The 114,730-nt window shown below is 58.5% G+C and carries 103 protein-coding genes, 3 tRNA genes and 1 riboswitch (1 of these 107 cut by a window edge); of the genes, 58 read left to right on the top strand and 48 right to left on the bottom strand.

From position 1 onward, the window contains the following. The first annotated feature begins 153 nt into the window (after positions 1-153). Positions 154-873 carry a hypothetical protein gene (locus tag WKI41_RS14245; protein ID WP_340194164.1) on the top strand — a complete coding sequence of 240 codons (720 nt, stop codon included), beginning with the start codon at positions 154-156 and terminating at the stop codon, positions 871-873. Positions 874-888: 15 nt separating this feature from the next. After that, positions 889-2,082, top strand: a complete 1,194-nt coding sequence (locus tag WKI41_RS14250) for a helix-turn-helix domain-containing protein (RefSeq protein ID WP_340194165.1) — start codon at positions 889-891, stop codon at positions 2,080-2,082. A gap of 38 nt (positions 2,083-2,120) precedes the next feature. On the opposite strand, the gene WKI41_RS14255 is transcribed toward WKI41_RS14250, so the two are convergent. Continuing rightward, entirely contained in the window at positions 2,121-2,924 is an 804-nt protein-coding gene (locus WKI41_RS14255) for a hypothetical protein (protein WP_340194166.1), read from the bottom strand. Beyond that, positions 2,908-3,525 carry a hypothetical protein gene (locus WKI41_RS14260; RefSeq protein ID WP_340194167.1) on the bottom strand — a complete coding sequence of 206 codons (618 nt, stop codon included), beginning with the start codon at positions 3,523-3,525 and terminating at the stop codon, positions 2,908-2,910. The genes WKI41_RS14255 and WKI41_RS14260 overlap by 17 nt, the downstream gene beginning before the upstream one ends. Positions 3,526-4,051: 526 nt before the next feature. Between WKI41_RS14260 and WKI41_RS14265 the strand changes: the two genes are divergently transcribed. From WKI41_RS14265 to WKI41_RS14290, 6 genes are all read left to right on the top strand, one after another. Further along, on the top strand, positions 4,052-5,383 hold the full coding sequence (locus tag WKI41_RS14265) for an alpha/beta hydrolase (protein WP_340194168.1): 1,332 nt from the start codon (positions 4,052-4,054) through the stop codon (positions 5,381-5,383). A 67-nt stretch (positions 5,384-5,450) separates the two neighbouring features. Next, positions 5,451-6,503 carry a 4-hydroxyproline epimerase gene (locus tag WKI41_RS14270; protein ID WP_340194169.1) on the top strand — a complete coding sequence of 351 codons (1,053 nt, stop codon included), beginning with the start codon at positions 5,451-5,453 and terminating at the stop codon, positions 6,501-6,503. A gap of 135 nt (positions 6,504-6,638) precedes the next feature. Then, positions 6,639-7,679, top strand: a complete 1,041-nt coding sequence (pyrC, locus tag WKI41_RS14275; RefSeq protein WP_340194170.1) for a dihydroorotase — start codon at positions 6,639-6,641, stop codon at positions 7,677-7,679. Positions 7,680-7,745: 66 nt separating this feature from the next. Further along, positions 7,746-8,444 (top strand): orotate phosphoribosyltransferase, encoded by a 699-nt coding sequence (locus WKI41_RS14280; RefSeq protein WP_340194171.1) that lies wholly within the window; start codon positions 7,746-7,748, stop codon positions 8,442-8,444. An 85-nt stretch (positions 8,445-8,529) separates the two neighbouring features. Further along, positions 8,530-9,456 (top strand): carbohydrate kinase family protein, encoded by a 927-nt coding sequence (locus WKI41_RS14285; RefSeq protein WP_340194172.1) that lies wholly within the window; start codon positions 8,530-8,532, stop codon positions 9,454-9,456. Positions 9,457-9,481: 25 nt separating this feature from the next. Next, positions 9,482-9,937 (top strand): GNAT family N-acetyltransferase, encoded by a 456-nt coding sequence (locus WKI41_RS14290; protein WP_340194173.1) that lies wholly within the window; start codon positions 9,482-9,484, stop codon positions 9,935-9,937. Positions 9,938-9,960: 23 nt separating this feature from the next. Here the strand turns inward: WKI41_RS14290 and WKI41_RS14295 are convergent, their stop codons facing one another. Further along, positions 9,961-10,413: an Lrp/AsnC family transcriptional regulator gene (locus WKI41_RS14295; protein ID WP_340194174.1), complete on the bottom strand. Its 453-nt coding sequence runs from the start codon at positions 10,411-10,413 to the stop codon at positions 9,961-9,963. Between the two features lie 116 nt (positions 10,414-10,529). Here WKI41_RS14295 and WKI41_RS14300 point away from each other — a divergent pair, with 116 nt between their 5' ends. Beyond that, complete coding sequence (locus WKI41_RS14300) at positions 10,530-11,498, top strand: nucleoside recognition domain-containing protein (RefSeq protein ID WP_340194175.1); 969 nt, start codon at positions 10,530-10,532, stop codon at positions 11,496-11,498. A 140-nt stretch (positions 11,499-11,638) separates the two neighbouring features. Continuing rightward, positions 11,639-12,994 carry a dicarboxylate/amino acid:cation symporter gene (locus tag WKI41_RS14305; RefSeq protein ID WP_340194176.1) on the top strand — a complete coding sequence of 452 codons (1,356 nt, stop codon included), beginning with the start codon at positions 11,639-11,641 and terminating at the stop codon, positions 12,992-12,994. 66 nt (positions 12,995-13,060) lie between these two features. On the opposite strand, the gene WKI41_RS14310 is transcribed toward WKI41_RS14305, so the two are convergent. Further along, positions 13,061-14,035 (bottom strand): AraC family transcriptional regulator, encoded by a 975-nt coding sequence (locus tag WKI41_RS14310; protein WP_340194177.1) that lies wholly within the window; start codon positions 14,033-14,035, stop codon positions 13,061-13,063. A 150-nt stretch (positions 14,036-14,185) separates the two neighbouring features. Between WKI41_RS14310 and WKI41_RS14315 the strand changes: the two genes are divergently transcribed. Then, positions 14,186-15,316, top strand: coding sequence for an MFS transporter (locus WKI41_RS14315; protein ID WP_340194178.1), 1,131 nt, complete (start codon positions 14,186-14,188; stop codon positions 15,314-15,316). A gap of 70 nt (positions 15,317-15,386) precedes the next feature. On the opposite strand, the gene pgi is transcribed toward WKI41_RS14315, so the two are convergent. Both pgi and WKI41_RS14325 read right to left on the bottom strand, forming a co-directional pair. Further along, on the bottom strand, positions 15,387-17,015 hold the full coding sequence (gene pgi, locus WKI41_RS14320) for a glucose-6-phosphate isomerase (RefSeq protein ID WP_340194179.1): 1,629 nt from the start codon (positions 17,013-17,015) through the stop codon (positions 15,387-15,389). A 98-nt stretch (positions 17,016-17,113) separates the two neighbouring features. Beyond that, a complete protein-coding gene (locus WKI41_RS14325) occupies positions 17,114-18,826 on the bottom strand; it encodes a long-chain-fatty-acid--CoA ligase (protein ID WP_340194180.1) in 1,713 nt (570 codons plus the stop codon). Positions 18,827-19,087: 261 nt separating this feature from the next. Here WKI41_RS14325 and WKI41_RS14330 point away from each other — a divergent pair, with 261 nt between their 5' ends. The 4 genes from WKI41_RS14330 to WKI41_RS14345 all read left to right on the top strand — a co-directional run bounded on the left by WKI41_RS14330 (position 19,088) and on the right by WKI41_RS14345 (position 23,586). Further along, entirely contained in the window at positions 19,088-20,149 is a 1,062-nt protein-coding gene (locus WKI41_RS14330; RefSeq protein WP_340194181.1) for an ABC transporter ATP-binding protein, read from the top strand. A 145-nt stretch (positions 20,150-20,294) separates the two neighbouring features. Further along, positions 20,295-21,320 (top strand): Fe(3+) ABC transporter substrate-binding protein, encoded by a 1,026-nt coding sequence (locus tag WKI41_RS14335; RefSeq protein ID WP_340194182.1) that lies wholly within the window; start codon positions 20,295-20,297, stop codon positions 21,318-21,320. Between the two features lie 118 nt (positions 21,321-21,438). Next, positions 21,439-23,169: an ABC transporter permease gene (locus tag WKI41_RS14340; RefSeq protein WP_425341045.1), complete on the top strand. Its 1,731-nt coding sequence runs from the start codon at positions 21,439-21,441 to the stop codon at positions 23,167-23,169. A gap of 24 nt (positions 23,170-23,193) precedes the next feature. Beyond that, positions 23,194-23,586, top strand: coding sequence for a PRC-barrel domain-containing protein (locus WKI41_RS14345; protein WP_340194183.1), 393 nt, complete (start codon positions 23,194-23,196; stop codon positions 23,584-23,586). A 215-nt stretch (positions 23,587-23,801) separates the two neighbouring features. Here the strand turns inward: WKI41_RS14345 and WKI41_RS14350 are convergent, their stop codons facing one another. From WKI41_RS14350 to WKI41_RS14365, 4 genes are all read right to left on the bottom strand, one after another. Further along, complete coding sequence (locus WKI41_RS14350; RefSeq protein ID WP_340194184.1) at positions 23,802-24,047, bottom strand: DUF982 domain-containing protein; 246 nt, start codon at positions 24,045-24,047, stop codon at positions 23,802-23,804. 304 nt (positions 24,048-24,351) lie between these two features. Then, positions 24,352-25,566, bottom strand: coding sequence for a class I SAM-dependent methyltransferase (locus tag WKI41_RS14355; protein WP_340194185.1), 1,215 nt, complete (start codon positions 25,564-25,566; stop codon positions 24,352-24,354). 3 nt (positions 25,567-25,569) lie between these two features. Continuing rightward, the gene (locus tag WKI41_RS14360) at positions 25,570-26,379 is read right to left on the bottom strand and encodes a DUF1365 domain-containing protein (RefSeq protein ID WP_340194186.1); all 810 of its coding nucleotides are present in this window, start codon (positions 26,377-26,379) and stop codon (positions 25,570-25,572) included. Then, positions 26,379-27,752, bottom strand: coding sequence for an NAD(P)/FAD-dependent oxidoreductase (locus tag WKI41_RS14365; protein WP_340194451.1), 1,374 nt, complete (start codon positions 27,750-27,752; stop codon positions 26,379-26,381). Before WKI41_RS14365 ends, WKI41_RS14360 begins: the two co-directional genes overlap by 1 nt. A gap of 225 nt (positions 27,753-27,977) precedes the next feature. Here WKI41_RS14365 and WKI41_RS14370 point away from each other — a divergent pair, with 225 nt between their 5' ends. The 3 genes from WKI41_RS14370 to WKI41_RS14380 are packed head-to-tail and all read left to right on the top strand — an operon-like array spanning position 27,978 to position 29,629. Further along, positions 27,978-28,547: a sigma-70 family RNA polymerase sigma factor gene (locus WKI41_RS14370; RefSeq protein ID WP_340194187.1), complete on the top strand. Its 570-nt coding sequence runs from the start codon at positions 27,978-27,980 to the stop codon at positions 28,545-28,547. Then, positions 28,544-29,203 carry a ChrR family anti-sigma-E factor gene (locus WKI41_RS14375; protein WP_340194188.1) on the top strand — a complete coding sequence of 220 codons (660 nt, stop codon included), beginning with the start codon at positions 28,544-28,546 and terminating at the stop codon, positions 29,201-29,203. The genes WKI41_RS14370 and WKI41_RS14375 overlap by 4 nt, the downstream gene beginning before the upstream one ends. Positions 29,204-29,230: 27 nt before the next feature. Further along, a complete protein-coding gene (locus WKI41_RS14380) occupies positions 29,231-29,629 on the top strand; it encodes a DUF2177 family protein (RefSeq protein ID WP_340194189.1) in 399 nt (132 codons plus the stop codon). 46 nt (positions 29,630-29,675) lie between these two features. Here WKI41_RS14380 and WKI41_RS14385 read toward each other — a convergent pair whose 3' ends face one another. After that, the gene (locus WKI41_RS14385) at positions 29,676-29,834 is read right to left on the bottom strand and encodes a YqaE/Pmp3 family membrane protein (protein WP_340194190.1); all 159 of its coding nucleotides are present in this window, start codon (positions 29,832-29,834) and stop codon (positions 29,676-29,678) included. 263 nt (positions 29,835-30,097) lie between these two features. On the opposite strand from WKI41_RS14385, the gene WKI41_RS14390 reads away from it, so the two are divergent. Next, entirely contained in the window at positions 30,098-30,265 is a 168-nt protein-coding gene (locus tag WKI41_RS14390) for a hypothetical protein (protein WP_340194191.1), read from the top strand. 89 nt (positions 30,266-30,354) lie between these two features. On the opposite strand, the gene WKI41_RS14395 is transcribed toward WKI41_RS14390, so the two are convergent. The 3 genes from WKI41_RS14395 to WKI41_RS14405 all read right to left on the bottom strand — a co-directional run bounded on the left by WKI41_RS14395 (position 30,355) and on the right by WKI41_RS14405 (position 31,954). Then, positions 30,355-30,663: a hypothetical protein gene (locus tag WKI41_RS14395; RefSeq protein WP_340194192.1), complete on the bottom strand. Its 309-nt coding sequence runs from the start codon at positions 30,661-30,663 to the stop codon at positions 30,355-30,357. A 134-nt stretch (positions 30,664-30,797) separates the two neighbouring features. Next, a tRNA-Thr gene (locus WKI41_RS14400) sits at positions 30,798-30,873 on the bottom strand. 121 nt (positions 30,874-30,994) lie between these two features. After that, positions 30,995-31,954 (bottom strand): NAD(P)H-dependent flavin oxidoreductase, encoded by a 960-nt coding sequence (locus WKI41_RS14405; RefSeq protein ID WP_340194193.1) that lies wholly within the window; start codon positions 31,952-31,954, stop codon positions 30,995-30,997. 307 nt (positions 31,955-32,261) lie between these two features. On the opposite strand from WKI41_RS14405, the gene WKI41_RS14410 reads away from it, so the two are divergent. After that, positions 32,262-33,476 (top strand): hypothetical protein, encoded by a 1,215-nt coding sequence (locus tag WKI41_RS14410; protein WP_340194194.1) that lies wholly within the window; start codon positions 32,262-32,264, stop codon positions 33,474-33,476. Positions 33,477-33,576: 100 nt separating this feature from the next. On the opposite strand, the gene ppk2 is transcribed toward WKI41_RS14410, so the two are convergent. After that, entirely contained in the window at positions 33,577-34,458 is an 882-nt protein-coding gene (ppk2, locus tag WKI41_RS14415; RefSeq protein WP_340194195.1) for a polyphosphate kinase 2, read from the bottom strand. Positions 34,459-34,714: 256 nt separating this feature from the next. On the opposite strand from ppk2, the gene phoR reads away from it, so the two are divergent. From phoR to phoB, 7 genes are all read left to right on the top strand, one after another. Then, on the top strand, positions 34,715-35,944 hold the full coding sequence (phoR, locus tag WKI41_RS14420; protein WP_425341051.1) for a phosphate regulon sensor histidine kinase PhoR: 1,230 nt from the start codon (positions 34,715-34,717) through the stop codon (positions 35,942-35,944). A gap of 217 nt (positions 35,945-36,161) precedes the next feature. Then, entirely contained in the window at positions 36,162-37,196 is a 1,035-nt protein-coding gene (locus WKI41_RS14425) for a substrate-binding domain-containing protein (RefSeq protein ID WP_340194197.1), read from the top strand. A gap of 264 nt (positions 37,197-37,460) precedes the next feature. After that, on the top strand, positions 37,461-38,945 hold the full coding sequence (gene pstC, locus WKI41_RS14430; RefSeq protein ID WP_340194198.1) for a phosphate ABC transporter permease subunit PstC: 1,485 nt from the start codon (positions 37,461-37,463) through the stop codon (positions 38,943-38,945). Next, complete coding sequence (pstA, locus tag WKI41_RS14435) at positions 38,942-40,264, top strand: phosphate ABC transporter permease PstA (protein ID WP_340194199.1); 1,323 nt, start codon at positions 38,942-38,944, stop codon at positions 40,262-40,264. Before pstC ends, pstA begins: the two co-directional genes overlap by 4 nt. 72 nt (positions 40,265-40,336) lie before the next feature. After that, on the top strand, positions 40,337-41,152 hold the full coding sequence (gene pstB, locus WKI41_RS14440) for a phosphate ABC transporter ATP-binding protein PstB (RefSeq protein ID WP_340194200.1): 816 nt from the start codon (positions 40,337-40,339) through the stop codon (positions 41,150-41,152). 89 nt (positions 41,153-41,241) lie between these two features. Then, on the top strand, positions 41,242-41,958 hold the full coding sequence (phoU, locus tag WKI41_RS14445) for a phosphate signaling complex protein PhoU (protein ID WP_174062010.1): 717 nt from the start codon (positions 41,242-41,244) through the stop codon (positions 41,956-41,958). 22 nt (positions 41,959-41,980) lie between these two features. Then, a complete protein-coding gene (gene phoB / locus WKI41_RS14450) occupies positions 41,981-42,664 on the top strand; it encodes a phosphate regulon transcriptional regulator PhoB (RefSeq protein WP_340194201.1) in 684 nt (227 codons plus the stop codon). Positions 42,665-42,746: 82 nt separating this feature from the next. Here phoB and WKI41_RS14455 read toward each other — a convergent pair whose 3' ends face one another. After that, positions 42,747-43,196, bottom strand: coding sequence for a hypothetical protein (locus tag WKI41_RS14455; protein ID WP_340194202.1), 450 nt, complete (start codon positions 43,194-43,196; stop codon positions 42,747-42,749). Positions 43,197-43,382: 186 nt separating this feature from the next. Further along, positions 43,383-43,922 (bottom strand): GcrA family cell cycle regulator, encoded by a 540-nt coding sequence (locus WKI41_RS14460; protein ID WP_340194203.1) that lies wholly within the window; start codon positions 43,920-43,922, stop codon positions 43,383-43,385. 451 nt (positions 43,923-44,373) lie between these two features. Between WKI41_RS14460 and WKI41_RS14465 the strand changes: the two genes are divergently transcribed. The 3 genes from WKI41_RS14465 to WKI41_RS14475 all read left to right on the top strand — a co-directional run bounded on the left by WKI41_RS14465 (position 44,374) and on the right by WKI41_RS14475 (position 47,799). Continuing rightward, a complete protein-coding gene (locus WKI41_RS14465; RefSeq protein ID WP_340194204.1) occupies positions 44,374-45,582 on the top strand; it encodes an acetylornithine transaminase in 1,209 nt (402 codons plus the stop codon). A gap of 57 nt (positions 45,583-45,639) precedes the next feature. Next, positions 45,640-46,551 carry an ornithine carbamoyltransferase gene (gene argF, locus WKI41_RS14470; protein ID WP_340194205.1) on the top strand — a complete coding sequence of 304 codons (912 nt, stop codon included), beginning with the start codon at positions 45,640-45,642 and terminating at the stop codon, positions 46,549-46,551. Between the two features lie 261 nt (positions 46,552-46,812). After that, a complete protein-coding gene (locus WKI41_RS14475) occupies positions 46,813-47,799 on the top strand; it encodes an Hsp33 family molecular chaperone (RefSeq protein ID WP_340194206.1) in 987 nt (328 codons plus the stop codon). A gap of 27 nt (positions 47,800-47,826) precedes the next feature. On the opposite strand, the gene apaG is transcribed toward WKI41_RS14475, so the two are convergent. Next, on the bottom strand, positions 47,827-48,219 hold the full coding sequence (gene apaG / locus WKI41_RS14480) for a Co2+/Mg2+ efflux protein ApaG (protein WP_296035424.1): 393 nt from the start codon (positions 48,217-48,219) through the stop codon (positions 47,827-47,829). Between the two features lie 288 nt (positions 48,220-48,507). Further along, the gene (locus tag WKI41_RS14485) at positions 48,508-49,692 is read right to left on the bottom strand and encodes an O-succinylhomoserine sulfhydrylase (protein WP_340194207.1); all 1,185 of its coding nucleotides are present in this window, start codon (positions 49,690-49,692) and stop codon (positions 48,508-48,510) included. Between the two features lie 42 nt (positions 49,693-49,734). Further along, positions 49,735-49,813: riboswitch (SAM riboswitch) on the bottom strand. A gap of 74 nt (positions 49,814-49,887) precedes the next feature. On the opposite strand from WKI41_RS14485, the gene WKI41_RS14490 reads away from it, so the two are divergent. After that, the gene (locus WKI41_RS14490; RefSeq protein WP_340194208.1) at positions 49,888-50,985 is read left to right on the top strand and encodes a 2'-deoxycytidine 5'-triphosphate deaminase; all 1,098 of its coding nucleotides are present in this window, start codon (positions 49,888-49,890) and stop codon (positions 50,983-50,985) included. A gap of 67 nt (positions 50,986-51,052) precedes the next feature. After that, positions 51,053-51,126, top strand: a tRNA-Gly gene (locus tag WKI41_RS14495). A 41-nt stretch (positions 51,127-51,167) separates the two neighbouring features. On the opposite strand, the gene WKI41_RS14500 is transcribed toward WKI41_RS14495, so the two are convergent. From WKI41_RS14500 to WKI41_RS14525, 6 genes are all read right to left on the bottom strand, one after another. Further along, positions 51,168-51,731 (bottom strand): NAD(P)H oxidoreductase, encoded by a 564-nt coding sequence (locus WKI41_RS14500; protein WP_340194209.1) that lies wholly within the window; start codon positions 51,729-51,731, stop codon positions 51,168-51,170. A gap of 178 nt (positions 51,732-51,909) precedes the next feature. Then, positions 51,910-52,815, bottom strand: coding sequence for a sugar phosphate isomerase/epimerase family protein (locus tag WKI41_RS14505; RefSeq protein WP_340194210.1), 906 nt, complete (start codon positions 52,813-52,815; stop codon positions 51,910-51,912). A 39-nt stretch (positions 52,816-52,854) separates the two neighbouring features. Next, complete coding sequence (gene ugpC, locus WKI41_RS14510; RefSeq protein WP_340194211.1) at positions 52,855-53,985, bottom strand: sn-glycerol-3-phosphate ABC transporter ATP-binding protein UgpC; 1,131 nt, start codon at positions 53,983-53,985, stop codon at positions 52,855-52,857. 27 nt (positions 53,986-54,012) lie between these two features. Further along, positions 54,013-54,900: a sn-glycerol-3-phosphate ABC transporter permease UgpE gene (ugpE, locus tag WKI41_RS14515; RefSeq protein WP_340194212.1), complete on the bottom strand. Its 888-nt coding sequence runs from the start codon at positions 54,898-54,900 to the stop codon at positions 54,013-54,015. Positions 54,901-54,907: 7 nt separating this feature from the next. After that, positions 54,908-55,798: a carbohydrate ABC transporter permease gene (locus tag WKI41_RS14520; RefSeq protein WP_340194213.1), complete on the bottom strand. Its 891-nt coding sequence runs from the start codon at positions 55,796-55,798 to the stop codon at positions 54,908-54,910. Between the two features lie 68 nt (positions 55,799-55,866). After that, positions 55,867-57,210, bottom strand: a complete 1,344-nt coding sequence (locus WKI41_RS14525; protein WP_340194214.1) for an extracellular solute-binding protein — start codon at positions 57,208-57,210, stop codon at positions 55,867-55,869. Positions 57,211-57,642: 432 nt separating this feature from the next. Between WKI41_RS14525 and WKI41_RS14530 the strand changes: the two genes are divergently transcribed. After that, on the top strand, positions 57,643-58,407 hold the full coding sequence (locus WKI41_RS14530; RefSeq protein WP_340194452.1) for a transporter substrate-binding domain-containing protein: 765 nt from the start codon (positions 57,643-57,645) through the stop codon (positions 58,405-58,407). 30 nt (positions 58,408-58,437) lie between these two features. Here WKI41_RS14530 and WKI41_RS14535 read toward each other — a convergent pair whose 3' ends face one another. Then, entirely contained in the window at positions 58,438-59,088 is a 651-nt protein-coding gene (locus WKI41_RS14535; RefSeq protein ID WP_340194215.1) for a response regulator, read from the bottom strand. A gap of 213 nt (positions 59,089-59,301) precedes the next feature. Between WKI41_RS14535 and WKI41_RS14540 the strand changes: the two genes are divergently transcribed. Together WKI41_RS14540 and WKI41_RS14545 are read left to right on the top strand one after the other, a co-directional pair. Further along, positions 59,302-59,652, top strand: a complete 351-nt coding sequence (locus WKI41_RS14540) for a DUF952 domain-containing protein (protein ID WP_340194216.1) — start codon at positions 59,302-59,304, stop codon at positions 59,650-59,652. A gap of 3 nt (positions 59,653-59,655) precedes the next feature. Further along, positions 59,656-60,744 carry a quinone-dependent dihydroorotate dehydrogenase gene (locus WKI41_RS14545; RefSeq protein WP_340194217.1) on the top strand — a complete coding sequence of 363 codons (1,089 nt, stop codon included), beginning with the start codon at positions 59,656-59,658 and terminating at the stop codon, positions 60,742-60,744. Between the two features lie 104 nt (positions 60,745-60,848). Here WKI41_RS14545 and WKI41_RS14550 read toward each other — a convergent pair whose 3' ends face one another. After that, entirely contained in the window at positions 60,849-61,346 is a 498-nt protein-coding gene (locus WKI41_RS14550) for a CAP domain-containing protein (RefSeq protein WP_340194218.1), read from the bottom strand. Between the two features lies 1 nt (position 61,347). Next, complete coding sequence (locus WKI41_RS14555) at positions 61,348-61,611, bottom strand: DUF6460 domain-containing protein (protein ID WP_296014067.1); 264 nt, start codon at positions 61,609-61,611, stop codon at positions 61,348-61,350. Between the two features lie 213 nt (positions 61,612-61,824). Here WKI41_RS14555 and WKI41_RS14560 point away from each other — a divergent pair, with 213 nt between their 5' ends. From WKI41_RS14560 to pdeM, 5 genes are all read left to right on the top strand, one after another. Then, positions 61,825-62,769 (top strand): methyltransferase domain-containing protein, encoded by a 945-nt coding sequence (locus WKI41_RS14560; protein WP_340194219.1) that lies wholly within the window; start codon positions 61,825-61,827, stop codon positions 62,767-62,769. Positions 62,770-62,960: 191 nt separating this feature from the next. Next, positions 62,961-63,572, top strand: coding sequence for a YitT family protein (locus tag WKI41_RS14565; protein WP_340194453.1), 612 nt, complete (start codon positions 62,961-62,963; stop codon positions 63,570-63,572). A 59-nt stretch (positions 63,573-63,631) separates the two neighbouring features. Continuing rightward, entirely contained in the window at positions 63,632-64,273 is a 642-nt protein-coding gene (locus WKI41_RS14570; protein ID WP_340194220.1) for a YitT family protein, read from the top strand. Continuing rightward, positions 64,273-66,882 carry a ligase-associated DNA damage response DEXH box helicase gene (locus WKI41_RS14575; RefSeq protein ID WP_340194221.1) on the top strand — a complete coding sequence of 870 codons (2,610 nt, stop codon included), beginning with the start codon at positions 64,273-64,275 and terminating at the stop codon, positions 66,880-66,882. The genes WKI41_RS14570 and WKI41_RS14575 overlap by 1 nt, the downstream gene beginning before the upstream one ends. A gap of 83 nt (positions 66,883-66,965) precedes the next feature. Further along, positions 66,966-67,700, top strand: a complete 735-nt coding sequence (gene pdeM, locus WKI41_RS14580; protein WP_340194222.1) for a ligase-associated DNA damage response endonuclease PdeM — start codon at positions 66,966-66,968, stop codon at positions 67,698-67,700. A 9-nt stretch (positions 67,701-67,709) separates the two neighbouring features. On the opposite strand, the gene WKI41_RS14585 is transcribed toward pdeM, so the two are convergent. From WKI41_RS14585 to WKI41_RS14595, 3 genes are all read right to left on the bottom strand, one after another. After that, positions 67,710-68,528 carry a TIGR02186 family protein gene (locus tag WKI41_RS14585; protein WP_340194223.1) on the bottom strand — a complete coding sequence of 273 codons (819 nt, stop codon included), beginning with the start codon at positions 68,526-68,528 and terminating at the stop codon, positions 67,710-67,712. Further along, positions 68,528-69,454, bottom strand: a complete 927-nt coding sequence (locus WKI41_RS14590; RefSeq protein ID WP_340194224.1) for a sulfite exporter TauE/SafE family protein — start codon at positions 69,452-69,454, stop codon at positions 68,528-68,530. Before WKI41_RS14590 ends, WKI41_RS14585 begins: the two co-directional genes overlap by 1 nt. Positions 69,455-69,681: 227 nt before the next feature. After that, the gene (locus WKI41_RS14595; protein ID WP_340194225.1) at positions 69,682-73,503 is read right to left on the bottom strand and encodes a peptidoglycan-binding protein; all 3,822 of its coding nucleotides are present in this window, start codon (positions 73,501-73,503) and stop codon (positions 69,682-69,684) included. 341 nt (positions 73,504-73,844) lie between these two features. Between WKI41_RS14595 and WKI41_RS14600 the strand changes: the two genes are divergently transcribed. The 7 genes from WKI41_RS14600 (at position 73,845) to WKI41_RS14630 (ending at position 81,577) form a co-directional block, all read left to right on the top strand. Continuing rightward, positions 73,845-75,638, top strand: coding sequence for an acyl-CoA dehydrogenase C-terminal domain-containing protein (locus tag WKI41_RS14600; RefSeq protein ID WP_340194226.1), 1,794 nt, complete (start codon positions 73,845-73,847; stop codon positions 75,636-75,638). Positions 75,639-75,707: 69 nt separating this feature from the next. Further along, complete coding sequence (locus tag WKI41_RS14605; protein ID WP_296105704.1) at positions 75,708-76,916, top strand: acetyl-CoA C-acetyltransferase; 1,209 nt, start codon at positions 75,708-75,710, stop codon at positions 76,914-76,916. A 92-nt stretch (positions 76,917-77,008) separates the two neighbouring features. Then, entirely contained in the window at positions 77,009-79,225 is a 2,217-nt protein-coding gene (locus tag WKI41_RS14610) for an FAD-dependent oxidoreductase (RefSeq protein ID WP_340194227.1), read from the top strand. 171 nt (positions 79,226-79,396) lie between these two features. Continuing rightward, complete coding sequence (locus tag WKI41_RS14615; protein ID WP_340194228.1) at positions 79,397-79,804, top strand: hypothetical protein; 408 nt, start codon at positions 79,397-79,399, stop codon at positions 79,802-79,804. A gap of 234 nt (positions 79,805-80,038) precedes the next feature. After that, positions 80,039-80,114 (top strand) — tRNA-Phe (locus WKI41_RS14620). Between the two features lie 353 nt (positions 80,115-80,467). Further along, positions 80,468-81,145, top strand: a complete 678-nt coding sequence (locus tag WKI41_RS14625; RefSeq protein ID WP_340194229.1) for a hypothetical protein — start codon at positions 80,468-80,470, stop codon at positions 81,143-81,145. Positions 81,146-81,151: 6 nt separating this feature from the next. Beyond that, entirely contained in the window at positions 81,152-81,577 is a 426-nt protein-coding gene (locus WKI41_RS14630; protein WP_340194230.1) for a hypothetical protein, read from the top strand. A gap of 178 nt (positions 81,578-81,755) precedes the next feature. Here WKI41_RS14630 and WKI41_RS14635 read toward each other — a convergent pair whose 3' ends face one another. Further along, entirely contained in the window at positions 81,756-82,229 is a 474-nt protein-coding gene (locus WKI41_RS14635) for a DUF3597 domain-containing protein (protein WP_340194231.1), read from the bottom strand. A gap of 286 nt (positions 82,230-82,515) precedes the next feature. Here WKI41_RS14635 and WKI41_RS14640 point away from each other — a divergent pair, with 286 nt between their 5' ends. Then, positions 82,516-83,625 carry a GGDEF domain-containing protein gene (locus WKI41_RS14640; RefSeq protein WP_340194232.1) on the top strand — a complete coding sequence of 370 codons (1,110 nt, stop codon included), beginning with the start codon at positions 82,516-82,518 and terminating at the stop codon, positions 83,623-83,625. A gap of 151 nt (positions 83,626-83,776) precedes the next feature. Here the strand turns inward: WKI41_RS14640 and WKI41_RS14645 are convergent, their stop codons facing one another. The 4 genes from WKI41_RS14645 to WKI41_RS14660 are packed head-to-tail and all read right to left on the bottom strand — an operon-like array spanning position 83,777 to position 87,506. Beyond that, complete coding sequence (locus tag WKI41_RS14645; RefSeq protein ID WP_340194233.1) at positions 83,777-84,553, bottom strand: ABC transporter permease; 777 nt, start codon at positions 84,551-84,553, stop codon at positions 83,777-83,779. Next, a complete protein-coding gene (locus tag WKI41_RS14650) occupies positions 84,540-85,361 on the bottom strand; it encodes an ABC transporter ATP-binding protein (RefSeq protein WP_340194234.1) in 822 nt (273 codons plus the stop codon). The genes WKI41_RS14645 and WKI41_RS14650 overlap by 14 nt, the downstream gene beginning before the upstream one ends. A 10-nt stretch (positions 85,362-85,371) precedes the next feature. Beyond that, positions 85,372-86,373, bottom strand: a complete 1,002-nt coding sequence (locus WKI41_RS14655) for an ABC transporter substrate-binding protein (protein WP_340194235.1) — start codon at positions 86,371-86,373, stop codon at positions 85,372-85,374. Positions 86,374-86,423: 50 nt separating this feature from the next. After that, positions 86,424-87,506, bottom strand: a complete 1,083-nt coding sequence (locus WKI41_RS14660; protein ID WP_340194236.1) for a 4-oxalomesaconate tautomerase — start codon at positions 87,504-87,506, stop codon at positions 86,424-86,426. Between the two features lie 104 nt (positions 87,507-87,610). On the opposite strand from WKI41_RS14660, the gene WKI41_RS14665 reads away from it, so the two are divergent. Together WKI41_RS14665 and WKI41_RS14670 are read left to right on the top strand one after the other, a co-directional pair. Further along, entirely contained in the window at positions 87,611-88,507 is an 897-nt protein-coding gene (locus tag WKI41_RS14665) for a LysR family transcriptional regulator (protein WP_062445492.1), read from the top strand. A gap of 494 nt (positions 88,508-89,001) precedes the next feature. Continuing rightward, a complete protein-coding gene (locus WKI41_RS14670) occupies positions 89,002-90,129 on the top strand; it encodes a porin (RefSeq protein ID WP_340194237.1) in 1,128 nt (375 codons plus the stop codon). 250 nt (positions 90,130-90,379) lie between these two features. Here the strand turns inward: WKI41_RS14670 and WKI41_RS14675 are convergent, their stop codons facing one another. Genes WKI41_RS14675 through kdpF form a run of 6 tightly spaced genes read right to left on the bottom strand, consistent with a single transcriptional unit; the run spans position 90,380 to position 98,215 of the window. Further along, positions 90,380-91,066: a response regulator gene (locus WKI41_RS14675; RefSeq protein ID WP_340194238.1), complete on the bottom strand. Its 687-nt coding sequence runs from the start codon at positions 91,064-91,066 to the stop codon at positions 90,380-90,382. Then, complete coding sequence (locus tag WKI41_RS14680) at positions 91,063-93,759, bottom strand: ATP-binding protein (RefSeq protein WP_340194239.1); 2,697 nt, start codon at positions 93,757-93,759, stop codon at positions 91,063-91,065. Before WKI41_RS14680 ends, WKI41_RS14675 begins: the two co-directional genes overlap by 4 nt. A gap of 5 nt (positions 93,760-93,764) precedes the next feature. Continuing rightward, positions 93,765-94,334: a potassium-transporting ATPase subunit KdpC gene (kdpC, locus tag WKI41_RS14685; protein WP_340194240.1), complete on the bottom strand. Its 570-nt coding sequence runs from the start codon at positions 94,332-94,334 to the stop codon at positions 93,765-93,767. A 3-nt stretch (positions 94,335-94,337) separates the two neighbouring features. After that, positions 94,338-96,389 (bottom strand): potassium-transporting ATPase subunit KdpB, encoded by a 2,052-nt coding sequence (gene kdpB, locus WKI41_RS14690; RefSeq protein ID WP_340194241.1) that lies wholly within the window; start codon positions 96,387-96,389, stop codon positions 94,338-94,340. An 11-nt stretch (positions 96,390-96,400) separates the two neighbouring features. Then, positions 96,401-98,110, bottom strand: coding sequence for a potassium-transporting ATPase subunit KdpA (gene kdpA / locus WKI41_RS14695; protein ID WP_340194242.1), 1,710 nt, complete (start codon positions 98,108-98,110; stop codon positions 96,401-96,403). Positions 98,111-98,128: 18 nt separating this feature from the next. After that, entirely contained in the window at positions 98,129-98,215 is an 87-nt protein-coding gene (kdpF, locus tag WKI41_RS21755) for a K(+)-transporting ATPase subunit F (protein ID WP_425341052.1), read from the bottom strand. Positions 98,216-98,560: 345 nt separating this feature from the next. Here kdpF and WKI41_RS14700 point away from each other — a divergent pair, with 345 nt between their 5' ends. From WKI41_RS14700 to hydA, 3 genes are all read left to right on the top strand, one after another. Further along, complete coding sequence (locus tag WKI41_RS14700) at positions 98,561-99,508, top strand: ornithine cyclodeaminase family protein (RefSeq protein WP_340194243.1); 948 nt, start codon at positions 98,561-98,563, stop codon at positions 99,506-99,508. Between the two features lie 215 nt (positions 99,509-99,723). After that, on the top strand, positions 99,724-100,974 hold the full coding sequence (locus WKI41_RS14705) for an allantoate amidohydrolase (RefSeq protein WP_340194244.1): 1,251 nt from the start codon (positions 99,724-99,726) through the stop codon (positions 100,972-100,974). Between the two features lie 126 nt (positions 100,975-101,100). Continuing rightward, complete coding sequence (gene hydA / locus WKI41_RS14710; RefSeq protein WP_340194245.1) at positions 101,101-102,558, top strand: dihydropyrimidinase; 1,458 nt, start codon at positions 101,101-101,103, stop codon at positions 102,556-102,558. A gap of 52 nt (positions 102,559-102,610) precedes the next feature. Here hydA and mnhG read toward each other — a convergent pair whose 3' ends face one another. Genes mnhG through WKI41_RS14740 form a run of 6 tightly spaced genes read right to left on the bottom strand, consistent with a single transcriptional unit; the run spans position 102,611 to position 108,611 of the window. Then, the gene (mnhG, locus tag WKI41_RS14715) at positions 102,611-102,955 is read right to left on the bottom strand and encodes a monovalent cation/H(+) antiporter subunit G (protein WP_340194246.1); all 345 of its coding nucleotides are present in this window, start codon (positions 102,953-102,955) and stop codon (positions 102,611-102,613) included. Beyond that, positions 102,952-103,233 carry a K+/H+ antiporter subunit F gene (locus WKI41_RS14720; protein WP_340194247.1) on the bottom strand — a complete coding sequence of 94 codons (282 nt, stop codon included), beginning with the start codon at positions 103,231-103,233 and terminating at the stop codon, positions 102,952-102,954. The genes mnhG and WKI41_RS14720 overlap by 4 nt, the downstream gene beginning before the upstream one ends. After that, a complete protein-coding gene (locus tag WKI41_RS14725) occupies positions 103,230-103,718 on the bottom strand; it encodes a Na+/H+ antiporter subunit E (protein ID WP_340194248.1) in 489 nt (162 codons plus the stop codon). Before WKI41_RS14725 ends, WKI41_RS14720 begins: the two co-directional genes overlap by 4 nt. After that, on the bottom strand, positions 103,715-105,361 hold the full coding sequence (locus WKI41_RS14730) for a monovalent cation/H+ antiporter subunit D (RefSeq protein ID WP_340194249.1): 1,647 nt from the start codon (positions 105,359-105,361) through the stop codon (positions 103,715-103,717). The genes WKI41_RS14725 and WKI41_RS14730 overlap by 4 nt, the downstream gene beginning before the upstream one ends. Beyond that, positions 105,358-105,693 carry a Na+/H+ antiporter subunit C gene (locus tag WKI41_RS14735; RefSeq protein WP_296018164.1) on the bottom strand — a complete coding sequence of 112 codons (336 nt, stop codon included), beginning with the start codon at positions 105,691-105,693 and terminating at the stop codon, positions 105,358-105,360. The genes WKI41_RS14730 and WKI41_RS14735 overlap by 4 nt, the downstream gene beginning before the upstream one ends. Beyond that, the gene (locus WKI41_RS14740; RefSeq protein ID WP_340194250.1) at positions 105,693-108,611 is read right to left on the bottom strand and encodes a monovalent cation/H+ antiporter subunit A; all 2,919 of its coding nucleotides are present in this window, start codon (positions 108,609-108,611) and stop codon (positions 105,693-105,695) included. The genes WKI41_RS14735 and WKI41_RS14740 overlap by 1 nt, the downstream gene beginning before the upstream one ends. Positions 108,612-109,676: 1,065 nt before the next feature. On the opposite strand from WKI41_RS14740, the gene WKI41_RS14745 reads away from it, so the two are divergent. The 5 genes in view from WKI41_RS14745 to cheR are tightly spaced (at most 16 nt apart) and all read left to right on the top strand, a layout consistent with a single transcriptional unit that may run on beyond the window. Then, complete coding sequence (locus WKI41_RS14745) at positions 109,677-111,284, top strand: globin-coupled sensor protein (protein ID WP_425341053.1); 1,608 nt, start codon at positions 109,677-109,679, stop codon at positions 111,282-111,284. Beyond that, entirely contained in the window at positions 111,284-111,577 is a 294-nt protein-coding gene (locus WKI41_RS14750) for an STAS domain-containing protein (RefSeq protein ID WP_306930960.1), read from the top strand. Before WKI41_RS14745 ends, WKI41_RS14750 begins: the two co-directional genes overlap by 1 nt. A 2-nt stretch (positions 111,578-111,579) precedes the next feature. Then, positions 111,580-111,945, top strand: coding sequence for a chemotaxis response regulator CheY1 (gene cheY1, locus WKI41_RS14755; protein WP_062425087.1), 366 nt, complete (start codon positions 111,580-111,582; stop codon positions 111,943-111,945). 16 nt (positions 111,946-111,961) lie between these two features. Beyond that, entirely contained in the window at positions 111,962-114,238 is a 2,277-nt protein-coding gene (locus WKI41_RS14760; RefSeq protein ID WP_340194252.1) for a chemotaxis protein CheA, read from the top strand. Positions 114,239-114,252: 14 nt separating this feature from the next. Further along, a protein-coding gene (cheR, locus tag WKI41_RS14765) for a protein-glutamate O-methyltransferase CheR (protein WP_340194253.1) crosses the window boundary here: on the top strand, positions 114,253-114,730 show its 5' portion. The gene runs 431 nt beyond the window's last position; only the first 478 of its 909 coding nucleotides appear in the window; the start codon lies at positions 114,253-114,255; the stop codon falls past the right edge of the window.

Genomic DNA, 114,730 nt, shown 5'->3' on the forward strand with positions numbered 1-114,730 from the left:
TACGTGATTACCTTTGAGATACGCGACCCCTGTGTAAGTCGGCAGCTTGGGGATTGTCACCGCATTTTACGCCGGTCGCTTGCAAAGTGCAAAATTTTGTGTTCATTTTCCGCTTAATGCAAAAATCCACAGGCTTACGAGAAGGAAAGCCACATGATCCCCACTGAGCGTAAATTCGAGTTCGAAGCTTCCATACGGCGAGACATCCCAAGAAATGCGCTCGTTGAGGTGAAGACAATGTTTCCACTTGCTGCAGAGCAGGCTGATGTAGCCGTAAGCACGTCGCATACAGCCATTGTAGGTGGTGTTCCTTTGTCCCGCTATCGGCAAAGCAGAGCTGTGGGCTTGATTAGGCATAACATTATCGATGAGGCATTCGAGGGAATACTTGGCCGGAACGGCGCTGAGTTCGTCAAATCGGTTCCGGTTGAGTACTCACCCGACGAGATAGCGCTTGCGCCTGTTCACCTCACCACCGGCATCTTCGGCCACACAATGGTCGGCTTCGCCTCACATAGGGAACTAACTGATACACCCGTGAAGAATGCAACCCGGAGAGCCCTCTGCTATCAAAATCGTGGACTTTCAGCTGATCTTTTCCATCCCCCCGAAATGTTCAGTGATCGGAAACGAATGGTCATTATCATGGTGAGGCGTGATCCTAACGTGCTCGGTAAGCTCGCGTCTCTCACCTTGTCCGTCTTGGATAGCAGGCAAGAAACTTTCATCTATCAGTCGGATATCGATGAATTCCTTGCTGGTTACGGTTCGGAGGCAGCGCCACCAGTCAAGCGTCCCGTGAAGCTCAAGCCGGTCAAGGCGAGCTTCAAGGACACCAATGGGGATGCGTCTCGCGATCAGAACGAAAAGTGACTTTAGGAATGATAAGTGCGTAGCGGGATACAGACATTTGTTGGGACCAAGCTGGCCGAAGCTCGGCAGGCAAGGGGCATTTCATCACGAAAAGCTCTTGCTGATATGATGCAGCGAGCAGCCAGCACGGTTCAACGTTGGGAAGAAGGGGAATCTTTCCCGGAGCCACAGGCGCTGTCTGAGCTTGCCACACTTCTGGCTGTCCCAGAAGACTTCTTCTTGACACCGCGACCAGATGGCGCTGGGCCGTCTTTCTTTCGGTCATTTGCGGGCGCTCTCAAAAGCGACAGACTGATTCAGCAGGCGCGGTTGGCGTGGCTGGAGGACATCACAGCCGTAGCTGAGCATTACGCTTACCTTCCGGAAGTTGATGTGCCGGATTTAATGCATGGTCGAAGCTTCAAGGCGCTCAGAAGCGATGACATTGAATCCATTTCACAGGCTGCACGAGAACATTGGGGATTAGGCCTTAAGCCGATCCTAGATGTCGTGGCGTTCGTTGAGAGTATCGGAATTGTCGTAGCAGCAGAACAGATGGAAACGGATAGGCTGGATGGTCTTAGCCGCTGGGGCCAAGATGGGCGACCATATATCCTCTTAGCTAATGACAAACAGTCCTTTGCGCGGCGTCAGTTCGACACAGCTCACGAGCTAGGGCATATCCTTCTTCACCGGTACGTAACCGAAAGCGAGTTTGAAGAGAACTTTAAGCTCATTGAAGATCAGGCTCACAGCTTCGCGTCAGCTTTCCTTCTGCCTGCAAGCCAATTCAGTGTCGAGATTGACTCTGGAGCTATTTGGGAACTTGAAAGACTTAAGGCCCGCTGGAAGGTGTCAATCAAAGCCCAGATCATGCGGCTCAAACGATTGGATATTTTGGATTCGGTTTCTTCACAGCGCCTCTTCAAAGCCTACAGTTCAAAGGGATACTCTACAAAAGGCGAGCCATATGATGACGTATGGCCCCTGCAGCAGCCCAGCTTGCTAGCTGATGTCTTCCGCGCATTGGTGGAGGCGGGACAGGTGAGCAAGGAGGCTCTTTGCCATGACCTTCCTCTTTTTCCTCATGATGTAGAAAGCCTATCCGGCCTGCCAGTTGGATGGCTAACGCTTGAAGCGGCCCGTGTCGTCGAGTTCAAGACTGGCTTGTTAAGGCGACCTGCAGACAGTCCTACCAATGCGCAGGTCATACCTTTACCCCGGAAGTAGTGCTCCCCTGCTTCCCCGACTGAGGAAGTCGCGGGAAGTCAGCGCAGTCCTGCTAATAACCTAATAAATGCCATGCCACTGGTGGCGGACAGCAGGGCGAGCTCAAGGGGAGCTTCATGCACTTGCTCAAAGGGTGCCCCATGCCTGTATAGGTGCGCCTCTTTGACCCAAGCATTGAAGGTCTCCAGCATACGGCTCACCTTGTCCTCAGCATCGGGAAATGCCCCATATCGATCAAGAAGGATTGGCTTTAAGTATCCGTCTACTGACTGCTTGTTTAAGCGGTTCGCGGTGTTTGGTCCAATGACTACGAGGAACGAGCTTTCCACAGCTTCGAAAACACCACGTATCACTCCTTTGCCGCTCTGCTTCTGAGGCGAAAGGGCTTTTAGACCCTCTTCTAATGCGGCTCGCGCTGCCGTGAATTCAGGTTTATTAAGACCTGAGAGAGCAGCTTCCACAGCGCTAGAAAACTCTGCATCAACCAAGAAGTGGATGCCGCCCTTATCATCTATTTTGTAATGTAAGTCCTCTTGCTCCAAAATCTTACGAGCCTCAGCAAGCTGATTTGGAGCTTGTCGTATCCACAGCGTTATAGCGCTAAGGAAATCACCAATGTCTGTTTTTTGCCAGAACCCGTTGTGAAACCAACCGTTAACGTACGGGTAGTCAACGCCAAGCTCTCTCTGGACGATAGAGGGAAACTTGTTTAGTTGGTCCGCACTCATACTAGCCAAAAAGCAAGCGGCAACTCTCCTTCGGGCTTTTATGCTGTCAGATAGCTTTGTGTGCCTTCGCAGGTAGTTTCTTGTAAAAAGCTCACCCTCATTCCCCTCCTCCAAGTCCGCTCTCCCCCTGATTCGAAGTGAGTCTGTATGCCACGATGTCGCGGGCCTCAACAACCGAAAGGCCGAAAGCTATTTGCTTAAGCAACTCGCTATGCATTCTAATGTGGTGCTCAGGGTCTTTCCTCAAAGTCTCCGGCAACTCCTTGCCATGTCGGTAAGCAACAAGCGAAACCCCATCGTCTGCATCCCGCCACTCAATAAGAGGGTCTGGTATAAAGTCGAAGCGCGACGAGAGCTCCACCGTCTGAGGCGTGAGGCAAAGCCATTGGCTCCCCATCTTGACCACAGAATGCAGTATCAAATCTTCGCCTAGGACCATCCAACCGAACACGTGGCGGCTTGAGCCTGAAGGGTCGTTGGCCTCTTGAGTGGCGCAGTTGCTATGGCAGTGGTAGGGCACCATGTCGGCGGCTAAGAGCTCCTCTTTAGGTGGGCGCGTTACGACAACACGAGGAAGGGCAATTACCTCATTGTGTGCCTGCTGCTCCCACTCCGTAGCGGGGGCTGCAAAAGCCTCAACATTCCGCAGTATGAGCTCTTTAACCGCTGGGGTGGCCTTTGGCACAATCTCGTTGGCAGGTGGATCAGTGATCATCGTGTTGTTGACTCCCCGCAACCGAGAATCGGTTTACGCTAGATGCATTAAAAACAGTATAGCAAGAAAACCACTTCTTAAATCCGCCCTGATCTGCTACACACAGCCAAACTGGATGGCTTGCACCGTATTGTTTTGGTTGAGCTTTTAGGAACTTTAGGCGTTTCTCTTCGGGTGCGCCATTTTCCTTCCGTTTACAATTCGATGCAAAATAGTTTTTGTTAGCGCAAAGTCTGCCCTCATGCCGATGCGACTGCGCATAATGTTCCTCCCTTGCACATTATTGTCGTGCTGATGCGGATGATGGAGACGCCAAGTTATTTTCGCCGGCAGTGCTCCTAGCGTGACGTTACAGCCATCTAACCGCTGCGGCTATGAAGACACAGCGTCTTAGAAAAGCGGGCGACGATAACACCTTTGTCGGTGGCCAATACCTTTACGGTCTGTAATAAGCAGTGCGGTTGATCGCCAAGGTTTGCTGTGTGTGTTTACGCACGCTCCATGGCCAGGTTCCTGGAGTGTCGGAATGGCCGCGAGGCTTGTCACGTTTGTCACCCTACTCGCGGTTCTTGCCAGTTGCGGCGGGCGTCCGATCGGGGTGATGACGCCAACGGGGCAGGTGGCGCAGGGCACGACGCCTGTCAGCCTGCTGGTGGCGACGACACGCGCGCCGGCTGACGACAAGGCGGTGCTGTTCGGTGGCGAGCGCGGCACGGGGCTGAAGGTGGATGCCGTCACCGTCTCTATTCCGCCGGCTGCCAACCGCAAGGTCGGCCAGGTGCAGTGGCCGAAAAAGCTTCCGCCGGATCCATTGAAGGATTTCACAACGGTTTCGGTGAAGCCCGTGACGTCGGCGGCGGAGACGCGCAACTGGATCAAGCGCCACAGCCCGAAGGACAGGCGCGTTCTGGTCTTCGTCCATGGCTTCAACAATCGCTACGAAGAGTCGGTCTACCGTTTCGCTCAGATCGTCCATGACTCCGGAACGGACGTCGTTCCGGTCGTTTTCACCTGGCCTTCCCGCGCCAGCATCTTCGATTACAATTACGACAAGGAAAGCACCAACTATTCGCGCGATGCTCTGGAGGAGATGCTGACGCGCCTCGCCAAGGATAGTTCCGTCAGCGACGTGACGGTCATGGCGCACTCCATGGGCACCTGGCTTGCAGTGGAAGCACTGCGCCAGATGGCGATCCGCAATGGGCACGTGCTGCCGAAGATCAACAACGTTATCCTGGCGGCTCCCGATCTCGATGTGGATGTCTTCGGTCGTCAATATGCAAGCCTTGGCAAGGACAAGCCGAAATTCACGCTGTTCGTCTCGCAGGATGACCGGGCGCTCAGCCTGTCGCGCCGTATTTCCGGCAATGTCGACCGCCTCGGCCAGATCGATCCCGCCGCCGAGCCCTATCGCAGCGAGTTGGAAAAGGCCGGCATCACGGTCCTTGATCTCACCAAGCTGCAATCGGGCGACAGGCTGAACCATGGCAAGTTCGCCGAAAGCCCGGAAGTCGTGAAGCTGATCGGCGACCGTTTGATCGCAGGTCAGACAGTAACGGATTCCGATGTCGGTCTGGGTGAAGCCATCGGCGCTGTCGGCATTGGTGCGGCACAGACAGTCGGCACAGCTGCGAGCGTGGCGATCAGCACGCCAATTGCCGTCTTCGATCCGCGCACCCGCGAGAATTACGGACGACAGGTAGAGCGTCTTGGTCGCTCAGTGGAAAACACCGTTGGCTCTGTCGGCGATACGGCCACCAGCGTTGTCGATCCGCAACTCCTCGATAGCGGAAATCGCAGCCAGACGGATTGCTCTCTTCGCGTCAATCGCGAAAATGCTGCCTGCCGCGCTCGCTGATCCGCCAATATACAAACAGTATTTGATCGGTTATGACGGGGAAAACCCCCACTCGGAGTAACGCGCCATGCGCTGGAAACGCACCCTTCAGCTTCTCGATGTTCATTGCGAAGGGGAGATCGGTCGTGTCGCGACCGGTGGTGTGCCGAAAATTCCGGGCCCCACGGTTGCCGAGCAACTGAACTGGCTGAACACCGATCCGAAAGGTGAGGAGCTTCGACGCTTCCTGACGCTTGAACCGCGCGGAGCGCCGATCGGCTCCGTCAATCTGCTGCTGCCACCCAAGCATCCGGATGCGGATGCCGCATTCGTCATTCTCCAGCCGGACCAGGCGCATGCAAGCTCCGGCTCCAATTCCATCTGCGCCACGACTGCCCTCCTGGAAAGCGGCATGGTGGAGATGAAGGAGCCCGAGACCATTGTGATGCTGGAAACCGCAGCCGGCCTCGTCAAGGCTACGGCCACCTGCAAGGACGGCCGCTGCGAAAAGGTCAAGCTCACCATGGTGCCGTCTTTCGTGCATGAGCTGGATTTCGAGATCGACACGCCGGGCTGGGGCCGCATCCGCATGGATATCTCCTATGGCGGTATTTTCTATGCGCTGGTGGATGTACGTCAGATCGGGCTTACCATCGACAAGGCCAACGCCGCCAAGCTCGTGGCCGCCGGCATGGTGCTGAAGGATATCGTCAACCGCGACATTCCGGTGGTGCATCCGGAAATTCCCGCCATTTCCGGCGTCGCCTATGTAATGTTCCGCGACACGGAAGAAGATGGCACCATTCGCACCTGCACCACCATGTGGCCGGGCCGGGCGGATCGTTCGCCCTGCGGTACTGGCAACTCGGCCAATCTGGCGACGCTTCACGCGCGCGGCAAGGTGAAGGTGGGCGATACCTACACGTCGCGCTCCATCATCGGCACGGAATTCGAGGTCGGTCTTTCTGCACTCTCCCAAGTGGCAGGCAAAGATGCGGTCATTCCCACCATCGCCGGTCGCGGCTTTACCTTCGGGCTGCACCAGATCGCGCTCGACCCGTTCGATCCGCTGGCCGATGGCTTTGCCATGACCGATGTCTGGGGTCCGCAGGCGGGCTCCATCGGTGAAGCGAAAAAGTAGCCGTAAGTCGTCCAGCAGCGCTGTCTTCTTCGGCAGAAAGGTGCTAAGCGGGCCGCACCCCATACATTGTTCTTCGCAAGGTCTCCACGCGCGAACTGCGAGACACCTTGCACGGACCTGCTTGAGAGGCTGACAATGCAGACGATCACCCTTCGCCGCCCGGATGACTGGCACCTGCACCTGCGCGATGGCGCAATGTTGGAAGGCGTGATCGGCGATAGCAGCCGCCATTTCGCCCGTGCCATCATCATGCCCAACCTCGTGCCGCCGGTCGTTACTACGGTGGATGCGCGCGCCTATCGTGAGCGCATCGTCAAGGCCATTCCCGCTGGCGATCGCTTCGAGCCGCTGATGACGCTCTATCTCACCGAGCATACAAGCGCCGATGATGTGGAAGAGGGCAAGAAGAGCGGCCTCATCACCGCTGTGAAACTATACCCGGCTGGTGCCACCACCAATTCCCATGGTGGTGTGCGCGATATGGACAAGGCCATGCCGGTGCTGGAGCGCATGGCGAAAATCGGCCTGCCGCTTTGCGTCCATGGCGAGGTGACGACGCCTGAAGTCGATATCTTCGACCGCGAGAAAGTCTTCATCGATACGGTTCTTGCACCCCTGCGAAAGCGCCTGCCGGAACTGAAGGTGACGATGGAGCATGTCACGACGAGGGACGGCGTTGACTATATCCGCGAGTCGGAGAAAAACCTCGCCGGCTCCATCACGACCCATCACCTTATCATCAACCGCAATGCCATTCTTGTCGGCGGCATCAAGCCCCATTATTACTGCTTGCCCGTGGCGAAGCGCGAGGAACATCGTCTGGCGCTGCGCGCAGCCGCGACCTCCGGCGACGCCCGCTTCTTCCTCGGCACGGATTCCGCTCCGCATGTCGACCCACTGAAGGAATGCGCTTGCGGCTGCGCTGGTGTCTACACCTCGATCAATACGATGAGCTGCCTTGCCCATGTGTTTGAGCAGGACAATGCGCTCGATAAACTCGAAGCCTTCGCCTCGCTCAATGGCCCGGCCTGGTATGGCCTCAACCCCAACGACGAGAAGATCACCCTTGTGAAGCGCGACGAGGCAGTGGCATTTCCGGAGAAAATCGAAACGGGCGCTGGACCCGTCACCGTCTTCGATCCGATGTTCCCGCTCCACTGGGATGTTGAAAACTGATGTTCGAACTGCCGGTTAATCCGGCAGTTTTTTTGTCTATAGCTGAGAAGAAAGAGGAAGATGCCGATGGCCCAATTCAATTTCACCGATCGCACCGTGGTTGCCGAGCTCGTTGCGAAGATGCTGTGGGAAATCAAGGCCGTCCACTTCAACTCCGAAACGCCCTATACCTTCGCATCGGGCATGAAGAGCCCCGTCTATATCGACATGCGCAAGCTGATCTCCTATCCGCGCATCCGCTCGGCCGTGATGGATTTTGCCGCCGCCAAGATCGTTGCCGATGCCGGTTTCGAGAAGTTTGATTGCGTCGCCGGTGGCGAGACTGCGGGCATTCCCTTCGCCGCTTTCTTGGCGGAACGTCTTGGCCTTCCGATGATCTATTGCCGCAAGAAGCCGAAGGGACATGGCCGCAATGCGCAGATCGAAGGTCATATGCCGGAAGGTGCGCGCGTGCTGGTCATTGAGGATCTGACCACGGCAGGCGGTTCCATGTTCACCTTCATTGATGCCATTCGTGCCGCTGGCGGCATTGTCGATCACGGCATCGCGCTCTTCTATTACGGCATCTTCCCGGAAGCAGAGGCGCGCTTTGGCAATGGCAATGTAAAGCTGCATTATCTCAGCACCTGGCGCAATGTGCTGGAGGCCGCCCGTTCGGAAAAGCTGTTCGACGACAAAACACTGTCGGAAGTGGAAGCCTTCCTGGATAATCCGCTGCCATGGTCGGCGCGTCACGGCGGTGTCAGCGAATTATCGCAATCGTAATTTTGGCTGATCCTTGCCTCGCATATTGACCGGGGCAAGGTGCTGCCGTTAAGCATCTAATCGATTTAGATTTGGAGGAAATCGGATGATCCTGTGTTGTGGCGAGGCCCTGATCGACATGCTGCCGCGTGAATCGACCAAAGGCGAGGCGGCTTTCGCCCCTTATGCGGGCGGCGCGGTCTTCAACACCGCCATCGCGCTCGGTCGTCTTGGCGTCCCATCCGCTTTCTTCTCCGGTATCGCCGATGACATGATGGGCGAAATCTTGAAAGAGACGCTGCGCGCCAGCAACGTTGATTACAGCCTCTGCGCTTTCTCCAACCGCCCGTCCACCATCGCCTTCGTCAAGCTGGTCGATGGCCACGCGACCTATGCCTTCTATGATGAAGGCACAGCAGGCCGCATGCTATCGGAGAAGGATTTGCCGCATATTGGTGGCGAGTGCGAAGCGATGCATTTCGGTGCGATCAGCCTCATACCCGAACCTTGCGGCAGCACCTACGAGGCGCTTCTGGTGCGCGAACATGAAAAGCGGGTTATCTCGCTCGATCCCAATATTCGTCCGGGCTTCATCCAGGACAAGCAGAAGCACATGGATCGCATAAACCGCATGGCCGCCATGGCGGATATCGTCAAGTTCTCGGATGAGGATCTGGCCTGGTTCGGCCTGAAGGGCGATGAAGACACGCTTGCTCGCCACTGGCTGCACCACGGCGCCAAGCTCGTCGTTGTCACCCGCGGCGCGGAAGGCGCTGTCGGCTACACCAAGCAGCTTCGCGTCGAGGTACCGAGCGAACGGGTTGAGGTGGTCGACACCGTCGGCGCCGGCGACACCTTCGATGCTGGCATTCTCGCGTCGCTGAAGCTGCAGGGTCTTCTCACCAAGCCACAGGTTGCCTCACTCACCGAAGACCAGATCACCAAGGCGCTGGCACTCGGCGCCAAGGCGGCGGCGGTCACCGTATCACGCGCGGGAGCAAATCCGCCTTGGGCGAATGAGATCGGGCTGTAAGGCTTGGCATGAAGGATTGAGCACCATGCTGGTTCGAGCCGCAGAGAAAGGCGATCTTCCAGCATTGCTCGACCTTTACCAGCATCTTTCGCCTGGCGATCAAGCTCCGGACTTGCCAGATGCCGAGGCGAAATTCGAACAGTTTCTAGCCTATCCCGGCAGCATCATTGTGGTGTGTCAGGTGGACAGCGTTATTGTTGGCTCATGTGCCTTGATAGTGATACCTAACCTTACACGGGGCGGCCGGCCTTACGCGCTGATCGAAAATGTCGTGACGCATAGCGACTTTAGAAGGCAAGGTATCGGAAAGCGAGTTCTGGACTTTGCAACAGATCATGCTTGGCGGGCTGAGTGCTACAAGGTCATGCTGATGACAGGCTCCACGAGGCCGGAGACACATGCATTTTATCGCAATGCAGGGTTTGTACCTTCCAAAACCGGTTTTCAAAAGCGGCAACTTCCGGCGAGGGGAGAGAGATGAAGGCGAACCGCCGATGACCAACGTCAAACCCGGATCGCCGTTTCCTCTTTCGCTGTCCTGATCACCACCATCGTGACGAAGCGCGCAACATTCGTCTGGTCGCGAAACAGCCTGTCGCATAGAGCGTCGAACTCTTCCATGTCGGTGAGACGCAGCATCAACATTACATCCATGTCGCCGGTAATCGCGTAGGCATGTGTCACCGCTTCCTCGGTCCGGGCAAGATCGAGAAAGCGCCGCATTTGTTGTTCGCCGTGAAGCTTCAACTCCACCGAAACGAGCGCCTTGATTCCGCGCCCGGCCTTTGCCGGATTGAGAATAGCGACGATGCGGTCGATGATCCCGGTTTTGGTAAGACGCTGAACTCGACGCAGGCAGCTTGATGGAGAGAGGCCGATCCTTTCCGCCATCTCCACATTGGTGAGCGCTGCGTCTCGTTGCATCAGATTGAGGATTTTTCGGTCGATCTTGTCCATCAGCCAATCATAAGCATGCAAGCGAGATCTGCAATAAAATTGCAAACGGGCGCAATCTTTGACCAAAAATGCCGGCGGCCGCAGGCTATAGAATGGCGAGCCCCAAGGAGTTACCGATGCCGATCTTTCAATCCCTGCTGCTGAAGTCGCGTGAAACGCTCGAGATCTATTGGTTGCTGGTCAAACTCACGGTCCCGATTTCGGTGCTAACCGAGGTCCTTTCCCGCTTAGGCCTCGTCGAAGCCGTCGCTCCCGCCTTCGCGCCAGCCATGCACGCGGTTGGCCTCCCTCCAGAGCTTGGGCTCGCGTGGCTGACCGCGATGCTTGTGGGAATATGGGGTGCGGTGCCCTTGATCTTCACGCTCGTCCCTGTCTCTGAACTGAGCACGGCGGATGTCACTGTGTTCTCCGCTCTCGTTCTCTTTGCCCACGGCCTGCCCCTCGAACAGAAGATCATTCAGAAGGCCGGCCCCGGCATGGTGGCAACGACGGCACTCCGCATAGTGGGAGGTTTCGCCTATGCACTCATCCTGCACCACCTCTTCCAGATGACGGGCTGGCTTTCTGCGCCCGTTGCTCCGGCATGGATGCCTGGTGCTACCACACCAGACTGGTCCGTCTATCTCTGGGGACTGGGCGAAACGATGGTGATGATGCTTGTCGTCCTGCTCCTTCTGTCATGGAGCCTTGAGATACTGAAGATCACGGGGATTCTGGGCCTCATGATGAAGGGCATAGAACCTGTGCTGCGACTGGCGGGCATCAAAGGCGAGGCGGGGCATTTGACGGCTATCGGGCTTTTCTTGGGGATTTCCTATGGTGCCGGCCTTTTGATTCGCGAAGCCCGTTCCGGAGTCATCGCCCCTCGCCAGATATTCCTGTCCTGCGTCTTCATGGGTTTTGCTCATAGCATCATTGAGGACACGCTTTTGATGGTGTCTCTCGGGGCGGACACATACAGTATCCTGATCGGTCGGGTGATCTTCGCCATCTGCGCGACCGCAACGCTGGCACTCTTGTTGACGGTGATATCGGATCGCGCTTTTTTCTCTCGCCTGTTCACAAGCCAGCCCGAAGGCACGTGAAGCGAAACGAAATTCTCAACATTACCGATTACGCAAAATCCAATTCGTTGAAATTCTGTGCATCGTGTTGATTATAGGAGCAATCCTTTCCTTCGCGCGTTAGATGCTCGAGCACTTTCGCTTTCACGGAATTCAACAACATGTCTGCTTCATCTTCCTCACAACGGGCGCAGAAGCCGTTCTATGCGTCCTTCGGTTTCCAGGTTTTCGCCGCCATGGTGGTGGGTCTTGTTCTCGGCTATATCGCCCGGGAAATGGGTCCGACGCAGGCCGGGCCGAACTGGCTGGTCCAGGCGCTTTCCACGATTGGCTCGATCTTCGTGCAGTTGTTGCGCGCGCTCGTTCCGCTCCTGATCTTCACTGCCATTGTCGCCAGCATTGCCAACCTGCGCGAGTTGAACAACGCGGCACGATTGGTCTGGCAGACGCTGCTCTGGTTCGCCATCACCGCCCTGATCGCGGTCCTCATCGGTATCACGCTGGGCCTCGTCATTCAGCCCGGCCTCAATACCGGTGTGGAAGCGACTGCGGCGGCAGCGCCGTCCACCACCGGTTCGTGGCTGGATTTCTTGAAGGGGCTAATCCCTTCGAACATTCTGGGCTTGCAGGCCTCGACCAAGGTCACCCAGACGGGCGCCACCACGGCGCTGAACTTCAACGTTCTGCAGATCCTGGTCATCTCGATTGCGGTTGGCATTGCAGCCCTTCAGGTGGGGGAGAAGGCGGAAGCTTTCCTGTCCTTTAACCGCTCGCTGCTCGCCATCACCCGCAAGATGCTCTGGTGGGTCATTCGCCTGACGCCGATCGGCACGATCGGTCTTCTCGGCAATGCGGTTGCTGTCTATGGCTGGGAGGCTCTCGCTTCTCTTGGCTGGTTCTCGGCCGCAATCTATATCGGCCTCGCGATCGTTCTTTTCGTTGTCTACCCGGTGATCCTGGCAGCCAATGGACTGAATCCGGTGCGCTTCTTCGCAGGCGCATGGCCAGCGATCCAACTCGCCTTCGTCTCCCGCTCGTCCATCGGCACATTGCCGGTGACGGAACAGGTGACGGAGCGCAATCTCGGTGTGCCAAGGGAATATTCCGCTTTCGCCGTGCCGCTCGGCGCCACCACCAAGATGGATGGCTGTGCTGCGATTTATCCAGCGATTTCGGCCATCTTCGTGGCGCAATTCTATAGCCTGCCGCTCGGCATTCAGGAATATGTGCTGATCGTCTTCGTGTCGGTCCTTGGTTCGGCGGCAACGGCCGGTCTGACAGGTGCGACCGTCATGCTAACACTCACCCTCTCTACCCTCGGCCTGCCGTTGCAGGGCGTCGGTCTGCTGCTGGCGGTCGATCCGATCCTCGATATGGGCCGTACTGCGGTCAATGTTGCCGGTCAGGCGCTGATCCCGACGATTGTTGCCAAGCGTCAAGGCATTCTCGATCAGGCTGCCTATGATCGCCACGAGGGCATCGACGCGCTCGATCCGGCGGCGACGCCTGCGGAATAAGTCCACTCGCAAGCTTAAGAAAGAGCCCGCCCTGCAGCGCAGTCGGCGGGCTTTCTTTTTGGACGCTTAAGCGTGGGGAGTGATCGACGATGAAAGAGCGCTTGGCGGATGTCCAACGATGCGCTTGAAGGCGCGGCTGAAGGCAGCCTGCGAGCCATAGCCGAGCTTCACTGCCGCCGTTTCGATCGGCATTCTTTCCTTGCTGATCCACTGCATGGCAAGGCGCATACGCAACTCGGTGAGATAGCGCACCGGCGTCATGCTGGTCACCTCCAGAAAACGCTCGGCAAAGACGGAGCGCGATGCACCCATGACGCTTGCAAGTTCCGCGAGCGTCCAGTCGTGACCTGGCTTGTTGTGAATGGCGAGGATAACGCGCCCAAGACGAGGATCGCGAAGAGCGGCCACCCAGCCGGAGGAATCGCCGCAGCCGCATTCCACCCAGGCGCGGACAATGAAAGCGGCGACAACATCGGCAAGCCGGGCGAGAATTCCGGCAAATCCGGCACGGGCCTGACGTGTTTCCCGCTCCATCGCTTCGAGCATGGGAAGGAGTTCGGGATAGCGTGAAGTCAGGGTGTTGACGAACATCACCTCTGGCATCAGCCCGGTAATCGTATGCATGGCGCCAAGATCGAACTCCATGCAGCCACTGAAGACCAGCACGCGCTTGTCTGACGGCACATCTGGTTCGCAGGTCTTAATGGCGCTGACGGAGTTGCAGAGCGGCGCGGCATCCAGAGAGCGGATGTTCTGGCAGGCAATATCAGGATTGGACAGCAGCGCATGGGGCCCGCCGCGTGGCAACAACACCGCATCGCCCGCATTCATCATATGAAGCGTACCGGAGGCTGTGCGCAGATAAACCGGTCCGCAAGCCACAAAATGAAACTGCGCACGCCCTTCAACTTCGCCGAATGAGAAGCCGAAGGGTGCAGAGGCTTCAATGCGGCGATAGTCCAAGCCCACGAGCCGCATCCCCATCAATAACTCGCTGATGAGATCTGTCGACGATTGATTTCCGGACGTTTGATCAAGCATGATGGATTTTGTGGCATGGATCGTCCGAAAAGTCGAGTCTATGCTTGGTCATCCTCTCCTCTCAAAGGACAAACAGATGAACCCGACACCTCTTTCCAATACCGCAGCGGATGGTCCCCAAAAAAACCCGCCTGGGGCGCCGTTGTCTCCATGGCGCTGGGCGTCTTCGGGCTGGTCACCGCAGAGTTTCTGCCAGCAAGCCTGCTGACGCCAATTGCCGCAGACCTTGGAATTACCGAGGGGGCTGCCGGTCAGGCGGTTACCGTCACCGCCGTCGTCGGCATGGTGGCAAGCCTGTTGATCACCTCCGCAGCACGCAACGTCGATCGTCGCCATCTGATGATGATTTTCTCTGCGTTTCTTGTCATCTCCAACCTGATGGTAGCGGCAGCGCCTGGCCTAACGATGCTGCTCATCGGTCGGTTGCTGCTCGGGATCGCGCTCGGTGGCTTCTGGGCCATGTCTACGGCCATCGTCATCCGGCTCGTTCCTGCGGACAGCGTGCCGCGCGCGCTTTCCATGATCTTCAGCGGCGTGTCCGGCGCAACCATCGTTGCGGCACCCGTCGGCAGCTATCTTGGTGACGTGGTCGGCTGGCGCTTGGTCTTCGTTCTGACGGCACTCTTGGGGGTTGCCTCGCTCATCGCCCAGTTTGCGACCCTCCCAAAGCTCGCACCAACCGGCAGCGGTAGCCTGAAGACGCTCGGTGTTGTTCTCAAGAGACCCGGCATCGCGCTTGGTCTTGTCGCTGCCACGCTGGTGTTCGGCGGTCATTTTGCCTTCTTCACTTATTTGCGCCCTTATCTGGAAGCTGATATCGGTGCAGGCATTGGCTTGGTCTCGGCACTGCTGCTTGGCTTCGGGCTTGCCAATTTCGTCGGCACGCTCACGGCCGGTTTGCTGATCAGCCGCAGCCTGAAACTGTCGCTCGCCGCCCTTCCGCTGCTCATGGCGCTGATGGCCGTGCTGCTTGTCACCACCGCGCCTCCCTTGCCGGTGGCGGCCGTGCTCGTCGCTCTCTGGGGCTTCCTCTTCGGCGCGGTCCCCGTCTCGTGGTCCACTTGGCTTGCACGCACCATTCCAGATGAAGCCGAAAGCGCCGGCGGCCTCCTCGTCGCCTCCATCCAGTTCGCCATCGGCATGGGTGCAGCCGTCGGCGGAATCATCTTCGACATGAGTGGCGCAACCAGCGTCTTTGGTACGAGCGGCCTGGTGCTTACCCTTGCCGCCATCGGCATCATGGTCGGAGTCCGCTCGAGGCCGCAACCAAGCCTGGCATGAATGCTCCAGAAAAAGGACACAAAAAAAGCCGGGATCGACGTCCCGGCTTTTTCAATGATCCTTCAGGCTTTTAGGCGGAAGCGAGCCCTGCCAGCGCTTTGACCAACCCTTGCGTCGAGCTGTCGTGATCGGCTGCACTTTCCTTGCCTTCCACCACGGGCAACAGGCCGGTTGCCAGTTCCTTGCCGAGCTCCACGCCCCACTGGTCGAATGAGTTGATGCGGAAGAGCACGCCTTCGACGAAGACGCGGTGCTCGTAGAGCGCAATTAGGCGACCCAGAGCAAAGGGCGTCAGCTTGTCGTAGACAAAGGTGATCGACGGGCGGTTGCCGGTGAAGACGCGGTGGGGCGCGATGAAATCGGCCTTCTTGTCATCCATGCCCTTGGAGGTCAGCTGCGCCTTGGCTTCCGCCAGCGTGCGGCCCTTCATCAGCGCTTCGGACTGGGCAAGGCAATTGGCGATCAGCAGCTGATGCTGATGGCGCAGTTCTTTTTCGAAGCCATTGGCGGCGATCATGAACTCGGCAGGAATGATGCTCGTGCCCTGGTGGATCAATTGGTAAAAGGCGTGCTGGCCGTTGGTGCCGGGTTCGCCCCAAACGACGGGACCGGACTGGCCTTCTACCGGTGTTCCGTCGATGGTCACACCCTTGCCGTTCGATTCCATGTCGAGCTGCTGCAGATAGGCGGGGAAGCGCGACAGACGCTGATCGTAAGGAAGGATCGCGCGCGTTGGGTAGTTCAGCACGTTGCGGTGATAGAAGCCGATCAGGCCGAGCAGCATCGGCAGGTTCTGACGGAAGGGTGCCTCGCGGAAATGCCTGTCCATGGCATGCGCTCCATCGAGAAACTCGCCGAACTTTTCCGGGCCGATGGCGATCATCAGCGGGAGGCCGATAGCAGACCAGATGGAGTAGCGGCCGCCAACCCAGTCCCAGAAGCCAAAAATGCGGTTACTGTCGATCCCGAAGGCGGCGACCTTGTCGAGGGCGGTGGAAACGGCGCAGAAGTGATGCTTGACGGCCTCTTCACCCAGAGTCTCGGCGATGAACTTGCGGGCTGTGGCCGCATTCGTCATCGTCTCGATGGTGGTGAAGGTCTTTGAGGCAACGATGAAGAGCGACGTTTCGGGGTCGATCAGCTTCAGCGTGTCGGCAATATGCGCGCCATCGATGTTGGAGACGAAGTGGGAGCGTGGGCCGTCGTGAAAGGGAGCAAGAGCAAGCGTCGCCATGACCGGACCAAGGTCCGAGCCACCAATGCCGATATTGATGACGTCGGTGATCTTCTTGCCGGTTGCGCCTTTGAGCGAGCCGGAGCGGATCGCATCGGCAAACTTGCCCATGGCGGAAAGAACGTCGTTCACATCCGGCATCACGTCCTTGCCGTCAACAAGAACGGGCGTGTTCGAGCGGTTGCGAAGAGCGGTATGGAGGACAGCACGCCCTTCGGTGAAATTGATCTCCTTGCCGGAGAACATCTCCTCGCGCTTTTGCGCCACGCCGCCTTCAGTTGCAAGCTTTTCGAGCAGCGCCAGAATGTCGTCATTCACCGCGCATTTGGAGTAATCCATCAAAAGGTCGTCGAAGCGGGCGCTGAACCATTCGAAGCGCTGACCATCTGCAGCGAAAGCGGCTCGAATGTCCGTCGCATTGGTGCTGGCGGCTGTGGATTTCAGGGTCTCGACGATGGCCTGCATGGAAAGCTCCTCATGCTCCGTGGAAGGATGAAGAAACTATTCTCTTTCATCGGGCCAAATCAAGGCGTGTTCGGCTGAATTATTTCAAACGTCGCCAATCAGTTAGCCAGCTTTCTCAGTTCACGACGCAGGATCTTGCCGACATTGGTCTTTGGCATTTCTGCAATGAACTCGATATGCTTTGGCCGCTTGTAGTTGGTCAGTCCTTCGGCGCAGAAGGCCTTCAAATCCGCAGCGGTCAAAGCCTGATCCTTCTTGACCACGTAAAGCTTCACCGCTTCGCCGGAATGCTCATCGGGCACACCGACAGCCGCGCACTCCTGTACGCCGGGATGGGCTGCCGCCACTTCTTCGATTTCGTTTGGATAGACATTGAAACCGGAGACGAGGATCATGTCCTTCTTGCGGTCGACGATCTTGGTATAGCCGCGTTCATCCATCACGCCCATGTCGCCGGAGCGGAAAAAGCCGTCGGGCGTCATGACCTTGGCGGTTTCGTCCGGACGCTGCCAGTAGCCGGCCATGACTTGCGGGCCGCGAATGCAGATCTCACCAACCTCGCCGATGGCCAGGCTGTTGCCGTCATCATCGCGAATGTCGATATCGGTGGAAGGAACGGGAAGACCAATCGTGCCGCTGAAGCCGTTCTGGTCGAGGCAGTTTACCGTGGCGACCGGCGAGGTTTCCGAAAGCCCATAGCCTTCGCTGATAGCTGTGCCGGTAATAGAGAACCAACGTTCGGCCACCGGGCGCTGCACGGCCATGCCGCCGCCCAGGACCAAAACCAGCGACGAAAAGTCCAGATTGCGGAAATCCTCATTGTTCATCAACGCATTGAACAGCGTATTGATGCCGGGGAACACATGCGCCTTATAGCCAGACAGTTCCTTGACGAAGCCGGGAATGTCGCGCGGATTGGCAATCAGCAGGTTGTGACCGCCTAGCGCGATCCCCATCAGAGAATTCACCGTCAGCGCGAAGATATGATAAAGCGGTAGCGCACAGACGAAGTTGAGAACCTCCGGGCGGTTCTTGCGGGCAAAGACCGGCTCCATCCACAGCGCGATCTGCGCCTTGTTGGCCAGAAGGTTGGCATGGGTGAGAATCGCGCCCTTGGAAATGCCCGTCGTGCCGCCGGTATATTGCAGAAAGGCGACATCGCTGCGGTCCAGCTTGACGGGTTTCAGCGTCGTGTTGCGCGCCTGCTTCAGCACGCTCTTGTAGCTGATCGCCTGCGGAAGAGCATAGGCGGGAACGAGCTTCTTGACCTTGCGCACCACGAGATTGACGATGTGACCCTTGAAGCCCAGGAGATCGCCCATGGTCGCGACAATCACGTGCTTCACATCGGTTTTCGGCAGCGCCTGTTGCACCACATGGGCGAAGTTTTCCAGAACGAACAGCGCTTTCGCACCGGAATCCTTCAACTGATGTTCGAGTTCACGCGGGGTGTAGAGCGGATTGACGTTCACGACCGTCAGGCCAGCGCGCAGGATCGCATAGGTCGCAACCGGGTTCTGCAGAATATTCGGCATCATCACCGCGACGCGGTCACCCTTCTGCAGGCCGATGCTCTGCAGCCAGCCGCCAATGGCGCGCGTCTGTTCTTCAAGTTCGCGATAGGTGATGGACTTTCCCATGCTGGAAAAAGCCTTGCGATCGGCAAACTGCTTGCAGCTTCGTTCCAGGAGTTCGGCAAGGGAGATGTAGCCGAGGTCGGGCAATTCCGCCGGTATGCCTTGCGGATAAGATGCAAGCCATGGCCGCTGCACGGCCCGAGGCTCCTGACGAATCGCACTGGTATCGCTCATTGCTTTCCTCCCATTCTGCTCCCCGAAACCGTCCTCGGCATCCTTATCCTTCTGATGGGTCCTCATCCATCAGATTGTCTGCCGTCCTCGGTCACGAGGGTAGATGATGCTCCCGAAGTCATCCACTCACATCAGCGTAATTAACTCTAACGTAAACGTCAACTCTTCTGCATCGCCGCTCGCATGCTCCCGTAAAATTGCGTTTTGACTTTAATCCTGAATTGCGCAATCAACAAACTGACGTCGATGATGGGTGTTTTGATGGCAGAGGTTGCAGCGCTAAAGTTGACCGGTATCGGCAAGGTTTTTGCTGGCGTGCCTGTTTTGAAAGATATCGATTTGTCGGTATCGAAGGGCGAAATAATCTGCCTCGTTGGCCGCTCCGGTTGCGGAAAGTCCACCCTGCTGCGCATCATTGCCGGTGTCGAGACACCGGACGCTGGCACAATACGCATGAACGGCGCAGAGATCGTCGGACCGTCTCTCTTCGTTGAGCCGGAAAAGCGTCGGATCGGCTTCGTCTTTCAGGATTATGCGCTCTTTCCCCATCTGACGGTCGAACAGAATGTCCTCTTCGGTCTGAAAGGATTGCCGCGAAAAGAAGCACACGCCCGTACCGCCGAGATGCTGGAGCATGTGCGCCTGTCGGATCTTGCCAAGCGCTATCCGCACACGCTGTCCGGCGGCGAGCAGCAGCGTGTTGCGCTTGCCCGCGCCTTGGCCCCGAAGCCAGAAATTCTGCTCATGGACGAACCCTTCTCAAACCTCGACCGCGGCCTGCGCGACAGCGTGCGCGAGGAAACGATCGGGCTTTTGCGCGCGCTTCAGACCACGGCGATCATGGTGACGCACGATCCGGAAGAGGCGTTATCGGCCGGCGATCGCGTCGTTCTCATGCAGTCCGGCCAGATCGTTCAGTCAGGTACGGGCTACGATCTTCATGACCGCCCCGTCAGCCGCTACGCCGCGGATTTCTTCTGCGCATTCAACAAGGTGGAAGGCACGGTCAAAAACGGACGTGTGGAAACACCGATTGGCCTCTTCTCCCACGGCGGCGACTTGAAGGAAGGAGCGCCCGCCCTTGTTTACATCCGCCCGGGCGAGATCGAGGTTCAGGACGCAGATGGCGCGTCCCACACCAATCTCCTTAGGGGCGAGGTATCCGGTCGCATGTTCATGGGCGAGATCGAACAACTGTCGATCAGCGTTCCGGGTCTACAACGGGACTTGCGCGTTCGCAGCATGAAGCGGACACCGATCAATGTGAAGGATGTTCATCTTGCAGTCGATCCTCAGCACGTACTGATATTTACTCAGGATTGAAATCCAAAAATTTACGCTGGGAAAATGGTTCATTCTCAACTCAAAGTGAACATCACCGTTAGGAATCCAGCAGATTAAACTTGATTTGCATTATCATGTATGATCAGTGCCCTTCGACATCATTCGAAGTCCGAAGGGGAAAGAGATGGGTTTTTTCAATACCAAAAACATTGCACTGCTGGCAGGCGTTGCCGGATCGATTATCGCAGGCGCAGCCAATGCTGCGGAGCTCAATATCTACACCACCCGTGAACCGGCTCTCGTTCAGCCGCTGCTGGATGCGTTCAGCAAGGAAAGCGGCGTTAAGGTCAACACCGTCTTCATGAAGGATGGTCTTGCAGAACGTGTGCTCAGCGAAGGCGCAAGCTCGCCAGCAGATATTCTGATGACGGTGGATGCTGGCAATCTTGTCGATCTCGTCGAAAAGGGTGTCACCCAGCCGGTCGAATCCAAGGTTCTGATCGAATCCATCCCGGCAGAACTACGGGACGCAAAAGGCAACTGGTTCGCGCTCTCCATGCGTGCTCGCGTTCTCTATGCCGCCAAGGACCTCGACCTGACCACCTTCAATTATGAAGATCTGGCCGATCCGAAGTGGAAGGGTAAGGTCTGCATTCGCTCCGGCCAGCACCCTTACAACACAGCTCTCTTTGCCGATTACATCGCCCATTACGGCGCTGAAAAGACTGAAGCCTGGTTGAAGGGCGTCAAGGACAATCTTGCCCGCAAGGCCGGCGGCGGAGACCGTGACGTTGCCAAGGACATTCTTGGCGGTATTTGCGATGTCGGCTTGGCAAATTCCTACTATGTCGGCCTGATGCGCTCCGGCAAGGGCGGAGAAGAGCAGGTCAAGTGGGGCGAGGCGATCAAGGTCATTCTCCCGACGTTCAAGGACGGCGGAACTCAGGTGAATATTTCTGGTGCAGCTGTCGCCAAGAACGCGCCGAACAAGGCCGACGCCGTGAAGCTTCTCGAATACCTCGTCTCCGACGGAGCACAGAAGATCTACGCTGAAGCCAACTTCGAATATCCGGTCAAGCCGGGTGCGGCTCTGAATGAGGTCGTCGCCTCCTTCGGCACGCTGAAGATCGATCCTAAGCCGTTGACGGAGATCGTTTCCCACCGCAAGCAGGCCAGCGAACTGGCTGATAAGGTCGGCTTCGATAACTAAGGCTTGAGCCTCGGACCAGTGGTCCGGCATATGCATGGCGAGGCGCCTGTTTCACGCGGGCGCCTTTACCGTTTTCAGTATATCGATAATCATCCACGATAAGGCTCTCAGCACCCGCATGGTTTCAGACACCGCCAGTCCCACAACGATGAAAGCCAGATCGAGATTTCATGCGAATGTCTGGTGGCTGGTGGCGTCGGCGGTGATTGCGGGGCTTGCGCTTCTGCCCGTGGCAGCATTGGTGACACAAGCCATGCAGGGCTCGACAGGGCTATGGGCACATCTTCGCGATACGGTGCTGGCAACCGCCCTGCCTGACACGCTGATTTTGCTCCTCGGCGTCGGCATACTGGCGGGCGTACTCGGCACGGCGTCCGCCTGGCTGGTCGCCGCGCATGATTTTCCAGGGCGCAGCATTCTCGAATGGGCGCTACTCCTGCCGCTCGCCATGCCCACCTACATCATGGCCTACGCCTATCTTGATATTCTCCATCCGCTCGGTCCGGTCCAAGGGGCCGTGCGTTGGCTGCTTGGCTATTCCAGCCCGCGCGAGTTTCGCCTACCCGATATTCGCAACATGACCGGCTGCATCCTGCTCCTCGGCTTCGTTCTCTACCCGTATGTCTATATTCCGGTCCGAGCGATGTTCCTGACCCAGGCCGGCAATCTGCTTGAGGCCGCCCGGCTCCTCGGTACCTCGCGCAGGTCGCTCTTCCTGCGGGTCGCCGTACCCTTGTCACGCCCGGCGATCGCCGTCGGTATCAGCCTGACATTGATGGAAGCGCTGAACGATATCGGCGCATCGGAATTTCTCGGCGTTCGCACCCTGACGGTGTCGATCTACACGACTTGGGTGACGAAATCGGACCTGCCAGGGGCGGCGCAGATTGCGCTATGCATGCTGGTGCTGGTCGTTGCCCTCGTGGCGCTGGAGCGTTGGGCACGCCGCCGACAAAGCTACTCGCTCTCCGCTCAGAAAAGCAGGACTCTCGAACCGCTGCGCATCAATGGCGCCTGGGGTTGGCTTGCGTTCGCTCTAGGCAGCCTGCCGATCGTGATCGGCTTTGCCGGTCCTGCACTCTATCTCATCACGCAAGCCTGGAAGCGTTACCAGTTCAGCGGCGTTTCCTCCCGCTTCCTTTCCGAGGCCATCAACACCATCGTCGTTGCTGGGTTCGCCACACTTACTACGCTACTTCTCGGGCTTGTGGTCGCTTATGCCCTGCGCATCGTGCCAGGCAGGGCGTCCCTCTGGTGCTTCCGGCTTGCAACGGTCGGCTATGCGGCACCAGGAACCGTGATCGCCATCGGCGTGCTGATCGCTCTTGGTGGCTTCGACAGGTTCGTTGATCAGACCATGCAGAGTTGGTTCGGGTTCTCCACCGGGCTTCTGCTGATTGGCAGCGGGGCCGCCTTGATCTTTGCGTATACAGCGCGCTTCCTGACGATCGCCGCGGGCGGGATTGATGCGGGCTTGAGCCGCATTCCACTCTCCTTTGATCACGCGTCCCGTACCTTGGGACGTGCACCAGGCGCAACCTTTTGCCATGTGCATCTACCATTATCCAAGGCTGCCATGGCAGCGGCAGGCCTGCTGGTCTTTGTCGATTGCGTCAAGGAACTGTCAGCGACGCTGCTTCTGCGACCTTTAAATTTCGAGACTTTCTCGACGCAGCTTTACGGAGAGGCGGCGAGGGGTACCTATGAGGAAGCCTCGATCGCGGCTCTTGCCATCGTGCTGATCGGCATTCTGCCCGTGATACTTTTAGCGCGTGTCGGCAAACCGCGGGGCCTGCCCCCTCGCAAGATATTGGAACGAATTGTCGGTCGTCGGGTTAATTCGTCATGACGCAGCAAAAAGAGGAGATGCATCATGCTTCACCAGGAACCCCGCGCCGGTCAGGACCCATACGTCAAGGACACGCCAAGCTTTATCGCCAGCGACAAGGTTGAGGGCACGAACGTCTATGGCGCCGACGGCAAGAAGATCGGCTCTATCGAGCGTATCATTCTCGAAAAGCGTGGCGGCCGAGTCGCTTATGCTATCTTGAGCTTCGGCGGCTTTATGGGCATCGGCGATGAGTACTATCCGCTACCCTGGGAAAAACTTCACTACGATGAAGAACTCGACGGCTACCGCGTCGATCTGACGAAAGAGCAGATTGAAAACGCACCGCGCTTCGCGGAACGCGAGGACGATAGCTGGTATGGGCGCGAAGACCGCAAAGTCTATGACTATTACGGCGTTCCTCCATACTGGATGTAAAAAACGACATCAGTGGAAAACGGCTCCGAGAGGGGCCGTTTTCTTTTGCGGACCAGAGGTTAGACTCACCGCGATCGAGCAGCCATTGATGGATCGAAGCGGCGCATATTCTGGCTGATCCCCTTCAAGGCAAACGCGCTTCAGAAGGCATCCTCGGGCGGATCCCGAGGATGTTAAGGTTTGATCGATAGGGCATTAGACAGCATAAAGGCCGCTCAGTGCGGCCTTCCTGTCTTCGCTTCCGATACTGCGTCTTCGAAACAGCGGCGTGCCTCTTCAGGCGTCTTGCGCCCATCGAGCGCGGCGCGGCAGGCGCTTCTGGCGCGTACGAAAGTCAGTCCTCGTGCGTGTGGCCAATTTTCGGTAAGTAGCGTCAGCGCATCGAAGGGGCCGGAGATGACGTTCCGGCTATTCTTGTCGAAGCTCACTTCGACGGGTTCTGTCCATACGGTCTGCTTCATTGAACACCTCCCTAACAACCAGACCAAACGCCTCATGCGTGGGCCTGGTTCCCGTCAGGGAGACTATTCCGAACGCCCCGGTTTTACAACCGGGAGATTAGCTTCAGCGGAAGCCGAAGAAAGACAGGATGGCAAGTACGATAACGACCAGGCCGACGATGTAGATGATCTGATTCATGGGGTAGCCTCCGTTGGGAGCCGGCCTTGCCGACGCTTGAAATCTTTCACCATAACGTGAAGAGAGACTTCAAGTTCCCGAAGAAGGCGTATTTTCGGTTGTGGGCTAGCTAATCGCGTGCGTTGCTTACTTGCTAAGCGTGAACTGAACAACGTCGATCCGCCCACATCGAAAGCCTGCCGCGCAGTAATGCAGATAGTACTGCCACATGCGACGAAAGCGCTCGTCGAAGCCCATCGGCTCGATCCGCTCCCAGTTGGCAATGAAGGCGCGGTCCCAAAGCATGAGCGTTCGGTCATAGTCCTGGCCGAAGCGCAGTTCGTCGCTAACCGGAACGCCCTCGCGCGCCGCCGCCTCTCTAAATGCCGTGATGGAGGGCAGCATGCCGCCGGGGAAGATGTAGGTCTGGATGAAATCGGCGTTGCGACGATACTGCTCGAAGGATCCCTCATCGATGGTGATAACCTGCACCACCGCCTTACCGCCAGGCGCTAGAAGCTCCCGCACCCGCTTGAAGTACACCGGCCAGTTCTCCTCGCCCACGGCCTCGAACATCTCGATAGAAACGATCTTGGAGTAGCTGCCCTGGCAATCCCGGTAATCCTCCAGCCGAATATCGCTGCGCTCGGACAGGCCCGCTTTGGCAAGCCGATTGCGCGCATAGGCCGCTTGCTCCTGAGAAAGGGTTAGTCCGGTGACGCGGCAGCCGGTCTTCGCCATCGCATATTCGGCAAAACCGCCCCAGCCGCAGCCGATCTCCAGCACGTGGTCATCCGGCCCAATTTGTAGCTCTTCGACGATGCGGTCATATTTTGCGTTCTGCGCTTCGGCGAGCGTCTGCCCCGTTTGGGTGAAAAGCGCGGAAGAGTAGGTCATGGTCTCGTCAAGCCATGCGCCATAGAACCGATTGCCGAGATCATAGTGGAACGCGATATTGCGGCGGCTTCCGGACTTTGAGTTGCGCCGCAGGCGGTGGCGGAGATAATCGATGGTCGCCGAAAGGCGCGAAGGCCGCGAAAGCGACAACCAGTTCTTTTCATTGGCGACGGCCAGTTCCAGCAGTGCGGAAATATCTGGGCTGTCCCAATCACCGTCCATGTAGGCGCGCGCAAAGCCCATATCGCCGCCCGTCACCAAACGACGGACCAGCCGACCCCGGTTCAGCGAAATCACCCCATGCGGTCCGGGCTCTTTACCCTGCAACACATATTCCTGCCCGCCGGGAAAAACGAGCGTCAGACGTCCATGCGTCAAACCGCTCAGTCTCCGGCAGATCATCCTTTGCCATAGTGGAGCAGTTTGAAGGAGAAACGGGCGCGTTTCCTGTTCAGCGTGGCTCATTGTTCATGCCTCCCATGATTGCGACGTTTTGGCGGGGACGGAGCTCGCGATGCGGCTCTGAGCGGCCTTGTGGCGATAAAGCGGGTTGCCCTTGACCCAGAGCAGAAGGGCTTCCCAATGGATGGCGCCCATAATCTTGAGCGTCATCAACGGATGGGACAGAAAACATCTGGCAAGTGCGTCATCCGTCAATGGACGGCGCTTGCCGGTAAAGGAGGCAAACAGCAGTTCGCCCTCGGTATCGCGCTCGTTGATGGCAACGCGGACCGTATCTTCCGGCGGATCGATGCGAAAATCATAGGTGCATTCCATCGGCACGAAGGGCGACACGTACATTTCCTTGTCGCAGGCGTGCCGGACGGTGCCGCCATCGGCGTTCAGTGTCGGAATGATGTAGGTATGCCGCTCGTGGAAAGTGTTGCAAACTTCATAGAGAATGGCGATCAGCCGATCATTCTGACGACGGTCCCGGCAGAAGTAGACCGTCAATGGATTGAAAACATAGCCAAAAATTCGCGGATAGCAGAGCATCTCGACACGCAGTTCTTCGAGCGGCACGTCGATGTCAGCCTCGCCAAGACGCGCGTTGCACCAGTCTTTCAACGCACCCTTTTCGCCGACGCCATGATCCTTGTCGTGAAAGCTGAAGATGGAAAATCGATTATGAGCGAAGAGGCGCATGGTCGCGTCGACGAGCGGCAATTCATCCAGATCCAGAAGCAGCGAAAAAACGCGGTAGCGGAGTTTGTGCGCGCGCGGCCGATGACGCGCATGCACGACGTTGCCGGCGTAGATCGCGGAGCGCAACGTCATCAGACGCGCTCCTCGACAGGCGAGAGAAAGATGCGGCCGGATTCGTTTTCCACCGTCCACGGTCGCTTTACGCCGCTCAGTGCTTCTGCCACAGCAAGACCGGACTGAATGCCGTCTTCATGAAAGCCGCTGCCGAAATGCGCGCCGCAGAACCAGGTGTTACGGCGACCCTGGAGCGACCAGAGGCTTTTCTGCGCCGCCATGGCCTTCGCATCGAAAAGCGGATGGGCATAATCGAAGCTCTGGATGATCTTGGCCGGATCGACCGCGCGAGAGGGGTTGAGCGTGACGAAAAGCGGCGTGGTCTGATCGATTGGCTGCAGCTTGTTCATCCAATAGGTGACGCAAAGCGCTTCGTTGCCGCGCGAGCCCGGTTCACTGAGGTAATTCCAGCTGGACCACACTGCTTTACGCTTCGGCATCAATCGCTCATCGCTGTGAAGCATGGCCGTGTTGCTTGTGTATTCGAACGCGCCGAGGAGAGCCTGTTCCTGATCATCGGCATCGGCGAGAAGCGAAAGGGCGTCATCCGCATGCGTGGCGATCACCACGTCGTCAAAAACCGACGCATCGCCCGCCCGGTCTACAACCGTCACCCCCTCTGGTGTCCGACGGATAGCGGCAACAGGGCTTGAAAGACGCACTGTACCGCGAAACTCGGCAAGCACGCGCGACACATATTCACGGCTCCCGCCCTTGACTGTCCGCCACTGCGGGCGGCCGGAAAGCTGAACGAGTCCGTGATTGACGAAAAAGCGAATGAAGGCGTGCAGCGGATAATCGCGCATGTCATTGGCGGTCATCGACCAGATGGCGGCGCCCATCGGCAGAAGATGATCGTCGACAAAGCCGGCCGAATAATTGTTTCGATCGAGATAGTCACCGAGGCTGACGCCGCGAAGGCTCGTGTCGTTGAGAAGATCCGGCGCCACTTTGTAGAAGCGCATGATGTCACGCACCATTTTCCAGAAGCGCGGACGCAAGAGATTGGACTTCTGCCCGATCAACCCGGCGAAATCGGAACCCGAATATTCCAGCGCTCCACCGCGAAGCGATGCGGCAAAAGACATGTCGGAAGCAGCCGTCTGCACACCCAGATGGGCAAACAGCGCGACAAGATTTGGATAGTTCTTTTCATTATAGACGATGAAGCCGGTATCGACGGCGATAGGCGCTTTGCTCGCCTGTTCAACCTCGACCGTGTTCGCGTGGCCACCTGGTCGGTGGTCGCTCTCGTAAAGCGTTACATTGCAGGACTTGTCCAGTAGCCATGCGGCAGAGAGACCGGAGATGCCCGAACCGATAACGGCAACCTTACGCGGTGCCTGTCCGTCTCTTGCCCGTGACGATATATCCATGACTTCCAGGTCCATCTTCTTCATGTCCAACGTTACGCATGACGATGCCCAATGGATTTCCGGAATGCTAAAATTTTGTCTTCTCCCGTACGGTGAGTGATCCACTGAAATAGACGTGCCGTAGTCGCCAGCATGACGATAAATGTTTCCATAGCGTCGGCGCCGTGCCACTATATGAGCAACAATAGGAAGAAGCCTGTTGCTCAGAAAACGCGTGGGAGCGAGGTAAAACCTATTCGCATGGGTGAAACGGTCCAGAACAATATCGAGGACGAGCTTCCCGGACTGCTAAGAGCGATTGCATCTGAACGCAGCGTGGAGGCGTTCGAAGCCGTATTTCGGTACTTCGGGCCACGCGTGCGGGTCTATATGTTACGGCAGGTGCGCGACGCGCAGGCCGCTGAGGAACTGATGCAGGAAACAATGATGACGGTCTGGAACAAGGCCGCCCTCTTCGATCCAGCAAGAGGCAACGTCTCCGCCTGGATATTCAGAATCGCTCGCAACCTGAGAATTGACGCGCACCGCCGCGACCGCCGGCCCGAATTCGATATGAACGATCCGGCCTTTGTCGCTGATGATGCGCCGGCTGCCGATGCCCAGATGGAAGAGTTGCAGGATGCCGAGCGTTTGCACCGCGCGTTGGCCGCTCTACCGCAGGAGCAGAGAGACCTCTTGAAGCGGTCTTTCTTCGAGGAAATGTCCCATAGCGTCATCGCCCAACAGCTTGGTCTTCCCATCGGAACAGTCAAGTCGCGCATCCGGCTTGCCTTTGCGAAGCTCAGAACAGCTTTGGAGTCGCGCACATGAGTGTTCGGCACCACATCAGCGATGAATTGCTTCTGGATTATGCCTCAGGCAGTTTAGCGGAAAGCTGGAGCCTGGCTGTTGCCACCCACCTTGCGCTATGTCCGGAGTGCCGCAAGCGACTGCATGCGATGGAGATGACGGCCGGCGCGCTGTTACGCGATGTCGAACCCGTCCAGGGAATTTCGGAAGGTCAATGGAGCGCAATGAAGGCGCGCATGCGTGCCGAGGCTCCTGCAGAGCATAGGCCTTCAACGGTTTCAGCCAACAGGGCCTCGGTGTTGCCGGAACCTCTGCGCTCCTATGCAGGCGGTGATATCGACAAGCTGAAATGGAAGCCGCTCGGCCCAGGCGCTTACCACTTCCCCATTCCGACCCGAGATGGCGAGGCGCAGGTCCGTTTGCTGAGGATCCCGGCTGGAAAGCCGGTTCCTGAACATACCCATGGCGGGCGTGAGTTGACGGTTGTCCTAACCGGATGTTTCCGCGATGGCGACGACGTCTTTCGCCGCGGTGACTTCGAAGAGGCGGACGAAGACCTCACCCACCAGCCTATTGCCGGCGAGGGAGAGGACTGCATTTGCCTCGCTGTCACAGATGCGCCGCTGAAGTTCAAGAGCTGGATCGTGCGGCTGGTACAGCCCGTTTTGGGAATCTAATCCCCGTTCATAAAGGAAGCTCGCCGCATGCAAATGATCGTCGCCTATATCGCAACGGCTATCGTCTTCTTCGGCCTGGATTTCCTCTGGCTCTCGAAGCTTGCGGTCGGTTTTTACAGGCGGGAAATTGGGCAGCTGATGCTGCCGAAACCAAACTTCGTGGCCGCGGGCATCTTCTACCTCTTCTATATCGCCGGCATCGTCTATTTCGCAGTAATGCCGTCTTTCACCGGTGGTTCGATCGGTGAGGCGCTTTTGTCCGGCGCAATCTTCGGCTTCCTCGCTTATGGCACCTACGATATGACGAACCTTTCCACCCTCAAGGGCTGGACATGGCGTCTATGTGTAGTTGACGTCGTTTGGGGTACATTACTGACCGGCGTCGCCGCAGCTGCTGGAGCTTGGGCGACCCGGGCGCTAATCTGAAGTTGTAACGCCTCGCGGCTGAGCCGCGAGACATAGTCGGCTGGAATTACCGGCGCAGAATGACCCAGATCGCGTGGATGATGCCGGGGATATAGCCGCACAGCGTCAGCAGAATGTTCAGCCAGAATTGCAGGCCGAGGCCTACCTGCAAGAAAACGCCGACTGGCGGCAGGATGATGGCGAGCAATATGCGAATGATATCCACGATCTAAAATCCTTGTCCATTGTTGTCCGGCAAGTAACGTGGTTCGAAGCCGATTGGTTTCAACCCTAGTTTCTGCTGCCTGTGAACATCCGCTTTCGGACGTTGACGAGCGCCATAGAGATTTAGCCTGTCGCCCGAAAATAGTTTCACGATAAAATGGCTATCGTGTTGTCTCTTTACGGATTGATAACCAAATATATCGGACGGTAAGAAAGGGTGTTTATCGCCTCACCATATCCACATTAGCGCCTATGGTAAGATCCATGAGAAAGCCGATAGACAAAGCCGGACTGATCTTCGTCGCTCTGCTGTGCGTCCTGGTCGGTCTCGTCCTCAGCATCGTCCTCTTCGACGACAAGATTCATATCTCGCCCCAGGCTCAAGACGGATCATTGATCCCGCGCACAACACCGCATCAACCGGTCAACTGACGCGGACTCACGAGGATGCACGTCCTCGGCTTGGTGGCATTCAGGGAGCCGAGCCTCTGGATTACGGCGCACGCCAGCGAATGTTAGCGTCAAATCCCGTCGAGAGCGACTTCGCGAGAGGCGTGATCGATCCGCTCCTGCAACGCCACAGCGACGGCACCTAGAAACTCCTGACGTCGTGTTTCGTGGACGACCATTGGTGACGACTTCAGTCGCGCCAGGATTTTCTCCATGAACCCCACATGGTTGAAGCTATCGGCCGCGATATTGACCTCAACCTCTTCCATGTAGTGGGCCAGGTGCGGCTCCAGCTCCAGATTTTCGTCCATCTGGTACCGATTGGCCATCTGCTCTCCCAGCGTCGCCATCTGCGCATAGGGGCCAAATTCGTCGATCATTCAATCTCCTCTCTTACGTTGAAAGACAAACATAGGCGAGCCGATGAAGAAGGACGAGAGGTGGAGAATCCAGATCGCGAAAACGTGAGATCGCGGCGATCAGCCTGATGTCGACGGGGTGGTTGATGAGAGAATGGTGCCGCTTACGTGACTCGAACACGTGACCCCGTCATTACGAATGACGTGCTCTACCGACTGAGCTAAAGCGGCCTGCGCAAGCGCCGAAATCTTTCGGCGCGGCGTATGGCGGGCTGATACAGCCATTGAGGCAGGATTTCAAGCGCTGAATGTCAGCTCTTTGAAAATTTACCGGCCCAACGATCGTCTCCGCTCAGGATGCGCAGAGGCGTTGCTTGGCGGCGGTGTATTCTGCAGCCAGCCGATCCACTAGAGCAGAGACAGGTTCGACGGCTTTCACCGCGCCAACGCCCTGACCTGCACCCCAGATGTCCTTCCAGGCTTTTGCCCCTGTGGAGGCGGCGGCAAAATCCATCTTGGAAGGGTCGGCAACGGGCAGGTTGTCGGGGTCAAGTCCGGAGGCGACGATAGAGGCTTTCAGGTAGTTGCCATGCACGCCGGTGAAATAGTTGGAGTAGACGATGTCGTTGGCGTGAGCCTCGACGATTGCCTGCTTGTATGCATCCGTCGCGCGGGCTTCGCGGGTGGCAATGAAGGGTGAACCGATATAGGCCATATCCGCGCCCATGGCCTGGGCCGCGAGGATGGAGCCGCCATTGGCAATGGCGCCTGCCAGGAGCAGCGGCCCATCGAACCATTCGCGGATTTCCTGAACGAGAGCGAATGGGGAGAGCGTTCCCGCGTGGCCACCGGCGCCAGTCGCAACGGCAATCAGACCATCGGCGCCCTTGCGGATTGCGGAGTTGGCGTGGCGATTGTTGATCACGTCATGTAGCACGATCCCGCCATAGGAATGGATCGCCGCATTGACTTCCGGGACGGCCCCAAGCGATGAAATTACGATCGGCACCTTGTATTTCACGCAAAGGCCAAGATCGTGTTCAAGCCGCTTGTTGGAAATGTGCACGATCTGGTTCACCGCAAAGGGTGCGGCTGGGCGCTCGGGGTTTGCGGCATTGTGAGCGGCAAGGTCTTCCGTCATCATCGCCAGCCACTCGTCCAGCTGGCTCTCCGGGCGCGCGTTCAAAGCCGGAAACGCACCCACCACACCCGCCTTGCACTGCGCCAGCGTCAGTTCCGGATGAGAAATGATGAAGAGCGGCGAGGCAATCACCGGCAGTCGGAGATTGTCCTTGAGAATGGACGGCAGCATGGTTCCTCCCACGGATAGATATCTAAAGATTTACGTTTACGCGCACGTAAGATTTAGCCGAGGAGACCGCGGTTGAAAAGCGAAAAGAGCGGATAGGGTTTGGACGGTTGCAGCAGGCTATAATGAGCGTCATCGCTGCTCTCTGCAAATCCTATGCCTCAACCGCCACAGTGGTGACGTTTTCCCCAAGCCAATTTCCGCTTTGCGAGGCGGGTGGCTTGCGGTTGGGGACGCGAGTCGTTACCGAATCGTAAACGTGGTGCCGAAGCGTTGATCTTTCGCGTGTGGCGAGGAAGAAGGACCGAGAGTGAGCGGACTGGAAACGGCAATCAGAAATGCCCTGGAAAAATCGGATCGGTCGAATGCCGAAGTGCGCGCGCGCATCTATCAATCGTCGCGCCAGGCCTTGGAAGCTGGTCTACGCAAGCAGGGTATAGATGACCAGGGCGTCGTTGCGCAGCAGCGTCAACGCCTGGAAAACCTCATTCACGCCATCGAGACGGAAGAGCGCAACCGCCTGCTGGATGTGGTTGAAGATCATGTGCGCCGAGAGACGCAGCGTGCTGCTCCGCCTGTGGTCGAGCCGCATGCCGTCACGCCGTCTGCTCCCGCTGTCGCTGCACCGTCTGTTGCGCCAGAGCGGCGGCATGACGATGAGGATGAGGGTGCTGCCATGCCGGTCGATGCGCCCGTGCGCGCAGAGCCGCGAAGCGAAGCCGTATCTCAGCCGCCGGAGATGGATGATTTTCGCGCCGAACGCACCGACGACGGCTTGAGCCGCATGACCTCGTCAGCCGGCCCGTCCTTTGAAGCCTCTTCGCTTGCGTTCAAGCCAGAGCGCGCCGCCAAGGGCCGTCGCAAGAAGGGCATCATCACGCGCCTCTTCATCTGGTTTACCTTTCTTGCCTTCATCGGCCTTGGTGGCTGGTGGGTCTATAGTTCCGGCCTGTTGCTGAGCCCGAGCGAGCGCGATACCAGCGTGCCAAATCCACCGCCTTCAGTGGAAGCGGAAGACTTCGATGGCCAACAGAACAGCCAGGAGCCGACGCTTGCCGCAGGTCGTGGGTTCTCTGACGCCTGGCAGGAAGTCTTCAATGCGGATCGAGGCAATGCGGGGCTCCAGCCCGGCTCGCTCTCCAAGGTGGAAGATGTGGCGACTGGCGGCGGCAAGGCCGTGCGCGTGACATCGCAGACGGCGGATGGCGGGGGCAATATTGCGATCACCGTTCCGGTGGACGTGCTGCGGGATATGGCCGGCAAGGCCTCTACCATCTCGATCACACTGCAATCGGCCAGCAATGGCCAGAGCCAAGTGTCGGTCTCGTGCGACTTCGGAACGTTGGGTGACTGCTCGCGCCATCGTTTCACCGCCACGCAGGAGCGTGCTGATATGCTGATCAATCTCAGCTTCGATCGCACCATGGCCCCCAACTCGCCCGGGCGCATCTTCATCAACAGCGATATCGACGGCAAATCCCGGCCGATCAACCTCTATTCGGTTCGCATTCTGCCGGGCCAGTAAGGCTGTTCAACGAAAGAGGCAGGCCGGTTGACCTGCCTCCTCTCCAAATTTTTAGCAATCAGTACGGCCTAAGCCAGCGCCGTACGAGTTCGCGCTTGAACTATTTCAAAAACTTCGGCCCGCTGCCCAAAATCTTGTCGTCGATCTTGCCGATCGCCTTCTCATCCTTGCCGTCATAATCCAGCGAGATGAGGATATGGCGGATGAGGTTGAGCCGCAGCCGGCGTTTGTCGTTGGCGCGGATCACCGTCCATGGCGCATCATCGATATGGGTTTTGTCCAGCATCTCGTCGCGCGCAGCGGTGTAATCGTCCCACTTGGTCAGCGCTGCGATATCCATGTCGGAAAGCTTCCAGGATTTCAGCGGGCTATGGCGCCTGTCGTGGAAGCGCTCAAGCTGGGTTTCGCGGCCGATGTCGAGATAGAATTTGAAGAGGTTTATATCCTCATGCACCAGCATCTTTTCCAGTCGCGGCACGTCTTTCAAGAAACGCTTGTGCTCTTCAGGCGTGCAGAAGCCCATGACGGGTTCGACGCCAGCGCGGTTATACCATGACCGGTCGAACAGCACGAACTCTGCTGCGGTGGGAAAATGGGCGATGTAGCGCTGGAAGTACCATTGGCCACGCTCGGTCTCCGTGGGCTTCGTCAGCGCCACGACACGCGCATAGCGTGGATTGAGATATTCCCTGACCGCCGCAATCGAGCCGCCCTTTCCGGCAGCATCGCGGCCTTCAAACAGCGCCATGATGCGCTGACCCGTGGCCTGCTGCCAGAACTGCACCTTCACCAGTTCGATCTGCAGCGCCTCGATCTCCGCCTCGTATTCTTCCCGGCCGAGCTTCTTGTCATAGGGGAAATCGCCGCCGGTCAGCTTCTTATCCTCCACCCAATCAGGCAGCACCGGATCATCGATATTGAAGACCCGTTCCTTACCATCGATCTTCAATGTCACGGATCTGTCCTTGACGGTTTCGCTCATGCTCACTCCCTTTTCAGCCTGCCGGATGGTCGTTGTCTTAAGGTCAGCCTGACACTCAACGATTTCAAGAGCAAAGAGATTCCGGCGGGAAAACGTCATCCACATAAATTTTGCCGGCTAACGCTTGTGCAGGGACAGGGCGAAGAATCTCTGTCATGAAAGGCGATTATGACGGTCGGATCGGGAGCGAGACGAATGGACGGGATGGGCGATGGCAATGGCAGCACTGGACGGGGAGGGTACGTTGTTTAAACAGATGCGCCGCATGCGGAGAAACTGGCTTGCGCTGGTCGTCGTCACCATGCTGGCGGTTCTCGCGCTTGTCGAATGGCGCTCACCTTATGTGGTCTTTGCATTATGGCTCGCCGCTACGCTCGCCATCCTCCTCGTCACGCCATCCGCTGCCATCAAGAAGGACGAGAAGAAGCTAAAGGTCGAGGCGCAGCCACAGGATGTTGTTGATCAGGGGTTGATAACGGGTGTGCGTGCAGGCATCGCCGCTCTCGATACGCCGGTTTTTATTCTGGACCAGGACGCAGGCGTGCTTTTCGAGAACGCCGCTGCCGAACGCGCCTTCGGCATGCTTCCCGTGGGCTCGCATATCTCCGGGCGACTGCGCTCTCCGGGCCTGCTCGACGTCATTCGCGAGACCATCGCCACCGGTGAGCCGAACCAGGTGGAGCATTCCGAGAGACTACCCTCCGAACGTGTGTTCATCGTGCGTATTGCGCCGGCAGACATGGCGCAAACCTCTGGTGCGCCCTTCTATATCCTGTCCTTCCGCGATATCTCGGATCTGCGTCGCATCGATCGCATGCGCAGCGATTTCGTTGCTAATGCCAGCCATGAGCTTAGAACGCCGCTCGCTTCCTTGCGTGGCTTCATCGAAACCATGCAGGGGCCGGCGCGCAATGATCCGAAGGCGCAGGAACGCTTCCTCGGCATCATGCTGGATCAGGCCACCCGCATGAGCCGCTTGGTCGATGACCTGATGTCGCTCTCAAGGCTGGAGGTCCGCGCCAACATCGCGCCGGATCAGACGGTTGATCTTGTGCCGCTTCTCGGCCATGTACGCGATTCACTGCTGCCGCTTGCCAGTGATCTCGATGTCGAAATCAAGCTGCATATGCCGCAAAACCAGGTACTGGTGAATGGTGACAGGGATGAACTGGTGCAGGTGTTTCAGAACCTTATCGAAAACGCCTGCAAATACGGTCAGGACGGTAAGGTCGTGGACGTTTATCTGCGCTCGGAGCCAAATGAGCCGGTGGAAGTCAGCGTTGTGGACAAGGGTCCTGGCATTCCCACAGAGCATGTTCCACGTCTCACCGAGCGGTTTTATCGCGTAAGCGTCGCAGACAGCCGCTCGAAAAAAGGCACCGGTCTCGGCCTCGCCATCGTCAAGCATATTCTCACCCGCCACCGCGCTCGTCTCATCGTCCGCTCGGAAATTGGCGCTGGCACGGACTTCACCGTGAGATTTTGACACAAAAGCCTGCGGGTTCCCTCTGTGTTTTGAAAATATTGAACTATGTCAATAACTTAATATGTCACAAATCTTTCACCGAAGTGACATAAAAGGGTGTGGCAAGACTGGTTATGAAGAGGCCGCCGGGACAGCCCAGACGGGCTTAAGGATCAAAGCCTCTTGCCGGCACAGTTCACGAAAGCCCGAACACGGGCCCCACGACGGGAGAGTCATAATGAACGTCTTTAAATTGTCTGCAGCAGCTCTGGTGGCCTCCGTTGCCTTCGCTGGTGCCGCTTCTGCTCGCGACCAGATCCAGGTTGCTGGTTCCTCCACGGTTCTGCCTTACGCAAAGATCGTTGCTGAAAGCTTCGCCGAAGCTTTCCCGAACTTCAAGGCGCCGGTTGTTGAGTCCGGCGGCACGGGCGGTGGTCTCAAGGCATTCTGCTCCGGCGTGGGCGAAGGCACGATCGACATTGCCAATGCTTCGCGCAAGATCAAGGCTGACGAACTGGCAGCTTGCAAGTCGGCTGGCGTTGCTGACGTTCAGGAAGTGAAGATCGGTTACGACGGTATCGTCTTCGCCATGGACAAGTCCAACAAGGACGTCAAGTTCGAGCCGAAGGATCTGTACCTCGCTCTCGCAGCTGAGGTCGTCAAGGACGGCAAGCTCGTTGCCAACCCCTACACCAAGTGGTCCGAAATCAACAAGGAACTGCCTGACGTAGAGATCGCCGCCTACATCCCTGGCTCCAAGCATGGCACGCGCGAAGTCTTCGAAGAGAAGATCATGGCTGACGGCTGCAAGGAAGCTGGCGCGACGGACGTGATCAAGGGTCTGATCTCCGACGCCAAGCAGGCTGCTGCCAAGTGCGTTGCCATCCGCAAGGACGGCAAGGCTGTCGATATCGATGGCGACTACACCGAAACGCTGGCTCGCATCGATGCCAACAAGTCCGGCGTCGGCGTCTTCGGCCTCGCTTTCTACGACAATAACAAGGACAAGCTGAAGGTCGCGACCGTCGGTGGCGTGGTTCCGTCGACTGAAACCGTTGCTTCCGGCAAGTATCCGGTTTCGCGTCCGCTGTTCTTCTACGTCAAGAAGGCTCACCTCGGCGTTATCCCTGGCTTGAAGGAATATGTAGAGTTCTTCACCTCTGACGAGATGATCGGCCCTGACTCTCCGCTCGCCAACTACGGCCTGGTTGCTGCCCCTGACGCAGAGCGCAAGGAAATCCGCGACCAGTTCGAAGCCGGCAAGACCCTGTAATCTACACGAGAAAGCGCGGTGCACCCGCGGCGCGCTTTCTCAACTCTTTCTGTTGGCAAATCGAGTTTACTCGATGTTGCGATATCCCGAAGGGTTGACAGTTCCTATTTATCGTAAGACGACCCCGCCGATAAATATGATGTATCAACCCGGAATGCGTGAACTGAATACAGATCCGGCATCGTGCGGTGATCAGCCGTCGGTGCTGCGCTCTTGGTGAAATGATGCCGCATCGTGCCGCGTGGTGCGCCGAGGAAACTCTCCATGAACACATCCATCCTTCTGCTCATATTGGCACTGATCGGCATATCCAGCTATGTGCTGGGCAAGCGCCGCGCTGCAGTCCTGGCAGGCGCACGCCCGGCCACCATGCATTCCCGTTCGGGTTATCACGGCTCCTATGTTCTGATCTGGGCGCTCATCCCTTCTGCGCTGATCCTGGCGCTGTGGCTGGTCATCAGTCCCCTCGTCATCAACTCTGCGGTCCATGCGAGCTTTCCGGAAGACATCAAGGCACAGCCGGAAGCGCAGCAGAGCCTGACCTACGGCATGGTGACCTCGATTGCCCGTGGCTTGAACCAGCTCTCGTCATCTGAGTACGACGCGGTGAAGGCAGATCCGGCCACGGCGCGCACGGTCCTGGCGTCCAAGGGTGTCGCCATTGCAGGCGATCCACAGCCTTACATGATCGAGGCTGCGGAAAAGCTGAACACGCTGACGTCCACCAGCCGCATCGCCATGGCGCTGGTCGTGCTGGTTGCGGCACTCGGCGGCGCATTCCACGCCCTCCGTGCCATCGCCCCTCGCTTTCGTGCTCGCAACCGGGTGGAGCAGGTCATACTCGGCGCGTTGCTGGTGGCCTCGTCGATCGCGATCCTGACAACCATCGGCATCGTCATGTCGATGCTGACGGAAGCGATCCAGTTCTTTCAGATGGTCCCCGCTCACCAGTTCTTCTTCGGTACGGTGTGGGATCCACGCTTCGCCGCAGCCGGCTCCACCGATAGCTCCGGTCAGTTCGGCCTCATTCCGCTCCTGGCCGGCACGCTTTATATCGGTTTCGTCGCCATGCTGGTCGCGGTTCCGGTCGGTCTGTTTTCGGCAATCTACATGGCCGAATATGCAAGCCCGCGTTTGCGCTCGATTGCCAAGCCGCTGCTGGAAGTTCTCGCCGGCATTCCGACGATCGTCTACGGCTTTTTCGCGCTGACGACCGTCGGTCCGTTCCTGCGTGACATCTCCGCCCAGATCAACGGTCTGGCAACCGGCAACTATGCCAGCTTTATCCAGGCACAGAGCGTCATCACTGCCGGCTTCGTCATGGGCATCATGCTGATCCCTTACGTTTCCTCGCTGTCGGATGACATCATCACTGCGGTGCCACGCTCGCTCCGTGACGGATCGCTTGGTCTTGGCGCGACCCGCTCCGAGACTGTCAAGAAGGTCATCCTTCCGGCAGCTCTTCCGGGCATCGTCGGCGCCATCCTGATGACCGCCTCGCGCGCCATCGGTGAAACCATGATCGTGGTTCTCGCCGCCGGTGTTGCGGCGCGCCTGCAACTCAATCCCTTCGAGCCGATGACGACGGTCACGGTCAAGATCGTCAGCCAGCTGACCGGCGACCTTGAGTTCACCTCGCCGCAGACGCTCGTCGCCTTCGCGCTTGGCATCACGCTCTTTGCCATCACGCTTTGCCTTAATATCTACGCGCTCTACATCGTGCGCAAATACCGGGAGCAGTACGAATGACCGACGTCGTTACTCCGGGCGTCTCCGCCCCCGCCGCAACGAAAAAGGTCCGTCGCGATATCGGCATCAAGCGCCGTTATGCTGCAGAACGCCGCTTCCGCACCTATGGCGTTGCCGCGATCTCCTTTGGCCTGCTGTTTCTCTTCCTGCTTCTCTGGTCCGTCATCGGCAAGGGCTATACCGCCTTTCAGCAGACGATGATCACGATCCCGGTCGAGTTCTCGCAGCAGATCATCGATCCGGACAATGTCCGCGCCCAGAACCCGACCAAGCTGATGACCGCGAACTACCCGGTCGTGGCTCGCAACTCGCTCGCCAAGGTGCTCGGCGTTTCGCTGGAAGACCGCACGGCGCTGCGCGCCGTCAACGCGCTCATTTCCGATAGTGTGCGCACCCAGCTTCGCGATATCGTCACTTCCGATCCGAACGTCATCGGCACCACCCGTACGGTGTCGCTTCTGGCATCCGGCGATGTCGACAGCGCCTTCAAGGGCCAGGTCGATATGACGGGGGAAGAGCAGAACCGCCGCATCTCCGACCAGCAGGTCGGCTGGATGAACCAGCTGGTGGAAAAGGGCGCGCTTGAAAAGAAGTTCAACACCGGCATCTTCTTTAATGGCGCTTCCAGCCGTCCTGAGGCCTCCGGTGTGGGCGTGGCGCTGATCGGCTCCTTTTACATGATGCTGATCGTTCTGGTGCTGTCGCTGCCGATCGGTGTTGCAGCCTCCATCTACCTGGAAGAGTTTGCGCCGAAGAACCGCCTGACGGACCTGATCGAGGTCAACATCAACAACCTGGCTGCGGTCCCGTCCATCGTCTACGGTCTGCTCGGTCTGTCGGTGTTCATCAACTTCATGGGCTTCCCCCGCTCGGCCTCGCTGGTGGGCGGTCTGGTGCTGACGCTGATGACGCTGCCGACCATCATCATCGCGACGCGTGCGGCACTGAAGGCAGTCCCGCCTTCGATCCGCGCAGCCGCACTTGGTCTTGGTGCGTCGAAGATGCAGACCATCTTCCATCACGTGCTGCCACTTGCCATGCCTGGCATCCTGACCGGCACCATCATCGGCCTTGCGCACGCGCTTGGCGAAACCGCGCCGTTGCTTCTCATCGGCATGGTGGCCTTCGTCGCCAACTACCCGACGACGCCGCTCGATCCTGCAACGGCGCTGCCGGTTCAGATCTACATGTGGGCAAATGAAGCCGAACGCGCCTTTGTCGAGAGAACATCTGGCGCTATCATCATCCTGCTTATGTTCCTCCTGGTGATGAATGTAGGCGCAATCCTGCTGCGTCGCCGCTTTGAGCGGCGCTGGTGAAAGCATTTCAAGGAAAAGTGGATACCGATTTTCCGTCTGGAAATGCGATAAGAACCAAGGGAGAACGGAACAATGAACATGTTGTCGGAAGCAGCAGTTGAAAAGGCGCTGGACAAGAAAATGAATGAAGTTTTCTATAAGATGATCGGCAAGGACGTCTCCGTTTATTACGGCGAGAAGCGCGCCCTTTACGATGTGAACCTCAACGTTCGTGAAAACACCGTGACGGCGCTCATCGGCCCATCCGGCTGCGGCAAGTCCACCTTCCTGCGCACGCTGAACCGTATGAACGACACGATCGATGGCTGCCGCGTGACCGGCCAGATCACGCTCGACGGCGAAGATGTTTACGATCCGGCGATCGATGTCGTCGAGCTTCGCGCGCGCGTTGGCATGGTGTTCCAGAAGCCGAACCCGTTCCCGAAGTCGATTTACGAAAACATCGCTTATGGCCCGCGTATCCATGGCCTTGCCCGCAGTAAGGCGGATATGGACCAGATCGTCGAGTCCAGCCTGCAGAAGGCAGGCCTCTGGAACGAAGCCAAGGACCGCTTGCATGAGTCCGGTACCGGTCTTTCCGGTGGTCAGCAGCAGCGCCTGTGCATCGCGCGTGCTGTTGCCGTCTCGCCGGAAGTCATCCTGATGGATGAGCCGTGTTCGGCGCTCGACCCGATCGCGACTGCCAAAGTGGAAGAGTTGATCCACGAGCTTCGCGCCAACTACACCATCGTCATCGTGACGCACTCCATGCAGCAGGCCGCTCGCGTGTCGCAGCGCACCGCCATGTTCCACCTCGGCCATCTGGTCGAAGAGAACGATACGGACAAGATGTTCACCAACCCGGATGACCAGCGCACCCAGGACTACATCATGGGTCGTTTCGGCTGATCCTGCTGTTTTCTGCGCATTCCACCGCGCCTGTCGCTTGAGCCACGAAAGGTTTGCGACAGGGCGTCTCGAAACTGGAGACTAAGACCATGCCGACACATTCCCACATCATGTCCGCCTATGACGAGGAACTGAAGTTCCTGAGCCGCCGGATCGCCGAGATGGGCGGCTTGGCCGAGCAAATGTGCGCCGACGCCGTGCGCGCGCTGGTCAATTCCGATGCGGCTCTGGCGCAGAAGGTGATCTCGGACGATACGATCCTCGATCACGCAGAGCGTGAAATCGGCGACAAGGCAATCGTGACCATCGCCAAGCGTCAGCCAATGGCCGCAGACCTTCGCGAAATCATTGGTTCGCTGCGCATCGCTGCAGATCTGGAGCGCGTCGGCGACCTGGGCAAGAACACTGCCAAGCGCGTGATCGCGGTGGCCGGCACGGGCGTGCCGCGTAAGCTGGCGCGTGGTCTCGAGCATCTGTCGGAACTGGCGCTGGTTCAGCTGAAGGAAGTGCTGGACGTCTACTCCACACGTTCGGCGGAAAAGGCCCAGGCCATCCGCGAGCGCGACGAGGAAATCGACGCCATGTATACCTCGCTTTTCCGCGAGCTGTTGACCTACATGATGGAAGATCCGCGCAACATTACCACCTGCACGCATCTTCTGTTCTGCGCCAAGAACATCGAGCGCGTCGGCGACCACGCCACCAACATCGCCGAAACCATCTACTACATGACCACCGGCAGCCAGCCGGCAGGTGAGCGTCCGAAGGACGATAGTTCCAACACGCTCGGCGCTGTGACCGAGTAAGCGACAGATAGGATCTGGAGCCATGGTACCGAAAATCGCCGTTGTCGAAGATGAGGAGGCGCTGAGCGTCCTCCTGCGTTACAACCTCGAATCAGAAGGCTATGACGTCGATACCATTCCGCGTGGCGACGAGGCGGAAATCCGCCTTCAGGAGCGTACGCCGGATCTTCTGATCCTCGACTGGATGTTGCCAGGGGTCTCCGGCATCGAGCTTTGCCGTCGCCTGCGCATGCGCCCCGAAACCGAACGTTTGCCGATCATCATGCTGACGGCGCGCGGCGAGGAAAGCGAACGGGTTCGCGGTCTGGCTACGGGCGCCGACGATTACGTTGTCAAACCCTTTTCCACGCCGGAACTAATGGCACGTGTCAAGGCGATGCTGCGTCGCGCCAAACCCGAGGTTTTGTCCTCCGTGCTGAAATGCGGTGATATCGAACTCGACCGTGAGACGCATCGCGTTCACCGCAAAAGCCGCGAAATCCGCCTTGGGCCGACCGAGTTCCGTCTGCTGGAATTCCTCATGACGTCGCCCGGTCGCGTGTTCTCACGCTCCCAGCTTCTCGATGGCGTCTGGGGCCATGACATCTATGTGGACGAACGCACGGTCGACGTTCATGTGGGGCGCCTGCGCAAGGCGCTCAACTTCTCCAGCATGCAGGATGTCATCCGCACAGTTCGCGGCGCCGGATATTCGATGGAAGCTTGATCGGCTTCGGGAGCGCTTGTCTCGAAGGACCAGCGCTCTCTCTATCATCGCGTCAGAGGAGGTAGCCGGTAGCTACTCGGCGTCAGATCAATGATGACGGGATGGGATATCGCGCGGAGTCTATCTCGTTCTTCGACAATGGGCTACGCGTCAACACATCAGCATAGTTGGCCCTGATGCGAGCGCCAAAGCTTTCCTTGATCCTGCTCATCAGTTCGATTTCCTGGTGCATCCAGTTCCAGCGCGAATAATCGTCTGACGCCTTTTCCCGCACAGCAAGCTCGCGGTCTCGTACCACCTCGCCAACAACGATCGATATGAGCTGGAACGAGGCATCGTCCATATCCTTGGCCTCTCGTCGCCAATATTCCTGTCCACGCTCTTCACAGATCAGCCAGTAGCTGCCCCGTCGCCACTCGACATATACGGTCCCGTCGCCGCGGGCGCGACGCGGTATCGCTGGGAACGGCGTATCGACAGCCTTAGCCCACAGGGCAGAGATGTAGTCGTGCAACGTATCGATTGCATCCATGGCGACAGTCTGGGCGTGATCTTTGCTGCAGGCAAGTGATGATTATAGAGGAAAGGACGCTTTATCTCTTTGAACCCACGCATCGTGCTTTCCGAAAATCAAACCTGGTTTTCGGGACGATGCTGTAGAAGCGCGCAACAAAAAAGCGGACCGAAGCCCGCTTTCTGAAATGACACTGTGTAGTTCTTAAGCCTTGCGGCGTTCGCTGACGGGCTGGTAGGCCATCTTTGCGTGGAACTTGCAGTAAGGCGAGGCTTCCGATGCTTCGCAGCCGCAGAAGTGGAAATCGTCCTTGAGAGGGTCGCCGACCGGCCACTTGCAGGTGCGCTCCGTCAGTTCCGTCAGCGTCAGGCGACGAGAGATCGGGATGACCACGTTGTTGGAAGAGCGGACATATTCCATGGGTTCGACCGTGTCGATCTCCATGTCTTCCTTGAAGGCGAGAGCGCCGGTGGTGCGTGCAGGTGCAGGACGGCTGGTTGCTACACGGGCCGGAGCAGCCGCATAGCTTGCTGGACGCGGCGCTGCTGCAGGACGCTTAGGCGCAGGGCGCGACGTGGCGACCGTGCCGCCAGCCTTGGCGCGACCTGGCAGGTTCAGGCGGTGAACCTTGCCGATGACGGCATTGCGGCTCACACCGCCTAGTTGTGCTGCGATCTGGCTTGCGCTAAGCCCTTCGGACCATAATCTCTTGAGTTTTTCTACTCGTTCGTCCGTCCAGTTCATGCCGCTTCTCCGCTCGTCGCGTTGTTTCGGGCAGAATCCACCTACGATGCCGTGGAGTGAACCACGCGCAGGCCATTTGCCAGATTGTAGGTGACTAGTTCCGCCGCATTGCAGTCTAGTAATTGACGGTTAACCTAATCGTCGGTTGACTCCGTGACAAGAGTCGCAGGAATCATCTGGAATCGATTTTCCGGTTTTCCCCAACTTGCTTCCCGTGTGAGTCAGAAAGGCAACAGTTGGTGGTTGCTGGAAGCTCGCCTACCAAGGCTTGTAAACGCCCGAAAGTGCCGAGATTTGTTGACATTAGGTGGGGAAGTGACAATAGTGGCCTCGCAATGAAGACAGCATGCAAGCCGCCGCGAGGCGGCATTTTTGATTTTCAGGGCAGGGATAACCCGCTAGCCCTATTGACAGTCGTCTGTCCCGACTTGACGTAAGGAGTGATGTCGCCATGGCCGAAACTGCCCCCAAATCCGGGCCGTTGTTCGATACGTTTTCCAGAGCCCCCCTGCGCTTCGAACGAGGCGAGGGCGTTTGGCTGATCACGGAAAGTGGCGAGCGATATCTCGATTTCGGTGCAGGCGTTGCCGTGACCTCCGTCGGCCACAGCCATCCCCATATGGTTGAATCGCTGAAAGCGCAGGTCGAGAAGGTCTGGCACCTTTCGAACCTTTACGAAGTTGCAGGTCAGGAAGTGCTGGCCAAGCGGCTGACGGACGCGACATTTGCCGACAAGGTGTTCTTCACCAACTCTGGTGCTGAGGCGCTGGAATGCGCCATCAAGACGGCGCGCCGTTATCAGTACACACATGGCCATCCCGAAAAATTCCGCATCATCACTTTCGAAGGCGCTTTCCACGGCCGCACGCTCGCAACCATCGCGGCTGGCGGGCAGGCGAAGTACCTGGAAGGTTTCGGCCCGAAGGTTGAAGGCTTCGACCAGGTGCCGTTCGGCGATCTTGAAGCGTTGAAGGCTGCCATCGTTCCGGAAACGGCAGCCCTTCTGATCGAGCCGATCCAGGGCGAGGGCGGTATCCGCGTCGTCGATCCCGAATTTTTGCGCACGCTTCGCGCGCTCTGCGAAGAGCACGGCCTACTGTTGATCTTCGACGAGGTGCAGACCGGCGTTGGCCGTACCGGCAAGTTCTTTGCCTATGAGCGCTCAGGCGTGGCGCCCGATATCATGGCGGTTGCCAAGGGTATCGGCGGCGGTTTCCCCTTCGGCGCGTGTCTTGCAACGGCGGAAGCCGCGTCGGGCATGACGGCAGGCTCGCACGGCACGACCTATGGCGGCAATCCGCTGGCCATGGCAGCAGGCAACGCCGTACTGGATATCGTTCTGGCCGATGGCTTCATCGATCATGTTCGCGATGTCGCGCTGATTTTCCGCCAGGGATTGGCCTCGCTGAAGGATCGCTATCCGGATGTGATCGAGGAAATCCGCGGCGAGGGTCTGCTGCTGGGTATCAAGGCAAAAGTGCCGTCCGGCGATCTGCTTCATGCCATGCGCGCGGAGCATCTTCTCGGCGTTCCGGCAGGCGATAACGTCATCCGTCTGTTGCCGCCGCTGGTCGTCACCGCAGAAGAAGCGCGTGACGGGCTTGCGCGCATCGAAAGGGCCGCCGAAGCACTCACCACCAAACTGGCAAAGAGCGCCTGACACCGGGCGTATCAGGGCCGGCGTAAAGGGTGGCCCGCATTGATGGGACTGAATTAAATGGCAAAGCATTTCCTCGACCTTTCGGCCGTCGGTTCGGAAGACCTGCGGCTCATTCTCGAAGACGCGAAGAGCCGCAAGATCGCGACCAAGAACGGAACGGCAGAAAAGCCGCTCGCCGGCAAGATGCTGGCGATGATCTTCGAAAAGCCGTCGACCCGCACCCGCGTGTCTTTCGATGTCGGCATGCGCCAGCTTGGCGGTGAAACGCTGTTTCTCTCCGGCACCGAAATGCAGCTCGGCCGCGCCGAAACCATTGGCGACACGGCCAAGGTTCTGTCGCGCTATGTTGACGCTATCATGATCCGCACGACCGATCATAACCGTCTGCTGGAGCTTGCAGAACATGCCACCGTTCCGGTCATTAACGGCCTGACGGACGAGACGCATCCCTGCCAGATCATGGCGGACATCATGACCTTCGAAGAGCATCGTGGCTCTGTTAAGGGCAAGACCATCGCCTGGACGGGCGACGGCAACAATGTGCTGCATTCGCTGGTCGAGGGCTCTGCCCGCTTTGGCTACAAGATGAATATGGCAGTTCCCATGGGTTCGGAACCGCTCGACAAGTATCTCAACTGGGCGCGCAACAATGGCGGCGAGATCATGCTGTGCCATGATGCCGAACGTGCTGTCACCGGTTCTGACTGCATCGTCACGGACACCTGGGTTTCCATGAACCAGGAGCACAAGGCGCGCGGCCATAACATCTTCCAGCCCTATCAGGTCAATGAAGCGCTGATGAAGAAGGCCAATAGCGAGGCGCTCTTCATGCATTGCCTGCCTGCACACCGCGGCGAGGAAGTGACCGATGCGGTGATCGACGGCCCGCAGTCCGTGGTCTTCGATGAGGCGGAGAACCGCCTACACGCGCAGAAGGCAGTGATTGCCTGGTGCATGGGCGTCATCTGATCCTCAAGTTAGGTTGAAGGCGAGGGGCGGCGCCGGGAACTTGAATTTCCCGCGCAACGCCCCATCTTTACGCCAACCAGTGCTGCCGGTTCACGGCGGCGTTTTATCAATCGTTTATCGCGACATTTGGGCCGGGGATGGTTTCGTTTTGCCATTCTCCGCTTTATCTTTGCGAGAACCGGACAAGAAACCTGCTGGTCGCGACCGAAAACGTAGCGATCGCATCCGCATTTCGGACGGCAGGTTACAAGGAGCAGGACCATGGCGGACGTGACCGTAGAACTGGACGATATGAACTTTGCCGGCGACGACAAGGTCGTCCCCTTTCAGGTGGAAGGGCTCGACGTTCGCGGACGCGCCGTGCAGGTCGGTCCGCTCTTGAACGCGATTTTGCAGCGCCATGATTATCCGCCCGTTGTCGCCCGGCTTCTGGCGGAAGCGTTGGTGCTGACAGCGCTGATCGGCACGTCGCTAAAATTCTCCGGCAAGCTCACGGTTCAAACCAAGGGCGATGGCCCCGTTGATCTTCTGGTCGCGGATTTCACCGCGCCGGAAAACATGCGCGCCTATGCCCGCTTCGATGAAGATCGTTTGGCGGAAGCGATGGCGGCTGGACAGACATCGCCAGAGCAGCTTCTTGGCACCGGCATTCTCGCCTTCACCATCGATCAGGGCGTGGGCATGCAGCCCTATCAAGGCATCGTGCCGCTGGACGGTTCATCGCTGGAGGAAATTGCCAGCGTCTACTTCCGTCAGTCTGAACAGCTACCGACGCGGGTGCGCCTGGGTGTTGCGGAGTTCTTCGACCGCGACAGCGAGGGCAAGCCACGTCGTGGCTGGCGTGCAGGTGGCATCATCGCGCAGTTCCTGCCGCAAGCGCCGGAGCGTTTGCGTACCCGCGATCTTCATGGCGGCGACGGTGATGAGACCACGTTCACGGAAGCCGACGACGACGCATGGACCGAAGCGGTAGCGCTCATCGACACGGTTGACACCGACGAGCTGACCGATCCGCAGGTGCAGGTTGAGCGACTGCTGTTCCGGCTCTTTCACGAGCAGGGCGTGCGCGTCTACGAGCCGCAGTCGATCATCGACAAATGCAGCTGCTCGCGCGAGAAGATCAAAGGCGTGCTGTCTGGATTTTCGGCAGAAGAAATCGAGGATAGCCAGGAAGATGGCGTCGTCTCGGTTAGCTGCGAATTCTGCTCGACGACCTATCGTTATCCGGTCGAAGAGCTGCAGGCTTGAAATTCAAGAGCGGGGTGGAAGCCCCGCTCAGTTCAACACCCGCGCGAGTCCTGGGCTATCCAGCGAGAAGGCCGGGATGTCCACGGTGAAGACCTCGCCTGTGTCTGTTTCCATTTCGTAGTGCCCGAACATCATGCCTGACGGCGTGTCCAGTGGGCAGCCGGAGGAGTATTCATAGCTGTCGCCTGGCCGCAGATACGGCTGTTCGCCGACAACGCCGGGTCCGGTAACCTCGTCCACCACGCCGGTCTGATCGGTGATGTGCCAATAGCGATTGACCAGGGTCACAGCCTGGTCGGAATTATTCGTGATCACGACCGTGTATCCCCAGACGTAACGGCTGTCGTCCGGGTCCGATTGCTCTTCGAGATAATACGGATCGACGGTGACCTCTATCTCTCTTGTCGATGCACGATACATGTTCGCGACCTTGGCTGTCTCTGGCTCTAGCACTTTATTCTACTACACCGAATGAAGGACGGAAATGTCCGTTGACGGGGACTTTCGTAGTTTCAATGCGTTACGAGGCAAAAGCGTTGCGTATCAGGAGTATTTCTCCATTCAATACGCACAAAATCATGAAAAGAGAGTAGAGAAACCAGGTTTCCCTAAAATAATGCAACGCTCAGCGCCGCCCTCGTGTGACGAGCAGAAGCTTGAAAAGATGAGGAAAAATTGCCCGGTTATCGTTTAACCGGGCATTCCATATCACGCAGAAACCTTCGCCAATGCAGCGGCGAAATCTTCCAGAAGATCGTCGGTGTCTTCGATGCCGCAGGACAGACGCAACGTGCCACCGGAGATACCCAGTTCGGCGCGTGCCTCATCCGTCAGGTTCTTGTGCGTCGTAGTGGCAGGATGGGTGATGAGGCTTTTCGCATCGCCGAGATTGTTGGAAATCTTGACGACCTCCAGAGCGTTCTGCAGCTTGAACGCTGCTTCCTTACCGCCCTTCAACTCAAAGCAGACGAGCGTCGAGCCGCCAGACATCTGCCGTGCGATGATGTCGGCCTGCGGATGGTCGGCGCGACCGGGATAGATAACCTTGGCGACCTTGCTCTGGTCGGCGAGGAAGTCTGCGATCTTGCCGGCATTGGCCGTCTGCTGCTTGACGCGCAACGGCATGGTCTCGATGCCCTTCAGCAATGTCCAGGCATTGAAGGGAGAAAGTGCCGGGCCGGTGTGGCGGAAGTAATCCTGAAGCTCTTCCTCGATCCACTTCTTGTCCGACAGCACCACGCCGCCGAGGCAGCGACCCTGGCCATCGATATGCTTGGTGGCGGAATAGACGACGATATGCGCGCCAAGCTCCAGAGGCTTCTGGAAGAGCGGGGTCGCAAACACGTTATCGACAACAACCTTTGCGCCAATCTGGTTGGCAAGCTTGGCAACGCCTGCAATATCCACCACTTCAAGCGTCGGGTTGGTCGGGCTTTCGAGGAAGAACAGCTTGGTATTCGGCTTGATCGCCTTTTCCCAATTGGCAAGATCGCGACCATCGACCAGCGTGCATTCGATGCCGTATTTCGGCGCAAGCGTCTCGACCACCCAACGGCAGGAGCCGAAAAGCGCGCGCGCCGCAACGATATGATCGCCGGCCTTCAGCTGGCAGAGGATCGCGGCGCTGACAGCGGCCATGCCCGATGCCGTGGCGCGCGCATCTTCCGCACCTTCCAGCAGGCACATGCGTTTTTCGAACATGTCATTGGTGGGGCTCGCATAGCGCGCATAGATGAAACCGTCCGTCTCACCCTTGAAGCGCGCTTCTGCCGCTTCCGAGCTCTCATAGACGAAGCCCTGGGTCAGGTAGAGGGCCTCAGAGGTTTCACCGTAAGGGGAGCGCAACGTACCGCCGTGTACGAGTTGAGTTGCCGGGCGCCATTTCTTGCTCATTTGATCACCTTCAAACAAAAAAACCGGTCGCAAAAGCAGACCGGTTCCAAGCACCCGGTCTTTTTAGCTACTTGTTTAACGTGGCTGCAAGCCGACCGGCCAAATCACCACGGGATAAGATTGCCTTACTGCCGTTAACAACTTGCGTCAATGCCTTCCTTTTGATTTTGTCGGCGCGGAACAGGGGCAATGACGATGACGAGAACGACAGGTATTCTGGCCGATGGCGCAATACGGGCGCTGTTTTCTTCCGGCCACCTGAAGAGTGAGCGTGCGCTGGATGCGGACCAAGTGCAGCCGGCCAGCCTCGATCTGCGTCTGGGCGCAAAAGCGTACCGCGTGCGCGCAAGCTTCATGCCCGGCCCGTCCACCAAGGTCATCGACAAGTTGGATCGCCTGCGCCTGCATGAAATCGATCTTCGCGAAGGCGCGGTTCTGGAAACCGGTTGCGTCTACATCGTGCCGCTGATGGAAACCCTGGCGCTGCCCGCCGACATGTCCGCCTCGGCCAATCCGAAAAGCTCGACCGGCCGTCTCGATATCTTCACCCGCGTCATCACCGACCACGCGCAGGAATTCGACAAGATCCCCGCGGGCTATCATGGGCCGCTCTACCTCGAAGTCAGCCCGCGCACTTTCCCCATCGTTGTGCGCCAAGGGTCACGCCTGTCGCAGATCCGCTTCCGTATCGGCCACTCGCTGCTGAACGAGAGCGAGTTGCAGACGCTTCACGACAACGAGATTCTGGTGGCCAGCGACACGCCCAACGTTTCCGGCGGCGGTATCGCGCTGTCCATCGATCTGCAGGGTTTTGGTGAAAGCGGCCTGATCGGTTATCGCGGCAAGCACCACACGGCGGTTGTCGATGTGGACCAGAAGGCAGCCCATGACGTTCTCGATTTCTGGGAGCCGCTCCATTCTCGCGGTCGCGCCGAACTGATCCTCGATCCAGATGAATTCTACATCCTCGTCTCGCGCGAAGCTGTCCACGTGCCACCGCTCTACGCCGCAGAGATGACACCCTTCGATCCGCTCGTCGGCGAATTCCGCGTCCACTATGCCGGCTTCTTCGACCCCGGCTTCGGCCACGCAAGCGCCGGCGGCACCGGCAGCCGCGCCGTCCTCGAAGTCAGAAGCCACGAGGTGCCCTTCATCCTGGAACACGGCCAGATCGTCGGGCGTCTTGTGTACGAGCATATGCTGACCAAACCCGATGGTCTTTATGGCACCGGTCTCGGCTCCAACTATCAGGCCCAGGGCCTGAAGCTCTCCAAGCATTTCCGCGCCGAGTGATCGGTCGAGGGCAAGGACGTGCGTTTGGCTTGACAGCCGCTTCGTTCTATCGGAAATTTTGAGATATGCGGGTGTAGCTCAATGGTAGAGCAGCAGCTTCCCAAGCTGAATACGAGGGTTCGATTCCCTTCACCCGCTCCATTTCCACATTCGCACTGCCGTGAAGATCAGGCCGCCAAGCGTCAAAATTGCGTGCCAAGCTGCCTTGCGCTGCTCACCACAGCGGCTGCATGGGCCTCGTCTTCCAGCGATCCATACAAAAGCTCGACCCTGCCTTCTTTCACGCTGCAATAATCGAGGATCCCCACCTGCAGTTGGGTTTGAACGGAAACGTCGTAGCCGCGCTTGCGATAGTCATCTTCGGTCGCGCCGGCGATGCCGACCATCAGCACCTTGGCATGTGGATAGGTTTTGCGCCCGAAGGCCCAGTTCTGTGCCCAGACACGGTCGATCCATCCTTTCAGGATCGCTGGCATGGACCACCACCAGACGGGGAAGAAGAGCACAGTGGCATCGTTGCGTTCCACGCGCTCCATTTCTCTTCGAACATCGGCCGCGAAGTCTATGTCACGCCCGCTCCAGTCCGGCTCGTCTTCAGCTTTGAGGACGGGATCGAAATTCTCCACCACCAGATCGGCAAACTCCACCTCGTGACCCTTTGCTTCTGCTGCGCCGGCGAAAGCACGCGCGGCCTGATGCGTCAGAGAGTTTTGACGCGGATGGGCGATAACGAGCAAGATCTTCATAAGGTGATGTCCTTCACATTGACCGATGCGAACGTAGACCGCGCAGAGGAGGTGCGGCCGTGACGCCTAGGTATGAAGGAAGGGCTGGCACTTCAATTCTATCACTACATCGTGTCGCGATAGGAATAGTTGCAGTGTGAGAGGCCGAAAGATGCAGCCTCTCACCTTACGGATCGCCTTATCGGCTATTCACCGCATTAGCGAGCTTCAGTGCCCGCTCCAGGCAAGCGGGCTGCTGGTCCGCAAAGCGTTCTGCGCCGATTTCCATGATGAGTGTGGTGTCCGGCATAAAGGTGAGTTCCGAGAAAATGTCGTCCCAGTCGATATCGCCCCAGCCGATCGGTAGGTGCAGGTCGCCGATGCCGAGCGCGGTAGCTTCTGCCGGATGGTAGAACTTCTTCATCGTGTAGGGCAGGCCGAAGCTGTCATGCACATGCAAATGGCCGGTAACGGGCGCCATGGCGCGCAACTCGTCGCGGAAATTCAGGCCTTTGAAGGTGGATTCGATATAGGCGTGGCTGAAGTCGATCAGGGCGGCGAGATTGTCGTGGCCGACGGCTTTGACGGTTTCGGCCACTTGCGATGGCGTCTGGCGGTACTGGCCGTCTTCCGTGGTAAAGATGTTTTCCAAAACGATCCGTACGCCATAGGTCTTGGCGATCTCGGCCATCTCGAAAAGAGCCTCGCGCTCCATCTGGTCGAGGTCAGCACCGCTGACGCCTTCGGACAGGATTGCATTGCCGCTGTGGTGAACCAGCACGCCAGCGCCCAGCCGGTCACAGAGTTCGAGCATGGCACGCACGACCTTCTTCTGCAGATGCAGGTGTTCGCGGTCCATGAAGTTGGAGACGATCTGGCCATGCAGGGAGAGTTTCTTGAACGCATACTGCCTGACGATATCGCGCACGCGCTGTGCACGATCCTCGATGATGCGACCGCCGGAGATGATCTCCTCGCCATAGATGCCGATTTCGCAGGCGCTGGCGCCGGTATCGGCAATGATCTTTAGGGACGAGTCCAAGGTGGAGAGGTCGCCGCGCCCGGTGGCGTTGCAAAAGCCGACGGCAGAAATGATGGAAGTCATGTCAGGGTCCTTGATACAGACTGGGAAAGCGCAGGACGTTCAGGCACTATGGGCCAGAACATCCAGGTTGGTGAAGCCGGCTTGATCGGGTGATGCGAGACCTGAGTCGATCCGCCGCTCCGTTACGGAATCGAAAAAGTGGAGCTGCGCTTCGGGAAACTGCAGCATGACCCGCTCGCCGGGACGGACGGTGAGGTCTTCACCGATGGCGGCGGCGAAGATCTGGCCGCGGATATCGGCATAGACGATGCGACCGGAGCCGAGTTCCTCAACGAAATCCACGACCGCCGAAATGCCTTCCCCACTGCGCGAGACAACGCATTGTTCCGGCCGGATGCCGACGATGATGTCATCGCCAGAAACGGCGTCCGCGATCCTCACCGGCAGCGGGGTCGCCCAGTTGCCGAAGCTCACCAAGCCGCCTGTGCGATCCACCTTGGCATTGAAGAGGTTCATGGCGGGAGAGCCGATGAAGGATGCGACGAAGGTACTGGCCGGTCGATTGTAGATGTCGAGCGGCTGCCCAACCTGTTCGACATTGCCCTTGTTCATGATCACCAGCCGATCCGCCAGCGTCATGGCCTCGACCTGATCATGGGTGACGAAGACCGATGTTGCGGACAGCCTTTGATGCAGCCTGCGGATTTCCGCGCGCATGGTGACGCGCAGTTTGGCATCGAGGTTGGACAAGGGCTCGTCAAAGAGGAACACATCCGGCTCACGAATGATGGCACGCGCCATAGCAACGCGCTGACGCTGGCCGCCAGACAGGGCTGCGGGCTTGCGCTCCAGATAATCGGAAAGGCCGACGATCTTTGCCGTTTCCTCGATCCTGCGGCGGCGCTCGGTCTTGGCGACACCCGCCACCTTCAGCGCATAACCAATGTTGTCGGCCACGGTCATGTGCGGATAAAGCGCATAGTTCTGGAACACCATGGCGCAGCCACGCTCGCGCGGCTCCAGGCGGTTCACCACCTTGCCGGCAATGGCGATTTCGCCGGCGGTAATGTCTTCCAGCCCGGCAATCATGCGCAGCAGGGTGGACTTGCCGCAACCGGAAGGCCCGAGAATGACGACGAATTCTCCCGACGGAAAGATGAGGTCGACACCATGCAGCGTCTTGGTCTTGCCGTAGGATTTATGCACCTGACGAATATCGATCTGCGCCATAGTTTGGCACTCCTGTTCTATAAACTGTCATTTCTCGGTGGAGACGAGGCCACGCACGAACCAGCGCTGCAAAAGCCCGACGACGAGAAGCGGTGGCAACATGATGATGAGGGAACCGGCAAGCGTGACATTCCAGTCAGGGGTGCCGTTTTCGGAAGGGAGGAGGCTGGAGAGCGACATCATCACCGTCTTGTAGGATGGGTCGGTCACCATCAGGAGCGGCCAGAGATACTGGTTCCAGCCATAGACGAACATGATCGTTGTCAGTGCCAGCATGTTGGTGCGCGACAGCGGCAGGATCATATCGACGAAGAAGCGCATCGGCCCGGAGCCATCCATGCGCGCCGCCTCGGCCAGCTCGTCCGGCAGGGTCATGAAGAACTGGCGATAGAGGAAGGTGCCGGTGGCCGTGGCAATCAGCGGCAAGGTCAGACCCGCATAGGAGTTCAGCAGGTTCCACTCGATGTTGATGTCTATGCCGGAGACGGCATTGATCAGAAGTGCGAACGGGTGAAACATGTCGGCAGCCACCGCATAGGTCGGCACCACGCGCACTTCCAGCGGCAGCATCAGCGTAATGAACACCGTCCAGAAGAAAAGGTGTCGCAGCGGCGATCGGAAGAAGACAATGGCAAAAGCCGTGCAGGCCGAGAGAGCCACTTTACCGACGGTGACAAGCGAGGCCATGATGAAGCTGTTGAGCATCGCATTGCCAAGATTGGCGCGGTTCCAGGCCGCGTGCATGTTCTCGAATAGTCGATCGCTTGGCGTGAAGCTGAAGGGCACGTTGTTGATCTGCTGCAGCGACTGGCTGGCACCGGCAATGATGACGATGAAAGGGCCGATCAAGAGCAGGAAGCCGATGATCATCAGGCCGTAGGTAAAGGCGTCTGCGTAAGGGGTGCGCTGGATCATCGCCGCCTCACTTGTAATGTACGCGCCGCTCGATGAAGCGGAACTGGATGAAGGTGAAAACCATGATGAGACCGATCAGAATGATGCTCTGCGCCGAGGCGCCGGAATAATTGAGCCCCTGGAAGGCTTCCTGCACGATGCGGAACACCATGACTTCGGTCGCATGGTTCGGGCCGCCGCCGGTCGTGTGGTGTACGATGCCGAATGTGTCCGAGCCGACGAAGCCTTCCGTCATCATGGTCACGGTCAGGAAGAAGAGGGTGGGCGCGAGCAGCGGCACCTGAATATCGATCGCGCGGCGGATCGGCCCGGAGCCATCCATCGCAGCGGCTTCCGTCAGACTGCGCGGCACTGACTGCAGGCCGGCGAGCAGAAAGATGAAGGTGTAGCCCGCCCACTTCCAGATGAAGATGATGATGACCAGCGCCAATGCGTGGCTGCCATATTTGGCCGGGTTCCAGATATCAGGATAGATCGCGTTGAGAGAGGCGGCGAGCCCTCGCTCGGGCGAGAGGATGAAGCGAAAGGCCATGCCCGCCGCAGGACCGGCAATCGCAAAGGGCAATATGTAGAGCACGCGGAAGAAACCGGAGCCCGGCAGTTGCCGATCGACGGCGAGTGCAAGCGTGAGGCCGATCAGGATGGCGAAGAACGGGCCGACAATGGCGAAGATCAGGCTGACGGTCACCGAGTTCCAGTAAAGCGGGTCGGCGAAAGTCTCCTGGAAATTGGCAAACCCGACAAATTCTGCCACTCCGCCGAAAGGCGGCTCCAGCGTGAAGGCCCAGTTCACCACTGCGACGGCAGGCCAATAGAAGAACAGGGCGATGAGGGCGAGCTGCGGCAGGGCAAAAAGCAGGGGTAGCCAGGTGCTCTTGAAGACGGAGCGCTTTTCCATGGAAATTCCAATAGACAGTCTGGAGTGGTGTGCCACCCGCGCTCACGGGTGGCACCGTGTATCAGCGCTTAGTTGATGGACACGCCGGCAAAGGTCTTTTCAAAGCGACGCAGGCCCACGTTCGAGCGCTCGACAGCCTTGTCGAGTTCCTGCTGAACGTCGCCGTTCTGCATGTAGATTGCCTCGAGTGCTGTGGAGAGTTCCTTGCGGATCTGCGTGAAGTTGCCGAGGCGGATGCCGCGCGTCGTATCGGTCGGCTCGGTCAGCGTCAGGCTTTCGATAGCGACTTCACGGCCCTTGTAGGGTGCCTTGTCGTAAAAGCCGTTCTTCTTCATGCTCTCGAAGCCGGTCTTGGTGACGGGAATGTAACCCGTGACGGTGGACCACCACTCGACCATGTCTGGCTGGGCGATGAAGTTGAGGAACGCGGCAGCGCCCTTATATTCAGCGTCCGGTCGGCCAGCCATGACCCAGAGCGAAGCGCCGCCAACCAGCGACTTCTTGCGTTCGGTGCCTTTGAAGACCGGCAGCATGGCAACATCCCACTTCACGCCTTCCGGCAGCGTCTTGCCGACGGTGCCGTGGTCGGCAATCGAGCTCATCGCCATCTGGCAGGTCTGCGAGGTGAAGGAGGGAACGGTGTCCATACCGAGCGTCTTTGTCTTGACGACGAAGAGCTTCTCGTCCTGCATCTTCTTGAAGAACTTCAGTTCGTCGACGACCTTGGTCTTGTTGACGACGAGTTCCGCATTCAGACCCTTGTAGCCGTTGCCCTCTGTGGCGATCGGCTGGTCGTGGATGGCGGAGAACTGCTCGATCAGCGGCCAGGTGTCGAAATTGAACGCCAGCGGGCATTCGTAACCGGCAGCCTTCAGCTTCTTGGCGGCCTCGGCCACATCTTCCCAGGTCTCCGGCTTACCGGTGACGCCAGCCTTTTCGAAGGCGCTGACATTGTAATAGAAAACGGCGGTGGAAGAGTTGAACGGGAAGGAGTTCAGCTCGCCAGCAGCGGTCGCGTAGTAGTTGGCAATACCGGGGAAATAATTGCTCCAGTCGATCTTGTAGCCGTTGTCGGCCATCAGCTTCTTGGCCGGAACGAAGGCCTTGGACAACATCATGTCCAGCGTGCCTGCATCGTAAATCTGAGCGATGGCTGGGTGCTTCTTGGCGCGATAGGCGGCAATCGTGTTCTGCAGCGTGGCGTCATAGCTGTTTTGCGAGGTGCAGACGATTTCATAATCCGGCTGCGACGCGTTGAACTTCTTGCAGGCGTCCTGAACGCGCTCGCCGAGATCGCCGGAGAGGCCATACCAGAATTCGAATTTCGTCTTTTCAGCATGGGCGGCCGTTGTGCCGAGAGCAGCTACGACAGCAAGCGATGCCACGAAGGAGGAGAGGGTCGACGTTTTCATGAGGGAAGCCTCGTTGGAAAGAAACGATGGCCTGGTCGCGGAATTTTTCGGCCCGGCGAGCAAAACCGGCGCCGTCCTAACAACGCTCTATGACAGGTCGCGGACGTTTTCTTGAATATTGGATGACGGGCTTTTCGTCTGAACAGTCATTTCTTTTGCGACAAGGCCGACGTGGATCACCCGTTCCAGCTCTTCAATTTCTTCCCACGACGGCATGGCTTTGCGCGAATCTTATGTATAATCACCGGCGTAATCACTGACCTGCACCATCGCGGCAGCCCCTTAAGCGATGGCGTTTTTTACTTCACACCGGGCCGGATCATCTGAATGCGCTCTTTGATGGCACGATGGAAAAATCTTGGTCTCTGCACATCCGTTCTGTGCATGGCCGCCTTTGCTGCAGGCAATGTTGCGCATGCCGAAAGCGGAAACCTGCCCGTACTGTTCGACAAACAGGAACGTTTGCCCGGCGCCGATCTCTCTTCCATTCCCCGCGTGCGCTTCCTGATGTCGGTCGATTTCCCGCCCTTCAATTTCACCGATCAGGATGGCCGGCTGGTGGGTTTCCATGTCGATCTTGCACGTGAGATTTGCGCTCAGTTGAAGATCGAAAGCAAGTGTCAGGTTCAGGCGCTGCCCTTTGATGAGTTGGAAGCTGCGCTGGAGCTTGGCGAAGGTGAGGCCGTGATGTCGGGCGTTGCTTCAACGTCGGACCTGCGCAAAAGCTTCAGCTTCACGCGGCCCTATCTGCTTCTGCCAGCGCGTTTCGCTGTCTCGAAAGCCGCCAAGTTGGAAGGGCAATCGGCAGCGACGGCACTCACCGGCAAGAAGGTGGGTGTCGTCAGCAATTCGCGCCATGAAGCGATGCTGAAAGCGTTCTTCCCCAAAGTCGTCGCTACCGGCTTTGCCGGTTATGAGCCGATGTATGAGGCGCTGAAGACCGGCAAGATTGATGCAGTCTTTGCCGACAGCCTGCGGCTGCCCTTTTGGGTCGCGGGCACCGCGTCTGACAATTGCTGCGCCATGTTCGATGGCCCCTATATGTCCGACAAGTTTCTGGGCGAGGGGCTCTCGATCATGACCGTCGATCCGGAAAACAAGCTGGTTCCGGCCTTCGACCAGGCGCTTGCGGCGCTCTCGCGCAATGGGCGACTGGAAGAGATTTACCGCCGCTACTTCCCTTACGGACTTTTCTGACGCCGCGCAGACTGAGGCGGTATCAGCCTCTTACGCCACAAGAGCAGGTTGGTTCAGCTTCGACACCTGGATCACTGCCTGCGTGCGACTGTCCACATTGAGCTTCAGCAGAATTGCCGAGACGTGGGCCTTAATGGTCGCTTCGGAGACGTTCAGCTCATAGGCGATCTGCTTGTTGAGGAGACCTTCTCCGAGCATGCCGAGCACGCGGCTCTGCTGTGGCGTCAGGGTTCTCAGCCTGTTGATCAGGTCTGCCATGTCGGCGTCCTGATCGCGGCTGGACTGGCAGGAGGCGGGGATCCAGACATCGCCTTCAAGCACCGTCTGGATAGCGGTGCGGATATCGTCGATGCCGGATGACTTGGAAATAAAGCCGGACGCACCCAACTCGATCGCACGGCGCATGGTGGCCGGATCGTCGGTGGCGGAGACGATGATGATCGGTAGGCTGGAAAACTCTGCGCGCAACGACATCAGGCCGGAAAAGCCACTGACGCCCGGCATGGCAAGATCGAGCAGCATGAGGTCGGCGTCCGGCTGCTCTTCCGCGCAGCGTCTCGCATCCTCGAAATCGCCCGCTTCGATGAAGAGATTGTTGCCTTCGAGACCACCCACTGCCTGACGCAGAGCGCCGCGAAACAGCGGATGATCATCCGCAATGATAATCGTGAGTTCTGCCATGCCGCGCCCCCTCCCAAGAGCATTTCATGCGACTCTTCCTCCCGCAGGCCAAATGGCAACTGCGCCGTTAAGATTGCGCCAAATTGGCCGCAACACAAGCCTTCAATTACAGCGAAGCTTCACCACATACCCCTCGGGGATAAAAATCTGTGTGAAGCAATGGACAACAGATACCATTTGCGGCAAACCGCCCTGACATGAAGGAGATGCCCGATGAGCCAGACGCCCCCTGTCATCTATAAGATTGTGCCGGACGCCCTGTGGCAGAAGGCAAAGGAAGAGGGTGTCTTCAAAGGGGCGGCGATCGATCTGACAGATGGCTACATCCATTTCTCCACGGCCGATCAGGTGAAGGAAACGGCGGCTCGCCACTTCGCCGAACAGCAGGATTTGCTTTTGATTGCAGTCGATGGCGGGGCGTTGGGTGATAAGCTGGTGTTCGAACCATCGCGTGGCGGCGATCTCTTTCCGCATCTCTATGGCGAGCTTCCGCTCAATGCCGTGCTGTGGGAGACGCCCCTGACGCTGGGTGACGATGGCGCACACCAGTTTCCGGAGGTTTGAGCAATGAGCGGATTGTTCTCCTCTCTGGGACGCAAGGGCCTCTTCCTGCTCGATCCTGAGGTGGCGCATGGCATGTCGATCGCGGCGCTGCGCAGCGGCTTCATGCCCACCTGCCATGTGCCGCATGATCCACGCCTGCAACAGACGGTGGCGGGACTGGTCTTCCCCAATCCGCTCGGCATGGCGGCAGGCTATGACAAGAATGCCGAGGTTCCAGGCCAACTCCTCAAGCTCGGCTTTGGATTTACCGAGATCGGTACTGTGACGCCGCGCGCACAAGCAGGCAATCCAAAGCCACGCATCTTCCGTCTGGTGGAAAACGAGGCCGTCATCAACCGTCTCGGCTTCAACAACGAAGGACACGCGGCAGCACTCTCGCGCCTTATCGCCGCGGGTCTACGCGGTATCGTCGGGGTCAATATCGGGGCTAACAAGGATAGCGAAGACCGCATTGCCGATTATGTGAAGGGCATCGAAACCTTCTCTGCTGTCGCCTCCTATTTCACCGCCAACATCTCCTCTCCCAACACGCCTGGCCTTCGTGATCTTCAGGCACGTGAAAGCTTGGCCGCACTTCTTTCCGCCGTGCTGGCGCAGCGCGACCGAGAGGCCGAAAAGCTGTCCCGCCACATCCCTGTCTTTCTGAAGATCGCCCCCGATCTGACGGAGGAGGGGCTCGACGACATTGCAGCCGAGGTTCTGTCTCACCGACTGGACGGCCTGATCGTGTCCAACACCACCTTGTCTCGCGACGGTCTGGTGCCGGGCAGCAACAACCAGGAAACCGGCGGCTTGTCCGGCAAGCCGCTCTTCGAGCGTTCCACAGCGGTACTGGCAAAAATGCGCAAACGCGTCGGCCCCGATCTCCTGATCATCGGCGTCGGCGGGGTGTCGTCGGCAGAGACCGCGCTCGAAAAAATCAGAGCCGGCGCCGATCTGGTGCAGCTTTATTCCTGCATGGTCTACGAAGGACCGGGCCTACCAGGCACGATCGTCCGTGGCCTGTCGGAGAGGCTGGAGCGGGACGGGATCAGGAATATCCGGGACTTGCGCGACAGTTCAGTGGAAAGCTGGGCGGCGCGGTCCATTTAAACGGCCCGCTCCCTTTGGCTGTGGCCATCCTCGCGTCAAGGGCGAGGATGACGGCAGAACGTGTGGTGAAGGTCGGTTCACATCGCGCGTGAGCGCAGTCCATTTTACGCGCAAAGCACCATGGCCCAATAAGGCCGGTTCTTTGCCGCGCTGTCATAGGCCACAGCAACGCCAAGGCCGCCGTAATTGCCAAGCATGTTTTCCAGATGATGCGGTGAGCCGATCCAGGCTTTGACCACGCGCTCGACCGTATCTTGACCTGCAGCAACGTTCTCCGCTGCGGGCAGAGGCACATTGCCGTTCTTCATGCGGATCAGAAAGCTGTCGGTAATGCCAATGAGGTGCGCCATTTTCTGCGCCTTCACCATGCGGTTGGCTTGATAGATGGCGGCCTGTTGCGCTGCCGGATTTGCGGAAAGCGCGGAGAGGCCTTTCGAGCGGCGAAGCTCATTGACCATCGGCAAGGCCGCCGCCGTTTCGTCGCGCGTGCCGGAGGGCAGGCCCTTGTTGGTTGGGACGGATACGCAGGCCGATAGAACGGAGCCAGCAGAAAGCAGCACGAAGCCGCGCCGGGAAAGGGTCGTCAGGGAATGGTCGGTCATATCAACGCAAGCTTAAAAGTCTGAGAACGATGAAGACGGGAATGACGATCACGGCGCCCGCCAGAAGATAGTCGCCGATGCTGCCAAGCGCGTGGAAGCCCGAATACCAGAGGTTCAGGACAAAATCGCGAACGCCATAGATGATGCTCCACGGCGTCAGTCCGAACACGGCCATCAAAAATCCGACGATCAGCGATATCACCAGCAGCTTGACGATCGTGCGTCCAACGCTGTCACCCAGCACCTTGTTGACCTCACCGGCCATCAGCAAATCTCCTAAAGCACATCATCGAACAAACCCGCATCCTTGCGGCGACAACATGCATTCTCAAACCTTGATCAAGACATATGAAGCGTGACGCTTCTATGCAAGCATCACGCTCTTTACAGCGTCCCGCCGGGCTTTGCGATGAAATAGGACTTGAGTTTTTTTATGGCTTGATGAAAGAGAGCCAACCTCTTTCAGGAAAATTCGTGAATGGCCCAGAACCAGCATTCCTCCGGCGACGTCATTGCTGATCGTCGTGCCGATTACGCCCGCATGCTGGCAGAAAGTGGCGACCATCAAGCCGCTGCGGAACTAATCGAGCAGGCGCTGGAGCTTGCACCGCTATGGACCGCAGGTTGGTTTCGGCTGGGCGAGTACAGCGAGAAGGCCGGTCAGCGCGATCAAGCGGTCAAGGCTTACGAGAAAGTAGCCGAGCTTGATGATGAAGGCATATTCGCGGCCTCCTTGAAACTCGCGGTCCTGGGAGCCGCCAAAACACCAGAGCAGCCACCGAGCCGCTACGTGGAAGGTCTCTTCGACGATTACGCCGAGCGCTTCGAGACCTCGCTGGTTAAGAAACTGGAATACAGCGTGCCGGAAAAGCTGGCGGCGTTGATTGAAACGGCGCGTCCGGTTGGCAGGCGCTTTCGCTGCGCGGTCGATATCGGCTGTGGCACCGGATTGCTGGGCGCGGAAATTCAAGACTGGATCGAGCGTCTGGAAGGCTTCGACATCTCGACCAACATGTTGGCAAAAGCGCAAGAGAAGGGCATTTACCAGCATCTCGCACAGGCCGATCTTTCTCTGGATCAAGACACCTCTGGCCTTTTAGCCAATGGGTTGGCCAAGGGCCGCGCCGATCTCGTCGCCGCTGCCGACGTAATGATGTATCTCGGCAGCCTGGAGACCGTCATGCCCCTGGTTCTGGCGCTGCTTGCAGAAGAAGGCCTCTTCGCCTTCTCGGTGGAAGATGCGGGCGACGAAGAGGGTTTCATCCTTCAGCCGTCGCTTCGCTACGCCCACTCGGAGACCTACGTGAGCGATCTTCTCAAGACCTTTGGTATGGAGATTCTGCAAATCCGCAAAACCACTATTCGCAAGGATGCCGGAAAACCCCTTTCCGGCATTTTGTTTCTTGCCAGAAGAACTGCTTGATCTTTCCATTTCTTTCTATTTGATCGATAGGTCAACAGCACTGACATATCGCTGTTGCGCGATACCTTTTTGCAGTGCAAAATGCTAGAAATCTCCGCACCTTCACGCTGTGACGAGCAGCGGAGCACATCAACAAAATCAGCTCCTGTCCGAGGGAATTTCGCATGGCATTCACCAGAAGCGTCTATGGCATGTGGAGTGTCGATCCGGCCAAGCATTCGCCGATTGAGGATGTTCAGGGCATCGTTACAGGCAGCATCGTTTCTGCGCTCGGCTTTTACATTCTCAACAAGGTTGGTCTCCTGACCGGTGGCACAGCCGGTGTGGCGTTTCTCATCCATTATGCCTTCGGTATCAGCTTCGGCCTGTTGTTTTTCCTCGTCAATCTGCCATTTTATTATCTTTCCTTCCGCCGCCTCGGCTTAGCCTTCTCGCTGAAAACCTTCATCGCCATCGGGCTCGTCTCCGTGCTGACCGAGCTTGAAACGCGCTGGATGGTCATCGACAGCGTAAACCCGCTTTGGGCTGCCATCCTTGGCGGGCTTCTCTTGGGTTACGGCCTTCTCGCGCTCTATCGCCATCGCGCCAGCCTCGGCGGCATCGGCATTCTGGCGATCTATATCCAAGACCGTTTCGGTATCCGCGCTGGTCTGATCCAGCTTGCCTTCGACGCCTGCGTCATGGTTGCTGCCTTCGCCGTTATCGAGCCGAAGACAGTACTTTACTCCATCGTCGGCGCCTTCTTCCTCAACATGTTCCTTGCCATCAATCACCGCTCCGACCGCTATATCGTTGTGCGCTAACGCTTGAATTTTTGCCGCTCGCGGCGCAAAGACGAGGGCGCGCATTTCCGGGGGTCATCATGAGCGACATTGCAGACCGCAAGCTTTCGAGATTCTGGACATCGACGTCCGCGCAGCATTCCCTTCTGGAGGATGCGCTGGCGGTGATTGCCGGCAGCATGCTGATCTCGCTTGGTGTCGTGCTTCTGTCTGGTGGCGGATTGCTGACCGGAGGCGTGGTGGGCGTTGCCTTTCTTCTGCATTATGTCACAGGCTTCAGCTTCGGCCTGATCTTCTTCCTCGCCAATCTGCCGTTCTATTATCTCGCGCTACGTCGCCTCGGGCTCGCCTTTACAATCAAAACGTTCTGCGCCGTCGGGCTTACAGCGCTGTTGTCGGAATATCTGCCACACCTCATCGTCCTTCAGAATGTTCACCCCGTGGTCGCGGCGACGTTCGGCGGCTTGACCGTCGCAGCAGGTATGCTGGCGCTCTTCCGCCACCGGGCTAGCCTCGGTGGTTTTGGCATTCTGGCGCTTTATCTTCAGGATCGCTTTGGCATTCGCGCAGGCCTGACACAGCTGGCTTTCGACTGCACCGTTCTGTTCGTCTCCTTCTTCGTTGCCACACCCTTGATCATCCTTTGCTCCGTCCTCGGCGCGCTGGTGATGAACCTCGTCATCGCCATCAATCACAGAAACGATCGCTACATCGCCATGTAATGGCCGCCGATGATGTGGTGCGTCAGGCCGCAATCGCGCCTGCGCCTTTGGCCTCTTCTTTTTCAAAAGATTTTCACTACCTTAGAGGGGTGAAACACATCGATCCGCCCATCTTATCGAAAAGTGCCGGGACACTGCCTGTACCGTTCCAGAAATGGTTTGCGGAAAAGGGCTGGAGCCCGCGTGCGCATCAGCTGGAACTGTCTGCCCGTGCGCGAGCAGGCGAGAACATGCTGCTGATTGCGCCGACAGGTGCGGGCAAAACGCTTGGCGGTTTCATGGCGTCGCTCACCGACCTGACGGAGCGCGGCAAGGTGCCACCGGGCTCTGCCTTTGTCGGTGTGCACACCCTCTATATTTCGCCGCTGAAGGCGCTCGCGGTCGATATTGAGCGCAACCTGATGAAGCCGGTATCGGAAATGGGCCTGCCGATTACGGTGGAAACCCGAACTGGCGATACACCGCAAGGCAAGCGCCAGCGACAAAAGCTCAAACCCCCGGACATTCTGCTGACCACGCCCGAACAGGTTTCGTTGCTGCTTGCCAACAAAGAGGCGGAGCGCTTCTTCAAGGATCTGAAATACGTCGTGCTGGACGAGTTGCACTCGCTCGTCACCTCCAAGCGCGGTCATCTCCTGTCGCTGGCGCTCGCCCGTATCCGCCGCCATGCACCCGCCATGCGCACTATCGGACTGTCTGCCACGGTTGCGGACCCGATGGATTTGCAGCGTTATCTCGCGCCACAGGTGGAAGGCGAACCGCCGGCAGTTCTGATTACCGTCGAAGGAGGTGCGAAGCCGAATATTGCCATCCTGCAGACGGAAGAGCGCATTCCATGGTCCGGCCATTCGGCGCGCTACGCGATGCAGGACTTGTATCCTGAGATCAAGGACCATCAAACGACGCTGATCTTCGTCAACACCCGCTCGCAGGCCGAGCGCATCTTCCAGGAACTTTGGACGATCAACGAAGACAACCTGCCAATTGCGCTGCATCACGGCTCGCTGGATGCCGGGCAAAGGCGCAAGGTTGAGCAGGCGATGGCCGACAACAAGCTGCGCGCCGTCGTCGCCACCTCCACACTCGATCTCGGCATCGACTGGGGCGATGTCGATCTCGTCGTGCATGTCGGCGCACCGAAGGGCGCAAGCCGCCTGGCGCAGCGGATCGGCCGCGCCAACCACCGCATGGATGAGCCGTCCAAAGCAATCCTCGTTCCCGCCAATCGTTTCGAAGTAATGGAGTGCCGGGCCGCACTCGACGCGAATTACATCGGTGCGCAGGATACCCCGCCCATTGCAGAAGGCGCACTGGATGTGCTGGCACAGCATGTGCTCGGCATGGCCTGCGCTGAGCCCTTTGATGCCGATGAGCTCTATCGCGAAGTCACCAGCGCCTCGCCCTATGCCGATCTGTCGCGCGATATGTTCGACCGTGTGGTGGATTTCACCGCAACGGGGGGTTATGCGCTGCGCACCTATGAACGCTACGCCCGCATCCGGCAGATGAAGGATGGGCGGTGGCGTGTCTCCAATCAGCAGGTCGCGCAGCAATATCGCCTCAACCTCGGCACCATCGTTGAGGCTGCCGAATTGAATGTCCGCATGGTCAAGCAAAATTCGAAAGGTACGCTTGGTCGGGGCGGCATGTCGTTGGGCAAGGTGGAAGAGCATTTTCTCGAACAACTCGTCCAGGGCGACACGTTTCTGTTTGCCGGCAAGGTCCTGCGCTTCGAAGGCATTCGCGAAAACGAGTGCCTCGTTAGCCAGGCCTTCTCAATGGACCCGAAGATCCCCTCCTACGCCGGCGGCAAGTTCCCGCTCTCCACCTATCTGGCAGACCAGGTGCGCTCCATGCTGGCTGATCCCGCCCGCTGGCACACGCTGCCCGATCAGGTGCGCGATTGGCTGGCAATCCAGAAGGAAAAGTCGATCATCCCGAAGCGCGACGAGTTGCTGGTCGAGACCTTTCCGTTTCGCAAGCGCTTCTTCATGGTCATGTATCCCTTCGAGGGGCGACTGGCACACCAGACGCTCGGCATGCTTCTGACCCGCAGGCTGGAGCGGGCAGGGGCGAAGCCGATGGGGTTTGTCGCGACCGATTACTCGCTCGCCGTCTGGGCGATGGAAGATATGGGCCAGCGCCTGCAGTCGCGCCGACTGTCTCTTGCCGACCTCTTGGATGAGGACATGCTTGGTGACGATCTCGAAGCCTGGCTGGACGAATCCTACCTTTTGAAACGCACCTTCCGCAATTGCGCGGTGATCGCCGGGCTGATCGAACGCCGTCACCCCGGCAAGGAAAAGACCGGACGCCAGGTCACGGTCTCAGCCGACCTTATTTATGACGTTCTTCGCAGCCATGAGCCGGACCACATCCTGCTGGAGGCCACGCGACGCGATGCGTCGGCGGGACTTTTGGACATTGCCCGACTTGGCGATATGCTAAGGCGAATCAAAGGCCATACGCATCACCGCGCGCTTGACCATGTTTCCCCGCTCGCCGTCCCCGTGATGCTGGAAATCGGTCGCGAAACGGTGGTGGGGCAGGCGCAGGACGATGTGCTGGCCGAAGCCGCCGACGAGCTGATCGCCGAGGCTATGGCGTAGGGTTCTTTCAAAGGCCGCGCCAGATAATGCGTTGAAACAAAAAAGTAGAGCAACGAGAGTGCTCTCAGGGAATTTGAAAAGACGTGCTGAGCCGCCTTGCCTTGAGCGAAAGATTATCCACCGGCTTTGAATGCTCTGGTGCCGAAACCGCTATCAATGGCGTTGCGGCACTCTGCGATCCGCTGGGTGGGCTCTACATGCCCGATCTGTCGCTGCTCGTCGTTTCCGATTTGCACTTGGAGAAAGGCGCGGCCTTCGCACGTCGCGGCATGATGCTGCCGCCCTATGACACGATCGCAACGCTGAAAATCCTTGCCTCGCTGATTTCTCGCTACGACCCGAAGATCGTCGTCAGCCTCGGCGACAACTTCCACGACCGCAAGGGCTCCGAACATCTGCCGCTACCGCTACGCGACATCATCAAAGAGATGGCAAGAGGCCGTGAATGGATCTGGATCAACGGCAACCATGATCCCGATGGAACTGTCGATTTGCCGGGTTCGTCCGTCGATGAGATGTTCTACGCCAACCTCGTTTTCCGCCATGAGCCGAAGCTGAAAAGTGCGGAGACGAAAGGCGAAATTGCCGGACATCTGCATCCCTCCGCGACGGTGCGACGCCGCGACAAGACGGTGCGACGCCCCTGTTTCGCAACCGATGGCACGCGCCTGTTGATGCCGGCTTTCGGCGTCATGAGCGGCGGGCTCGATCTGCGCCACAAGGCCATGCGCGGCCTCTTCGATCACACGGACCTGATCGCTCACCTCATGGGACGCGACCGGATTTACTCGGTGCGTTTTGGAAGCTTGCTGGGCTGACGAGAAAGCTTAGTCCCTGCGGAACAACAGGCTCGCGCCCCAGCCGGTGATCACGGCAATCAGCACGCAGAGAATGCCATAGACGACGGGCGTTTGGTGCGCGGCATTGGTAATGGCCTGCTCCATGCCTGTTTTGACCACGCGCAGCTTAAGCTCGCGTTGGGCAACGGGCATGCCGCTTTTGAACAGGTAGGCCCTTGCCGTGTGGACGCCGTTTGGCACGTTGGCGGGCAGGCGAAGCGTCGCCCAGAAGAGGCCGGTGCGCTCCAGCCGAACACCCGTCGTGTCGTTTCGGTATATGCCGCTAGCAAGTTTCAGGCGGCGATAAGCCTCCTGGAAATCATAAACGTTATCCGGGACGCCGGAAAAGACGGCGCTGTTCAGTGGCAGGTGCTCGACACCCAAGCCCATCGCCTTCAACGTACCGGGCGAGGCGATGTCGTTGATGTTGCGGGTGCTGGCCATGGAATAGGATTCAGGCAACGGCGCAAAGGTGATGGCGCTGGTGTTGATCCAGATGCCCGCCACCCGACTTTTCTTGCGCACGGTGGTATATTCGTTGGGGCCCTCCAGCGTTACCACGATGTCATACTGGCCGATGGCAAGCAGCAACTGGTCGGCATTGTTGAGCGCGCCGAACATGGTGAAATCCGCACCGCGAAAATCCGAGGCGATGGAGATTTCATTCGTTGATGCACCGATCTCGATGTTTTCCTGAAGAGTGCGCGGCTTGCCCTGGGGATCGGGGGAGACCGCAAGCGGCGGCGTTTGCGCCAGAGCTGCACCGGCGCAGAAAACCACCAACGATGCCAGGAGGGCAGTGCGCATCAATAGCCAAGCCCCCCGACCGCAACGGAGAAGAGATCGTCCGGGTGAACGACGAGCCCGATGGCTAGGCGGATGCCGACCGCCAGAACCAGAAGCGCCAATAGCGCGCGCAGCTGTTCGCCACGCAGCTTTTGTCCAACGCGCACGCCATATTGTGCGCCTACGACGCCTGCCAGCATCAGAATGAAGGCTAGGACTATATCAACGGAATAGTTGGTCGCCGCCTGCACGATGGTTGTATAGGCGGTGACGAAAATGATCTGGAACAGCGAGGTGCCGACAACCACATTGGTCGGAATGCGCAGGAGATAGATCATCGCCGGCACCATGATGAAGCCGCCACCGACACCCATGACGGAGGTCAGGATGCCGATACCGAAGCCGAGCGCGATGATGGGGATGACGCTGAGATAAAGCTTCGATTTCTTGAAGCGCATCTTCAACGGCAGACGATGCACCCAGTTATGGTGGCCGGGACGGCGCAGCGGAATGGTTTCATTTCGGGCTGTACGGCGAATGGCTGAAACGCTTTCCTTCAGCATCAGCCCGCCGACGGTTGACAGCAGGATGACGTAGAGAAGCGAAATGATCAGGTCGAGCTGGCCGATGCTGCGCAACAGCGTAAAGAGCCATACGCCAAGCGTCGCGCCACACAGACCGCCGATCAAAAGCATGAAGCCGAGCTTCACGTCCAGCGTGCCACGGCGAAAATGGGTAATCGAGCCTGAGACCGACGAGGCGACGACCTGGTTTGCGCCGGTGGCAACGGCCACAACTGGGGGAATGTTGTAGAAGATCAGAAGCGGGGTGATGAGGAAGCCGCCACCAACTCCAAACATGCCGGAGAGAAAGCCAACAGCCGCGCCCATGCCGAGGATGATGAAGACATTCACCGACAATTCCGCAATGGGCAGGTAGACAGTCACAATCGGACCTCGGGCAATGGTTCCGGACGTCCCGGCCCGCACGAAGCGTGACCGTCCGCCAATTCAAATCTCTGTCTGAAAGAAGGCGTTAAGACCTTCGTTGGTCATGCCCGGCAGGCCACGACCTGTCAATCATTCAACGGCAAATACGTTGATAATTTGAAAAGAAGGAGGGCCGGAGCGACATTGTCGTCCCGGCCCCTTCGATAGGTCTGTTTTTCGTTCGATTACTTGTTGCGGGCAAGAAGCGCCGTCACCAGTTCGTCGGTAATGCGACCGTCCGGAGTCTGGCCGACGGACTTCTGGAATTCCCGGATGGCGGCAACGGTGGTCTTGCCAAGCTTTCCGTCCGGCGCGCCGGCCTTGAAGCCGTTATTGTTGAGGATGGCCTGAATGTTGCGGATTGCCTTCTGCATGTCGACCGAGGATGTCTTCACGCCGCCGGCATTGGTCCACTCATCCGGAAGGTTCACCGAATTGGTGTCTTCGTTGAGTGGCGTCACTTTCCAGGCATCGACCTTCGCCTTGGCGCTGGCAAGCTGCTCGGGCTTCATCGCCTTGGCGACATCGTCGCGCTTCTGGGCCGCATCCGCATCACCATCGCGGGCGGCGATGGCAAACCACTTGTAGGACTCTTCCAGGCTCTGCTGAACGCCGCTGCCGCGCGCGTAAAGGATGGCGAGGTTGAACTGGCTGTCGCGAACGCCGAGGTCGGACGCCTTGATGAACCAGTCAGCAGCGGCCCTGTAATCCGGCTGGCCTGCGGCGTCGGATGTCAGCAAGACGGCGAGATTGTGCATCGCGCCGGCATTGCCCTGGCTTGCCGCCATTTCATAATAGCGCTTGGCCTCTGGCAGATTGCGTTCAACGCCATTCGCCTTCTCATACATGTTGCCAAGGCGATATTGCGCTGGGGCAAAACCGCGGTCCGCTGCAAGCTTGTACCACTTGGCGGCCTCTGCACGATCTGCCTGAACGCCGATGCCATCGGTGTAGCGCGCAGCAATTTCGAACAGCGCGAGCGCATCCCCTCGGCCCGCGGCCTCTGCCAAAGAGGCAGGGGTGATGCCGGACGGAACCGTGATGATGGCTTCTGCGCTCGGCGCGGCCGGAGTTGGCTCGTCGACCTGCGCATTGCGAATGATCTCTTCGGGCGTCGTCTCGGGCTCAGCCTGTTCGGCAACGGCCGTCGCAGCGCTTGGCCGTGGAACGTTCAGCGATGGTGCTTCTTCCGGCAGTGGCGAGCCGCCAATCGGCCGCGTGTCGATCGCATTGCCCTGCTTGTCGGCATCCGCTTCCATCCGGTCGACCTGCGCTTGCGCGCGCTCGTCTACCTGAACGGAGGAGGGGAGCGTAACGACGCGATCAGGGCCAGAATTCAGGTCGGTGGATGCGAGATCCGCTTGAGGCGCGCTCGTTCCCGTCGTCGCGCCGGTCGTGACCTGCTGCGCAGGCGGCGTCTCGGAGCCGACGAGCGACTTGACCATTGGCATGGCCATCATTGCCAGAAGAATGGCGCCGATGCCGAGGAGAAGCGGGCGACGATAGCGCGCCAGCATGGAGCCGCCGCCTTCTGCACCGCGACCGCTCTTTGCCGAACCGGAAGCTGCCGCTCTTTCAGGCATGGTTTCCAGTGCTGCCGCCTGGGCGGCGCGACGTGCCGCGGCGATGAAATCAGCGCGATTGTCTGTGTCCTTGTCGCCAGCGCGAGCAGCATTCTGGCTGGCCCGCACACGCTCCAGGATCTTCTTCACGTCCGGCGCACCGGAGCCCGGCTCCAGCAGTTCGTTTTCGTCCGAGGAGAGAACGTCGATCGGATCGAGTGCCGGTGCCGGATTGACGTTGGTGCGCGCGGTCGCAGCGACAGTCGTCTCTGTTTCGGCCGGCGCGGCGCCCGACTTGAAGCGACGGCTCAGGCTGGCAAGCAGGCCCGGCTTCTTTTCGACGACGGGTTTTGCCGCCGCCGGAGGCGCAAAGGTGGTGGCGACATCGGTGTCGAAGGAAGACGTGACGGTTGCGCCAGCAAGTGTCGCTAGACCTTCATCCGAGAAGTTGGCGAAGTGCCCGCGGCCCTCGGAGGACGCAAGGTGGTCCTCCTCTGGCTCGGAGGCGTGGCGATCATCCAGCGCGTCCAGACGGCTTGCGATCTGCAGCAGGGTATCGTGCAACGCCTCGAAGGTGCGGTGAGTGCGCTCATCGGTGTTGCGGCTGAGGCCCTCGAGCTTGCGAAGGTCGTTTGCAAGTTCCGCCAGTACAGCCATGTCGGCAGGGCTTGCCGTCTGCGCGAGATTGTTGCGCGCATGCGCTTCCATCACCGCCTCTGCCGCTTGTCGCGCGGCCTCGATAATGTACTCGTCGTTTGACGCCATGTAATCTTCGATCGCGTTCATACGCGCATCGAATTCCGGCGGCATGCCGACAGGCTGCGGCTGGCTCTGCTCGTTCAGCAATGAAGACAGATTAGCGATCTGGCTTTCAAGGCTCGCCAACTGACTTGGATCGGCATCGCGAGAACGGGATGTTTCATCGAGCTTGGCGGCAATCTTGCCGAGACGCTCCTCCAGGCGAAGGAAGGCTGAGTCGTAAGAGGCAGTTTTGCCGGGGACCGGGCGCGTGTCGATATCCTCGATGCGCCGCGCGATCTTGTCCAGACGCTCCGCCAGCTTGTCATTCACCGCGCCATTGCCAAGCAGATCGATTTTCTTGGAAATGTCGGTGAGGAACGAGGTAAGCTCGGGTTCCGCCGGCGCGCGCTTGGATTGCTCCAGGTAGGCGGACAACTGGTCCAGTCGCTCGCCAAGCTGCGATACGTGACGGTCGGAGGCCAGTTCTTCGATACGGTTTGCCAGCGCGTCGAGACGGCCCGTCAGCGCCTCGGACGGCTTGTCCTTCTCGGCGCTCATATCCTTCAACTGATCGAGCTGGCGTGAAAGACCGTTCAGGCGGTTCTCGAGCCGCTCAGCCAGCGCACCATCAGCGGAGTGCTGAGCGCGATTGGACGTCGCGGCAATCGCGCGGCTGATTTCGTCCAGACGATGATCGAGACCGGAGAAATGCTCGTTGAAGAGGTTCTCGTTCGGCTGAATGTGGCGACCAAGCTGCTCGACAAAGCCTGCCATGGTGATGAGCTTGTCTTCCAGCGCGCGGATTGCCGGGCTGTTATTGGCGTTGCCAAGGTCGCTCTTGATGTCGTCGAGGCGATAGGCCAGCGCGACAATCTCTTCCTTGAGCGGCGTCGGGTCGAAACCGCGCAGGGTGTCTTCGACTTCGTCCCAGCGACGCTCCATCTTGTGCACGCTGTCTTGGCGGGCCATCTGCTCGACGAGCGCGCGCAGCTCTTCCACCTCGGAGCGCAGCGCCTGGGCGTCCGGTCCGGACGTGGTGCTCAGACGGTTGATACTCGTAGCAAGACGGGCAACGTCCTCACGAATGTCCTCGGCAAAATCCTGGTTCTCGGCAAATGAACGGATGTTGCGCAGCTCGCTGCGCAAGCCCTGCATCTCGCGGGCGACGCCCTCGGAGAGTTCGCTCTTCAATTCCTGGCGCAGGTTGACGAGTGCCTCGGCGACTTCGCGAAGCGCCGCATCCCCTTGCGAGGCTTGGGCGGGAGCGGTTGGGGCGCGTGACGGACGGCTACGCTCAACACGCGGTGCTTCTATAGGTGCTGCCGGTCGCGTGCGGTGAGCGGGAATGGCGGTGGAGGTGCGGTAATCCTGCTCGTCGTAACGGCGTGGTTCCTGCGGCGCTGTGTTGCGGGCAGAGCGGGGAGCTTCGTAAGCATCGCGGTCCCAACGGTCATCGAGCGCCTGCTGGCGGCGGCGGATTTCATCGAGGGGATCGAATCGACGCGAATCGGGCTCGCGCTGAGCGCGTGATGGTGCGGACACCCGCTCCGGCATGCGTTCGGCAGGTGGCTCGCGACGGCTTCTTTCCATCGGCCCACCCAGCAAGTCTTCAAGGCGTGCTTCCAGACCTTCGATGGTGCGGTTGAGCGCGTCCAGCGACGATCTGTCACTTTGTCCTCGGGAATTCGATCGCAATCCGCTCATCTTCCTGCTCGCTTCGTCTCTGCCGTCTTCTCACCTATCCACCGACTGGAGAGGGGTAGTGTCGTTCGTCGGCACTGGAACTGCATCGTTCCGGCGCGTCCGTCAAAACAGACCATTGCCCATCTATGGTTAATTAAAAGTTAACTTTAATATACTGTTTTAATACTTTCTTCATGATTATGCTTGCGCCAAGCTTAAGCAGGATTTGACAGTTTCGGCGTAAACAAAGGCGCGGCGAAATTTCTCACCAAAGACATTTGACGTTTACGCGCACGTCAAATATTGTGAGGTCATCTTGAGGCCGGATAAGGTCCGGCGAGCGATGCGGAGGAACATCGGTAATGCCTGTTTACAAGGCCCCTGTTAAGGACACGCTTTTCATTCTCAACGACGTTCTGGGTCTGGAGCGCTACAACAACCTGCCCGGCTTCGAAGATGCCACGCCCGACATGATCGAGGCGATTACCGGAGAGGCTGCGAAGCTTGCCGAAGAGCAGCTTTTCCCACTCAATCTCTCCGGCGACCAGCAGGGCTGCAAGCGGGCCGAAGATGGCTCGGTTTCCGTGCCGGATGGTTTCAAGCAGGCCTATGACGCATACTGCGAAGGCGGCTGGAGCGGTTTGGCCGTGCCTGCCGAGTATGGCGGGCAGGGGCTTCCCTACACGCTGCATGCTGCTGTCGGCGAATTCATGTCGTCTGCCAACCTGTCTCTGATGATGTATCCAGGTCTGACGCAGGGCGCGATCGCCGCGATCCTGGTGCACGGCACGGACGAGCAGAAGCAGACCTACCTGCCCAACATGGTGGCTGGCACATGGTCCGGCACCATGAACCTGACCGAGCCACATTGCGGTACCGACCTCGGACTGCTGCGCACCAAGGCCGTGCCGCAGGGTGACGGCACCTACAAGATTTCCGGCCAGAAGATCTTTATCTCTGCCGGTGAACATTCCATGACGGACAATATCGTCCATCTGGTTCTCGCACGTATCGAAGGGGCTCCAGAAGGCACAAAGGGCATCTCGCTCTTCATCGTGCCGAAGTTCATGGTCAACGCCGATGGCTCTCTTGGTGAGCGCAATGGCGCCGTCTGTGGCGCGATCGAACACAAGATGGGCATCCACGGCAACGCCACCTGCGTCATGAATTATGACGACGCAACCGGTTTCCTCATTGGCGCGGAAAACAAGGGCCTTTCGGCCATGTTCGTGATGATGAACGAGGCGCGCCTCGGCGTTGGCCTGCAGGGTCTCTCGATCGGTGAGATCGCCTATCAGAACGCTGCGAACTACGCCCGCGATCGTATCCAGGGTCGTTCGCTCTCCGGTGCCAAGCATCCGGACAAGAAGGCGGACCCGATCATCGTTCATCCGGACATTCGTCGTTCGCTGTTGACGATCCGCGCTTACAACGAAGCCGGTCGTGCCTTTCTTCTTTGGACGGCGCTGCAATCGGACATTGCACATCGCTCGACCAATGAAGCGGAACGCCAGGCGGCGGACGACCTGCTTGGCCTCGTTACCCCAATCGTCAAGGGTGTTCTGACCGACAAGGGCTTCGATCATGCCGTCGCCGCCCAGCAGGTTTATGGCGGCCATGGCTATATCGAAGAATGGGGCATGAGCCAGTATGTGCGCGATGCCCGCATCACCATGATCTACGAGGGTGCCAACGGCATCCAGGCGCTCGATCTCGTCGGTCGCAAGCTTGGTCTCAATGGCGGCCGTGCCGTCATGGCGCTCTTCAAGGAAATCGGCGATTTCTGCGAGGAGAACCGCGCGGACGAAAATCTGGTCGTCTACACCAAGGGCCTGAAGAAGGGCTTGAACGATCTCCAGGCTGCAACCATGTGGTTCATGCAGAATGCCATGGCAAAGCCGGACAACGCTGGTGCCGGCTCCACCGACTACATGCATCTCTTCGGTCTGGTCGTGCTTGGCTACATGCATGCGCGTATGGCAAAGGCAGCCCAGGCTGCGCTGGCATCCGGTTCCTCGGATGAGGAGTTCCTCAAAGCCAAGCTTGTCACCGCCCGTTTCTTCATGGAGCGGCTGATGCCGGAGACGGTTCTGCGCAAGACCCGCATCGAAGCTGGCAGCGACACGATGATGGAGCTGGCTGCCGAAGCATTCTGAAACGGACAAGGAGGCCGCACGCGGCCTCCAATAATTTTCAGGCAGTCAGCTGCCACAGGGAGATGAGACATGACCGATGTTTTTATTTATGACCACGTCCGCACCCCGCGCGGACGCGGCAAGAAGGATGGCAGCCTGCATGAGGTGCCGTCCGTTCGCCTTGCCGCAAAGACGCTTGAAGCGATCCGCGACCGCAACGGGCTCGATACGGCGACTGTCGATGACATCATCATGGGCTGCGTCGATCCGGTGATGGATGCCGGTGCGGTGATCCCGAAGGCGGCAGCGTTCGAGGCAGGCTACTCCACCAAGGCGCCGGGCATGCAGATCTCTCGCTTCTGCGCCTCGGGTCTCGATGCGGTCAACTTCGCCGCCGGCAAGGTTGCCGCTGGCTCTGACGAGATTGTCATTGCAGGTGGCGTGGAAAGCATGTCGCGCGTCGGGATGGGCATGTCGGGCGGTGCCTGGTACATGGACCCGTCGGTCAATTTCCCGGCCTATTTCATGCCGCAGGGCGTGTCTGCCGACCTGATTGCTACCAAATATGGCTTCTCCCGCGACGATGTCGATGCCTACGCCGTGGAAAGCCAGAAGCGTGCCGCGCACGCCTGGGAAAATGGCTACTTCAAGAATTCCGTCGTCCCGGTGAAGGACCAGAACGGTATCACCATTCTTGACCGTGACGAACATATGCGTCCGGGCACCGACATGCAGGCGCTCGCCTCGCTGAATGCCTCCTTCCAGATGCCGGGCGAAATGGGCGGCTTTGAAGCTGTCGGCATCATGGCGCATCCGGAAGTGGAGCGGATCAACTACGTCCACCATGCCGGCAACTCGTCGGGCATCGTCGATGGTGCAGCGGCTGTTCTGGTCGGTTCGAAGGCTGGCGGCGAAAGCATGGGCCTCAAGCCCCGCGCACGCATCCGGCACTTTGCCAATATCGGTTCCGATCCGGCACTGATGCTGACCGGCCCCGTGGATGTGACAGAAAAGCTTCTGAAGAAGACGGGCATGTCGATTGCCGATATCGATCTCTTCGAACTCAATGAAGCCTTTGCTGCCGTGGTTCTTCGCTACATGCAGGCCTTCGACATCAGCCACGACAAGATGAACGTCAATGGCGGAGCCATCGCCATGGGTCATCCGCTGGGCGCCACCGGTGCGATGATCCTCGGCACGGTTCTCGACGAACTGGAGCGCCGCGATCTGAACACCGCGCTAGTCACGCTCTGCATCGGTGCAGGCATGGGCACCGCGACGGTGATCGAGCGGGTTTAACGCCACGCCTCCACGTCATCCTCGAGTCAAGCACTTAGGGATGACGAGGAAAGCGAAGCGGCCATTACGATTCAGGGAAGAGGAATCCCACAATGAGCACTTACACCAATTTCAAAGTCGAAACCGATGCAGACGGCATTGCCCTTGTGACCTGGGACATGCCGGAAAAATCCATGAACGTCTTCACCGCAGAGGTGATGGAAGAGCTGAATGCCATCGTCGATGCGACGGTTGCCGATGTCGCCGTCAAGGGCGTGGTCTTCACCTCCGGCAAGAGCACCTTCTCCGGCGGTGCCGATCTTTCCATGATCAAGTCGATGTTCTCCTTCTACCATGAAGAGAAGGCGAAGAACCCGGATGAGGCAGCCCAAAAGCTGTTCGATCTTGTTGGCAAGATGAACGGCCTGTTCCGCAAGATCGAAACCAACGGCAAGCCATGGGTGTCCGCCATCAACGGTACCTGCATGGGCGGCGCATTCGAACTATCGCTGGCCTGCCATGGTCGCGTTGCTTCGAACGCGAAAAGCGTCAAGATCGCACTGCCTGAAGTCAAGGTCGGCATCTTCCCCGGCGCCGGTGGCACGCAGCGCGTGTCGCGCCTGACGGATGCACAATCGGCATTGCAGATGATGACCACCGGTCAGTCTCTCACCGCTCAGCGCGCCAAGGCCATGAACCTCGTGCATCAAGTGGTGGAACCAGACCAGTTGATCCAAGCTGCCAAGCAGATGATCAAGGACGGCCTGAAGCCGGTTGCCCCGTGGGACGAGAGAGGCTTCAAGGCGCCGGGCGGCGGTATCTGGACGCCGGCTGCCGCGCAGCTCTGGCCAGCCGCACCGGCAATCCTGCGCCGTGAGAGCGCCGGCAACTATCCGGCGGCCCTTGCCATCCTGAAATGTGTCTATGAAGGTCTTCAACTGCCTTTCGACACCGCATTGAAGGTCGAGCAGCGTTACTTCACCGAGATTCTTCGCTCGAAGGAAGCGTTCGGAATGATCCGCTCGCTGTTCATTTCCATGCAGGAACTGGGCAAGGGCGCGCGTCGCCCTGCCGGTCAGCCGAAGAGCGATCTGAAACATGTCGGCGTTGTCGGGGCTGGCTTCATGGGTGCGTCCATCGCCTATGTGACGGCTGTTGCCGGTCTGGATGTAACGCTGATCGACCGCGACGAAGAGGCGGCAGCCAAGGGCAAAACGACCTGCGAGGGTCTGGTCAAGGGCTCAGTCGATAAGGGCCGGATGACGCCGGAGGAGGGCGCTGCCATTCTCGCGCGCATCACGCCGACGTCCGACTACAACGCGCTGAAGACCGCAAACCTCGTCATCGAGGCTGTGTTTGAAGACCGCGACGTGAAGAAGGCTGTCATCGAACAGGTGGACGCGGTTCTGCCGGAAGGCGCGATCTTTGCATCCAACACCTCGACGCTGCCGATCACCGGCCTTGCAAAGAACTCCAAGCGCCCGGCGGATTTCATTGGCATCCACTTCTTCTCGCCCGTTGAGAAGATGATGCTGACCGAAGTCATCCTCGGCAAGGAAACTGGCGACAAGGCTCTCGCCGTCGCGCTCGATTACGTCGCCAAGATCAAGAAGACCCCAATTGTCGTCAACGACACGCGCGGCTTCTTCGTCAATCGCTGCGTCCTGCGCTACATGGCGGAGAGCTATGAAATGCTGATCGAGGGCGTGCCGCCAGCAATGATCGAAAACGCCGCTAAATTTGCCGGTATGCCGGTCGGCCCGCTGGCGTTGAACGATGAGGTGGCGATTGATCTTTCCTACAAGATCCTGAAGGCCACCGCCGCCGACCTCGGCGACAAGGCCGTCGATCCGCGCCACATGGAACTGGTCAAGAAGCTGGTGGAAGATGAAGGCCGTTTCGGCCGCAAGAATGCCAAGGGCTTCTACGACTACCCGCCAAAGCCCGCCAAGAAGTCCCTTTGGCCTGGCCTGAAGGACCTTTACGCGCAGAAGAAGCCAGAAGACGTCGATATGGACGTGCTGAAGCAGCGCTTCCTGGTCACCGTCGCGCTGGAAGCGGCTCGCACAGTGGAAGAGGGCATCGTCACCGATCCGCGTGAGGCCGATGTCGGCTCTATCCTCGGCTTCGGTTTTGCACCCTACACCGGCGGCGCTCTGTCCTACATCGACGGCATGGGTGTGGCAAACTTCGTGGCGCTGGCAGAAAAGCTGGAGGCCGAGTACGGCTGGCGCTTTGCCCCCACCCCGCTCTTGAAGGATCTGGCCGCCAAGGGCGAGACTTTCTACGGTCGCTTCGATCCGTATGCCAAGGCTGCCAAGGCGGCTTGAGCGAGACAGTACGACAGTAAAAAGGCGGCCATCCGGTCGCCTTTTTCTTTTGTGCTCGCGCGGGGCGCTTCCTTAAGGCACCACTGCATCCTTTTGACGCCTCCAGCGTTTGGAGAGGGAGTTTTCCCGAGCCTGATCGGGAGCCCAAGGATTTTCCAAAAGGAGATGTGAATGAGAGCGCCCGCACGATCCCATGGTTTTGACAAGCCGGCTGACCTGGAGGACGAACTGGCCCAGTTGGACGAAGAGCGGGCAGACGAAACGCTGCAAGCCGTCGAGCGACGCCCACCCCCGCCAAAACCTGGCAGGAAGCCTGCAGAAGAAGCGTCGCTGCGCGCTCAGATCTCCGAACTGCGCCGCGATCTCGACGAGGTCCGCCGCGAGGTCGAAAAATTGAGTGCATCGAGAAATTCACACTCGCGCTCGAATTCGAATGACACGCCGAACTGGCTACCTGTCGTCCGCTCCGTTGCCATCACCTCTCTGGCGAGCCGGATTTTCGCATCGTCGCCGATGATCGCGCTGATGGTAGCGGCGGTCCCCTTCGCCCTTGGCCTCACCGCGGGATCGAAACAGTAAGGCTTCGGAAAGCGCACAGCGCCGATTTTGAGCAAGAAGGCGAGGAGCACCGCGTTCCTCGCCTTCTTCGTTTGGACGCTCTTCAAAACTTCAAAATGGGTCGAAGAAAAACTGTCAAAAAAGTTGGATTGAGCGCTTGCCATGGCCGAACAAGCTGCTATAACCCCGCTCACTTCCGGGGCGGAACACTCCCCGGCGCTTTCAAAAAGCAAAGGTTCTTCAAGAGCCTGTAGTGCCCGGATAGCTCAGTTGGTAGAGCAGCGGATTGAAAATCCGCGTGTCGGTGGTTCAAATCCGCCTCCGGGCACCATTATTTTTAAAACGAAATCAAGCTCCTGAAACTCAAATCCTCTCATGTCTCGCCGACATCGTTTCGGATAATTCCGAAGCCTTTTCTCTCAGTCTCCGCGCTCTCCAAATGGAAACAGAAACGGGTTTTTCGATTACAAAAAATGAGCGAAGATTGGGGGGCGGCCCCGCATCAGAGGGTAATACCCACACGGTCACCGAGCCGGGTTGGGGAGAGGATCAAGTTCGGTCATAATCCAAGAGCCGCTGATCCCCGCAATGCCACCCCTGGATAATTAAATTTTATTTGCTACGAGGTCGATGTTGACACATCAATAGCGTGCTGAGACTAACGACCTCGAACGAGGAACTGTGATGAGTGGATTGATTGGTGTCGGGCTATACACGCCAGCAGAAGCCGGGAGGCTTTTGCACGTTGCTCCGTCGAAGATTTCTAGATGGCTCAACGGTCATTCGATCAGGGGGCGCCAGTACCCCGCGCTTTGGGAGCCGGCGGTCAAGATAGATGGCACCTCTACGACCCTCGCTTTCCGTGACCTTATGGAAATCCGTGTAGCTGACGCCTTTCTCCGAGCTGGCGTCTCGGCAATTCAGGTCAGGGCTGCGATAGTTTATGCGAGAGAGGTATTGGGAGCAGACTACCCTTTATCGACTGAGCGCTTCAAGACTGATGGTCGAAACATCCTGCTGCGGGTATTCGAAAAGGATGCTGATGGCGTAGAGCGCGAGCGTCTTCTCAACTTGTTTCGCAGGCAGTATGAGTTCAAGGAGGTCATAGAGCCTATTCTCAGGACTGTCGATTTTGATGAGGATGGGTCTCCGCGCCTTTGGTACCCAGCCGGCAGGCGCGCAAATATATTGGTTGACCCCCTCCGCGCGTTCGGTCAGCCGATAGACGGCGTAACCAGCGTACCCACTGCCATCCTCGCAACCTCCGCCGGAAATTTTGGTATCGAAGAAACTGCGATCGCCTACGATGTCCCAGAGGGGTCGGTGCGCCGCGCTGTCGAATTCGAACAGTCCTTGAATTGATGGTGGATGCGGTTGAAAGTTCTTTTCGATAACTGCACATCCCCCATATACGCCTCAACACTGAACGGCTTCATCAGCCACTATGGCCACTCCGCCGTGCACATTAGCAACCTTGAAGGGCTCCCTAACGGCCGCCACTCAACCGATTTAGAATGGATTGAGTACTTGCGATCTTCCGGCTTAGTGTGGAGCTTCATAACTGGAGATGGCCGTGTTCTAAAAAATGCAGCCGAACGAGCTGCACTTAGATCTGCGGGCCTTCATGGTTTCGTTCTAGCGCCAGCCTATCAGAAGACTGCCTATAACCACGTCGCGTCTAACCTGCTGTGGCACTGGCCTGAAATGCAGCGTTTAACTGAGATTCTGAGCGCTCCTTCGATGCATGAGGTGCCCATGCAACGAAGCTCAAAGCTGCGGTCACTCCCCCTTTAGGTGCCGTACCATCCCGGGCCTCGCCTAGACAGAGGCAACAAAAAAGGCCGGGGCGAATTCGCACCGACCTCTTGTCGCTTGTTATCTGCCGCCAGTACATCCGTGGTCAACATGCAAGCCGTGGCGCCGCCACGCCACTCGGACGGATAATGCGTAGCGGCGTGTTAGGTTCCAAAAATTAATCGAGTAATTCTGCGGGTACCTTGCCACCATTTTCTGACAGTTTTTTAAGCAGCGCCTTATGCAGCCAGTTGTTCATTTCGGGCGAGCCATTGGGCTCGCCGGTATAGCCGAGCTCCTGCGCCAGTTCCTTGCGCTCTGCAAGGCTCGCATCCATGCCGAGCGCCTTCATCAGATCGACGATCGAATGCTTCCAGTCCAGGCGCTGTCCACTGCGCTTCACCGCCGCGTCGAGCTGTGAGGCGACATCGACGTGTTGAGCAGAGGCGGAGGTTGGGGCGGAAGGGACGGGTGCGGAGCTACCGGACGTGGAAGGGACGGCCTGGCCCGTTCCGCCAACGGGCGGTGCGGTGGTGGCTGCGGGTTCAGGAATGGATGAAGGGGCTGGTGTCGGTTCCGTGGCGGATGGGGATGTCTGCTCGGCATGTGCTGAACCGAAGATCGCGTCTTTGATTTTACCGAAGATGCTCATGATGTTTCCTCCTTGGACTGCTTGTGGATGTCGGTCCAACGGATCGAAGGTGGATCGCGTTCCGATTGGATGCGAAAAAGCCAGCCCTACTCAAGGTAGCTATCATCATTGAAAGCGTCATCTGCCGTGAAACTGGAGAGAGTACATCCAGTATATTGGGCCGATTTTCACAGACGATCTGAATAAAAATTGGACATCTCGGCGTTTCAGCATGTGTAACAATGACGGAATTAAGGGCTTTTCAATTGATCTTGCGCATCATTCTTTTCTACACGTGGAGGGATTGATGCAGCGGTTGTCGTTGAGCGCAGTTTTAAATTTTGCGCCATTACGCTGGATTGCATCTATTGACCCAACATCACCGCATGAGGTGCGCAAGCGTCTTGGGGATATGTTCTTCAGCTCGACCAGGCCGTTCTTTCTTGGCGCGGTCAACTCCACGGCGGTTCTAAGCGTTGCCTTTTACAGGATCGGTGATCCTGTATTCCTGGCTCTTATATCCCTGGAGGTGATGCTTCTTGCCGCGAGACTGGCGGCCATTCGAACGGCGGAGTTGAGCAAGGCTCCCTTTTTCATAATCGGGCTGACCTGGGCACTGACGCAGGCTTTCACGATCTCACTCGTTGTTCTGTCGCGCGATATTCCGATGACGATCATCGTGTTGGCTTCCAGTCTGGCGGCGATCGGCAGCATCATCGGACGCAACTTCGCTGCGCCGCGTTATGCCATGGCGCAAGTGCTCCTGATCGACCTCAGCTTTAAAGCAAGCTTTAGCTTCCTCTATCCGGAGTTTCTCCCGCTCATCCTCTGTCAAACCGTGCTGTTCTTTCTGATGAACCTCGCCATGATCGAACAGCAGCGTAGCGTGACAGTGCGGGCGATTACTGCGGAGATCGAAAGCCGTACCCAATCCTTTCGCGACCCCCTGACGGGACTTCTCAATCGCCGCGGCATGGAGCGCGCATTCGAGAGCCTCACGGTCGATGGTGCCCGGCCATCGCTGCTCTTTCTCGACCTCGATAATTTCAAGCAGGTGAACGATGTGCATGGTCACCGCGCGGGCGATCTGCTGCTCGAGGAAGTCGGGCGACGACTGACATCGACAATTGGCCCGGACGCGGCCGCCTGTCGTCTTGGAGGAGACGAATTTCTCATCCTCTCCAAGGAAAGAAGCGTCAAGGGCATCCAGGATCTTGGCACCCGCCTGATCTGGTCGATTTCGGCCCCCTATGACATCGATGCGATGGGATCGGCTCACGTCGGCGCCAGCATCGGCGCGGCACCAGGTGGCAACGATGCCGATCTGACAGAGATGATGGTGCTGGCGGATAAAGCCCTCTACGGGGCGAAGGGGAATGGCAAAGGCCAGTGCGTGCTGGCGAAGGGAGCTTCTTGAATGTCCTGTGAGGGTCTGCGGGGATGTGGCTTGCGTAGCGAAAGCAAGAATACGGTCGCGAGAAAACGCGCGGCTCTTCCTCAAACGTCCGGCATGCAAAAAGGGCGGCCAATCGACCGCCCTTTTCGATAATCTTGCAGCGCGTGTCGTGTCAGGCAGGCCGCTCTTCCGCAGCGTTTGGACGCCAGGTGATCAGCTTCTTCTCCGCAACATCGAGGATAAGGTCGATGATCAGAACGAAGATGGCAAGAATGATGATGCCAGCAAAGACGCCGACCGCATCGAAGTTGCCTTCCGAGCGAGCGATCAGATAGCCGAGGCCAGCGGACGCACCGAGATATTCACCGATGATGGCGCCGACCACGGCGAAGCCGACGGAAGTGCGCAGCGAAGACAGGATCCAGCTTGCTGCGGCAGGGAAGTAGACATGGCGCAGAAGATCGGAGCGCTTGGCGCCGAGGATGCGGGCATTCGATAGGACCACCGGGTTCACCTCTTTGACGCCCTGCATGGCATTGAAGAAGGTGACGAAGAAGACAAGCGTGACCGCCAGTGCAACCTTCGACCAGAGGCCAAGTCCCAGCCAGAGGACGAAGATCGGAGCCAGAACGACACGTGGAATGGCATTGACAGCCTTGATGAAGGGATCGAGCACGCGGGCGACGAAGGGGCTGAGACCAAGCCACACGCCGGCCGCGACGCCTAGACCCGTGCCGATTAGATAGCCGAGCACCGTCTCGCTCAGTGTAATGCCGACATGTTTGTAGAACCCAGCGTCCGCGATCCAGGTAACGACTTGCGTCACGATGTCGAACGGAGCCGGGAAGAAGAAGCGGTCGATGGCGCCAGTCGAGACGCCAAGCTGCCATCCTCCGAGAATGGCGACCAGAAGTACGACCTGAATGATGCGAATATTAACGGCTTGCATAGCTCTTCTCCACTTCGCCGCGCAGGGATGCCCAGATGTCGCGGTACAGAGTCATGAATTTCGGGTCGAGTTTGATTTCGGCGACATTGCGCGGACGCTCGAGATCTACAGGGAAGCTTTCGATCACGCGGCTCTTGGGGCCAGCGGCCAGAACGACGACGCGGTCGCCAAGTGCGATGGCTTCTTCCAGATCATGCGTGATCATCACGACCGCGCGGCGATCTTCCTGCCACAGGCGAAGAAGTTCGTTCTGCATCAGATGCCGCGTGTGAATATCGAGGGCCGAGAAAGGTTCATCCATGAGGATAACCTTTGGCTCGGTGATCAGAGCCTGCGCCATCTGCACCCGCTTGCGCTGGCCGCCGGACAGCATGTGCGGGAAGCGGCCCTCGAAACCCTTAAGGCCGACTTTCTCAAGCCAGGCCATGACCTTTACCCGGCGCTCCGCTTCCGGCACGCCACGAAACATCAAGCCAAGTTCGACATTCTGATAAGCCGTCTTCCAGGGAAGCAGGGCATCCTGCTGGAAGAGATAGCCAATATTGTTCTGCACGCCGTTGACCGCAGACCCATCGATGTTGACGGAGCCTTTTGCGGGCTTCAACAAGCCTGCGATCGCATTCAGGATCGTGGACTTGCCACAGCCTGTCGGACCGACGATGGAGAGAAACTCTCCATCGCCAACCGTAAGGTTGACATCCTGAACGGCGGTGAATGAACCGAACGCCATCGTCACATTATCGATAGCGACCATCGATTTGGGTTCTGACTGTGCCACCGGCGTGAGCTTTCTGACTGGTGAAGACATGGACGGACCCTCAGTTTGCGGGTTTCGAAGCAACTGCTTCGACGAACTTGTTGGTGTAGGTGGTGTTAAGGTCGATCGTGGCCTTGGCCACAGCCTCATTGAAGCTTTTCAGGACGGCGAGCGGCGTTTCGAGATCTTTGGGCTCGAACTTTCCGTCCTCGGAGAAGATGGCCTTAGCCGCCTGAACAGCCTTGATGTAGGTCGCCTTGTCACCGGAAACGAAATCGTCCGGCAGCTTTTCAACGATCTCTTCGGCCGAATGGGCCTTCATCCAGTGCAGTGCCCGCACAGTGGCGTTTGTAACCTTCTGGATCACTTCCGGATTGGCGTCGATGTAATCCTGGGTCGCGTAGAGGACCGAGGTTGGGTAGATGCCGCCATAGACGTCCTTGGCACCCTGATCGCTGCGCGCATCGATCAGGATCTTGCCAAGACCGCGCTCGACGACGATGGTTGCGGCCGGGTCGTAGTTGACGAGAAGGTCAATCTTGCCTTGCTGAAGAGCCGCAACGGCTGCAGCACCCGAGCCGACACCGATGATGGAAATGTCGTTGTCGCTGAGGTTATGTTCCTTCAGGTAGTAACGAATGAAGAAGTCGGAGGACGAACCCGGCGAGGTGATACCGACCTTCTTGCCCTTGATCGTCTCAGGCTTTGCCGGATCGAAATCCGTGTCGTTCTTGCCGGCAAGAACCAATCCCGAATTGCGGGCCAGCATGACGAAGCCGACGACATGCTTGTTCTGCGACTGCATCTGGATCGTGTGATCGTAAAAGCCAACCGCGACATCGGTGGAGCCTGCCACCAGCGCCTGAAGCACCTTGGAACCGCCCTGCGCGAAGTTCTCGGTCGTCACGTCCAAACCTTCGTCCTTATAATAGCCGAGGCTTGCAGCAACGGGGAAGGGCAGGTTGTTAAGATTGTAGGAACCAACGCTCATTCTGACGGATTCGGCGTTGGCGGTGGCTGCGAAGGCGCAGAGTGCGGCAGTTGCTAGCAGGAATTTACGCATATGGGTCTCCTCCCGGTTTTCTTTATGCTGTGTGCCGTAGTGGCGTTTATCTATGCTGCGTGTTCAATCGCGGCGGCTGGTTTGGCGAAGGCGAAGCCCTCGAAGAGACGACGCGCGGTTCTGACAAGACCGGCCGCAATGGCGCCGTTTCGCAGTTCGAGCTGGACATCGAGACGTCCTGCCGGATGCTCGATCCGGATGAGTGTGGGGACGCTGGGCTGGCCAGCTTCCTCGAAGGCCACCGTGCCTGAAGTAACGGCGGCCGTTGCAATACCAACAGCACCGGTGGTGGCCAACGCCGGATGGCATTCATTCGGCATGAAGTAACGCACGGACATCGTGCCGTCTTTTCGCGCCGGCGAGATCAGTACAGGCTTCGGGATGACCATGTCAGACACATCGCCCATGCCCATCAACCTGCCCGCTTCGAGACGAATGCGGGTCATACGATCGATCAGCGCACGATTGGCCGTCAATGCCTGAGGGTCTTCATAACCAGTGATGCCGAGATCGGCAGCGCGCATCAAGACCATCGGCATGGCGCAGTCAATCGCCGTTACGTCGATACCGTCGATGACATCGATCGGCTTGCCGGTCGGCAACAGCTTTCCGGTCTTGGCACCAGCCGAATCGACAAAGGTCAAGGCAATCGGTGCTGCAAGCCCGGGCACACCATCGATCGACGCATCGCCCATATAGATCACTTCGCTGCCGCGGGTGGGAACCTTGGCCTCGATCAACTTTCCGGTATTCACATTGTGAATGCGAACCAGCGTGTCGTGTTCTTTAGCATCCACCAGTCCCGCTTCGATGGCAAATGGGCCGACGGCTGCAAGCATGTTACCGCAATTAGGGGAATAATCGACGAACTGACGATCCGTGCGAACCTGCGCGAAAAGATAGTCGATATCCGCGCCTTTCACCTTGGAGGGTCCGATGATCGCGACTTTCGATGTGACCGGATTGCCACCGCCGATGCCATCGATCTGAAGCGGATGTCCAGACCCCATGATGGACAGAAGAGCGGCATCGCGTTGGGCAGGATCACGTGGCAAATCGGATGCCAGAAAAAACGGACCACGAGACGTTCCGCCGCGCATCAGCACACAGGGTATCTTAAGGAGATCGTTCATCTTCGCCTCAATCTTGCATTTCATGGATCAATTGATCCAGTTGTTGCAATATGAGGAAGAAAGGCTTATTTGTTAAATGCAATTTTCGAGAGGTTTATTGCGATATGAGCATCAATTGTGAAATTCTTGATCTGAGGGCATTTCAGGCTGTGGTCGAACTAGAGAGCTTTCATCGGGCAGCGGAGGCACTCCACATTTCGCAACCGGCGCTGACCCGGCGCATCCAGAAGCTGGAGCAGGCGATCGGTGCCCCTTTGCTGGAGCGCACCACCCGCCATGTAGCGCCAACGGCCATGGGACAAGAGGTGATGCCGTTGGTAAGGCGCATGCTGGAAGAATTTGATGGCTCTCTTTTTGCTATGAGGGATGGTGCGCTTCGCCGTGGCCTGATCACCATGGCATGTGTTCCGACGGCTGCCTTCTATTTCCTACCTACCGTCATCAAGACCTTCAGCGAGCAATACCCACATATAAGACTGCGCATTCGAGATCTGACGGCCAATGAAGGCCTGCAGGCTGTAGCTCGTGGCGAGGTGGAGTTCGGCATCAACCTGATGGGGAACTCCGATCCTGATCTGTCGTTCGAGCCGCTGATCGACGACCCCTTCGTTCTCGCCATGCGCAAGGATCATCCACTGGCGAAGTACGACACCATTCATTGGAATCAGCTGGAGCCCTATCCGTTGGTTGTCGTCGACCGCTCCAGTGGAAATAGAACGTTGCTGGATGGTGCGTTGGCACGACACAACCTCAAGCTCAACTGGTTCTACGAGGTCACGCACCTCAATACATCATTGGGACTGGTCGAAGCGGGGCTCGGCATTTCCGTGCTGCCGCGCCTCGCGACCCCGCAGGAAGACCACCCCTATCTGGTGTCTCGCCCGATTGTCGATCCGGTGGTGTCCCGCACCATCGGTATCGTGCAAAGACGAAGCAGTGCGCTGTCGCCTGCAGCAGAAAAATTTGTCGCGATGCTGCTCAAGACCTGGAAAACGCCGTAAGGCTCGTGGGGGTGCCCTAGCTGATAACGGCCGCGTCGCTTGCGTTCTTCTCATACAAAGAGCGCGGGTGCAGTATCTGATCCGCCACCCTCACATCCACGCTCTACAGGGTGGCTGGGTGTTAGCTGTTGTTCCTGTCCAGATGGACAAGAAGGCTTTCACCCGAACGAATCGCCGCTTCCGACCTCCGCCGAATCCGCTTCGCCCGAATCGTCACCTCTAAAGTCGTGCTTGAACAGAACGGGTCCTTGCGGTGGCGGCCCGTCAAACGTTAACAGCGTCTTAAAATTCCGCGACAATATGCGTCCGCCCTAACGTAAGTTGTGACTAAAATACAACGCACTAAAATTCGGACAATCTGAAAACGTGCTAATTTAGTGATATATGATTGCGAGAGGTGAGGGGTTTCTGTCTATTGGTTCGTGAAGCGGGGGGCACCTCAAGGGCATGTTCCTGGTCGCCGCTTTTGTAACGAAACATGACTGGAGGTCATTATGAACATCAAGAGCCTTCTCATCGGCTCCGCTGCAGCTCTCGCAGCAGTATCTGGCGCAAAGGCTGCTGACGCTATCGTCGCTGCTGAGCCAGAGCCCCTGGAATATGTACGCGTCTGCGATGCATTCGGCACGGGCTTCTTCTACATTCCTGGCACCGAAACCTGCTTGAAGTTCGGCGGCTATGTTCGTTTCCAGACCGACTTCGGTCGTTCGATCTCTGGTACGTCTGACTGGGACTCCTTCACGCGCGCTCAGTTCGAAGTTGATACCCGCACGGACACCGAGCTCGGCGCTCTGCGTGGCTTCATCGGCTTCCGCGGCAATGCTGACAACGCGTCTGCAGCTTCTTCGTCTGTATTCGTTGACCAGGCCTTCATCGAACTCGGCGGCCTTAAGGTCGGTAAGTTCTACAGCTGGTGGGACGATGGTCTCTCTGGCGAAGCAGACGTTCTCTCCACGAACGCTCTGTTCAACTCCATTCGTTACACTTACGACGCTGGTTCCTTCTGGGCTGGTATCTCGGTTGACGAACTCGAAGGCACGAATAGCCAGTTCCGCACCGTAACAGGCGCGGCCGGTCCGCTTCCAGGTACGTTTGTTGTTACTCAGGAAGCTGATAACAACGTCGGCATCACCGGTGGCATCGGCGGCAACTTCGGCGGCGCTGCTCTTCAGCTGATCGGCTCCTACGACGTTGACCAGGAAGAAGGCGCAGTTCGCCTGATCGCAACGGCTGAAATTGGTCCTGGCACGCTCGGCCTGGCTGGTGTTTGGGCTTCCGGCGCAAACGCTTACTACGCAGAGTCCGAATGGGCAGTTGCTGCTGAATACGCTATCAAGGCGACTGACCGTCTGACGATCACTCCTGGCGCTCAGTACTACGGCAATGTAGCCGATCGCGTTGCACTCGTTGGCCTCGACGCAACTGGTACGCCAGTATTCACCGGCGCGACAGCGATTGCCACCAACGACTTCTCCAGCCGCGACGCATGGCAGGCTGGCATCACGGTTGATTACAAGATCACCGAAGGTCTCTCTACCAAGGTCGCAGTTAACTACTACGACGAAGACGGTTCAAACACGGACGAGTGGAACGGCTTCGTTCGCCTTCAGCGTTCGTTCTAATATAGTCTAACCGACTGTATTGACTAAGAAAGCCCGGCGTGTCGTCGGGCTTTTTTTATTTTAGAAAAATCTAAAAAATACTGGACAAGCCAAATCTTTCTATGCATCATGACCTTAGTCAAAAGGCGTGATCCACAGCCAAAAGCTTCGTCTGTTGACTCCAGTCAAGGCCCATCAGCCCCCCTAGGCTGATGGGCAGGCACTGCCAAGCCGGTTTCAAGGAAACCATTCGGCGATCCCAAATTTCAAATCATTCCGTCACAAAACGATATCCGACTCCGGGCTCCGTCTGGATAATTTTCGGCTGCGTGGCATCTCGTTCGACCTTTTGTCGTAACTGGCCGATGAAGACGCGCAGATAATGCAGGTCTTCCCCATGCGCCGGCCCCCAAACTGAGGTCAGAAGCGTGCGATGCGTCACCACCCGCCCAGCATGGTGCGCCAGAAGCGTCAGGAGATCATATTCCTTTGGCGTCAGCTTGATGCTTGTGCCGTCGCGCGCGACGATCCGGCGCTGCGTATCGATCGACAGGCCATCGGCCTCGATTGAGTACGGCAGGCTCTCGGACTTGCCGACATGGCGCATGGCGGTGCGGATGCGAGCGGTCAACTCACCGATGCCGAAAGGCTTTTCGATATAATCGTCGGCACCGAGATCGAGTGCTGCGATCTTCTCGGTCTCGCGATCACGAGCGGAGAGGATGATGATCGGCAGTGTAGACCAGCCACGAAGATTGGCGATGACATCCTTGCCGTCCATGTCCGGCAGGCCGAGATCGAGGATAATCACATCTGGCGCGGCAGTCGCAGCGGACTTGATGGCGTCGGCGCCATTTTCCGCCTCGATCACGTCATAGCCGGCGGCCGCCAATGCCGGGCGCAGGAAGCGTCGGATTTGTGGCTCGTCATCCACGACCAGAATGCGTCCCAGGGTCATTGTTTCTGCCTGCCTTCGCTTTTCTCATTCACCGGGAAGCGCATGACGATCCGCGTTCCGCGTTTCTTCACTGCCGGACTTTCCGCATGAATGCGTCCGCCCATCGCCTCGATGAAACCGCGGGCGATGGAGAGACCAAGCCCCGTTCCCGGAGAGCGCCCGTCCGATCGGGAGCGACGATAGAATTTTTCGAAGATGCGGTCGAGGTCTTCGCCGGGAATGCCTTTCCCATTGTCGGTTACGGAAACGACGATCTCATCCCCGTCGCGCCGCGCGTAGACGTTGACAGGTTCGCCGCCCCCATACTTGGCAGCGTTGTCGAGAAGGTTGAACAGAACCTGGCCGAGCAGAACCGGGTCCGCCCTAATGACCGGCAAATCCTTGGCGATGCCGGTCTCGAAGTTTTGGGAGGGAAAATATTTACGCGCCCGCTCCACTGCAGATCGGATCACATCGGCGACATCCACCCAGTCCCGTTTCGCTTGTAAGGTACCGGCAGTGATGCGGGTCATGTCCAGAAGGTTGGCGACGAAGCGGCTCAGCCGTGCGCTCTCCTCTTCGATGGATTGCAGCAGATCGTCGCGGCTCTCCGGCGACATGCGGTCACCCAGTTCCCGCAGGCTGGTGACCGAACCGGTAATTGTCGCCAAGGGCGTGCGCAAATCATGTGAGATCGACGATAGCAGTGCCTCACGATAGCGCTCTCCTTCCAGCCTGGCCGCCTGTTCGGTGCTTTCGGAAGAAAGACGTGCGCGATCGATAGCGGTCGCCGCCTGGTCGAGAATGGCGGCGAGTTTCCGTTCGGCATTGGAATCAAGCCCATTTTGTCCGGGTTCGAAGCCGCAAACGCCGACGACGCCATGAGGACTGGTCAGCGGACGAAACTGGAAGCGTCCATTGGGAAGCGTGCCAGTGCCGAAACCGGAAGGCTCCGATCGGCTGCTTGCCCACCGCGCCGCAGTCAGTTCCGAGACGCCTAGTTCGGTATCAGGTGGCCAAGCCGCGACCACCTCCAAATCGTCGCCTTTGGGCAAAAGCATCACCACGTGACGGCCGATGCTGCCCTGCAACTGCGTGACAGATGCCCACAGGACTTCTTCAGGCTTGGCCGTCCCGGCAAGCTTTCGGGAAAAATCATAGAGCGCCTGCATGTCGGCGGCGCGCTGGCGAGCGGCTTGCGCCTGTTCGCGAATACGCGATGCCAGACTGCCCGCAATCAGTGCCGCGACGATGAAGACCGCAAGTGCGAAGACCTCATGCGGCGAGGCAATAGTGAAGGTCTTAACCGGGGCGATGAAGAAAAAATTATAAGCAAGCGCGGACACAATCGCGGCCATCAGCGCCGCCATGAAACCAGCGGCGGAAGCAGCCGCCAGAACGGCGAGCAGAAACAGCAGCGAGATATTCGGCAGATGGGTGAATTGGTCCAATGCCAGACCAGCAAGCGTTGCTCCTGCGACCGTGCCGATAGCGCAGAGGAGCGAGCGGGAGAAGGCGGATAGTTGAAAGCCTCGCTTCTTTCGGGTGGACACACCCGGAACCTTGGCCGCATCTGCGGTGACGAGGTGAAGTCCAATGCCGCTCGCTTCTTTCGCCAGAGCGTCGGCGAGGCTCGGCCTGAATGGGTTGGCAAGCCACCTGCGGCGCTGGGAACCGATGACGATCTGCGTGGTATGCTCGCGTCGGGCAAGCTTGAGGATTTCCGTCACGAAATCATTGCCTGTCACGTGACGTGTCTCGGCGCCTAGCGTCTCGGCAAAACGGAAGGCCTCATCGATCCGTCTGAGGCTGTCCTCGTTCATGGTTTCCTGGTCATCACGCGCCATGCTGACGACGGTCCAAGGCGCATTAAGGCCGGAGGCAAGGCGGCTCGCCACACGCACGACCTTATCGGACAGCGCATCGGCGCCAATGCAGACCAGCAATCTTTCGCCTGTCGCCCAAGGGCCTTCGATGGCGTTCTGACGCAAGTAATCGACCATCTGATCGTCCACCCGGTCTGCGGTGCGGCGAAGCGCAAGCTCGCGAAGCGCCGTCAGATTGCCGAGACGGAAGAAGCGGTCGGTGGCGCGCCTGGCACTATCAGGAAGATAGACCTTGCCTTCGTTCAGCCGCTGAATGAGTTCTCCAGGCGGAAGATCGACCAGCACCACGTCGTCGGCGCGCTTCAACACGGTGTCCGGCACCCGTTCGCGAATGCTGACGCCGGTGATCTGCGAGACGAGATCGGACAGGCTTTCGAGATGCTGGATGTTGAGCGCGGTCCAGACATCGATGCCCGCTGCGATCAGCTCCTCGATATCCTGATAGCGTTTGGGGTGGCGGAAACCCTCAGGGTTGGAATGGGCAAGCTCATCGACGATGATGACACGCGGCTTGCGGGCAAGTGCTGCGTCCAGATCAAATTCTTTGAGAGTCTTGCCACGATAATCGACCTCGATGCGCGGCAGCACGTCAAGGCCTTCGAGGAGGGCGGACGTTTCTGCCCGCGCATGGGTTTCGACAAGGCCGACTACGACCTCGACGCCATCGGCCTTCAGTCTTCGCGCACGCGCCAGCATGGCATAGGTCTTGCCGACACCGGGCGCTGCACCCAGGAAAATAGTGAGCTTGCCCCGGCGGTCTTTCTCCGCCAGGGCAAGCAATGCATCGGGATCGGGCCTGTTTAAGCCCTCACGGTCATGTGACGCCATTCATCTCAGCTCTTCAGCGCATCAAGCGCAAGGTTCAGCTCTAGCACATTCACGCGCGGTTCGCCGATAATCCCGAGGAGCCGGCCTTGCGTTTTTTCTTCGACAAGGGCCTTCACCGATTCAGGCGAAAGGCTGCGCGCCTTGGCGATGCGCTCAACCTGGGCTGCGGCGAAAGCCGGGGTGATGTGCGGATCGAGACCCGAGCCGGATGTGGTGACGGCGTCAGCCGGAACCGGCGACGCAATACCCGCGCCGTTCAGCCGTACAACGTCGCCAGCAACCCGGTCCTTCAGCTTGGCAGATGTGGTACCAAGATTGGAGCCAGAGGAAGCGGCGGCGTTGTAGGCATCTGGCCCAGTCGCAGACGAACGCGGCCAGAAGTAGCGATCGGAGGTAAAGTTCTGGCCGATCAGGCTCGAGCCGATGACCACATCGCCATTGCGGATCATTGAGCCGTTGGCCTGTGCCGGCAGCACAGCTTGGGCGATGCCGGTTACGGCCAGCGGATAACCAAGACCGGTCAGGGCGATGAAGAAGGCCAGGATGACGATGGCAGGACGAATTTGGTTCAGCATGATTTACACCAGATGAAGTGCGGAGACCGCGATATCGATGACCTTGATCCCGGCAAAAGGCAGAAGCAGACCACCGAGGCCGTAGATCAGCAGGTTACGACGCAGAAGCGACGCCGCTGCGGCGGGACGGTATGCCACACCCTTGAGGGCCAGCGGGATCAGCGCGATGATAATGAGCGCGTTGAAGATGACCGCCGAGAGGATGGCCGATTGCGGGGATGACAGCGCCATGATGTTGAGGGTGCCAAGCGCAGGGTAGGTGGTGAGGAACAGCGCGGGGATGATCGCGAAATATTTTGCCACGTCGTTGGCGATCGAAAATGTCGTCAGCGACCCGCGCGTCATAAGCAGCTGCTTGCCGATCTCGACGATCTCGATGAGCTTGGTCGGGCTGGAGTCGAGATCGACCATATTTGCGGCTTCGCGTGCGGCCTGCGTTCCGGTCTGCATGGCAACGCCGACATCTGCCTGCGCCAGTGCCGGCGCATCGTTGGTGCCGTCACCACACATGGCAATCAAGCGGCCGCCCTTCTGTTCGCGGCGAATATAGTCGAGCTTGTCTTCAGGCGTCGCTTCGGCAAGGAAATCGTCCACGCCCGCTTCGGAGGCAATCGCTGCTGCGGTCACGGGATTGTCGCCGGTGACCATGACGGTGCGGATACCCATGGCACGCAGCGCCGCGAAACGCTCCTTGATCCCGGGCTTGACGACGTCCTTTAGATGGATCACGCCCAGCAGACGGTTGCCTTCGGCCACACCGAGCGGCGTGCCGCCGGTGCGGGCAATGCGGTCCACGGCCTGGTGAAATTCCGCTGGCGCCTTGCCATCGGTGGCATCGGCAAACTTCAGGATGGCATCGATGGCGCCCTTGCGGAAGGACTTGCCGTTGGTATCGACGCCGGACAGACGAGTCTGCGCCGAGAAGGGAATGACGGCATCGACGGTGACCTTGGGTGAGGCAATGCCGAACTCGCCATTCGCCAGTGCTGCGATGGAACGACCCTCTGGCGTCTCGTCTGAAAGGCTGGCGAGCAGCGCTGCTTCGGCGACCTGTTCGGCAGTCACACCCGGCACGGGAATGAAATCCGCTGCCATACGGTTGCCGAAGGTGATGGTGCCGGTCTTGTCGAGCAGCAGCGTGTCGACATCGCCCGCGGCCTCCACCGCACGTCCGGACGTGGCGATGACATTGAAACGCACGAGGCGATCCATGCCGGCGATGCCGATGGCCGAAAGAAGCCCGCCGATGGTTGTCGGAATAAGCGTGACAAGAAGGGCTGCAAGCACGGTAACGGAGACCAGCGTGCCGGAATATCCAGCCAGTCCCCAGACGCTCACAACGACGATAAGGAAGACGAGGGTGAGGCCGGATAGGAGAATGGAGAGCGCGATCTCGTTTGGCGTCTTCTGACGTTCCGCACCTTCGATCAGCGCAATCATTCGATCGACGAAGCTTGCGCCGGGCGGCGTGGTGATGCGGATTTTCAACTGGTCGGACAGAACCTGCGTGCCACCGGTAACGGCAGAGCGGTCGCCACCGGATTCGCGAATGACGGGTGCCGATTCACCGGTGATCGCGCTTTCATTGACTGAAGCCACGCCCTCGATCACTTCGCCGTCGCCGGGGATCAGCTCGCCAGCATCGACAACGACGATATCGCCGACTTTCAGCAGAGTGGCTGCGACGCTCTCTTCGCTGCCGCCCGCGTTCACGCGGCGGGCGGTCAGATCTGAACGGGTCCGCTTGAGGCTGTCGGCCTGGGCGCGACCGCGCCCCTCCGCCACCGCTTCTGCAAAGGTGGCGAAAAGCACGGTGAACCAGAGCCACGCCGCGATCTGGCCGGAAAAGACCGCCGTGCCGTTATGGGCGGTCAGGTCGCGGATGAAGAAGATGGTGACGACAGCCGCAACGATTTCGGTGACGAAGATCACCGGGTTGCGCATCAACTGCCGCGGGTCAAGCTTGATGAAGGCGTTTTTGATGGCCGGCCCGACAATGGCGGGGTCGAAAAGACCCGGTCTGGCGGGGGCCGATGAGCAGGGATTGGTGGACATCTTTATGCCTTTTAGAATGTTTGGCCGGCAAGCATCGCGAAGTGTTCGACGATGGGGCCGAGTGCGAGCGCGGGGAAGAATTGCAGCCCGCCGAGAATGAGGATGATGCCGATGAGAAGGCCGACAAAGAGTGGGCCATCCGTCGGGAACGTGCCAGCGGAGGCCGGAACCCGAACCTTGGCGGCAAGCGACCCGGCAATCGCCATCACCGGGACGACATAAGCGAAGCGACCGAGCAGCATCGAGATACCGAGCGTGGTGTTGTACCAGTCGGTATTGCCGGAAAGGCCGCCGAAGGCCGATCCGTTGTTACCGGCTGCGGAAGTGAAGGCATAAAGGATTTCCGAAAGGCCGTGCGGACCGGCCGTGCCGATGGTGGCAACCGCAAAGGGCAGCATGGCGGAAAGCGCGGTGAAACCGAGAATGACCGTGGGGAGAATGAGAACCGCCAGCATGGCGAACTTCATCTCGCGGCCCTCGATCTTCTTGCCGAGAAATTCCGGCGTGCGACCGACCATTAGACCGGCAACGAAGACCGACAGAAGCGCAAAGACGAGCATGCCGTAAAGACCGGATCCGACACCGCCCGGCAGAACCTCGCCGAGCTGGATGAGGAACATTGGCGCAAGGCCACCAAGACCGGTAAAGGAGCCATGCATGCCGTTAACGCCGCCATCGGAAAGGCCGGTGGTCACCGCGGCATAAAGGGCGGTCATGGCCTGGCCGAAGCGGACTTCCTTGCCTTCCATATTGCCTTGCGCCGCATCGACGCCAATCGACGTCAGGATCGGGTTGCCGGCGCTTTCCGCCCAGTAGACGATGGCAACACCGGCTATCAGGAGAACGGCCATGGCGGTCAGCAATACCCAACCCTGACGACGGCTGCCGACCATCTGACCGAAGGTGTAGATGAAGGCCGCCGAAATGGTGAGCATCGAGAAGATATTGAGATAGTTCGAAAGCGCAGTCGGGTTCTCGAAGGGATGCGCAGCATTGGCGTTGAAGAAGCCACCACCGTTTGTGCCAAGCTGCTTGATCGCTTCTTGGCTGGCAACGGGGCCGAGCGAGATGACCTGCTGGCTTCCTTCAAGCGTGGTTGCCGTCACGCTGGCGTCCATCGTCTGGGGCAGGCCCATGGCAACGAACGTTACTGCGACGATGACCGCGATCGGCAGCAACACATAAAGCGTGGCGCGAGTCATATCGACCCAGAAATTGCCGAGTGTGCTGGCCTGCGAGCGGACAAAAGCGCGGGTGAATGCAATCGCCAGCGCCATGCCGACGGCGGCAGACAGGAAGTTCTGAACCGTCAAACCGGCCATCTGGCTGAAGTTACTCATCGTCGCTTCACCGGCATAGTTCTGCCAGTTGGTGTTGGTCACGAAGCTGACGGCGGTATTGAACGCCAAGCCCGGTTCCACATTGGCAAAACCCTGTGGATTGAAGGGCAGGAAGGCCTGAAGGCGCAGGATGCCATAGAGTGCCAAGAAGCTGGCAATCGAGAAGGCGAGCATGGACAGCGTGTAGCCAAGCCAGCTCTGTTCCTTCCTGGTGTCGACGCCTGCCACGGCATAAAGCACGCGCTCGATGGGAGCGAAGATCGGCGTCAGCCAGGTCCGCTCACCATTGAACACGTGTGCCATGTAAAGGCCGAGCGGCTTGATAACCAGAAGCACGGCGATGAAGAGGAGGCTGATCTGCAGCCACCCGAGAATGGTCATGGGATTTCTCCAGGAAAATCAGAAGCGTTCCGGACGCAGCAATGTGATGATGAGATAGATGCCGAGGGCAATCGCCACGACGAGGCCGAAGATGGGTTCCAGCATGGCAGCACCTCTCAAAACCGGTTGAGGGCGCGCGCATAAAGCGCCAGCACGATCAGCGTGCCGAAGCCGAGCGCCAAATAAAGGACATCGGGCATGGTTTTCTCCTGTTATGTCAGGAAAGCATCATGCTGCTGATGGCTGTCAGATTTCGATTGGGAAGATGGATGGCCCGCATAAGGAAAATATAAAGACGAGCGAAAGGCCGAAGTGTCGGGCGACCTGTTGCCAAGGACTTTGCGCGGCCCGCCCGCCGCGATAGCTTGCAACAGCGCATTCGAAAAACACTCTTGACCTCGACCGCCCTTGAGGCCGCAACCTCATCCAAACGGATCGAAGGGGCTGCGAATGGCAATAGTTCTCAATGACGATAATCTTTCTGGCTATAGCCTGATGAATGGGGCGATCGAGGCAGTCGAGGCATTCCTGCTCGCCCGTGCGCTGGGCAAAACGTTGTCGCCGCCTCGGCACCACGTTGTGTTTGAGGGTCATGGAGATTTGGTTTTCACAGTGGGAGGCCTTACCGGCGACAGACCGCTTGCAGGCTTTCGTTGTTACGACACCTTCAAAGGGGAGGAACACACTCAGATCGTGGCCGTCTGGTCGGCTGAGGATGCCAGCCTCAAGGGAATCATCCTGGGTGGACGCTTGGGCGCTATCAGGACTGGAGCCATCGGTGGTGTGGCTATTCGACACCTCAGTTCCACAGAGACGAATGTCGTCGGTGTGATAGGAAGCGGTTTGCAGGCACGAATGCAATTGGCGGCTGCAGCTTGCGTTCGCACCATCAAAAAGGCCTATGTCTACAGTCGCGATGCAACAAATCGCATGGTTTTCGCCAGGGACATGCAGATGGAACTCGGTCTGGAGATCGAACCTGTCGCGCGTGTCACGGATGCTATTGGCGATGCAGACATCGTCATTTGCGCGACATCCAGCTCTCAGCCAGTGTTGGATGTTTCCGATCTTAAGCCCGGAGCGCATATCAACACTGTCGGTCCCAAGACGGTGGAAGCGCATGAGTTGGGATTGAGCGTTGCCGGGGCTGCCGACATCATCGCAACCGACTCGTCCGAACAGACACGCTCCTACGGCTCGCCGTTCTTCCTTCACGGTTCTGGCCACGCGTTACGCATGGTCGAGCTGTCGGATATTGTCGCAGGTTGCATTGCGCGCCGGCCCTCATCGCATCAGACCACGCTTTTCTGTTCTGTTGGTCTTGCAGGAACCGAGGTTGCTGTCGCCGCGGCCATATTCGACAATCCGTCGGCGAAGGAGCGGACGCGCCGGACATAACGGATAAGCTCCGGGAAGCAGAGAGAAGCTTTTAACCTCGTCGACATCATGTAATTTCGTTCATGCGAATCGAAATTTTTGCGGGCCGCACAAGAACAAGAAGAGGCCGAGGGTTGAGAACGGGTAACGTCCCGCCAAGAGGCCGCAGACGCGAACGATGCACGGTATTGGTCGGAGACGGCCGGAACGTGCGCAAGCATTGGAAGGAAGACGCTATGGCTGCGCCCGGCGAAAACATGCGTGTGAATGCCGACAGGCTGTGGGAGATGTTGATGGACATGGCGAAGGTCGGTCCCGGCATTGCTGGCGGCAACAATCGCCAGACGCTGACCGACGAAGATGCTGCGGGCCGCGCCCTGTTCCAGTCCTGGTGCGAGGTGGCAGGGCTCACCATAGGCGTCGACAAGATGGGAACGATGTTCGCCACCCGCGCCGGTGAAGACCCTGACGCGCTGCCGGTCTATGTCGGCTCTCACCTCGATACCCAGCCGACAGGCGGCAAGTTTGATGGCGTCTTGGGCGTGCTAGCAGGGCTCGAAGTCGTGCGCACCATGAACGATCTCGGGATCCGCACGAAGCATCCGATCGTCGTCACCAACTGGGCGAATGAGGAAGGCGCGCGCTTCGCGCCGGCCATGCTCGCGTCCGGTGTTTTCGCTGGCGTCCACACGCTGGAACACGCCTATTCGCGCAAGGATACCGAGGGGAAGACCTACGGCGAGGAGTTGCAGCGCATCGGCTGGCTGGGCGAGGAAGAGGTCGGTGCGCGCAAGATGCACGCCTATCTCGAATATCACATCGAGCAGGGGCCGATCCTCGAAGCCGAAAACAAGACGATCGGTGTCGTGACTCATTGCCAAGGGCTGTGGTGGCTGGAATTCACGCTGACCGGCAAGGAGGCCCATACCGGCTCGACACCGATGGCCATGCGGGTCAATGCCGGGCTGGCTTTGGCACGCATCATCGAGATGGTGCAGACCGTAGCGATGGAGAGCCAACCAGGTGCAGTAGGTGGCGTCGGTCGGGTGATCTTCTCGCCCAATTCTCGCAACGTCCTGCCCGGAACGGTCGTCTTCACGGTCGATATCCGTACACCCGATCTCGCCAAGCTGAACCGGATGCGTGAGCGCATCGAAGCGGAGGCCGCTCAAATATGCGAGGCGATAGGCGTGGGTTGTTCGGTTGAGGCCGTCGGTCACTTCGATCCGGTAACCTTCGATCCTGCTTTGGTGGATACGGTACGCCGATCAGCGGAAAGGCTGGGCCTGACGCATCGCGATATCATTTCTGGCGCCGGGCACGATGCTTGCTGGGCTGCAAAAGTCGCGCCTGCCACCATGATCATGTGCCCGTGTGTCGGCGGTCTTTCGCACAATGAGGCGGAGGAAATCTCCAAGGAATGGGCCGCGGCGGGCTGCGACGTGCTGTTTCACGCGGTCGTCGAGACCGCAGGCGTAGTGCAGTAGCTCTGCGGTGCGCCCATGCCGTTCAGCAAAAAGAGGGATGGACACAACGACCGGCTGGACGAAAGATGAGCACGGGACTGATCGGGGGGCGGTACCGGCAACCAAAATCACGATTAGGGAACAGTCATGACCAGCACCATCATCAAGAACGGGACCATCGTCACCGCCGATCTCACCTATAATGCCGATATCCGCATTGAAGGCGGCGTTATCGTCGAGATCGGACCGAACCTCAAAGATGGAACCGAACTGGACGCCACAGGATGCTACGTGATGCCGGGCGGCATCGATCCGCATACGCATCTGGAAATGCCTTTCATGGGCACCTATTCGGCTGATGATTTTGATAGTGGCACGCGCGCGGCATTGGCTGGCGGTACCACCATGGTGGTGGATTTCGCGCTGCCCAATCCCGGGCAATCCATGCTTGAAGCGCTGACTATGTGGGACAACAAGACGTCGCGTGCGGCCTGCGATTATTCTTTCCACATGGCGATCACCTGGTGGGGCGAGCAGGTCTTCAACGAGATGGAGACGATCGTTCGCGACAAGGGTATCAATACCTTCAAGCATTTCATGGCCTATAAGGGTGCCCTGATGGTGGATGACGACGAAATGTTTTCCTCCTTCCAGCGCTGCGCCGAACTGGGCGCGCTACCGCTCGTCCATGCCGAAAATGGCGATGTGGTTGCTCAGATGCAGGCGAAGCTGATGGCTGAGGGCAATGACGGCCCTGAGGCGCACGCCTATTCCCGCCCGCCGGAAGTGGAGGGCGAGGCCACCAACCGCGCCATCATGATTGCCGATATGGCAGGCTGCCCCGTCTATATCGTTCACACGTCTTGCGAGGAGAGCCACGAAGCCATCCGCCGGGCCCGGCAGAAGGGCATGCGTGTCTATGGCGAGCCGCTGATCCAGCATCTGACGCTGGATGAGAGCGAGTATTTCGACAAGGACTGGGACCATGCCGCCCGCCGCGTCATGTCTCCGCCCTTCCGCAGCAAGGTGCATCAGGACAGCCTTTGGGCCGGCCTTGCCGCTGGCTCGCTGCAATGCGTGGCGACGGACCATTGCGCCTTCACCACCAAGCAGAAACGCACCGGCCTTGGAGATTTCCGCAAGATCCCCAACGGCACCGGCGGGCTGGAAGACCGGTTGCCGATGCTGTGGACCTACGGCGTCAGCACTGGCCGCTTGACGATGAATGAATTCGTCGCCGCCACATCCACCAACATTGCCAAGATCCTCAACATCTATCCGAAGAAGGGGGCAATCCTTGTTGGTGCGGATGCCGACCTCGTCGTCTGGGATCCAAAGCGGGGCAAGACGATCACGGCCGCAAGCCAACAATCGGCGATCGATTATAACGTCTTTGAAGGCAAGGAGGTCATAGGCCTGCCGCGCTTTACTTTGACCCGCGGTCAGGTGGCCGTGGAAGAGGGCGTGATGAAGAGCCGGGAAGGCCATGGTCGCTTTGTTTCCCGCCCGCCGTTGACGGCACCCGCCAAAGCGCTCTCTACTTGGAAAGAGCTAACCGCGCCGCGCAAGGTGCACCGCACCGGCATTCCGGCAAGCGGGGTCTGACAGACAAATTTCAGGTATGGACCGCCGGTCAAGTCCACTGGCGGTCTGCATGTTACAGCTTGTCCGGCTTGCTAGGGTTCTGTTCGGCGCGGTCGCGATAGAGTGCGGCGCGACCAAGGAGCATCAGCGAGACCGGCGTTGTGATCGTCATGAAAATGCCGATAAAGATTTCGTGGAAAACGAAGCGGCCGCCGGACACCGAGAAATAGATGATGGAGGCCATGGCGATGCCGCCCGTTCCCCAGCTTGTGCCGAGTGTCGGCGCGTGCAGTCTTTCATAGAAGCTCTGCAGTTTAGCAAAGCCGATCGTACCGATCAGCGTTAGTGAAGATCCGAGCAGGACGAAGAAGGCAACGAGAATGGCTGCCCAGAGTGGAAATTCTGCCGCATTGATCATTCGATCACCTCACCACGCATCAGGAATTTCGAAAGGGCCACCGTCGAGACGAAGCCGAGGATCGACATCAGAAGTGCCGCCTCGAAATAGATATCGTTGCCGGTGCGCAAGCCGAAGGTCATCAACAGCAGCATGGAGCTGACATAGAGCGTATCAACGCCAAGCACGCGGTCCTGCGCGCGTGGTCCGATGGCGATGCGATAGACGGAGATCGCCATTGCGATTGCCAGGAAAATTTGGGCCAGGGAAAACGACCAGAAAAGGATAATCGAACTCATTCGAATATCTCCATCAGCATTTTTTCATATCGGTTCTTGATGAGGTTGATCCAGGTGGTTTCGCTGACGTTGTCGAGCACATGGATCAACAAAGTGCCTTGAGACGAGTTGTACTCCAGCCACGCGCTGCCGGGCGTTGCGGTCAGGATGATCGCCAGGAGCGCCAGACCGAGCGGATCGCGGATGTCGAGCGGAATGGTGAGGAAGCCGGACTTGCCGCCCCTTTTACGCCCGAAGATGATCAGCGTCGCGACTGCGATGTTGGACCGGATGATGTCGTAAAAAACGATGCAAATGAGCTTCACCACAGCCGTCCAGCTACGGATCCTCGGCTTTGCAGGTCGAAGCGAGGCCATCGACCAGGATGCGATGAGCGCCACTGCCGTTCCGAAGAGAAGATGCCCGGGCGAAAAGCTGTTGATCGTCATCCAGAAAAGGAGGAGCGAGAGCGTCAACAGTGGGTAGGGGAGAATACGGCGGATCATTGCGCTGCCTCCCCGGGATTACCCGCCCGCGGTGCAGTCATCACACCCTGGATGTAGCTCTCTGGCAGGTCGAGAATGCGCGCCGTCTCCTGCATGTAGCGCATGATGGGCCCGGCCTGTACGGTCATGGCAAGTGTCAAACCAAGAAGCAGCATGATGGGCGCGATTTCGATGACGAAGACGCGGGGTACCGTGCCTTCAAGAGAGCCCCAGAAGGTGCGGATGCCGGCGCGTGTCATCGAGATCAGAGCCGCAAGGCCCGAGAAGACGATGAGGAACACGATCCACCAGGAGAGTGTGGAAATCTCGGTATCGGCGCCCATGCCTTGCGGATTGAGGATTGCCGACAGCATGGAGAACTTGGCGATGAAGCCAGAGAGCGGCGGCAATCCGGCAAGCAGAATGCCACAGGCGGCAAAGCAGGTGCCGAGCACCGCCATGGTGCCAGGCATCGTTACCCCGACCTCGTCTTGCTCTTCCTCCTCGTCGCCATCGCCATAGGCTTCCATTGTCACGGCAAGAACGTTTGCGCCCGCATCCTGGCTGCGTTCCACAAGTTCGATCAACATGAAGAAGGCGCTGATGGTGAGGGTCGAGCTGACGAGGTAGTAAAGCGCCCCCGCTGCCACCATCGGGTTGCCCGTGCCCATGGCTGCAAGCAGCGTGCCTGATGAGACGAGGACCGAAAAGCCAGCAAGACGCCCAAGCGCCTGAGACGCCAGCACGCCGATCGTGCCGAAAACGATGGTGGCAATGCCGCCAATCAGCAGCGCATCATGGCCGAAACCGGCGGAATCGCCGGCTGTCTGGCCGAAGAGCAGAAACGATAATCGTGCAATGACATAAATACCGACCTTGCTCATGATGGCGAAGATGCCGCCAATGGGTGCAGACGCCGCGCCATAAGCGGAAGGCAGCCAGAAGTTTAGCGGCCACATGCCGGCCTTGACGAGAAAAGCGATGCCGAGGACAGCCGCACCCGTCTCCAACAGCATGCGCTGGTCGGGATTTAGACCGGCAATGCGCTGCGCCAGGTCGCCCATATTGAGGGTACCGGTCACGCCATAGATCAAGCTGACGCCGATCAGGAAGAACAATGCCGCGACGAGGTTGATCGCCACGTAGTGCAGACCTGCCTTCACCCTCAACTGCCCGGAACCGTGCAGAAGCAGACCGTAGGATGCAGCCAGCATCACTTCGAAGAAGACGAAGAGGTTGAAAAGGTCGCCGGTCAGAAACGCGCCGTTCACGCCCATCAGCATCAGATGGAAGAGCGAATGGAAATGCGCACCTGACTTGTGCCACTTGGCCAGCGAATAGACGAGCGACGGGATCGCCAATAGCGACACCAGAAGCACCATCAACCCCGAAAGCCGATCCGCCACCAGCACAATGCCGAACGGCGCTGGCCAGTTGCCAAGAAGATAGACACCCGTTGAGATGATCGCGGCAATTTCGGTATTTACCGTCGAATTGACTTCGATGAAGAGGCCAATCGAGACGGCGAGCAGCACCAGCGTCGAGATGAAGCTGATTGCGGCCTTCGTCTTTCGCTTGCGCTCGTCGATGAAGAGCAGGATCGCGCCGGTGATCAACGGCACCAGAACGGGTGCAATCACGATGTGGGATGGGAATGAGTTCACTTGCTCTCCCTCCCGTCTACATGGTCAGTGCCGGTCAAACCGCGTGCGGCAAGAAGCACCACGAGGAACAGGGCCGTCGTGGCAAAGCCGATGACGATCGCCGTCAATACCAGTGCCTGCGGCACGGGATCGGCCAGCTGTGAAGTTGCAACCCCGTCAAGAAGAACAGGTGGTGCATTGGTCTTGATGCCCCCCACGCCGAAGATGAAGAGGTTGACGGCGTAGGACAGCAGCGACAGGCCGACAATGACTTGATAGGTGCGCGGACGAAGGATGAGCCAGACGCCCGATCCCGTCATCACACCGATGCCGATGGCGAGAATAAGCTCCATTACACATCCTCCGCTTTGGCGGCGTCGGGTGTGCGTAGCTTGTAGTTACGCAATGATTGGTGCGCCAGTGCTATCAAGATCAGAACCGTGGAGCCGACCACGAGTGAGAAGACACCGAGATCGAAAAGGAGGGCGGACGCCGTGGGCATTTTCGCGATGTAGGGAATCTCCGTATACTGGAAGTAGGAGGTCAGGAACGGATAGCCGAAATACCACGAGCCCATGCCGGTCGAGGCTGCCATCAGCAGACCGAACCCCATCCACCGCAGCGGCAGAATGCGGATGCGATCCTCTGCCCAGCGCGTACCGCCCGCCAGATATTGCAGCAGGAAGGCAATCGCCATAGTGATGCCGGCGGCAAACCCGCCGCCTGGGAGATCATGACCGCGCATGAAGAGGAAGATCGAGAAGGTGACGATGACCGGGAACATCCACTGCATGATGACCGAAGGCACCAGCAGATAGTCGCGCACCGTATCGCCCTTGCTGCGCTCGGGGCTTTCGGCATCGAAAGCGTTCTGGATCAACTGCTGCTCTGGCAATCCTACACTATCCTGCGCCGGACGGAAACGACGCAAGAGGGCGAAGACGGTCAGACCGACGATCGCTAGAACTGCGATCTCGCCCATCGTGTCGAAGCCGCGGAAATCGACGAGGATAACGTTGACCACATTGGTGCCGCCACCTTCGGTGTAGGCCCGTTCAAGGAAATAATTGGCGATGGTGTTTGGCACGGGCAGTGTCATCACCGCATAGGCGATTACTGTCATGCCGATGCCGCAGAAGACGGCCAGCAGGAAATCGCGCCCGCGACGAAGCTGCGCCGGTAGCTCGTTGTTGTTGTCAACCTTCACCATGCGCTTGGGCAGCCAGCGAAGGCCGAGCAGGATCAGCACGAGCGTGACGATCTCGACGAGCAACTGGGTGATAGCAAGATCCGGTGCGGACAGCCAGACGAATGTCAGGCAAGTGACGAGGCCGGAAACGCCCAGCATCACGAGAGCGGCAAGACGGTGATACTTCGCCTGCCAGGCAGCGCCCATGGCCGCGATCATGCCGATGCCCCAGAGAACAGCGAAGATCGGATCGAAGGAAGTGACACGCGGAAGGGTGAGCGAGAATTGCGAAGACACCAGCGGTGAAAAACCGGCAACGAGTGCGACGAAGATCAGAATGCGCAGCTGTGGCTGCAGCCGTCTTGTGCCGAGCGTGCTTTCCAGCCAGCGCGCCCACTTCCACGAGACGGTGACGATGATGCGCTCGAAGATACGCTGGCCCCTGAGGTGCCGGAAGATCGGCGGGCCATCATCGCATTTGGAGAAGTAGTCTCCCAGAAGTGCATAGATCGCAACGCCGCCGATTAGTGCAACGATACTCATGACGAGCGGCAGGTTGAAACCATGCCAGATCGCCAGGCTGTAATAAGGCGTTTGCGGACCAAGAACCGATACCACCGCAGAATGCAGGAACGGACCGACCGAAAGGCTTGGTACCACGCCGACGATCAGGCAGGCGAGCACCAGAAACTCGATCGGAAAACGCATCCAACGCGGCGGCTCGTGTGGGTTCGGATTGGGAATGTCGCTTGGCGGCGGACCGAAGAAGACCGTGTGGATAAAGCGCAGCGAGTAGGCCACGGCGAAGGCACCGGAAAGTGTCGCCACATAGGGGAGCGCCTTGTCAAGGAGCGAGTCCGCATGGGTCTCGATGGCCTCGGCAAAGAACATTTCCTTGGAGAGAAAGCCGTTGAAGAGCGGCACGCCCGCCATGGCAGCGCTTGCGGCCATAGCAAGCGTCGCGGTGGCCGGCAGATAGCGATAGAGCCCGCTCAAGCGCCGCATGTCGCGCGTGCCCGTCTCATGGTCGATGATGCCGGCCGCCATGAACAGCGACGCCTTGAAGGTGGCATGGTTTGCCATGTGGAAGATCGCAGCAACGGCGGCAAGTGGACTTCCAAGGCTGAGCAGCGTGGTGATCAGGCCAAGATGGCTGATGGTCGAATAGGCGAGCAGCCCTTTCAGATCCTGCTGGAACATGGCGAAATAGGCGCCGAGCAGAAGCGTCGTAATGCCGGCAAAGCCGACGAGCCAGAACCACTCCTGCGTGCCGGCAAGAACCGGCCAGAGCCTCGCTAAAAGGAAGACGCCGGCCTTCACCATGGTGGCGGAATGCAGATAGGCCGAGACCGGTGTCGGCGCTGCCATCGCATTGGGTAGCCAGAAGTGGAAGGGGAACTGCGCGCTCTTCGTCAGCGCGCCGATCAGGATCAGCACGAGTGCCGTCAGATAAAGCGGGTGTGCTTTGACGTCCGCAGCCTTCGCGATAATCGCATCGAGATCGTAGCTTCCGGCAATGTGTCCCAAAACCAGCAAACCAGCGAGAAGGCAAAAGCCGCCGATGCCCGTCACCGTTAGCGCCATGCGCGCGCCATCACGCGCCGTCGCGTTGTTGTGCCAGTAGCCGATCAGCAGGAATGAGAAGATGCTGGTCATCTCCCAGAAGATCGACAGGAGAATGACGTTGCCTGACAGCACAATGCCCATCATCGAGCCCATGAAGGCCAGAAGAAAGGCAAAGAAGCGAGGGATCGGATCCTCCGCAGACATATAGTAGCGGGCGTAGAGCACGACGAGAAAACCGATGCCGGTAATCAGGCCCATGAACATCCACGCAAAGCCATCCAGTCTAAGCGTAAAGTTCAGGCCAAGCTGCGGCAGCCATTCCACGTCGTACTTGAGGACCTGGCCGTCGGTGACGCTGGTGTAGAGAAAAATCGTTGAGATCAGACCGAAAAGCGCAATGCCGCCTGCAACGGCTGCCGGCCCACGGGCCGCGCCATTGCGCGGCATCATCGCAGTGGCGAAACTGCCAATAAAGGGAAGGGCGATCAAAATGGGAAGGATGACGTCAAGTCTCATAAAGGATGGCAATTTTCTCTGGCGTTAGAATATTCCGCGGCTGTTTCCGCCAGAGATGCCAATCCTTCCAATCAGAACGGCAGTCCGGCAGACTAGGACAAGTCTTTTTCGGGAGGTCCGCGTGGCGAGGCCACACGAACGGATTGAACCGGATGCAAAAGAGATCGCGCCGGGTCGAACCCAATCTGGGTTTTGATGTATGCTGTTACCACCCCTGAGGTGGATAAAAATGCGTCAACAAAATCGTGAACGGAAAGACGTCCCGTGTATCGGCAAGCAATAGGCCCGGGCTGATCGAGTGCCCGTTCCACGGAAGAAAAGCGCGGGGCTTCAGAGGATACGCACGAGCGTTCCAGCCGTTGCGGTTTGAGGACCGGGCTTGAACTCGCCAAACTGGGCACGCCGAAGAAAACCAGCATGCTGGCAACGAGGAGGTTGATCAACCTGACAGGATGGTGCGGAGGACCGCGATGTCGTCCCATCCGTGGCAAAATCGTTACCTCCTACCTATTCGTCGCTTAGCCAAACCGTGTCACGATCTCTCAGATATGCTCCGGCGCCCTGCTTCATCGCATCATGTCATCATGAAGCGCTTAAAATCCTCGTGCGAGGCGCTCCCGAGCATCCCGGTGAAGCAAATATCGTATTGATTATCTTAGGGTAATGGCGCAACGCTTGTCTAGCGCACGGGGGCGAAAAAGATCAAAAACCGGCAGGATAACGAGCACGCTGACAAGGGGACAAGTTTGCAACCGTGCGGTCATGCAAATCAATGACAAATTTTAATAATCATACCTTGAAATCAGGATTCTTAACTTTCAGGCAAGGAATTAACCATAAAGATTAGTCGTATTTCACGGCGAAATGGAGAGCTGCTCTCCTTCCAGGCATGATGCCGCCCTGCCGTACCGGGTTGATCCGGTATTCCGTTTGGTTGCAGAAGGCTCAGCTAACGCTTGTGAGGCGTCCGTTATGGATGCCCATGTCGTGAACATCCCTCAAGGATACTGGCGTTCTCTTAACCGTCATCTGCCGGTCTGGCCGGTAAACCATTGGGGACGTCACTTGGGGCAGGACCTGCCAACAGATCATTCGCGAAGGGCAACGGGCGGTAGCCTGGCTGGCCGGTTGCGTTTTGCTGGTCTCGATCAAGACCAGTGCGATCTGTTGCGCCGTTACCGCACCATGCTCGAGCCGCATCTGAAAGCAGGTCTTCGCGACCTGATGATGCGTTTTCAGTCTCTGCCCGACTGTTCACCCTCCTTCGAGAGCGACAATCAGATCGAGCGTTTGCATGACATGCAGACGGCCCATTGGTCTGTGCTGACCGATGCGCGTTTCGATGCGCTTTACGCCGAACGCGTCAAGGTTCTTTCCGACACCGAAAACCGCATGGGTCTCGATCCGCGCTGGAGCGTGGCCGGCCGCGCTGTGGTTCTTGAAAATCTGCTCGGCGGCTTGATCGCGCAGCATCCGCCTCGCTCACTGCTGCCGGGTGCCCGTAAACGTCATCAGGAACTGGCCGAGGCCGTGAAATCCGTCATTCGGCTGGTGATGGTCGATACGGAGATTGCCGTTTCGTTGCGCTTCAACGAATTGCGCATTCGCCAAACCCAAGAGCTTGCACGGCAGCGTGAGAGCGATCAGGCCGAGGTCGTGACGCTCTTCGGCAAGGCACTGAATGCTTTCGCGGACGGCGATCTGACGGCCCGCATCGGTGGCGAGTTGCCGGAGGCTTATCGCGAAATCGCCGAAGCGTTCAACGCGGCAATGGAGCGGATCGGTCATTCGATGGCTGCCACCCATGAAAGCGTGGACAAGGCCCACACTGTTGCCGAGCGCATGTCGCGCGAAAATGCCGGTCTCGCAACGGTATCGACGGAACAATCGCGTCGACTGAGCGACGCCTCGCAACGTCTCGGCGCAGTCATGAATGATGTTCGTGACAGCAGTGACCGCATTTCAGCTGCGGAGTCCGCAGTGTCGCAGGCACGCAACGCCGCCACTGAAAGCGGCATGGCGGTTGGTGAGGCGATCAGCGCCATGTCCGACATCGAGCAATCGGCAGAGCAGATCGGCCGTATCATCGGCTCGATCGACGAGATCGCCTTTCAGACGAATCTTTTGGCGCTGAATGCCGGCATCGAAGCCGCACGTGCCGGAGAGAGCGGCCGCGGCTTTGCCGTCGTGGCGCAGGAAGTTCGGGCACTGGCACAGCGATCCGCCGAAGCCGCGCGCGAGATCAAGAACCTGGTCAACGGCACGAAGACGCAGGTCGATGAAGGCGTACGCATGGTTCATCGCACCCAGGAAGCCATCGAAGGCGTCGTGCGCCAGGTTTCCGGGATCAGCGACATGATCGGCGACGTTGCCCGCCGCACGGGCGAGCATTCCGGTCATCTCAATCACGTTTCCGTCGAGCTCGACGCGATCGGCACGGACTCGCATCTCGCCGCAGAGCGCCTGTCGTCGTCGGCTGCAGAGGCTGACGATCTTCACACCGTCATTCTCGAACTTGGCCGCACGGTGCGCGAGTTCCGCATTGCGCGTCAGGCTCACATACACCAGGCGACCACGCCGGAGCCGATAAAAACCAATGCAACCGTCATGCGTCCCGAGCGCATGGATTACGGCCATGCGCAGCAACAATACAAACGCCAAGGAGTCATTTGATGGCAGGCAGGACAGCAGCGCATTCGACACTGAAATTGTCACCTGTGCTGGACCTCAATCAAGCATCCGTGTTGCACGGAAAATTGAAAGAACTCAGAGGCAAGCCGGTTACGGTCGATGCCTCCGAGGTCGAGCGTGTCGGCGCACAATGCGTGCAGATATTGATGGCTGGCATCAAGGCCTGGGAGGCCGATGGCAAGCAGTTCACATTTTCGAAGGCCTCTGAAGCCTTCGATAAGACCCTTAAACTGATCGGCGTTGATATCGATCATATGCTCCCGAAGGAGATATAGGAATGAAGAAAAAAGTTCTCACAGTCGATGACTCCCGCACGATCCGCAACATGTTGCTGGTGACGCTCAACAATGCTGGTTTCGAGACCATTCAGGCAGAAGACGGCGTCGAAGGTCTGGAAGTTCTGGAAGGTTGCAATCCCGACGTCATCGTCACGGATATCAACATGCCACGCCTTGATGGCTTCGGCTTCATCGAGGGCGTTCGTCGCAACGAGAAGTACCGTGCGGTTCCGATCCTCGTCCTGACGACCGAAAGCGACGCCGAGAAGAAGAACCGTGCCCGTCAGGCTGGCGCGACCGGTTGGATCGTCAAGCCGTTCGACCCCGTAAAACTGATCGATGCCATTGAACGTGTAACTGCCTGATACGGGATCATTCACGATGGATATGAACGAAATCAAAGAAATCTTCTTCCAGGAGTGCGAGGAACAGCTCGCAGAACTGGAATCGGGACTTCTTAAACTGAATGACGGCGACCGCGACCCGGAAACCGTAAATGCTGTCTTTCGTGCCGTTCATTCCATCAAGGGTGGAGCCGGTGCGTTCGGTCTCGATGAACTTGTGGCTTTCGCTCACGTCTTCGAAACCACGCTCGATTGCGTTCGATCCAACAAGCTCGACCCTAATCAGGATGTCCTGAAAGTGATGCTGAAGTCGGCGGATGTTCTCGCCGATCTGACCAATGCTGCCCGCGACGGCGGCAGCGTCGAGGAAAGCCGTACCCGCGGTCTCGTCAAGGAACTGGAGGCGCTGGCCAACGGTGAGGCGATCACGCCATCTGCAGCCGAACCTGCTGCCCCCAAGCAGGCACCAAAGGCGGCCGTCGTACCGCCACCTGCACCGGCACCTGCGCCCACGGACGAGAGCGGCTTCCAGCCGATCGCCTTCTCTTTTGGCGATTTCGAGGATGCGGCCATTCCGCTGATGGAAACGCCGACATTCAATATCACCTTCAAGCCGTCGGCAGCCCTTTACTCGAAGGGCAACGAATCGGCCCTGCTCCTGCGCGATCTTGCCCGCATTGGCGAGATGAGCGTCAATTGCGACATGAGCGCTCTGCCATCGCTTGACGACATCAATCCGGAAGACGCCTACTTCGTCTGGAAAATCGCGATCAAGACCGACAAGGGCGAAGAGGGCATCCGATCCGTCTTCGAATTTGCCGAGTGGGATTGCGAACTCGACATCGTGATGGCCGAAGACGAGACGTCGGCCGATGAAGAATTGCCGATGATCCCGGTGCCCTTCGATCTTTCCGCGCTGGAAGAAGATGTGCATGAGCCAGCGGTTCAGCCGGCCTCCATCGAAGAGCCGGTCGTTGCCAAGGCTGTCGCCACCGCATCGGCTGCAACCGAGGTCACTCAGGCCGTTGCCGCTGCCGTCGAAAAGCGCGAGGCAGCCTCGCCCGCCGCTGCGGCAAATGCTGCCAATGCCGCCAACAATGCCAGCGCCGGCCAGACGATCCGCGTCGATCTCGACCGCGTCGATCGCCTGATCAACCTTGTTGGCGAGCTTGTCATCAACCAGGCAATGCTGTCGCAGAGCGTCATCGAAAACGATACGACTGGCACCTCTGCCGTCAATATGGGTCTGGAAGAGCTTCAGCAGCTGACGCGCGAAATCCAGGATAGCGTCATGGCGATCCGCGCGCAGCCGGTAAAGCCAGTCTTCCAGCGCATGTCGCGTATCGTCCGCGAAGTGGCGGACATGATCGGCAAGCAGATCCGCCTGATCACTGAGGGTGAAAACACCGAAGTGGACAAGACGGTCATCGACAAGCTGGCCGAGCCTCTGACCCACATGATCCGCAATGCTGTCGACCACGGCATTGAAACGCCCGAGAAGCGCGAAGCTGCCGGCAAGAACCCTGAAGGCACGGTTAAACTCACCGCCAAGCATCGTTCGGGCCGCATCCTGATCGAGCTGCAGGACGATGGCGCTGGTATCAACCGTGAGCGCGTGCGCCAGAAGGCGATCGACAACGATCTGATCTCGGCCGATGCTAACCTCACGGATGAGGAAATCGACAACCTGATTTTCGCACCTGGCTTCTCCACCGCCGACAAGATTTCGGATATTTCCGGACGCGGCGTCGGCATGGACGTGGTCAAGCGCTCGATCCAGGCACTCGGCGGCCGCATCAGCATTTCGTCTCGTCCCGGTCTCGGCTCAACCTTCACGATGAGCCTGCCGCTGACGCTTGCCGTTCTTGACGGCATGGTGGTCACGGTTGCCGGCCAGACGCTGGTCGTACCGTTGACGGCGATCGTCGAGACGCTGCAGCCGGAAGCGCAAAACATTCATTCCTTCGGCTCCAATCAGCGGCTGATCTCGATCCGCAACTCCTTCTGCCCGCTCGTGGATGTCGGTCGGATCCTGAACTTCCGTGCCACACAGGCCAACCCGGTCGATGGCGTGGCGCTTCTGGTGGAATCCGAAGGCGGCGGCCAGCGCGCTCTGATGGTCGATGCCATCCAGGGACAGCGTCAGGTGGTCATCAAGTCGCTTGAAGCCAACTACACCCATGTTCCGGGCATCGCTGCCGCAACCATCCTTGGTGATGGTCGCGTGGCGCTGATCCTTGACGTGGATGCTGTGGTCGGCGCCTCGCGTGGACAGTCCCTGAAACAAGAAATGTCGCTCGCGGCAACAGGCTGAAAAGTTGGTGATGAATGACAGCGCTTAAGTTCAACGAACAGCGTGGACCCCAGGATGAAGTGCTCGTCAGCGGCGAATACCCGCTGACGCGCCGCGACCTGGCGGATATTGCCGCCATGATCTACGCGGATGCCGGTATCTATCTCAACGATACCAAGGCGTCGCTCGTCTATTCGCGCCTGTCCAAACACATTCGCAACCTTGGCCTTTCCGGCTTCAAGGACTATTGCGCACTGGTCTCCTCGGAGCAGGGCGCTGCCGCGCGCCGGGAAATGCTGTCGCATCTCACCACCAACTTCACCCGCTTCTTTCGCGAGAACCACCATTTCGATCACTTGCGTGACGAGGTTCTGCCGGGCCTGATCGCCCGGGCAAAGAGCGGCGGACGTGTTCGCATCTGGTCGGCTGCCTGCTCGGACGGCCAGGAGCCCTATTCGATCGCACTCACGGTGCTCGGGCTTTTCCCCAACGCTGCAGATTACGACTTCAAGA

The sequence above is a fragment of the Agrobacterium larrymoorei genome, from assembly GCF_037722385.1.
GTDB lineage: Bacteria > Pseudomonadota > Alphaproteobacteria > Rhizobiales > Rhizobiaceae > Agrobacterium > Agrobacterium larrymoorei_C.

Bases quoted from the DNA above. Each gene is read 5' to 3' on its own strand.
- WKI41_RS14245 (WP_340194164.1), top strand. From the start codon at position 154: ATGATCCCCACTGAGCGTAAATTCGAGTTCGAAGCTTCCATACGGCGA.
- WKI41_RS14260 (WP_340194167.1), bottom strand. From the start codon at position 3,525: ATGATCACTGATCCACCTGCCAACGAGATTGTGCCAAAGGCCACCCCA.
- WKI41_RS14265 (WP_340194168.1), top strand. From the start codon at position 4,052: ATGGCCGCGAGGCTTGTCACGTTTGTCACCCTACTCGCGGTTCTTGCC.
- WKI41_RS14270 (WP_340194169.1), top strand. From the start codon at position 5,451: ATGCGCTGGAAACGCACCCTTCAGCTTCTCGATGTTCATTGCGAAGGG.
- pyrC (WP_340194170.1), top strand. From the start codon at position 6,639: ATGCAGACGATCACCCTTCGCCGCCCGGATGACTGGCACCTGCACCTG.
- WKI41_RS14280 (WP_340194171.1), top strand. From the start codon at position 7,746: ATGGCCCAATTCAATTTCACCGATCGCACCGTGGTTGCCGAGCTCGTT.
- WKI41_RS14285 (WP_340194172.1), top strand. From the start codon at position 8,530: ATGATCCTGTGTTGTGGCGAGGCCCTGATCGACATGCTGCCGCGTGAA.
- WKI41_RS14290 (WP_340194173.1), top strand. From the start codon at position 9,482: ATGCTGGTTCGAGCCGCAGAGAAAGGCGATCTTCCAGCATTGCTCGAC.
- WKI41_RS14295 (WP_340194174.1), bottom strand. From the start codon at position 10,413: ATGGACAAGATCGACCGAAAAATCCTCAATCTGATGCAACGAGACGCA.
- WKI41_RS14300 (WP_340194175.1), top strand. From the start codon at position 10,530: ATGCCGATCTTTCAATCCCTGCTGCTGAAGTCGCGTGAAACGCTCGAG.
- WKI41_RS14305 (WP_340194176.1), top strand. From the start codon at position 11,639: ATGTCTGCTTCATCTTCCTCACAACGGGCGCAGAAGCCGTTCTATGCG.
- WKI41_RS14310 (WP_340194177.1), bottom strand. From the start codon at position 14,035: ATGCTTGATCAAACGTCCGGAAATCAATCGTCGACAGATCTCATCAGC.
- WKI41_RS14315 (WP_340194178.1), top strand. From the start codon at position 14,186: ATGGCGCTGGGCGTCTTCGGGCTGGTCACCGCAGAGTTTCTGCCAGCA.
- pgi (WP_340194179.1), bottom strand. From the start codon at position 17,015: ATGCAGGCCATCGTCGAGACCCTGAAATCCACAGCCGCCAGCACCAAT.
- WKI41_RS14325 (WP_340194180.1), bottom strand. From the start codon at position 18,826: ATGAGCGATACCAGTGCGATTCGTCAGGAGCCTCGGGCCGTGCAGCGG.
- WKI41_RS14330 (WP_340194181.1), top strand. From the start codon at position 19,088: ATGGCAGAGGTTGCAGCGCTAAAGTTGACCGGTATCGGCAAGGTTTTT.
- WKI41_RS14335 (WP_340194182.1), top strand. From the start codon at position 20,295: ATGGGTTTTTTCAATACCAAAAACATTGCACTGCTGGCAGGCGTTGCC.
- WKI41_RS14340 (WP_425341045.1), top strand. From the start codon at position 21,439: ATGGTTTCAGACACCGCCAGTCCCACAACGATGAAAGCCAGATCGAGA.
- WKI41_RS14345 (WP_340194183.1), top strand. From the start codon at position 23,194: ATGCTTCACCAGGAACCCCGCGCCGGTCAGGACCCATACGTCAAGGAC.
- WKI41_RS14350 (WP_340194184.1), bottom strand. From the start codon at position 24,047: ATGAAGCAGACCGTATGGACAGAACCCGTCGAAGTGAGCTTCGACAAG.
- WKI41_RS14355 (WP_340194185.1), bottom strand. From the start codon at position 25,566: ATGAGCCACGCTGAACAGGAAACGCGCCCGTTTCTCCTTCAAACTGCT.
- WKI41_RS14360 (WP_340194186.1), bottom strand. From the start codon at position 26,379: ATGACGTTGCGCTCCGCGATCTACGCCGGCAACGTCGTGCATGCGCGT.
- WKI41_RS14365 (WP_340194451.1), bottom strand. From the start codon at position 27,752: ATGGACCTGGAAGTCATGGATATATCGTCACGGGCAAGAGACGGACAG.
- WKI41_RS14370 (WP_340194187.1), top strand. From the start codon at position 27,978: ATGGGTGAAACGGTCCAGAACAATATCGAGGACGAGCTTCCCGGACTG.
- WKI41_RS14375 (WP_340194188.1), top strand. From the start codon at position 28,544: ATGAGTGTTCGGCACCACATCAGCGATGAATTGCTTCTGGATTATGCC.
- WKI41_RS14380 (WP_340194189.1), top strand. From the start codon at position 29,231: ATGCAAATGATCGTCGCCTATATCGCAACGGCTATCGTCTTCTTCGGC.
- WKI41_RS14390 (WP_340194191.1), top strand. From the start codon at position 30,098: ATGAGAAAGCCGATAGACAAAGCCGGACTGATCTTCGTCGCTCTGCTG.
- WKI41_RS14395 (WP_340194192.1), bottom strand. From the start codon at position 30,663: ATGATCGACGAATTTGGCCCCTATGCGCAGATGGCGACGCTGGGAGAG.
- WKI41_RS14405 (WP_340194193.1), bottom strand. From the start codon at position 31,954: ATGCTGCCGTCCATTCTCAAGGACAATCTCCGACTGCCGGTGATTGCC.
- ppk2 (WP_340194195.1), bottom strand. From the start codon at position 34,458: ATGAGCGAAACCGTCAAGGACAGATCCGTGACATTGAAGATCGATGGT.
- phoR (WP_425341051.1), top strand. From the start codon at position 34,715: ATGCGCCGCATGCGGAGAAACTGGCTTGCGCTGGTCGTCGTCACCATG.
- WKI41_RS14425 (WP_340194197.1), top strand. From the start codon at position 36,162: ATGAACGTCTTTAAATTGTCTGCAGCAGCTCTGGTGGCCTCCGTTGCC.
- pstC (WP_340194198.1), top strand. From the start codon at position 37,461: ATGAACACATCCATCCTTCTGCTCATATTGGCACTGATCGGCATATCC.
- pstA (WP_340194199.1), top strand. From the start codon at position 38,942: ATGACCGACGTCGTTACTCCGGGCGTCTCCGCCCCCGCCGCAACGAAA.
- pstB (WP_340194200.1), top strand. From the start codon at position 40,337: ATGAACATGTTGTCGGAAGCAGCAGTTGAAAAGGCGCTGGACAAGAAA.
- phoU (WP_174062010.1), top strand. From the start codon at position 41,242: ATGCCGACACATTCCCACATCATGTCCGCCTATGACGAGGAACTGAAG.
- phoB (WP_340194201.1), top strand. From the start codon at position 41,981: ATGGTACCGAAAATCGCCGTTGTCGAAGATGAGGAGGCGCTGAGCGTC.
- WKI41_RS14455 (WP_340194202.1), bottom strand. From the start codon at position 43,196: ATGGATGCAATCGATACGTTGCACGACTACATCTCTGCCCTGTGGGCT.
- WKI41_RS14460 (WP_340194203.1), bottom strand. From the start codon at position 43,922: ATGAACTGGACGGACGAACGAGTAGAAAAACTCAAGAGATTATGGTCC.
- WKI41_RS14465 (WP_340194204.1), top strand. From the start codon at position 44,374: ATGGCCGAAACTGCCCCCAAATCCGGGCCGTTGTTCGATACGTTTTCC.
- argF (WP_340194205.1), top strand. From the start codon at position 45,640: ATGGCAAAGCATTTCCTCGACCTTTCGGCCGTCGGTTCGGAAGACCTG.
- WKI41_RS14475 (WP_340194206.1), top strand. From the start codon at position 46,813: ATGGCGGACGTGACCGTAGAACTGGACGATATGAACTTTGCCGGCGAC.
- apaG (WP_296035424.1), bottom strand. From the start codon at position 48,219: ATGTATCGTGCATCGACAAGAGAGATAGAGGTCACCGTCGATCCGTAT.
- WKI41_RS14485 (WP_340194207.1), bottom strand. From the start codon at position 49,692: ATGAGCAAGAAATGGCGCCCGGCAACTCAACTCGTACACGGCGGTACG.
- WKI41_RS14490 (WP_340194208.1), top strand. From the start codon at position 49,888: ATGACGAGAACGACAGGTATTCTGGCCGATGGCGCAATACGGGCGCTG.
- WKI41_RS14500 (WP_340194209.1), bottom strand. From the start codon at position 51,731: ATGAAGATCTTGCTCGTTATCGCCCATCCGCGTCAAAACTCTCTGACG.
- WKI41_RS14505 (WP_340194210.1), bottom strand. From the start codon at position 52,815: ATGACTTCCATCATTTCTGCCGTCGGCTTTTGCAACGCCACCGGGCGC.
- ugpC (WP_340194211.1), bottom strand. From the start codon at position 53,985: ATGGCGCAGATCGATATTCGTCAGGTGCATAAATCCTACGGCAAGACC.
- ugpE (WP_340194212.1), bottom strand. From the start codon at position 54,900: ATGATCCAGCGCACCCCTTACGCAGACGCCTTTACCTACGGCCTGATG.
- WKI41_RS14520 (WP_340194213.1), bottom strand. From the start codon at position 55,798: ATGGAAAAGCGCTCCGTCTTCAAGAGCACCTGGCTACCCCTGCTTTTT.
- WKI41_RS14525 (WP_340194214.1), bottom strand. From the start codon at position 57,210: ATGAAAACGTCGACCCTCTCCTCCTTCGTGGCATCGCTTGCTGTCGTA.
- WKI41_RS14535 (WP_340194215.1), bottom strand. From the start codon at position 59,088: ATGGCAGAACTCACGATTATCATTGCGGATGATCATCCGCTGTTTCGC.
- WKI41_RS14540 (WP_340194216.1), top strand. From the start codon at position 59,302: ATGAGCCAGACGCCCCCTGTCATCTATAAGATTGTGCCGGACGCCCTG.
- WKI41_RS14545 (WP_340194217.1), top strand. From the start codon at position 59,656: ATGAGCGGATTGTTCTCCTCTCTGGGACGCAAGGGCCTCTTCCTGCTC.
- WKI41_RS14550 (WP_340194218.1), bottom strand. From the start codon at position 61,346: ATGACCGACCATTCCCTGACGACCCTTTCCCGGCGCGGCTTCGTGCTG.
- WKI41_RS14555 (WP_296014067.1), bottom strand. From the start codon at position 61,611: ATGGCCGGTGAGGTCAACAAGGTGCTGGGTGACAGCGTTGGACGCACG.
- WKI41_RS14560 (WP_340194219.1), top strand. From the start codon at position 61,825: ATGGCCCAGAACCAGCATTCCTCCGGCGACGTCATTGCTGATCGTCGT.
- WKI41_RS14565 (WP_340194453.1), top strand. From the start codon at position 62,961: ATGTGGAGTGTCGATCCGGCCAAGCATTCGCCGATTGAGGATGTTCAG.
- WKI41_RS14570 (WP_340194220.1), top strand. From the start codon at position 63,632: ATGAGCGACATTGCAGACCGCAAGCTTTCGAGATTCTGGACATCGACG.
- WKI41_RS14575 (WP_340194221.1), top strand. From the start codon at position 64,273: ATGGCCGCCGATGATGTGGTGCGTCAGGCCGCAATCGCGCCTGCGCCT.
- WKI41_RS14585 (WP_340194223.1), bottom strand. From the start codon at position 68,528: ATGCGCACTGCCCTCCTGGCATCGTTGGTGGTTTTCTGCGCCGGTGCA.
- WKI41_RS14595 (WP_340194225.1), bottom strand. From the start codon at position 73,503: ATGAGCGGATTGCGATCGAATTCCCGAGGACAAAGTGACAGATCGTCG.
- WKI41_RS14600 (WP_340194226.1), top strand. From the start codon at position 73,845: ATGCCTGTTTACAAGGCCCCTGTTAAGGACACGCTTTTCATTCTCAAC.
- WKI41_RS14605 (WP_296105704.1), top strand. From the start codon at position 75,708: ATGACCGATGTTTTTATTTATGACCACGTCCGCACCCCGCGCGGACGC.
- WKI41_RS14610 (WP_340194227.1), top strand. From the start codon at position 77,009: ATGAGCACTTACACCAATTTCAAAGTCGAAACCGATGCAGACGGCATT.
- WKI41_RS14615 (WP_340194228.1), top strand. From the start codon at position 79,397: ATGAGAGCGCCCGCACGATCCCATGGTTTTGACAAGCCGGCTGACCTG.
- WKI41_RS14625 (WP_340194229.1), top strand. From the start codon at position 80,468: ATGAGTGGATTGATTGGTGTCGGGCTATACACGCCAGCAGAAGCCGGG.
- WKI41_RS14630 (WP_340194230.1), top strand. From the start codon at position 81,152: ATGCGGTTGAAAGTTCTTTTCGATAACTGCACATCCCCCATATACGCC.
- WKI41_RS14635 (WP_340194231.1), bottom strand. From the start codon at position 82,229: ATGAGCATCTTCGGTAAAATCAAAGACGCGATCTTCGGTTCAGCACAT.
- WKI41_RS14640 (WP_340194232.1), top strand. From the start codon at position 82,516: ATGCAGCGGTTGTCGTTGAGCGCAGTTTTAAATTTTGCGCCATTACGC.
- WKI41_RS14645 (WP_340194233.1), bottom strand. From the start codon at position 84,553: ATGCAAGCCGTTAATATTCGCATCATTCAGGTCGTACTTCTGGTCGCC.
- WKI41_RS14650 (WP_340194234.1), bottom strand. From the start codon at position 85,361: ATGTCTTCACCAGTCAGAAAGCTCACGCCGGTGGCACAGTCAGAACCC.
- WKI41_RS14655 (WP_340194235.1), bottom strand. From the start codon at position 86,373: ATGCGTAAATTCCTGCTAGCAACTGCCGCACTCTGCGCCTTCGCAGCC.
- WKI41_RS14660 (WP_340194236.1), bottom strand. From the start codon at position 87,506: ATGAACGATCTCCTTAAGATACCCTGTGTGCTGATGCGCGGCGGAACG.
- WKI41_RS14665 (WP_062445492.1), top strand. From the start codon at position 87,611: ATGAGCATCAATTGTGAAATTCTTGATCTGAGGGCATTTCAGGCTGTG.
- WKI41_RS14670 (WP_340194237.1), top strand. From the start codon at position 89,002: ATGAACATCAAGAGCCTTCTCATCGGCTCCGCTGCAGCTCTCGCAGCA.
- WKI41_RS14675 (WP_340194238.1), bottom strand. From the start codon at position 91,066: ATGACCCTGGGACGCATTCTGGTCGTGGATGACGAGCCACAAATCCGA.
- WKI41_RS14680 (WP_340194239.1), bottom strand. From the start codon at position 93,759: ATGGCGTCACATGACCGTGAGGGCTTAAACAGGCCCGATCCCGATGCA.
- kdpC (WP_340194240.1), bottom strand. From the start codon at position 94,334: ATGCTGAACCAAATTCGTCCTGCCATCGTCATCCTGGCCTTCTTCATC.
- kdpB (WP_340194241.1), bottom strand. From the start codon at position 96,389: ATGTCCACCAATCCCTGCTCATCGGCCCCCGCCAGACCGGGTCTTTTC.
- kdpA (WP_340194242.1), bottom strand. From the start codon at position 98,110: ATGACCATTCTCGGGTGGCTGCAGATCAGCCTCCTCTTCATCGCCGTG.
- kdpF (WP_425341052.1), bottom strand. From the start codon at position 98,215: ATGCTGGAACCCATCTTCGGCCTCGTCGTGGCGATTGCCCTCGGCATC.
- WKI41_RS14700 (WP_340194243.1), top strand. From the start codon at position 98,561: ATGGCAATAGTTCTCAATGACGATAATCTTTCTGGCTATAGCCTGATG.
- WKI41_RS14705 (WP_340194244.1), top strand. From the start codon at position 99,724: ATGGCTGCGCCCGGCGAAAACATGCGTGTGAATGCCGACAGGCTGTGG.
- hydA (WP_340194245.1), top strand. From the start codon at position 101,101: ATGACCAGCACCATCATCAAGAACGGGACCATCGTCACCGCCGATCTC.
- mnhG (WP_340194246.1), bottom strand. From the start codon at position 102,955: ATGATCAATGCGGCAGAATTTCCACTCTGGGCAGCCATTCTCGTTGCC.
- WKI41_RS14720 (WP_340194247.1), bottom strand. From the start codon at position 103,233: ATGAGTTCGATTATCCTTTTCTGGTCGTTTTCCCTGGCCCAAATTTTC.
- WKI41_RS14725 (WP_340194248.1), bottom strand. From the start codon at position 103,718: ATGATCCGCCGTATTCTCCCCTACCCACTGTTGACGCTCTCGCTCCTC.
- WKI41_RS14735 (WP_296018164.1), bottom strand. From the start codon at position 105,693: ATGGAGCTTATTCTCGCCATCGGCATCGGTGTGATGACGGGATCGGGC.
- WKI41_RS14740 (WP_340194250.1), bottom strand. From the start codon at position 108,611: ATGAGACTTGACGTCATCCTTCCCATTTTGATCGCCCTTCCCTTTATT.
- WKI41_RS14750 (WP_306930960.1), top strand. From the start codon at position 111,284: ATGGCAGGCAGGACAGCAGCGCATTCGACACTGAAATTGTCACCTGTG.
- cheY1 (WP_062425087.1), top strand. From the start codon at position 111,580: ATGAAGAAAAAAGTTCTCACAGTCGATGACTCCCGCACGATCCGCAAC.
- WKI41_RS14760 (WP_340194252.1), top strand. From the start codon at position 111,962: ATGGATATGAACGAAATCAAAGAAATCTTCTTCCAGGAGTGCGAGGAA.